The organism is Cupriavidus sp. OV096 (assembly GCF_900115455.1).
In the GTDB taxonomy this organism is placed as follows: Bacteria; Pseudomonadota; Gammaproteobacteria; order Burkholderiales; family Burkholderiaceae; genus Cupriavidus.
Genome location: NZ_FOWM01000015.1, coordinates 1 through 113,622 on the forward strand (window position 1 = coordinate 1; position 113,622 = coordinate 113,622).

Sequence of the window (113,622 nt, forward strand, 5' to 3'; positions counted from 1 at the left end):
TGCCCGTAAGGCGGTGGCGCTGGCCGATGGCGCCTGAGCCGGGAGCAGGGTGGGACATTCCGTTCCCGCGATGGCGCGTTCCAGATCCAGCCGGTTGATCAGCCGTTGGCGCTTGACGTTCAAGGGCACCTTGGCCGGGCGCGGCGACTCGCCCGAGAGCGTGCGCGACGGCGCGCTCCAGTGCCGGCTGTCCCGCTCGGCCTGGACCGTGGCGGCAATCGCGAGCACGTGCCCGAGCCGCTTGTTGTCCACGATCACGCCCTGATCCACCTCCGGCAACCGGTCATAGGTGGTGTAGGGCAGGGCAGCGCCATCGGCCCATAGCTCGACCCGGCCATCGGGGTACTCCGCCACCTCGATATAGCGGTGGATCAGCCGGCGATGTTCAGGCAGGTCCTCGATCAGGTACATGACCTTCGCATACTGCAGTGTGAGGCTCTGCGAGACCTTGCGCCATTCGCGCCAGCTGAAGATCCGTTCCAGGTCCTCGTCACCGCGCAGCGGCCGATGGGCATCGAAGTCGCTGCGCGGCACCTTGGCGAAGCGCGCGTTGAAGTCAGCCATGAAGGCCGGCGCGTAGGCGTTGGCGGCTTCCATGCTGGAAATCTCCCGCAGCCGCAATTCCTTGACCAACCGGTCCTGCAGCGTGCCGTTCATTCGCTCGACGCGGCCCTTGGCCTGGCTCGTGTTGGCGCACAGGATGTCGATGTTCAGCTCGAAGAGGGCGCGCCCGAACTGCGTATAGCCGCGGCCTTCGGCATTCTCCTGTCGGTTGACGCGGAAGACGCCAGCCTTGTCGGAATAGAACGCCATCGGCTTGCCGTGCCGTTCGATATAGGCCCGGGTGGCGGCAAAGTAGGCTGGCGTCGATTCGGTCGGCACGAACAGCAGCTGCATCAGCCGGCCGGTGGCGTCGTCGACGTAGACCAGCAGCGTGCACGCCGCCGCCCGGTCCTCGAACCAGTGATGATCGCTGCCATCGATCTGCACCAGCTCGCCCAGGCAGGCGCGGCGGTTCCTCGGCTGGTGGACCTTGGGCGGGCGCAGCTTCCTCGGCACCCAGAAGCCGGCGTCGATCATGATCCGGCGGACGCACGCGGAGGAGATATCAATGCCGTGGCGCTCGCGCAGCTTCTCGGCGGCCAGGGTCGGCCCAAAGTCGGCGTAGCTGTCGCGGACGAGGCCGCGGACACGAGATTCCAGGCCGGGAGGCAACTGGCGATTGCTGGAACGTCCGCGCTTGCGCGATACCAGCCCGCTTGGCCCGTCCTCCAGGAGCCGCAAGACCAGCCGTCTGACATGCCGGGCACTGACGCCCAGACGTTCGGCTGCCCGCCAGCGCGCAAGGTGCCCATCGGCCACAGCCTGGATCACCTTCATGCGGTCAACTTCGCGCATGCTCATGGTCACCAATCCTTGTCTGTGCATGGCTGCCTCCCAAAGCGCCCGACGAAACTCGGAGCGTACGGGGAGGCAGCCTCAGGTGACATCTCTATTCGTCGCAAAGGTGACATTACTAATAACGGCCAACATCCCTTATACGCATAATCTATCTTATGTTAAATACAATTCGTACTCCGGTGCCCCAACCATCCCGATCAACACTCTCTTACAGCGCAAGGGTCACCACGCGCAGCGTCGTGTCGTCGGGACACGGTACGTCGGCAAATCCTAAGCGGTGAGCCAATCGCCGCATCGCGGTGTTCGATGACAGGACATAGCCTTCCATGGATCGGTAACCGCGGCGGCGAGCGGTGTCGATTAGCGTGCTCAGCAGTCGGCTGGCAAGGCCAAGCCCATGCCAGTCATCGACGATCGTGACCGCAAACTCGCAGGTATCGTTGCCGGGCGCCGCGGCATAGCGCACGCCCCCCACAATAGACGGGCCCTTGCCTTTGGTGGCTACTGCCACCAGGGCAAGCTCGCACTCCGGCGACGGATGCGTTGCGTGCTCGAGCATGGCTTCGGGTAGCTGTTGCATGGCGGCCATGAATCTCGTGTAACGCGCGTCGGCGGAAAGTCTGTCGAACGCCGCCAGCAGGCCAGCCCTGTCGTCTTCGGCAATCTCCCGAACCAGCACCTCCCGTCCATCGCGCAGCAACACGCTGAACGGCACGAATGTTGTTGTGTCAGGCTTGTCTTGCATGGCAACCGTGTCGTTAGGGAAAAGACGAGTTCGATGCATTCGCCTCGTCGCATTTCATACTAGGTGACCCGGTGCAGTTCGCCGAAGTCGGCGTCGGACCACCGGACACGGCATCCGGGCCCTCAGGTTTTCCCGGACTATCCCGAAAAGCAAAATGCATGTCCCGAACGGTCAAACCGTACGCAACTGATTCTAGATACTTGCTTCCGTTGCGACCGGACGTTGGCAAGCGCCATGGAAGGACGCGTCAGCGCCTCGGCTCAAGTGGCCGGGAGTCGTCAAAGTGATCCTTCTGAGGTATTCATGCTCGAACAACGTTCCACATTTCCGACCATGGCAGCAGATCCAGTCAGGCCAGTCGGACTCCACTACTACTCGTGGGTAGTGTTCGCGCTGGGCTTTGGTCTGCTGCTGTCAGACTACATGTCGCGCCAGGTGCTCAATGCCGTATTTCCGCTACTGAAGCAGGAATGGGCGCTGACCGATACGGAACTCGGCGCGCTCGGCGGCATTGTTGCGCTGATGGTGGGTATCCTGACATTGCCACTGTCTGTCCTCGCGGACCGCTGGGGCCGGGTCAAGAGCCTTATGCTGATGGCCGGCTTGTGGAGCCTCGCTACGCTCGGCTGTGCCGTGGCGACGAACTTCGGCGAAATGTTCATCGCCCGACTGTGCGTGGGCGTCGGCGAAGCCGCCTATGGCAGCGTGGGCATTGCCATGGTGCTGTCGGTATTTCCCCGCCGCTTGCGCTCCAGCCTGAGCGCCGCGTTCATTGCCGGCGGCCCGTTCGGATCGGTGCTGGGAATGGCCCTGGGCGGCACCCTCGCCGCTCATCTCGGGTGGCGCTGGGCGTTCGCCGCGATGGCCATCTTCGGCCTGATACTCGTAGCCGTGTTTCGCTTCGTGGTGACGGAACCGCGCCTGAAGGCGCAGCGCGCGCGGATTGGCGAGGACAAGGGCGACGCGGGAGCACCCAAACGCCTGGCTTTGCGGCCCCTGGTATCTGCCCTGTTCTCGGCCCCTTCGATTCTTTGTACCTATGTCGGCAGCGCCATGCAGTTGCTGGTCACGGGCGCCCTGCTTGCGTGGATGCCGAGCTACCTGTCACGCTACTACGGCATGGCGACGGACCGTGCAGGCCTGACAGCCGCAGGCTTCGTGCTGGCGGCCGGCGCAGGCATGATTGCCTGCGGTGCGCTGACCGACTGGGCCGCCCGCAATGCCCCGACCCGCAAGTGGCTGATGGCCATTGCCTACAGCACCACCAGCTGCGTGCTGCTCGTGGCGGCCTTCCACACGCCGGCGGGCACGACGCAAATGGTCCTGATCTTTGCCGGCATGCTACTGGTCGGCGGTACGGCCGGACCGGCGAGCGCCGTGGTGGCCAACCTCACGCATCCCAGCATTCACGCGACGGCCTTCGCCACGCTCACGCTCGCCAACAACCTGCTGGGCCTTGCGCCCGGTCCCTTTGTGACGGGACTGCTCGCCGACAGAATCGGTTTGCTTGGCGCCCTGCAGATCATTCCGCTGGCCGGCCTGTGCGCCACATTGTGTTTCGCGATCGGGCGCAAGTACTACGCCGCCGACCTGCGTCGCATCGAGACCGAGCGCGCCTCGCAGGCACAGACCTGACCGCCCTCCCCAACTCTCCTATGATGAGTGCCATGGGAGGGTCCGACGTCGCATCTCCATGCAAGACGATGGGAGGAGACCGGGGTGAAACTGAAGAACATCGCCATCGCATCGCTGCCCCTGTGTTCTGGGGCGGCATTTGCGCAGTCTAGCGTCACGCTCTACGGTGTGGCGGATGTGAACGTCGAGTATGTCAATCACCTGGGCGTTGTACCTACGGCGTTCAATCAGTTCAATCGCGGGCCATCCCATGACGTCGCCCGTATGACCTCGGGCGGACTGGCCGGGTCGCGTTGGGGCCTGCGTGGTGTTGAAGACCTCGGTAGTGGCTTGAAATCCATCTTTGTCCTGGAAAGCGGCTTCAATCTGGAGACCGGCACCTCGCAGCAAAGTGGCCGCCTGTTCGGCCGCCAGGCGTTGGTGGGCCTGCAGAGTTCTTATGGCCAGGTCAGTTTTGGCCGCCAGTACACCTCGATGTTCGAGATGCTCGCGAATTACTCGCCGACCGCCTATGCCACGCAGTACGAGCCCATCATCCTGCAATCGGGCCCGAATTTCCGCGAAGACAACACCCTCAAGTACAGCGGCCAGTTTGGCCCGGTGAAGGCAATTGCACACTGGTCCTTTGGCGTCGGGGTGGCCCTGCCCGCGACGGTCGGCATCGCAACGCCGATTGGTGGCAATGGCGAGGTGCCTGGCCAGTTTCGGCGCGACTCCGCCTACGGGGCTGCCGTGGCGTATGAAGCGGGTCCGATTGGCCTCACCATCGGCTACGACCAGTGGAATCCGACCATCGATACGAGCAGTGGCACGGTCAGGAAGGCCGTGGTCGGCGCCAGCTACGCCTACGGCCCGGCCAGGATCATGGGCGGTTATCGCTGGGGTCGAAACACGAATGCGGCGGACGTTATGTTTCAGCGTGACGATTTCTACTGGATCGGTGCGATCTACCAGGTCTCCCCTGCCGTGGGCCTCACGCTCGAATACAACTACGACAACGTGAAGAGTCTGTACGGCAACACGCAAGTGGCCAACCCATGGCAGATCGCCTTCGTCGCGAACTACGCGTTCTCGAAGCGTACCGATGTCTATGTGACCACGGCGTTCGCAAGGAACGCCGGCCTGATGCTCGAATCGCTGGCAACCGTCTACGCCAACAGCCTGTCGCTGGGCAACAGCTATGCCCTTGGCAACGGGCAGAGCACGATGATCGGTGCAGCCGTAGGCCTGCGTCACAAATTCTGACTAAAGCGAATCTGACAAAGGTGGCCTCCCGGATTCCGGGGGGGGGCCACTGCGTCAGGCCTGAGGCTGACGCAGGAAACGCAGCACCACCGTTGCTGCTTCGCTGACGCGAGTCAGGAGAAAGAGGTGTCCATCGTCGAAGATGTGGAGCGCTGCATGTCGAATGCGCGAAGCGAGGATCCTGGCATTGACCAGGGGCACGATGGGATCGTCGGAGCCGTGCATGACCAGCGTGGGCTGGCCCAGAGCGCCGAGCCACAACAGGCTGCTCCATCCCCATGCCGCCAGCAACTGGTACACATAGCCGCGGCCGCGCGGCGGATGCATATGCCGGCCGTGCGCTTCCAGCAATCCGGGATCGTCGCGGAAGGCACCGCCATAGATATCGGCGCCCACGCGCCGCAGGTAGTCCGGGTCGTTATAGCGGCGCGCGCCGATCATCTTCGAGAGGACCGACACGCTACCCGGCACCATGATCACGCCGGGCGACGTTGCCGCCAGCACAAGGCGCCGGCAGCGCATCGGGTAGAGATGCGCGAACTCCTGCGCGAGCGCCCCGCCCCAGGAAACGCCGAGCACGTCGACCTGCCCTTCATAGCCGAGATGGCCAAGCAGTTTGTCGGCGAGCACGCACAGGTTGGACAGACGATAGGGAAGCAGCGGCGCGGGAGAACCGCCAGCGCCGGGGACATCGAAGATGATCACTTCGACACCCTCGAGCGCATCGACGAACGGTTCGACGAGTTCGAGATTGGCGCCGATACCGTTGAACATGAGGAGCGGCGGCCCCGCATCGTTGCCGGGCCGGATGCCGACCCGCAGCACCTGTCCATCCAGGTCTACGGTCCGGATTGCCATCTTGTGGCCAGATTCAACGCTGGCACCGTTTATTGTCATCAAGTCGTCCTGGATGCATTGCCCTGAAGCGGGCGGGACGGCACGGCCCGGGGAGGCCGTGCCGCGGGGGTTACGGCTTGGGGCGCAGGATGCTCTTCACTTCTTCCACGTTCTCCGCGAAACGCTTGCCGACCACGGCAAAGCTGTCGGCTTGCGTCTTGTACACGGTGTCGGTCAGGCCGCGCAGACCGGTCACGGCCTTGTTCAGGCTGAGCGGCAGCAGGTCGGTCACGCGCACAGCCGAAGCCTTGGCGTCATCGCCCTGCTTCGGCGTGCCGAGCGACTGCAGATCGGCTGCGGTGCCACTCAGGTACTCGGCCTGCAGACGGACCAGCGATTGCAGGCCGCTCAGCAGCGCGAGATTGACGCCGGCCAGCGCCTCGATGTCCTTGCGACGGGACTCCAGGATCGCCACCGGGTCAAGGCGGTTGTGTTTGACGAAGTCAAACAGCTTCTTGTGCGGGGCGAACGCGCCCGCGGTGTTGGTCGATTCCATCTTCATGGTCTCCATTCAGGTTGCGTTGAAAAACTGGGAACACTGCGACATGGCCGGGCGTCAGGCTTCGATCACGTAGCGTCCGGGGGCTTCGCCGCACGGTGCGTGGCGTGCGTTGCCAGGCGCCAAGGGTGCGTTGCGCGTCGGGCCGGACCGCTGCTTCAGCCACTGGCTCCAGTGGTTCCACCACGAATCGGACGTGGCCTCGGCGCCGTCCAGCCAGGCTTGCGGGTCGGACGTATCGTCGCCGTTCACGAAGAACTTCGCCTTCGCGTTGCCGGGCGGGTTGATCAGGCTTTGAATGTGGCCGCTGGAGCTCAGGACGAATTCGGTCTGTCCGCCAAAGGCACGTGCGGCGCGGTACACGCCCTGCCACGGGGTGATATGGTCGGTGACGCCGGCCAACACGAACTTGTCGCAGGCGACCTTCGACAGATCGATGGGCTCGCCCAGCACCGTCAGCGCGCCCGGGGTGGCAAGCAGGTTGTCCGAGAGGATGTCGAGCAACTGGCAATGGAATCCTGCGGGCAGCCGCGTCGTGTCGTTATTCCAGTACAGGACATCAAACGCCGGCGGCGCCTTGCCAAGCAGGTAGTTGTTGACCCAGTAGTTCCACACCAGATCATTGGGCCGCATCCATGCGAATACCCGGCCCAGTTCCTCGCCGTCGAGCACACCCCTCGCCTGGCTGCTTTGCCGCGCGGTGGTAACGGCCTCCGGCGTGGCAAACAGGCCTAGCTGAGACTGCTCGTCCAGGCCGAAGACGGACACCATCAGCGTGGCGGCATGCACCAGTTTCTCGCCACGGCTTGCGCAATAGCCCATCAGCGCCGCCATTGTCATCGCGCCGGCGCAAGCGCCATGCAGGTTCACATCATCACTGCCGGTGATATCGCGGATGGCATGGATCGCTTCGATCAGCGCCGCCACGTAGGTGTCGAGATTCCACTCGCGCTGCGCGGCAGTCGGATTGCGCCAGCTCACCATGAACACCTGGAATTCCTGCCCCACCAGGTACTCGACGATGCTCTTGCCCGAAGCGAGGTCGAACACATAGAACTTGTTGACCTGGGGCGGCACGATAAGCTGCGGGCGAGCGTGGACTTTGGCCGTGACGGGCGTGTACTGGATCAGTTCGAGTATGTCATTGCGGAAAACCACCGTTCCCGGTGTCTTGGCCAGATCCTTGCCAACACGAAACGCGCCCTTGTCGACCTGGGAAGGCATGCCCTGATTGGTCAGGGCATCGGTCAGCAGGTTGGTCATCCCGGAGAGCAGGCTGAGACCGCCCGATTCGAACGTCTCCCTGAGCGCCGCCGGGTTGCCCAACAGCATATTGGTCGGCGCCAGGGCGTCGAAAACGAGTGATGTGAAGAAGTGCGCGCGTTCCTTGCTGCGCGCATCCATGACAGAGCGGCTGACAAAGCCGGCCGCGGCATCCCGCCACGCAAGGTAGCCCTGCAGCGGCATGCGGAACAGCGGGTTGTCATGCCACTCCCTGTCCGCAAAGCGACGGTCGCGGGCTGGCGGGGCACTGGCCGTGCCGGCGAACACGCGCAGCAGGTCATGCGCCAGTTGCGTCTGCTGTTCCAGCAGCAGCGCGGGCTCCTGAACGCATTGCGTGCCGATCTGGTGGGCGGTGGAAGCCAGATCCTCCGGGCGCAGGCCCACAAAGGGATTGGGGACGGCGGCGATGGCGCCACCGCTGTCGGGCAAGGCCGGCCGATTGGCCTTGGTTGGCTTGCCGGCCTTGCCTGTACGTTGCTTCGTCATTTCCATGGTTTCTCTCCTCAGGCCACCAGCAATGCCAGCGACTCGGCGACCAGAGCCGGCCGGGTCTGGCCCTCGATCTCCATGGTGTTCTCCGTCCTCAGCATGATGCGGCCTTCGCCTTTGTCCTCTGCCGCGAGCAGCTTCACACGATTGCGCACCCGGGCGCCGGCCCTCACCGGCGTCAGGAAGCGCGTTTTCTCCAGCCCGCAGTTCACGGCCGCTTTCGCATCGACCGGGACGATGCCCATGCGGGTCAGCTGGCCGCCCAGCAGGGAAAGCGTGAGGAAACCGTGCGCGACGGTGCCGCCAAACGGGCTTTCGCGACCCGCCCGGTCCACGTCCACGTGGATCCACTGGTGGTCGTCCGTGCAGTCTGCAAATGCATCGATGCGCGCCTGATCGATCTCGACCCATTCCGATACGCCCAACTCCTGGCCGACGAACGCGCCAAGCGTCGCCATGCTGTAACCGTCGATTTTCATGCTGCTGTCCTTCAATGTGTCTGGGTCTGGTCTGACTGCGTCAGAACTGCGCGTCGTTCAAGGCAAGGAATCCGTCCGTGCCGGCGACACTGGTGATCGCCGCTTCCATGGCCGGCGCGCGCACCAGGATATGGTTGGCAAAGAACGCCGCGGTGGCGATCTTGGCGCCGTAGAAGGCCTCGTCCTCGTGATGCTTCTCGATGGCAACGATGAGCGCCCGCGCCATCTGCCATCCGGTCAGCACAATGCCAGCCAGCTTCAGGTAGGCCACGCTGGCACCGAACACGGCGTTGGCATCGGTACGCGTTTTCGCGACGACGAAGTCGACGACGTTCGCCAGTGCGGTGTGCGCCGCGCTCAGACGCTTGTACATTGCGCTGCATGCCGCATTGGCGCCACGTTCCGCGAGCGCGACAAGCGTGTCGTCGATCTGCGCGAGGATGGCCCGTGCGGTGGCGCCGCCGTCGCGCACGGTCTTGCGGCCAATCAGATCGTTGGCCTGGATGGCGGTGGTGCCTTCATAGATCGGCAGGATGCGCGCATCGCGGTAGTGTTGCGCCGCACCCGTTTCCTCGATAAAGCCCATGCCGCCGTGCACCTGCACGCCGAGGCTGGTGACCTCCAGCGACATCTCCGTGCTCCATCCCTTGATGACGGGCACGAGGTATTCGTAGACCGCGGCATGTTGCGCGCGCGTCTCGGGATCGGCAGCGGCGTGCGCGATGTCCGAGTAGCCGGCCGCCACCAGCGCGAGCGCCCGTGCGCCTTCGGTCAGCGCCCGCATTTCGGTCAGCATGCGGCGAACGTCGGGGTGCCGGATGATCGGGACGGGTTCCTTTGCCGTGCCGTCCACCGGGCGGCTCTGCACGCGATCCTTCGCGTAGGCGACGGCCTGCTGGTATGCGCGATCCGAAATCGCGATGCCCTGCACGCCCACGCCAAAGCGCGCCGAATTCATCATGACGAACATGTATTCCAGGCCGCGGTTCTCTTCCCCGATCAGGTAGCCGGTGGCGCCGCCGTGATCGCCGAACTGAAGCACGGCGGTCGGGCTGGCCTTGATGCCGAGCTTGTGCTCGATCGACACGCACTGGACATCGTTGCGCGCCCCCAGCGAGCCGTCATCGTTGACGAGGAACTTCGGCACCAGGAACAGCGAGATGCCCTTCACGCCTTCGGGTGCGTCCGGCGTGCGTGCCAGCACCAGATGCACGATGTTCTCGGCCATGTCGTGCTCGCCGTACGTGATGAAGATCTTGGTGCCCGATACCTTGTAGGCGCCGTCCGCCTGACGCACGGCACGCGAGCGCACCAGCGCGAGGTCGGAGCCGGCCTGCGGCTCGGTGAGGTTCATCGTCCCGGTCCATTCGCCTGCGATCAGGCGCGGCAGGTAGCGCTGCTGCAGTTCGTCGGAGCCCGCCGTGAGCAGTGCCTCGATGGCGCCGTCGGTCAGCAGCGGACACAGCGCGAAGGACATGTTTGCCGCGTTCATCATCTCGATGCATGGCGTGGCGACCAGCTTGGGCAATCCCTGTCCGCCGAATTCGGTCGGATGGACCACACCTTGCCAGCCGCCTTCGCCGAACTGGCGAAACGCCTCCTTGAAGCCGGCCGTGGTCCGCACTTCGCCGTCGTGCCAACTGCTCGGGGCCCTGTCCCCTGCCACGTTCAGCGGCGCCAGGACCTCGCCGTGGAATTTCGCGGCCTCATCGAGAACCGCCTCGACCGTCTCCGGGGTGGCGTCCTCGAAACCGGGAAGCGTGGCAATCTTTGTCAGTCCGGCCAGATCCCGGATAACAAACAGCATGTCCTTGGTGGGTGCGCTATAGCTCATCTCGTGCCTCTTTATCTTGAGATGCAGCGCCCGCGGCTCGGTGGCCTGCTGCGCTGCGACATTGACGGAGTGATCGTAATGTCCGGCACCGCAAAGCCGATTACCCGAACTGGCCCATTCGCTGACAAATCGTGCCGCTTTCAGCCTCGAAGCCGCGCACGCACCCGGCAGACGGCGTGAGCGTCGCCTGAAGTGGCAGGATTTGTTAGTCGACGGCCAGGATTGACAGTCCGCACCGATCGACGCCAGCCGACGCCGATCGAAGGATCAGAGCGGGCGACGGTAGGCGTTGGGGGTGCTGCCCGTCCAGTGCCGGAACGCCCGATGGAAGGCGGTGGGATTGTCGAAGCCTACGTCGTAGGCAATCGCGGCAATGGGATCTTCGGAGCGCGTCAGGCGCTGGATGGCAAGATCGCGCCGCACCTCGTCCTTGATGGCCTGGAACGTCGTGCCTTCGGCCGACAGGCGCCGGCACAAGGTGCGCACGGAGTGATGGAGTGCCTGCGCGACCGCATCGATGGTCGGCGACGCAGGCAGGCATTCGGCAAGGTGCTGGCGCACGCGGTGGCAGGTCAACTGCTCGGCGAACGCGACGAATATCCAGTCTTCAGGCGCGCGTGCAAGAAATGTTTCGAGGTCCGGCTTGCGTTGCCTGACCGGCAAGTCAAGGTAGGCCGCATCGAAACTGATCTGCGTGCGTGCGCAGTCAAAGCGGACCGGGCCTGGAAACAGATAGAGATGATCGCTGCTCTGCGGCGGGTGCGGAAAGGCGAACTCGGCACCATTGAGCACGATTCTATGGCGGATGAGCCACGAGGCCATCCCATGCACCAGCTTCAGCATCAGTTCGCAGCCCAGCACGCTCACGCCCGGGCCATCCGGGTTCGCCACCAGTTCGACATACCCCTCCCCACCCTCACGCCGTAACGTCAGACGAAATTCATCAAGGATCAGGTGGAAGAACTGGCCAAAACGATGCAGGGCTACCTCCAGCCTTGGCGCGTCTAGCAGGCTGAGACCCAGGAACTTCAGCACGCCATTGCGCAGCGGACGGCTGAAGATGCCAGGCATTTCATCATCAAGCTCCATCGCCAGCAGCCGATAGAGCGTGGCGAACTGTTCCTGGGTGACCCGCGCGGCGGGTTGTTGCAGCAGTTCATGCGCAATACCCGAGCGTTCGGCAAGCCGCGCGATAGCAGCCGGATCCGCGCCCGACAGGAAGCCGTTGACGACGGATATCGGGACGGTAGCGGACAGGCCTGTCAAGTGAGGGAGCCGGCAGTGTCACATCCGCAGGATCCCAGGTCCGGGTGGGAGCCCCGCCCGCCTGCCGCCACCCAATCGATCTTCGCGCGTACGAAGCGGATCATCGAGTCCAGTTCCGCCGCCTTCGCTTCGAGTCCGGCAAGTTGTCCCTTCAGGATTTCGGTCCTGCGATCCGGAGAGAAGCCGGTTTCTCGGCGCTCGGTATCCAGGGCGGCGATTTCCTTGAGCGATAGGCCGAGGGACTGCCCCACCCGGACCACCTCGGCGGCCCGGCGATCCTCGTCGGTGAAAAGCTGATAGGGACGTCGCCCTCCCTTGCCGCTTGTTGTCGGCCGGAAAAGCCCGAGCCGTACGTAGAAGCGCACCGTCTCCCGCGACAGTCCCGTGATGTGGGAAAACTCCGAAATCATCATGATCGGTCTATTGACTATGTAGTGCAGTACACACTTAGAGTGTACGCATCTTCAACGACCTGTGGAAAAACATATGTCAAACGGCTCGCTTGGTTGGAAATCGACAGCAAACGATGTGCTGGCCGGGATCGACCTCAAGGGGAAACGGGTGCTGGTCACGGGTGTCTCCGCTGGGCTGGGCGTCGAGACTGCGCGATCCCTCGTGGCGCACGGCGCTGAAGTGGTGGGTGCGGCACGAGATCTGAGGAAGGCCGAGGCGGCGACTACCGACGTTCGCGCGGCGGCCAGCGGCGGCAATGGGCAATTCGAAATCGTGGAGATGGACCTGGCTTCCCTTTCGAGCGTCCGGCGCTGCGCCGATACGCTCCTTGCAGCAGGAAAACCTTTCGATCTGGTCATTGCCAATGCGGGAGTGATGGCAACGCCGTTTGGACGCACCGTAGACGGCTTCGAGATGCAGTTCGGCACGAACCACCTTGGCCATTTCGCATTGGTCAACCGGATCGCAACGCTCATGCCGGCTGGCGCGCGACTGGTCATGCTCGCGTCCTCGTCGCATCGGGTCGCAGACGTCGATCTGGAGGATCCGAACTTTGAACACAAGCCCTATTCCGAAGGACTAGCCTATTCGCAGTCCAAGACCGCCAACGTCCTGTTCGCCGTCGAATTCGATCGACGCAACAAGGCGCGCGGCGTGCGCGCGACGGCGGTCCACCCCGGCACCATCCAGACAGAGCTGGGGCGTTACGTAGATCCGGTCATGATCCAAGAACGAATTGAGGCGCTGAACGCCCAACTGGCGGCCGAAGGTAAGGCGACCATCCGCTGGAAGAGCATTCCTCAGGGAGCGGCGACTTCGGTCTGGGCTGGCGTCGTCGCATCCGCAGACGACATCGGGGGACGTTATTGCGAGAATTGCCATGTCGTCGAGCCTTCCTCGGACGGCAGTTTCGTGGACGGCGCCAGCCCCCATGCCTTCAATCCGCAAACAGCCAAGGCGCTCTGGGCTAAAAGCGAAGAACTGGTGGGCGAAAGAATCGGGTAAAGCTTGCTACGGTGGCAGGTCCGATTAACGCCGTTTGGCAGCAGCGGCCTTCACGTCCAGGCGGACGATCCAAGCCACGACAATCACCATTGCGACGATGATTGCGTTCGATAGCGCGCCGCCCGCCTCGGCGCGGAGTGCGCCCATCAGCCAGCCGCCGCAAATCAGGACAACCAGCACCTTGACGATGGTGAGGCCGTAGGAGCGGATCAGGTTCGCTATGTAGTCGATCATGGTTAGGTTCCGGTTGCGAGCGCCGGGCTGCTCCGCCAGCGCCCTACAGGTAAGGCGCTGGCATTATGGGGCTCAGGCCTTGCCTACTCAAGGGCCACCCGTTAACGATGCATGCACAATTTTGCGCTTGCGCACGCGGACGGCCCCCGCAGGCGGTACCATGCCCGCTCCCACCCCCTAATTGGAACCCCCAATGCAAGTACTGGTTGACGCAGACGCCTGCCCGGTTGTCGTCAAGGAAATGCTGTATCGAGCCGCGCAGCGTGTCGAAGTGTGCGTCACGCTGGTGGCAAACCAGTACATGCGCACGCCGCCGTCCCGTTTTATCAAGACGATCCAGGTGCCGGCGGGGTTCGATGCCGCCGACAACCGTATCGTTGAACTGGCCTGCAGCGGTGACCTCGTGATTACGGCGGATATCCCTCTGGCCGCCGCGGCTTTGGACAAGGGCGCTCACGTGCTCGACCCTCGGGGAAGCTGGTTCAGTCGCGAGAATATCCAGGAGCGACTGACAATGCGCGATGTGATGGATCAGCTCCGCGCCTCAGGCATCGATACCGGCGGGCCGGCACCGTACTCGGCACAGGACAGCAAGGCGTTCGCTGGCCAGCTCGATCGATTCCTGGCACGCCAGGTGCCATCGGGCGGGGGCGCCCGGAACCCTTAGGCGAGCCACCTCCCCTGTTACTGGCTTCCCGACGTTACCGTCGCGCCCAACTATGGCGCGGGCAGCCGCGCGCAGAGCCGCGCCGCGCCGACCGATCCCGCCACCGCGAGCAGGACCGCCGGCACCAGCGCTTGGGGCAAACCGGTGAACTCCGCCACCAGAACGATGGCCGTCAGGGGCATGCGCATCGACGTAGCGAGGAATGCCGCCCCGCCGACAATCGCGCAGGCGCTTGCCGAAACGCCGGGCAAGGCGGCATTCCACAGCGCGCTGCACGCAATCGCAAGCAGCGCTCCGCACGCAAGCCCGGGCGTCAACAGGCCGCCGATGGCCCCCGCGCGCAACGATGCGCAGATGACGATCACCTTGAGTGCGAGCAGCGTGCAGGCCATGCCCAGCGCCATCTCGCCCTGGAATCCGAGCTGCGCCGGGCCCTTGCCGTTGCCCAGCAATTCCGGAAAACGCATGCTCAGGAGCCCCAGCGCCGTAAAGCTCAGCATGCAGAGCACGGGCAGCCAGACGCCGCGCGGCGCGTGGGCGCGGGCAGTGGCAGTCGCCCGCCTGAATGCAAAGCCGGCGACACCGAAGATCGGCCCGAACAGGAGCGCCCACACCGTGAGCCAATGGTTGAGCGATAGCGTAGGAACAGCGTATTGCACGCCCGAACCGAGCCCGAGGGACGCGATGAGCGCCGCCAGCGCGGACATAAACAGCGCCAAGGCCGCCGCGCTCGGGTTAAACGTGCCGAGCAGGACTTCGAGGGTGAAGACCGCGCCGGCCAGCGGCACGCCGTAGACCGCAGCCAGCCCGGCTCCTGCGCCGGCGGCCACGATCCAGGTCCGTTGTTCCGCCGGTAGCGCGAAGACCGCAGCGAGGCGCGAGGCAATCAGTGCGCCGATCTCGCGCGGCGCCACTTCGCGGCCCAGCGGAGAACCCATGGCAACGGTGAAGATCTGAAGCAGCGCGTGGACAATGGTCGACCCGGGCGGCATGGGCGCGCCTTCGTCGACAGCACGTTTGATGCTGACCAGCGGACGTCCATAGCGATAGAGGGCGAACCAGCCGACGCCCGCCACAACGCCCGCGCCCATCGCCACCGCCAGCCTCCGGTGCGGCGTGGCGCTCTCCACGCCGGCCAGGAAACTCTCACTGCTCACCACGTGAGAAAGGCTGTAGTGATAGGCCAGATGCTGGATCGCATGGAGTAGCAACGCCAGTGCCATCCCGCCCAGGCCTGCACCCACTGCCGTGAGCGTGCCAGCGAGGAGCAGGCGCCCTATCGCGGCGGTGTCGCGCACTACCGTGCGGTGCCTGTCGTCATCGATGCCAGCACGCCGTCACGCCGGATCATGCCGTGGTACAGCGCGGCCGCGATGTGAAGCAAGAGGACGGCGAGCAGCAAGAACGCGCCTACAGTGTGTGTCTCCCGCAAGAACGCATAGAGATGAGCGCTGTGCGGCAAGATGGGCGGCAGTTGCACCGCGCCGGCCAGCACCACCGGATAGCCGCCCGCCGAGAGCATGCCCCATCCGATCAAGGGCATGGCGAGCATCAAGCCGTACAGCACCACATGCGATGTCTTGGCCGCCACGCGCTGCAGCTGGGGCATCGACTGCGGCAATACCGGCGGCCGGCTCAACAGCCGGTTGCAGACACGAATCAGCGCCAGCAACAGGATGCCGATGCCAATCGCCTTGTGCAGCGACAACAGCGCCAGATACCGCGAGGACACCGTCGCCACCATGCCAATCCCGATGAACAGCATCGCAAGGATGAGCACCGCCATCGCCCAGTGCAGGATGCGGGAAGGCAGCGAGAAATCACGGACACGGGATTTCATGATCGACCTCCTGCCTGGACTTCGGCTTCTGTGACGGCACTGGGTGGCTTGGCGGTGCGCTCGCGTTGCCGCAGCGTGAACGATTTCGCGTACGCAGCCGAGCGGGCGCTCGGGATTGCATCCGCCGACGTGCGCATGCCGGCGGGCAGCACGGTCGGATCGAAATTGATGTCAGTGCAGGTGCCGCGCTCTTCCGCCGTCAGGTGGTCGAGCGTCACGGTGCCCACCTCCACGCGCGTTCGGTCGTCGGGCCAGGGAACGTTGGGACTGACCGGATCGGTGGGGTGGCCAATGGTGACCACCATCTTCCACTGCAATGGCTGTTGGGCGGCATCGGCAATCAGGCCATCGAAGAGGTAGTTGGGATCGTTGTGCGATGGGGGACCGGCCGGCGCGAACGCTCGCACAGGAACGGCGGACCACCGCACCGGTATGGCGACGCCTGCCTTGTTGACGAAGAGGAAGGTGTCGAGTCCGTTGTAGGTGTCGTTTGCAAAGCCAGAAGACACCGCACGCTTGCTCACGATGGCGATGGCTGACCCGAACTCTGGATGCGTCGCGGCGAACGCCTTCATCTTCTCGGGGTCTGGCTTGCCGGTCCGCTGATCGGGAACCGAAGCGATCATCTGATCGTAGAACGCCTGCACGTTGGCGAACGGGAAGACCGGAATGTCGATCATCGCAGTTCGCCACTCTTCCCCGCCCCGGGGGTTGAACTGCAGGGCGAGGCTGCGCACCAGGGTCGGCGCATCCGGGATGAAAGGCATGCCCCCCGCAAAGGCGAAGCGCCCGGTCACGGGCACGCGCCCCGGCGCCAGCACATCGGCCTTGCTGAACGCCGTGCCCGCGCCCGTGCTGTCGAACCATCCGGTTGCGCACAGCCCCTTGGCGTGGTTGCGCCGGAAGCCGATGTGCCTGCCGTTGACGGCCTCGAAGCCGTCAATCACCTTGCCCTGGGTCAATCTCCCGGGCGTCAGCCATCCGCCGGCATAGGCGAAACCGCCTGCAATGCAGAGGATGACTGCGCCAATGGTGCCCAGCCGGATTGCCACGGCGGCGGCGCCAAGCTTGCTGGAGTCTTCGTCCATATTCGGTCCTCGTTGTACCGGCCCCTAGGGCAGTGAAGACCAATACTTGTCGATACGCCAGTGGTGCCCGTTTGGCGCGGGCAACCTATTGTCCGATCTGCACACTGATGCGCGGGCAGGCGCCTCTTAATGCGCATCCGCCGACGGCGCCTTGGGGGCGGCCACCTTGCGCATCAGCGGCACCATCGCCGTGGCAATGGCGAAGCACACCAGAATCATCAGGTAGATGTCGCCAAAGGTCTGCGTCTGGGCCTCGCGCCAGGCCAGCCCCCATAGTTGCCGCAGTGCTGCCGTCTGCGCATCGAGGGCGTCGTGGCCGGCTGCCATGAACCGCTCGGCAACGCTCTGCAGCAGGTTGCCCATCGCCTCATTGCGGATGTTCAGATGCTCCGCCTCGCGCAGGAAGTGCATGTTTCCGCGATCGTTGAGCACCGTGGCGCACGCCGCAATGCCGATGGCGCCGCCGAGGTTTCGCATCAGGTTGAATAGCCCCGACGCCAGCTTGAGCCGTTCCGGCGGCAGGCTGCCGAGCGTCAGCGTGACCGTCGGCGCCACCGCAAACTGCTGCGCCATGCCACGCAGCGCCTGCGGCAGCAGCAGCTCTGCCGATCCCCAGTCGTGCGTGATGGGCGCGAAGTACCACATCGAGATGCCGAACATCGCCAGCCCGAACATCATCAGCCAGCGCAGGTCCACCCGGTTCGCCAGGAAGGCATAGAGCGGGATCGACGCCATCTGGAACACGCCCGTGGAGAACACCGCGAGTCCGATATCGAGCGCGCTGAAGCCGCGCACGCGCCCCAGGAACAGCGGCGTCAGGTAGATGGTGGCGAAGATGCCAATGCCTGTGACGAAGGAGAAGAAGCAGCCGAGCGCGAAGTTGCGCTCCTTGAGCGCGCGCAGGTCCACCACCGGATTCGCATAGGTCAGCGAGCGCCAGATGAAGGCCACGCCCGCCAGACCGGAGATCCAGGCCGTGGCCAGGATCACGTCATCGCCGAACCAATCCCAGCGCGGCCCTTCTTCCAGCGTGTATTCGAGGCAACCCAGGAACAACGCCATCAGCCCCATGCCGAGGTAGTCCGCCCCGCGCACCAGCGACCAGTTGGGCCGGTCGACCTTGACCAGCAGCGGCACCGCCACGGTGACGAAGATGCCCGGCACCAGGTTGATGAAGAACAGCCAGTGCCAGGAGAAATGATCGGTGATCCAGCCGCCAACCGTCGGTCCCAACGTCGGCGCCAGCGAGGCCAGCGCGCCGACCGTGGCGGCGGCGATCACGCGCTGCGGCCCGCTGAAAAACGCGAAGGCCGTGGTGAACACCATCGGGATCATCGAGCCGCCCAGGAAGCCCTGCAGCGCGCGGAACGCGATCATGCTCTGGATGTCCCACGCCATGCCGCACAGCAGGCTGGTCACGGTGAAGCCGGCTGCGGAGGCGGCGAACAGCCAGCGCGTCGACATCACGCGCGAGAGCCAGCCCGACAGCGGAATGACGATGATCTCGGCGATCAGGTAGCTGGTTTGCACCCAGACGGTCTCGTCGGTCCCGGCGGAGAGCGCGCCGCCGATATCGCGCAGCGACGCGGAGACGATCTGGATGTCCAGCAAGGCGATGAACATGCCCACGCACATCGTGCCGAAGGCAAACACCTTGGCGGCGGTGGACATCTCGCCCGGAGGCGTCTCCGCCACGGCGCGCGGCGGGCTGGTCAGGCTGGCGGCCGTCATCACTGCACCTGCTTCGGCGGCAGCGTATTGACCTGCGCGATGACCGAGAGGCCCGGGCGCAGCACGCCAAGCCGCGCATCCTGCTCATCCAGTTGCACCCGCACGGGCACGCGCTGGACGATCTTGGTGAAGTTGCCGGTGGCGTTCTCCGGCGGCAATACGCTGAACTGCGCGCCGGTGGCGGGCGCCAGGCTTACCACGTGGCCATGGAAGACGCGGCCGGGCACCACGTCGGCCTCGATCTCCACCGGCATGCCGGGGCGCATATGCGCGAGCTGCCCCTCCTTGAAATTGGCGTCGACCCACAGCCCGCCCGCCGGCACGATGGCCAGCAACTGGCTGCCGGCGCCGGCAAAAGCGCCCACGCGGGCGCGCCGGTTGCCCACGGTGCCATCCACGGGCGCGCGCAGTTCCGTATAGCTCAGGTTCAGTTTGGCGATGTCCCGCTCGGCAATCGCCTGCGCCAGCGCGGCCTGCGCCTGCTGCTTCTGCGTGCCGATCACATCCAGTTGGCGCTGCGCGGCGAGCAGCGACGCACGCGCGCGCTCGCCATTGGCCTGCGCCTGCTTGTAGTCCGAATCCGCCTTTTGGGAGCTTTGGATCGAGACCGCCGCCTTGGCCACCAGGCTGGCGTAGCGGGCCTGGTCGTCTCGGGCGCGCACGGTGTCGGCGTTGGTCGACGCAATGCCAGCCTTGGCCTGCCCGATCACCGCCTCCTGCAAGCGCGCCGTCGCATCGAGGTTGGCCAGCAGTGCCTGCTGGGCCGCCACGGCGCCCTCGGCCTTGGCCAGCGCGGCGCGATAGTCGCGGTCGTCGATGCGCACCAGCAGGTCACCGGCGCGGACGGACTGGTTGTCGGTCACCGCCACTTCCGCGATATAGCCGCCCACCTTGGCGCCAATCACTGTGACATCGCCGCCGACGTAGGCATCGTCGGTGCTTTCCACGAACCGGGCGGATGTCCACCAGTGGTAGCCGTAGCCCACCCCGGCCAGCCCGGCCGCTACCAACAGGCCAGTCGCCAGCAGCCGCTTGGCGCTGACCTTGGATTTCGTCGCGGGAATAGAGTCGGCTCCGACCCGTTCAGTCAGCGCATCGCTGCTCATGGCACTTCCTCTCTGCATGCGGGGATTGCCCGCTGCCTGCGCAGCGGTGTTGATAAAAGGGGATGGATTCAGGGGATCGACTCAGGCCTCGGCCGAGCGCTCCAGCCGCTGGCGCAGGCGCTCGGTGGCGGCGGGGCCGGGCACGACGTGGAAATCGTGTCCGACGATGGGACGTCCGCTGGCGGCATCCACCAGCACCGGCTCGACGCGCTCGCCGGTCTGACGGTCCACCAGTTGCACGCTTTCGCCTTCGGGCGCGAGATGCCTGTTACCCCAGGCGAGCATCGCCAGCAGCACCTGGCGGAAGTCACGGCCGCGGTCCGTCAGGATGTATTCGAAGCGCGGCGGGCGCTCGCAGTATTGGCGGCGCTCCAGCATGCCCTCCTCCACCAGCGAGTTCAGGCGGCGGGTCAGCATGTTCGGGGCGATGTCCAGGTTCTGCTGGAACGCATCGAAGCGGGTGATGCCGTAGAACGCCTCGCGCAGGATCAGCACGCTCCAGCTGTCAGCGACCCGGGCAACCGTGCGGGCGATGGGGCACGGCGTCTCGCCAAGTGGCTTTTTCTGCATCTCCGGACTCCTTGAAATACACGTTGCTATCAATTTGAAAGTTAGTCTAGACTAGTCACTATCATCATGCAAGTTAGTTGATGCAATTCTCCCTAGTTGCTGTCGAAAGGTGTCCGCAATGCCGCTTCATTCGCCCCGCCCCACCCGCGCCGGTCTCCCGCGCCTTCTCTCTACCTTGATCGCCGCCGGCGTCGCCGCCACCCTCGCCGCCTGCGCAGCCGGCCCGGACTACCACGCGCCCGATGCGAATATGCCGGCGGCCTACCCGCATGCCGCGGCCCTGGCTGCCCGCGAAGCCACCCAGCCCGCACCGTCACTGGATAGCTGGTGGCTGGGCTTCGACGATCCCGCGCTCACGCGGGTCATCCAGAGCGCGCTGGAGCAGAACCTGGATCTGGCGGCGGCCATCGCCCGCGTGGATCAGGCCCGCGCCGCCGCGCGCCGGGCCGGTGCCGAATTGCTGCCGCAGGGGTCGTTCTCCGCCAGCGTCGGCAAGCAGCGCCAGTCTCTGGAAGGGCCGCAAGGCAGGCTGGGCAGAAACCTGCCGGGCTATGACCGCAACCAGACGCTGTACAGCACGGGCGTGGGGGCAAGCTGGGAGATGGATGTGGCCGGTGGCCTGCGCCGGGGCGCCGAGGCGGCCAGCGCAGAAGCCCAGGCCGCCGAAGCCGAGCATCTGGGCGTGCGCGTGCTGGTGGTGGCGGAAGCCGCCGATGCCTACTTCCGCGTGCGCGGCGCGCAGCAACGCATTGCCATTGCACAGGAACAGGTGCGCACCAATGCCAGGCTGCTGGAGCTGGTGCAACTGCGACTGGCCGATGGCATCGGCGCCGAGCGCGAACGGGCCCAGGCGGAAGCGCAGCTCGCGCAGACGCGCGTCACGCTCCCGCCGTTGCAGATCGAACTGGAGACCCAACTCAACCGCCTCGACGTGTTGATGGGCGCGCAGCCGGGCACCTACAGCGCCGAACTGACGACGCCCACCGAGCGTATGACCGTACCGCAGATCTCCGTGGCGCAAGGGCCGGCCAACCTGCTGCAACGCCGGCCGGACGTGATCGCGGCCGAACGCCGTTTGGCGGCATCGAACGCCCAGATCGGCGTTGCCACGGCGGAGTACTACCCAAAGGTGTCGATATCGGCCCTGCTCGGTTTCGAGAGCCTGACCGCCAGCACGCTGTTCACCGCGTCGGCATTCCAGCCCGCCGCTATCGCCGGGCTGCGCTGGAGACTGTTCGATTTCGGCCGGGTGGATGCCGAGGTGGCACAGGCCAAGGGCGCCAATGCCGAGGCCCTGGCCAACTATCGCAAGTCCATGCTGCGCGCCACCGAGGACGTGGAAAACGCGATCATCGCGCTGACCCAGCTGGAGGTACAAAGCCGGGAACTGGCCGTGGAAGTGGCAGCCCACGCCCGCTCGCGCGGCGCCGCCGAGGAAGCCTATAAGGGCGGCGCGGTCAGCCTGTTTGAAGTCCTCGAAGAAGACCGCCTGCTATTGGCGGCGCGTGACCAGCAGGCCAGCGTGCGCGCCGACAACGCCCGCGCAGCCGTGGCGACGTTCCGCGCGCTGGGCGGCGGGTGGACGGAGTGAAAGCGCGGCCACGCTAGCCGCGTCAGCCCGGGCGCGCGGGGTCTGCCGGCAAATTCAGATAGTCATCCACTGCGCTGCCCACGGTGGGATGAAAGCGATCATTGCTGAAGACCTCGGTCAGTTCGAAGCGCCTGAGCTTGTCGCGGACCGGGTCCTTCATCTCGGCGAAATGCAGGGCGATGCCGTCCGCGCTCAGGGCGTGGCTCAGTTCGCGCAGCATGTCCGCCGAGGTGACGTCGACACTGGTGACCGGCTCGGCGGCCACCACCACGCGGCGCACCGGGGTGGGCGAGTCCGCCACCGCCTCGGTGAGCCGTTGCTGGAATTGCTCGGCATTGGCGAAGAACAGCGGCGCATCCCAGCGAAACAGCACCAGCCCGTCGATGCGCGCCGCCTCGGGGTAGCGCTTCATATCGTGATAGCCGCGCAGCCCGGGCACCCGGCCCAGCACCGCGAAGTGCGGCCGCCAGCCGTCCCACAGGAACTCGATCACGGCGACCACCACGGCGAGGCAGATGCCGGGAATCGCACCGAACACGGCCACGCCCGCGAAGCACAGCATCGACAGCCAGAACTCCCATTGCTGGATGCGAAAGATGCGCTGCAGGTCCTTGAACTCGAACAGCCCGATCGCTGCGGCGATGACCACGGCGGCCAGCGCGCTGGTGGGCAGGTAGCGCAGCAGGTTGGGCGCGAACATCAGCAGCGCCGCCACGGCGATGGCGCCGACCACGCCGGTCAACTGCGTGCGTGCGCCGGCCGCCTCCGCCACCGGGGTGCGTGACGCGCTGCTGCTGATCGGAAAGCCCTGGAAAAAGCCCGCCGCCAGATTAGCGGCGCCGAGCGCCACCATCTCCTGATTCGGGTCCACGCGCATATGCGCGCGCGCCGCGAAGGTGCGCGACAGCACGCTGGTATCGGCAAACGCGATCAGCGCCACGGCGCAGCCGCCGAGCACGATCTTGACCAGATCCGCCTCGCTGAGCCACGGCACCGCAAACGCCGGCAGGCCCTGCGGAATTTCGCCGAGGATCTTCACGCCGCGGCTATCCAGATGGAACAAGGCGACCGCCAGCGTGGCCAGGATCACGGCGATCAGGATGCCGGGAACCCGTTCGAAGCGCTTGAGCAGCAGGATCACGACCAGGCTGGCCGCCCCCACCGCGAAGCTGTAGCCGTTGGTCTGGCCATCGGCAATCGCCCGGCCCAGCTCCCACAACTCGCGCAACGGCCCGGCATCCTCGATCTGGATGGCGAACAGTTTCGGCAGTTGGCTGACCAGCACGGTCAGCGCAATGCCATTCATATAGCCGTAGCGGATCGGCTTCGACAGCAGCTCGGTGATGAACCCAAGGCGCAGCAGCCCCAGCACGATGCAGAACAGGCCGGAAACGATGGCCATCAGGCTGGCTGTGGCGATGGCGCGCGCCGGATCGCCGGCGGCAGCGGTAATGACGACGGCCAGAATCGGCGCCGCCAGCGCGGAATCCGGCCCCAGCACCAGAATTCGGCTCGGGCCGAACAGCGCGTAGGCCAGCAAGGGGACGATCGTCGCGTACAGGCCATAGACGCCGGGCACGCCCGATGCCTCGGCATAGGCGATGCCCACCGGCACCAGCATCGTGGTCAGGACCAATCCGGCAGCGATGTCACGGGGTAGCCAGGCTGGCTGGTAGGTCGCCAGGGTTGCCAGTCCGGGCAACCAGCGCCGCCACGGGGAGGCAGGCGCGTCACGCGGGGCAGAGGCGTTGGCCATGGATGGGGTGGGCAGGCACGCCGCATGCAGCGCGATGCTTCAGCATAGGCCGGGAACGCCGCAAAGGGAAATGGCGCGAACGTCAGGTCTGGATGAAGTCCCGGTGGGCCGGCGCGGCGCTCTTGGGGGCTTCGCCGATCATCTCCAGCACCGTCGATTCGATCATGTAGGACATGGCGGTCAGCGCCAGATCATTGGGTTCCTCGCCGAACGGCTCCTCGATCTCGGCGCTGAGCGCCTCCAGCGCGAAGAAGGTGTAGGCGATAAAGCAGACGATCACCGGCGTCATCAGCCCGATCGAATCCAGCAGGCCGAACGGCAGCAGCATGCAGTACAGGTAGATGCACCGATGGATGATGACGGAGTAGGTGAACGGGATCGGCGTGCCGGCCAGCCGCTCGCAGCCGCCCAGCGCCGTGCTGAGCTGATTCAGCGACATTTCCATCGACTGGGCCAGCGGCGGCGCCAGTTGACCGGCACGGAGTCGCTCCCCCACCCATTCACCCGCCATCAGCAGCACGATGGCGGGTTTGAACTTCGCGGCCTTGAGGCGGGCCGCATCCGCCTCGTCGAGGAACGGCGCCACATCGGGCCAGGCCTCGCTGCCGCGCAACTGATGGCGCAGCGCGTGCACGAACGCGCAGAGCCGATAGGCCAGCTGGCGCGCGTCGCGCGGGTCGGCCCCGAGCGTCAGCGCCTGCCGCGTCAGCGAGCGCGCTTCATTGAGCACGCTGCCCCAGAGCGTGCGCCCTTCCCAGAAGCGCGCGTAGCTGGTGCTGTTGCGAAAACCGAGGAAGATGGCCAGCGTCAGGCCGATCAGCGAGAACGGCACGAAGTTCAGCGACACCTTCCAGTCGCCAATCCGGCCGTGGAAGGTGGTGATCAGCGCGGCAAACAGCGTGATGGTGACGAGCTGCGGGGCGATCTTGGGCAGCACCGAGCCCCGCAGGACAAACAGCATCCGGAACCAGTGCAGCGGCGGGCGGGTAATCATGTCAGGGGGCCTCGCGCAGCCGCAGCGCCGCCAGTGCCAGCGGCTTGGCGACGACGGTCGTGGCGAGGGCCATCAGCAGCAGCCCCGAGAACGCCGCCGCGCTGATCAGGCGGTTCTCGAGCAGGATGGCCAGCACCACCACCTCCATCAGCCCCTTGGTCTGGGCCAGCGCGCCCAGCGTCCAGGCATCGCGCCGCCCCAGGCCGGCCATCCGCGCCGGCAGCGCCGTACCCGCCATCTTGCCCACCACGGCCACGACGGTGGCCACGGCAAACACCACGAGGGCGTCGCCGCCGGCCGTGGTCAGGTCCGTGCGCAGGCCGGTCATCAGGAAGAAGAACGGCATCAGCACCACCACCGTGGTCGGCTCCAGTTGCCGGCCGATATCGGCCGCCGCGCCCCGCGGCAGCACCACGCCGGCCAGGAATCCGCCCAGGATGTAGTGCAGGCCGATCAACTCCGATGCGCAGGCCGAGCCGAAGATCAGCACCACCACCGCAGCCAGCCGGGCGTCCGTCCCGCGCAGGCGCGGCAGCCCCGCCGCCAGCAGCGGCCGGACGATCAGGAACATGGCGGCCACGTAGGCGGCCCCGGTCAGCACCAGCTGTAGCGGCGCCTGGGCGGCCTGCCCGGTACTGGCGAGAATGCACGAAAGCACGATCCAGATGGCGGCATCGCTGACCGCCGCGCAGGCCACCGCGAGCCGGCCGGCCGTGGAATCGCTCAAGCCCATTTCCCGCAGGATGGCGCCGAGCACTGGCAGCGCGGTCACGGCCATCGACACCCCCACGGCAATCGCGAATTGCCAGGGCGTGGCGGCCTCCCCAAGCAGCCCGGGCCGATAGTGGCCGAGCCCCAGCCCGGCGCCCACGCCCAGCACAAACGGCACCAGCACGCAGCCCAGCGCGGCGCTAATGGCGATCTTCCGCAGGCCGCGCGCCTCGCCCCCGCCAATGTGCAGGCCGGACAGGAAGGCGAACAGCACCGCGGCCAGCCATTGCAGGCCGGTCAGCGCGGTCAGCCGGGTGGCGCCGAACAGCGCCTGCCAGCTATCCGGCCAGAAGGCCCCGAGCAGCGACGGCCCCAGCAGAATGCCGCCCACGATCTGCATGACCACGAGCGGCACGATGCCACCCATGCGCAAGCCGCGCCACAGCAGCAGCGGTGTGCCGACGACCAGACAGGCCTGGGCGAAGAAAATCGAAGTGGGATTCATGGTCTGAGCGATGGTTGGCGCGATGCAGCGGCGATGATACCTCGCCCGCACCGCGCCTCATCGCTCAGGCCGGCGTCTTGCGGAAGGCAATCGCGAAGCGGTTCCAGGTATTGATCGCGGAGATCAGCAGCGTCAGGTCGACCAGTTCGGCATCCGAGAAATGGGGCCGCACGGCTTCCCAGACAGCGTCCGGCACGTGATCCTGCGAGACCAGCGTCACCGCCTCGGTCCAGGCCAGCGCGGCCTGCTCGCGCGCCGTGAAGAACGGGGTTTCGCGCCAGACCTGCAGCGTGGCCAGCCGGCGGTCGTCCTCGCCGCCTTTCCGGGCGTCGGCGGTGTGCATGTCGATGCAGTAGGCACATCCATTGATCTGCGAGGCGCGCAGGCGTACGAGTTCGACGAGCGACTTTTCCAGTTCGTTCTTGGCAATGCGATCTTCCAGCCCGAGGACGGCCTTGATGGCGGCGGGACTGGCCTTGTAGAAGTCGAGACGGTGTTGCATGGCTTGCTCCGGTAGTGGATGTAGTCGATTGCGGCGGCAGCGTCGTCGCGGCCTTGGATCCAAGCTTAGGAGCCGGAGTGGTATTTCCCAATTACCAATTTCCGGCATTTTCAGGTAGCCACCCGGCGTGGCGGGTTCACGTGATACAGGCATGATCGATCACACGCGCCAGCGGCATTAGGTCGCAGCCGCAACCGTCACCCGGAAGGTATCCTTGGCGCACGTTCTTTTCGCACGCCTCATGCCCCAAATCGCTCCCCGGCCCGCCGCCCTCGCCAGCGCGGACGCCTCGTACCGCATGCTCTGGCGCTGGCATTTCTACGCCGGCCTGTTCGTGATGCCGTTCCTGATCGTGCTGGCCGTGACCGGCACGCTCTACTGCTTCCAGCCGCAGATCGAGCCCCTGCTCTACCCGCAGTTGCTGAAGGTCGAGCCGTCCGGCGAGCGGCTACCTGCCCAGCGCCTGCTGGACCGCGCACGGGAGGCCGCGCCCGCCGGGGCGACAGTCACCAACTACACGCTCAATACCGATCCCCGGGCGAGCGCCGAATTCGTCTTCCGCCTGCCTGCGGGCGGCAGCGACAGCGTCTTCCTGAACCCCTACACCGGCACCTACCTCGGCAGCCTGAGCGTGGAAGACCGCTTCATGAAGCAGGTGCGCATGATCCACCGCGCCCTGCTCGTCGGCAAGCCGGGCGAGTTGCTGATGGAACTGGCGGCATGCTGGGTGCTGGTGATGATCGCCACGGGCCTGGCGATGTGGTGGCCGCGCCTGCGCCAGCGCGGCGCGCGCGCCTTTGTGCCCGGCCCCGCCACGGGATCGCGCGGCGGATGGAAGGAAATCCATCTCGTGCTCGGCGCATGGCTGGCCGTGGGCGCCTTGGCGTTCATCCTGTCCGGTTTGCCGTGGACGGGTTCGTGGGGCAAGCAGTTCAAGGCGCTCGCCACGGCCGCGAATCTCGGCCGTCCGGCCGATGGTCAGGGCGACATGCACGCGCATGCCGCGCCCCCGGCCGCCGGCGCCGATCACGCCAAGCATCACCACACGATGGAATCGCTGCCGCTGGCAGACATGCCATGGGCCGTCGGCCTGACCGCCGTGCCCAGCGTAGCCCCGGCGCAGACCGCGCCGCTGACACTGGATCAGGTCGTGGCCGTGGTGGCCGCCCAAGGCATCACCACCGGCTGCCAGGTGGTCTTCCCGAAGGCGCCCGGCGGCGTCTATACCGCGTCCTGCTTCCCTGCCGATCCGAGCGGCGAGCGCACGCTCCATATCGATCCCGCCAACGGGCGAGTCGTCAAGGATCTCCGCTTCGCCGACTACGGGCCCGTGGCGCAGGCCATCTCGTACGGCACCTCCCTGCATATGGGCCGCTACTTCGGGCTGGCCAACCAGCTTATCTGCGCGGCGATTTCGTTGGGCCTGATGGCGATGGCCATCACGGGTCTGGTGATGTGGATCCAGCGCAAGCCGGCGCGCAAGCTCGGCGCACCGAGCCATCCCGCCGCATTGCCGCCGATGCGCGCCTGGGCCATCGGGCTGGGCCTGCTCGGCGCCGTGTTCCCGATGATGGGCGTCACGCTGCTCGCGGTCTGGCTGCTCGACCGCCGCATCGCTGGGGCGGGCGGTGTGCGGACTGCGCCGACGGTGTGACACGCCTTGCCGGGGAATTGGGGGTAAGATCGCCCCACTCCCCAGCCTTGCCTCCACCGTGGAAGACTTTCCTTACCTTGATTTCGACGCCTTGCAGCAACTGGCGCAGCGCACCGACCACGTCACCGCCGACTGCACCTGCGCCGCCGACGCGCTACGCGGCTGGGCCAGCCTGCCAATTTCGTTTCCCGACGCACAACTGAAGAAGATCGGCACGCTGGTTGCCAGCGCCTATGAGGAAGCGACGTTCCAGGAGTACGACCCCGACAGCGTCGGCTTCTGGTCGCCCGAGGCCCCGGTGGCGCCGCTGTACTACCCGGCCAACCGCTGCGATGTCTGGGCCTGCACGGTCTGCGACCGCGCGTTCCTGCGCTATGTGGAAGGCGGCGGCTACTTTGTCGATCCCCGCATCCGCCGGCTCACGGGCCGCGTGCTGGTCGATGCCCGCCTGGGTTGAATCGCCCGACTAGCGCAGGCGCAAGCGCCTGACCCACCGGTCGCCGGCTGCCTGTACGCCGGTGACCAGCGCAATCAGCACCACAATCACCACGACCATCACCACCGTATCGAAGCGCTGGTAGCCGTAGCGGATCGCCAGGTCGCCCAGCCCGCCCGCACCGACCGCGCCGGCAATCGCGGACGCCCCGATCAGCGAGACCACGGTGATCGTGAACCCGCCGACGATGCCCGGCAACGCTTCCGGCAGCAGCACATGCCAGACGATATGGCGGCGCTGGCATCCCATCGCCTGGGCCGCCTCGATCAAGCCATGGTCCACTTCGCGCAGGCTCACCTCGGCAATCCGCGCGAAGAACGGCGTGGCGCTGATCGCGAGCGGCACCACGGCCGCCCAGACGCCAATCGTCACCCCTACCACCAGCCGCGTGAACGGCAGCAACGCCACCAGCAACACGATGAATGGCGTAGCGCGGAAGCCGTTGACCAGGGTGCCAGCCAGCCGATGGAAGCGCGGCGCGGGCCGCATGCCGCCCGGCGCAGTCACCACCAGCAGCACGGCGAGCGGCAGCCCGGCCAGCGCGGCGATCAGCGCGGAGGCGCCGACCATCGTCAGCGTATCGAGGAAAGCGGCCCAGAGGCGGTCAATGAGTATCGGAGACATAACCTAGCGTGGTGACGTGATGGGCGATAGCCCCGGCCGACGCCACCGCAGCCTCCAGCGCGGCGTGGGCGGGGATGGAGAGCAGCAGCGCGCCTTGCGTGTGCCCCTGAATCCGGTCGAGACTGCCATGCAGCAGCCGCACGCCGGCGCCGAACGCGGCGGCCACGCGCGACAGATCCGGCACCTCGCCGCCGGCATAGCGCAGTTCGACCACTCGATGCCAGTCCCCCGCGCCCTCCGGCTGCGCATGCAGGCGCTGCGCGATGTCCTCGGGCACGCGCGTGGCCAGCGGCGCCAGCAGCGCCCGCGTGGCATCGTGCTGCGGATTCCCGAAGACCTGCCACACCGGCCCGGTCTCGGCGATGGCCCCGCGTTCCAGCACCAGCACGCTGTCGCAGATCGCCCGAATCACGCGCATTTCGTGGGTAATCAGCACGATGGTGATGCCAAGCCGCGCGTTGATGTCGCGCAGCAGGGCCAGGATCGACTGCGTGGTCTCCGGGTCCAGCGCGGAGGTGGCCTCGTCGCAAAGCAGGATGTCGGGCCGATGAACCAGCGCGCGCGCAATGCCCACACGCTGCTTCTGTCCGCCCGACAGCCGGCCGGGGTACGCATCCGCCTTGCCGTCGAGGCCGACCAGCGCCAGCAGCGACGCCACGCGCTCCGCGATCTCCGCCCGGGGCACGCCGGCCACCTTGAGCGGCAGCGCCACGTTTTCGGCCACGGTCTTGGCGGACAGTAGGTTGAAGTGCTGGAAGATCATGCCGATCCGCCGGCGCAACGTCACCAGCTCGCCCGTCCCCAGCGTCGCCACGTCCACGCCGCCCACGGTGACCCGGCCTGCGCTCGGCGTCTCCAGCCCGTTGATGGTGCGCAGCAGGCTCGACTTCCCCGCGCCGCTGCGACCGATGATCCCGAAGATGCCGCCAGCGGGAATCTCAAGGTCAATCTCGCGCAGCGCCTCCACCGGCCCGCTCGCCGCGTGATAAGTCTTGCCCACGCCCTCGAATCGGATCGAACCCGCATTGGGCGCGGTTGTGCCTTCCGCGCGTGCCACCGGCGGCGCGCTACGCGAAGCAGTCTGGAGAAGTCCCCTGCGGAACAACGGAAAGGTGGCGGCCATCTGCACGAGTCTCCAGTCAGGGCTTCAGCCAGGGCAGGCTGTAGAGCTTGTCGTTGTTCGCGAACGAGGTGCTGAGCTGCTTGCGCACCGCCGGCGACTCCTGGTAGATCTTCACGAAGCGCGCCACGCGGGCATCGCTGGCATTGTTCTCCCGCGTCACGAAGCGGATGGCGAAGTAGGTGTCGTCGATGCCCGAGTAGAGCAGTCCGGAGCCCGCCACCTGCGGCTTGCCGGCGTTGACGAAGTGCGCCGGGTAGCCCTGCGCGAGGTCCACGTCATCGAGCGCGCGCACGAGCTGCGGCCCCTCCACTTCCACGAACTTGAGCTTCTTGGGGTTGTCCACGATGTCGTTGACGCTGCCCTTCGCGCCCACGCCATCGCGCAGCTTGATCAGCCCCGCCTTCTGCAACAGCAGCAGGCCGCGCCCCTGATTCACCGGATCGTTCGCCACGCCCACGCGCGCGCCGTCCTTGAGGTCGCCGAAGCGCTTGATGTGGGTGGAATACAGGCCGATGTTGGGCAGCACCCCAAGCGCCACGCTGCGGAACTTGTAGCCGCGCTCCTTCACGGCGTTGTCCAGAAACGCCTGATGCTGGAAGTAGTTGATGTCGAGGTCCCCGGCAGCCAGCGCCACGTTCGGCGTGGTCCAGTCGGTGAACTCGATCACCTTGACGTCGAGACCCTGCTTGCGGGCCTCGGTGGCGGCCACCTCGACCGAGTCGGCCAGCGAGCCCGGCGTGACGCCAATGGTGAGCGGCGCGGCGTGCGCGGCTGAAGAGGCGGAAGCGACGATCGCCAGCGAAGCAAACAGGGGAAGCAGCAGTGAGGATTTCAGCATGGTGATGGGCAGGATGAAGAATCAAAGGCGGCGGAACTGCGCGGCCGCGTGGCGATCTGGCAGGCGGTCGCCGTCGCCGAACAGCTTGTGGCGCAGCGACCCCTCGGCATAGGCCGTCTTGAAGCGGCCCCGGTTCTGTAGCTCGGGAACGATCAGGTCGACGAAGTGCGTGTAGCTCTCCGGCACCACGGTGCGGCTCAGGTTGAAGCCGTCGATGCCGGTCTCGTCGATCCAGGACTCGAGTTCGTCGGCCACCTGTGCGGGGTCGCCAACGATGGCGGGATAGCGTCCGCCCAGCTCGAACAGATCCAGCAGCTTGCGGCGCGTCCAGCCATGCTGGGCGGCGGTGCGCTGCGCGGACTCGATGGCGTTGCCGCCGCCATAGTCCACCGGCTCATCGAGGCCATAGCGCGCGAAGTCCACGCCCGTGCTGGCGGCGAAATGCGCAAGCCCGGCTTCGCGGCTCGCGTAGTCGCGGTACTCGGCGTGGAGCGCGCGCGCCTCCGCTTCGGTGCGGCCCGTGACCACGGCAGCGCCGGCAAAGACCTTGACGTCATCCGGGCGCCGGCCCGCCGCCACCAACTGCTCGCGCAGTGCGCTGACGGTCTTGCGTGCCGCCTCCTTGCTCGGCGGCGAGATAAACACGCATTCCGCATGGCGCGCCGCGAACTGCTGCCCGCGCCCCGAACTGCCGGCCTGGAATAGCACCGGGGTGCGCTGCGCGGAGGGTTCCGCCAGGTGGTAGCCCTCCACGTCGTAGTAGCGGCCGTGATGGACCACCTTGTGCACCCGGGCCGGATCGGCGAATGTGCGCGTGGCCTTGTCGCGCAGCACGGCGCCCTCCTCCCAGCTGCCCTCCCAGAGCTTGTAGAGCACCTCCAGATACTCGTCGGCGCGGTCGTAGCGCTCGTCATGCGGGAACTGCCCGTCGAGGCCCATGGCGCGCGCCGCGCTGTCCAGATAACCGGTGACGATGTTCCAGCCGACACGGCCACGCGTCAGGTGATCGAGCGTGGAGAAGCGCCGCGCCAGCAGGTACGGTGCGTCGTAGGTCAGGTTGACGGTTACGCCGAAGCCGAGGTGGCGCGTGGCGGCGGCCATGGCCGGTACCAGCAGCAGCGGATCGTTGACCGGCAGCTGGATCGACTCACGCAGCGTGACATCGACATTGCCGCGATAGAGGTCGTAGACACCGACGATATCGGCGATAAACAGCCCATCGAACAACCCGCGCTCCAGCGTGCGCGCCTGCTCCACCCAGTATTCGAGCGTGTTGTATTCCGTGGAGCGGTCGCGCGGGTGGGTCCACAGGCCGTGATTGATGTGCCCGACGCAGTTCATGTTGAACGCGTTGAGCAGGATCTGCTTGCGCGCCATCAGAGGGCTCCGTGCCGCGTCGGCAGGCGGTCGTTGAGGTAGTAGTTGCCGATGGCGTGATACTTCCATCGCACCGGATCGTGGAGGGTATGGGTGCGCGCGTTGCGCCAGAAGCGGTCTAGCCCTTGCCCGTCGAGCGTCGATGCCGTGCCGCCCAGTTCGAACAGCCGGGTGCCGGCCAGCAGCGAGGCGGTGGTTGTGGCCGCGCGCGCTTCCGCCACGGCGATGGATGCCGCCGCTACGGTCTGGGCGTCGGGGCTGCGCTGCGCCGCATCGACGATGCGCCCGGCCCGCCGCACCAGCGCCTCGGCGGCGCGGAGCCTGACCTTGACGTCACCGACCTGATGGATCGTCAGCGGATCCTCGCTGGCATGTGCGACCTTCGCATCCACCCAGGGCCGCGCATGATCGCGGATGAACGGCAACGTGGCGGCGAACGCGCCGTGCCCAATGCCAAGGTCAATGGCCGCATGCATCAGCTGCGCCACGGGACCGATGGTGGTCGGCGTCTCGAACGACGCCTGGAACGGCAGCACCCAGTCCGCCTCGACGCGCACGTTGTCGAAGGTCACCGATCCGCTACCCGTGACGCGCTGGCCAAAGCCATCCCAGTCGTCGACGATGGTGATGCCGGCTGCATCGCGCGGCACGATAGCGATGTAAGTGACCTCGCGCCCATCCTCCTGCGCCACGGCCAGCGTGGGAATCTGGTGCGCGAAGATCGCACCCGTGCAATAGAACTTGTTGCCGATCAGCCGGAAGCCGTCGCCATCCGGCACCAGCCGCGTGCGGCGCTTGAAGTCCTTGTGACCGATCTCGGCCAGCGCATTGCCGAAGCGCTCACCGGCCAGCGCCCGGGCGTAGAACGCCGCTCGCTGCGCCGCCGTGCCGCCCACGCGCAGCACTTCGAGCGCGTAGTAGTGGTTCTGCGGGATCTGGCCCAGCGAGCCATCGGCAGCAGCGAGCGTTGCGATCACTTCGGCCAGCGTGCCGTTGGACACGCCGGCGCCGCCGTGCTCGCGCGGCACAGTGATGCCCAGCAGGCCGCTGGCGCTCAGCGCGTCGAGTTCTTCCCACGGCAGTCGGCGCTCGCGGTCACGCAGCGCGGCGTCGGGGGCAAAGCGTTCCGCCAGCAGTTGCGCGGCGGCGATGGCTTCGGCGTCATCGGCAATGCGATGGGCGCGCGGCGGCGGCGCGGCCGGTGCGGGACGGCTGTCCCGATGATCGGCAGCAGGTGGAGGCGTAAACAGCAAGGTCATATCAATTCCAGGAGTGCCGTGCCGGCTGAACGCCGTTGAGGTGATAGTTGCCGATCAGGTGGAGCTTCCAGCGCACCGGATCGTGCAGCGTATGGGTGCGCGCGTTGCGCCAGTGGCGGTCGAGGTTGTGCTTGGCGCGCGTGGCGGAGGAGCCCGCCAGCTCGAACAGCTTCTCGCTGGCCGCGAGCGCGATCTCGGTGGTCAGCACCTTGGCTTCCGCCACGGCCACCGACGCCTCCGCGCTCAGCGCATCCGTCACCGAGCCTGCGGCGATGGCTTCGAGCGCGCGCCCAGCCTCGCCCAGCACTTCGCGCGCGGCGTGGAGATCCACGGCAAGCCGGCCGACATCGCCGATCAGATAGGGATCGTCGGTGGCGTGCTCCACTTTGGCGTCGATCCACGGCCGCGCGTAGGCGCGCACGAAGGCGATGGCATCGTCAAAGGCAGCCTGTGCGATACCCAGGTCGATGGCGGCCTGGATCAGCTGCGAAGTCGGCCCGTAGATCCCGGGGCGCTCCGCAAGCTGCCAGACCGGCAACACGTCTTCCTCTGAGACGGCCACGTTGTCGAAGAGCACCGTGCCGCTGGCGGTGGTGCGCTGGCCGAACGACGACCAGTCGTCGTTCACGGTCAGGCCCGCCGCATCGCGCGGCACCCATGCCTGCACGGCGCGGCCTTCGTCGTCCAGCGCGCGTACGGGCACCCGATGCGCGAACAGCGCGCCGGTCGAATAGAAGCGCTGGCCAGTCAGCCGCAAGCCCTGTTCTGTGCGGCGCAGCCGCGTGCCGGTTTGCAGGACGGTCTGGCTCGTGGCGGAGCGGCGCTCCGGCCCCGCATTGCCAAGCCGCTGCCCGGCGAGCACCTCGGCGTAGTAGCGCTGCTTCTGCGCCGGCGTGCCGATCTCGCGCAGCACGCCGAGCAGGCCGAAGTGATTCTGCGGGATCTGACCCAGTGAGCCATCGGCGGCGCTGAGGATCGCAAAGACCTCTGCGAGCGTGGCGTACGACACGCCGGCACCGCCGAACGCGCGCGGAATCGTGATCGCCCCAAGCCCGCTGCCGGACCAGCGGTTCAGTTCGTCCCAGGGCAGGATGCGCTCGCGGTCGCGTCGCGCGGCGCCTTCGGCAAAATCGGCCGCCAGGGCATGCGCCACGGCGATGGCTTCGGCGTCGTCCGCAATGCGCCGCACAGGCGCACCGGAGCGCTGTAGGACGTGCAATTCCGAAAGGTTGGTCATGGTGCAGCGAGTGGGGGAACAAGCGGCCATTGGAGCATGGCCCCCCTACACGTCACGACGAATTTTTTCGAGGATGCTTAGGCGCTGCGGCCCACATATCGATAGCCGCAGGCAGACATCGGCTGGCGTCAGGAATGGCAGACGAGGCCGTCGCCAAGCTGGCTGGCTTCGTAGGCAATATCGCCGGCGCGCTGCGTACGGGCAGTGGCGAGCGCCCCGCCGATCTTCCAATGCCGCACGGCGCGATCGAGCCACGCTGCGGAGCGGGAGTCGTCCTGCCGGATCACGATCTGCGGACCGGCGTTGTCGGGAAGCAGGCCCGCGTCGAGCCGCCGATAGAAGCGCCACTCGGGCAATCCCATCAGCCGCGCCACCACAGGGGCGTCTTCCGCCAGCGCCTGGCATTCGCCGGCCATAAACGCGGCCACGGCGCGGATCGACGAAGAATACGAACGTACCTGCGCGCCCAGCGTCTCCGTGACGGGATGCGCATAAGGGCTACCCTGTGCGACACAGACCGCGCGCCCGGCGAGATCACTCGGCGCACGATAGTCGCTGCCGCGCAGCGTGACGAGCGCGCCGGCGCCGCCGGTGTAGGCGGTCGGCACGGCATACGGACCGCTATCGATGGCGCCGGCCACCACAAGATCGACACCGGGCACGCTCACGCCGCGCGCATCGGCAGGCAGGCCGACTACCCGCAGACGCACCTGCAATCGTTCAGCAAGATAGCGCGCGAGCGAGACATCGAACGCATCGGGTTCAGGCGGCGTCGGCCGGCTAGGCGGCGCGGGACGGGCGTATTGCCGCACGCCCACCACCAGCTCGCCACGCGCCCGCACGGCTTCGAGCAACGGGCCGCGCGGCAGCGTCGTCCAGTCGGGCTCCCGCTCCAGGTACCGCGCCCCCGCCTGCAAGGCAACCGGCAATCGTTCGACAAGATGCGGCGACTGTTCTAGCCAGCGTGGCGCGGCAGCCAGGCCGAGCAGGCCGGCCGCCACCGCCAGCGCGATGGCATGCCACGCGCCGGGGATCAAACGCGGCGCTTTGGCCGCCGGCGCGCACCCGCATTCGGACGCGATCTCAGCCATTGAGCGTGAGCCCCTTGCGCCAGCGCGTCATGCGGCGCTCCACCCGTGCCAGCCCGTAGTTGAGCACCAGCCCCAGCACCGCCAGCAGCAGGATGCCCGCGTACATGGTCGGAATCTGGAAGACCTCCTGCGCGTTGAGCGTCATGAAGCCGAGCCCGGAATGCGCGCCGATCATCTCCGCCGCCACCAGCGCGGTGATGCAATACGTGCCCGCCAGCCGCACACCCGTGAAGATCGATGGCGACGCCGCCGGCAGCACGACCTTGCGGAACACGAACAGCCGCGACGCGCCCATCGAGCGGGCCGAGTCGATCAACAGCCGGTCCACCTGCTTGACGCCGCCAATCGTGCTCAGCAGCACCGGCCAGAACGACGCCCAGAAGATGATCGCCACCTTGGAGGTCTCGCCGATACCAAGGAACAGGATGAACACCGGGAACAGCGCGAAGGCCGAGGTCTGCCGGAACAGTTGCAGAATCGGATCGACGATCGCCTCGAAGCGGCTGAACCAGCCCATCAGCAGGCCCAGCGTCACGCCGAGCCCGATGGCGGCGGCCAGGCCCCACAGCGAGCGCTGGAGGCTGGCGAGCAGGTGCTTCCACAGCGCACCGCTGCCGATCAGCTGCCAGATGGCGCCCAGGATCTGCGATGGCGGACTCAGGTAGGCGGCGCTGACGATGCCCAGCCGTGGCACCAGCTCCCACAGCAGCAGGAAACCGATGATGCCCAGCACGCCGAGCGCGCGGTCGGTAGCCTTGCCGCTCATGATGCGGCCCTCGCCAGCACAGGTTCGGCGGCCGCACGCTCGCCGGGATTGGCCGTGGCGCCGAGTGGGCGCGGCACGGCGGCCGGGTTCGCGAACTGGACCTCGTCCTTGAGCACGTCCCACGCCTGCTGGCGCAGTCGCACGAACGCTTCGGAATTTCGCACCTCGGGCGCGCGTGGGCGCGGCAGCGGCACGTCGAGAATCGCCTTCACCGTACCCGGGCGCCGCGTCATGATGGCGATGCGGTCCGACAGGAAGATCGCCTCGTCGATACTGTGGGTGATGAACACGATGGTCTTGCGCGTCTGCTCCCAGATCCGCAGCAGTTCGCCTTGCAGGATCTCGCGCGTCTGTGCGTCCAGCGCGGCGAATGGTTCGTCCATCAGCAGCACTTCGGGCTTGTAGGCCAGCGCGCGCGCAATCGCCACGCGCTGCTTCATGCCGCCCGAGATTTCATGCGGAAAGCGCGGGCCGAAGCCGGTCAGCCCTACCAGCTCGAGGTACTCCCCCGCAATGCGCCGCCGCTCCGCACGCGGCACGCCGCGAATCTCGAGCCCGACCTCGATGTTCTCGAGCACGGTACGCCACGGGAACAAGGCGTAGCCCTGGAACACCACGCCCTGCGCCGGGTTGATGCCCTGCAGCGGCTTGCCGTCGATGGCGATGTTGCCACCGGTGCGGTCAGTCAGGCCAGCGAGGATGCTCAGGAAGGTCGACTTGCCGCAGCCGGACGGCCCCAGGATCGACAGCAGTTCGCCGTCGCGGATATCAAGGTCGAAGTCGCGCAGCACGGCCACGTTCTCCGGGCGCCCCGCCTCGTTGCGCACGGCATAGTCCATGCGCACGCCGCGCGCGGTGATCTTGTGGGAGTCGGTCGTGCTCATGCCTTCGCCGGTCCCTGCGTGGCGTACGGATTGAACTCGTTCGTGTAGAGATCGCGCGCGGCGACTTTGCCCTTGGGGAGCTTGCCCTCGGTTTCGAGGACGTCGATGTAATACTGGATCGGCGGCTCGGTGACGACGAGGTTATCGACGTAGGCGTAGCGGTCCACGTAGTCGAGCTGCAGGTTGATGCGCTTGGACACCAGCTTGCGCGCGTCCTCCGGGTTCGCGTTGACCCAGTTGGCCGCCTTGGCGAGCGCGGTCACGACGTCGCGCACGGATTCCGGATGCTCGCGAATGAACTTGCCGTGCGCGCTGTAGGGCTGCATGCCGCCCAGCCCGGCGTCGAGGTCGAAGTCGCTCCACAGCCGCACCAGCTTGTCGGCGTGGTCGGCGCGGCCCGAGAACGGTGCGTGGATGATCGCCAGGTCGGTGTTGCCGGTGACCAGCGTCTGCTCGGCCTGATCGTCCGGAATCACGACGAAGTTGATCTTGTTGACGTCCACGCCCTTCTCGCGCAGGTACGTCTTGGTGACGAACTCCGCGCACGCGCCGAAGCTGTTGATGCCGACGGTCTTGCCTTCGAGGTCTTTCGGGGCGCGGATGCCGGACGCCTTGCGCACGAAGTACTTCATGTGCGGCGCGTCCTGCAGCGTCTTGTTGCCGGCCGCCACTACCTTGATGTCGGAGCCGCTGGCCACCGCCGAGATCACCAGCGGCACCATGCGTGAGCCGAAATCGATCTCGCCCGTGCCCACCAGCGGGATGATCTGGGGCGCCGCCACCTTGCCGATGTACTCGGGCCGCGTGTTCGTGCCTTCGAAATAACCGAGCTGGTCGGCCAGGTAGACCAGATCGAAGGTCGGGTTGTCCGGGTAACGGAAGCGCACCTTGTCGCCAACCTTGCCGACCACCGCCGGCGCAGCGGCCGCCGCTTTCGGCGTGGCGGTCTCGTCGCCACGAGAGCACGCGGCCAGCAGCGAGCCTGCGCCGCTGGCAACGGCGAGGGATACGAGTTGTTTGAGCGCGGTACGGCGGGTGTTGGCCACGGAGTGCGACGGCATCGGGAGTCCCTGTCAGATTGGAATGCGGAGCGGCATTCAGTATCGGAAAGGGGCGCGGCGCGCACAACGAAGTCTTTCAACTATCGATATTGCCCGGGCGCGGCGGGTTGCCGGCGGATTTCGCACGATGTTTGCACGATCCCACGGGGCTGCGGGCAGGAAGTCACCGGAGACGGAATAGCCAGCGCGGGCGGTTCGTCTGACCGCAGACAGCCCATGACGCTGCAATTCATCCCTCTACCTGATCGAAAGGACCGACCATGAAACTCCACCGCACCCTCCCGGCCACCCTGGCCGCGCTCGCCGCCCTCACCCTCGCCTCCGGCGCCATGGCGCAGACGCCTTCGCCGGCGAACACCGTCCCCGTCAAGAACATCGTGCTGGTGCACGGCCTGTATGCCGATGGATCGAGCTGGGAGAAGGTCATTCCGCTGTTGCAGGCGAAGGGCTACCACGTCACTTCGGTGCAGAACCCGACGACGTCGCTGGACGCGGACGTCGATGCGGTCAAGCGCGCCCTGGCGGTCCAGGACGGCCCCACGCTGCTCGTGGCGCACTCCTACGGCGGCATGGTCATCAGCCAGGCCGGCGATGACCCGAAAGTGGCCGGGCTGGTCTACATCGCCGCCCGCGCGCCGGACGCCGGCGAGGACTACCCCGCGCTGACAAAGACGTTCCCCGCCGCGCCGGCCTCGGGCGGATTGCAATGGGGTGCGGATGGATACGGCCGGCTTTCCGAACAGGCATTCCTGCACGACTTCGCCGGGGATCTGCCGGAAACGCAGGCGCGTGGCTACTACGCCGTCCAGCAGCCGATGGCCAAGGCCATCACCATGGCGAAGACCACCGTGGCGGCCTGGCGCGACAAGCCGACGTGGTACGCGGTGTCGACCCAGGACCGCACGATCAACCCGGACCTCGAACGCTTCATGGCCAAGCGCATGGGCGCGCAGACCGTGGAGATTCCGGCGAGCCACGTCTCGTTGCTGTCCCGCCCGCAGGAGGTGGCCAACCTGATCCTCCAGGCCGCCGCAGGCAAGTCGGCCGGATAAATACTTCCGCCTGACTGCATCCATTCGCTCCGCTGGTGTGTAGCGTCTGTGCGGCCTCCGGGTTCGCACCGATCCACGACACACCAAGGAGCCCCACCATGATCCGCATCTCCCTTCTCGTTCCGGTCTCGGCCTGCCTCGCCCTGACCGCCTGCGGCGGCATGCACCAGTCCGGTTCGATGTCTGCGCCCACGCCCACGCCCACGCCTGTCGCCGACGCCATCAAGGTACCCGACGGCCACAAGCTCGCCATGCAGACGGTCGGCGTGGGCGAACTGCGCTACGAGTGCCGACCCAAGGCCAACGCCGCCGACCAGTTCGAATGGGCCTTCGTCGGCCCCACCGCCACACTGAACGACCGCAGCGGCAAGGCGGTCGGCAAGTACTACGGACCGCCGGCCACATGGGAAGCCATGGACGGCTCGAAGGTCACCGCCACCCAGGTCGCGGTGTCGCCGGCCGGCGATGGCAACATCCCGCACCAGCTCGTGAAGGCGAATCCAGCGACCGGCAGCGGCATGATGAGCGGCGTCACCTTTATCCAGCGCGTGGCCACCCGTGGCGGCGTGGCGCCTGCGGCGGCCTGCAGTGCGGCCAATCGTGGCGCGGCGCAGATGGTGCGCTACCAGGCGGACTACCTGTTCTGGAAAGCGGCGGCCTGAGCGGGCTGGCGCGCGCGGCATTAGGGAAAGCCCAGCGGGCCGCTGCCGACTGTCGGGCGTAAGATGTGCGCTCGGGCGCCCCCAGCCCGCCGCCCCCTTGCAGCCCTGCAGCCACCAGAGAGCCCGCTCTTGACCGCCGCCCTGCCCTCCGTCAACGACCATTTCGACTACGAATCCGCGCTCGCCGGTTGCGCCGCGCGGGACGTGACGGCATTGCGCCGTCTCTACGAGCACGCAGCCCCGTACCTGCTGGGCGTGGCGGTCCGTATCGTGCGGGACCGGGCCCTGGCGGAAGACGTGCTGCATGACGCCTTCGTCAAGGTCTGGAGCCATGCGCATACGTTCGACCCCGCACGCGGCGCGGCGCGCGGCTGGCTGTTCAGCCTGGTCCGGCATCAGGCGCTCAACCTCGTGCGCGACCGCTTACGGCTGGTGCTGCCCGACGAGGACATGGCGCAGGCCATCGAGGACGAGGCGGCACTGGCCGCCGTGGCGGGCACGGCCCCGGCCGGCGAGACCCGCGTGATGCTCGGCCGGCTGGCCATCTGCCTCGAACAACTGGACCCGCCCAAGCGCGACAGCATCCTGTATGCCTATGTCGATGGCTGCTCGCACAGCGAGATCGCCACGCGACTCAACGCGCCGCTGGGCAGCGTGAAAGCCTGGGTGCGGCGTGGCCTGCAGGCGTTGAAGGAGTGCATGCAATGAGCGACGACTGGGATGCGTTGGACGACCTCGCCGCCGGCTACGTGCTGGGCACGCTCTCCGCCGCCCAGCGCGAGGACGTGGCGCGGCGCCTGCCGCAGGAGCCCGGCCTGCAAGACCGTGTCGATGACTGGGAAGCGCGCCTCCATCCGCTGTCGGCGCTGGCCGAGCCCGTCACGCCCGCGCCCCGCGTCTGGGCGGGCATCGCGCGCAGCATCGGCCATGCCGAACAGCGCCCCAAGCCAGCCACGCCTGCCACCGGCACGCCCGGATGGTGGCATTCGCTGGCGCTCTGGCGCGGTATTGCCTTCGGGGCGACGGCCTGCTCGCTGCTGCTGGCCGCCATGCTGGGCCTGCGCGCGTTCGCGCCGCCCGCGCCGCCGCGCTATGTGGTGGTGCTGGCCGCGCCGCAGGACAAGACGCCGGGCTGGCTGATCCAGGCGTCCAGCCCGCGCCGGCTGAAGCTGATTCCGCTCGGCGCGCAGGCCGCGCCGACCAATCGCGCGCTGCAATTCTGGACCAAGGCCGACGACTGGAGCGGGCCGGTCTCGCTGGGTCTGGTACAGGCTGACCAGTCGCTCGATGTCGCGCTGGACCGCCTGCCGGCCCTCCAGGACAACCAGTTGTTCGAGATCACGCTCGAGCCCGCCGCCGGATCGCCCATCGGCCGCCCGACCGGCCCGGTGCTCTATATCGGCCGCGCGGTGCTGGTGCGTTAACCCGCCCCGGCTTACGGCGCCACCGTCACGCTGCGGAACCCCTGCCGGGCCGCCGGCAGGCGCTTGCATGCCACGCCATCGCGCAGCACACCGCCGTCGTCGCTGAGAATGCGCAGGCGCTGCGTGCCCGGCATCGTGAAGATGGCTTCCGGCTTCAGCGTGGCGATGGCGGCCTGGCCGAACGCCACGGGCCGGTCATTGGCGGCGCCGGACCATTTATATAGGGCGAAGGTGCCATGGTCAGCCACCGGCCCTGCGGCGATCACATACCCCTGCCCCACGCGCTCGATGCTGCGGATGCCCCGTCCGCCCAGATCGAGCAGTAGCGGGCTGCCAAACTTCGCCGGCTTGCCGTCGATGAGCCCATCAGGGTTCTCCAGCGGCACGAGGATGGCCTTGCCATCGACCAGCGGATTGCGGAAGCCGATCAGCAAGCCGCCATCCGCTGCCGCGAGTCCTTCGATATTGAGCCCACCCGGGCTTTCCGGTGCCCGTTCGGCGGCCGTCTTGAGCGGCAGCGAGGCCAGCGCCGGAGACGCCACGAGATCTTTCAGCAGATCCTTGTAGGGCCGGCCCACCGGCTTCAGCGACAGCCGGCCCGGATCGAGTTCCACCGCGAAGAACCGGTGCCGGCGCCCCTGCTCCTTGCCCTTGGCATTGCGGCCGTGCGACGAGATGACGTAGGCGCGCTGGCCGACAACGGCGGCTCCTTCGAGGTCCGACTCGCCATCGTCATCGGTGCCGAGGAAGCCGCCAAGCGTGAAGGTCTTGACCGCGCGCGGCTGACCGGCCTGGTACACCGTCAGCACGTTGTGCTCGTCGCCCACCACGACGAAGTGGTCGGGGCCGAGGGCGAAGCCGGCCGAGGCGTCGCAGAGTCCGGTGTAGGTCTCCACGCCATCCGCCGGTCCAGTCGCCCCAGCCGGGCCTGCGCCAAGCATCAGACATATGGCCAGACAGGCCATGCCACGCAGGGGGATTCGCATCGTCCGTTCTCCGTTGGGGTCGAAGGTGCTACGCCAGATCGGCACCCGGGGCGCCATCCAGCCCGGTCCCAGCATACGCGCACCGGAAGCCCGCCGAGCGCAGTTCTTCGGCGATCAGGTCGGCAATCCACTGCTTGCGGGACTCCTGCATGCGGCTGCGGATGGCGGCCACGCTCACCGCCGCGAAGTTGCCCGGCGTGATTTCGAAGCGCATGCCGACGCCGCTCACGCCCTCGTTGACGAGGCTGTCCGTCTTGGCCAGCCCGGCCGAGCGCGCGCGCGTCACCAGCGTGCGCAGCTTGGCCAGCGACAGCCCGTGCGGCGTGAATTCGGACGTATGGCGCGCGTAGAGCGCGGCAATCTCGCCATCGTCGAGCATCGACAGCAGCGTCACGCCCGCCGAGCCGATGCCGAGCACGCGCATGCCGCCCACCTGCAGCACCAGCGCCTTGACCGGAAACGCGCCCTCCTCGCAATGGAGGCAGTGGCCGTAGTCGCCATTGCGCACCACGAGGAAAACCGTGTCCTCGGTGCGCCGCGCCAGCCGCTGCATCACCGGGCGGCAGCGGTCCAGGATCGGCGCGCCTTTCATCGCCGCCAGCCCGAGCTGCATGGCGTCCAGCCCGAGCCGGTACAGCCGTTGTTCGCGCTCGACCATGCCGGATTCGACCAGACTCGTCGCCAGCCGGTAGGCGGTGGCGCGGTCCAGCCCGGCCGCCTGCGCCAGCACGCCCAGCGCCACGCCGGTCGGGTGATGGGCCGCAATCAGCTTGAGCAGCACCATCGCCCGTGTGACGGTCTGTGCACCCTTGGGAGCGCTGCCGGTGTCCTCGCCGGCTTCCGTCTCTGCTTCTGTCTCTGCTTTTGTCATGTTTTCGGCCTCTCCCCGGTCGAGATGTTCACATAGTGAATATTGGTAAAGATTCCGTTTGAATACTGAACACGTCCGGGATGAAATGCAACCATACCAAGCACGAACACGTGCACACACCCGGAGACAACCCATGACGTTCCGCCGCCTCGCCAGTGCGATCCCCCGCGTGCTTTCCTTGCCGCGACTGGCCATCCTGCTTGGGCTGGCCGCCTCGCTGCAGCTACCCGCGCCCGCTCGTGCCGACAGCTGGCCGACCCGGCCGGTGCGACTGGTGGTGGGCTATACCGCCGGCGGCGCGTCCGACACGGTGGGGCGAATCATCGCCAACGAGCTGGGCGCGATGATCGGCCAGCCGGTGGTGGTGGAAAACCGCCCGGGCGTGGGCGGCATGCTCGGCATGGGCACCGTCGCCAAGAGCGCGCCGGACGGCTACACGCTGGGCGTGGCGGTCAGCGGCACCATGGTGATCGGGCCGCATCTGGTCAAGGCCACGCCGTATGACCCGCTGACCGCGTTCGAGCCGGTCAGCATGATCGCCACGGCGCCGATGGTGATGGTGGGCGCGCCGTCCGCGCCGTTCAACAGCGTGCCGTCGCTGATCCAGACCGCCCGCGCGCAGCCGGACCCGATGATGTTCGCCTCCGGCGCCCAGGCGTTCGAGCTGGCGATGCGGCTGTTCGCCGCCAAGGCCGATCTGCGCATGGGCTCGGTGTCCTATCCCGGCGGCGGCCAGGCGTCCATCGACGTCATGGCGGGCCGCGTGCCGGTGATGGTGGACACCATCGGCGCCCAGCAGGCCAATATCAAGGCCGGCAAGCTGCGCGCGCTGGCCGTACTGGATAACAAGCGCTCCGCCATCCTGCCGGACGTGCCGACGGTCGCCGAAGCTGGCGTGGCCGGCTACCAGGCGGTGGGCTGGCTGGGCCTTGTGGCGCCGAAGGACACCCCCGAGGCCATCGTCACCCGCCTGAACGGCCACCTGCGCACGATCATGGCCAAGCCCGAGGTGCGCGACAAGCTGCTGACGCTCGGCTTCGAGCCCAACACGGACACGCCGCAGGCGTTCGCCCGGGACATCCGCGCCGAGTACGCCAAGTGGGGCGCCGTCGTGAAGTCCGCCGGTCTGACTGCCCAGTAAGCGGCCAATAAGCGCCCAGTAACTCCCCATCCATCCGACTCCCTCGCCCCATGACGACCGACATCCAGGCCGCCGCCAAATGGCAGGCCACGCTCGACCACGCCCTGCAAGGCGCCAACTACCCCACCCTGCTGATGGTGCTGCTGCACCTGACCGGGGACCGCCGCTGGCTCGATCCGCGCTACCAGTGCTCGCGCATCCGCGGCCTGGAAGACAACGATCCCGGTGGGCTACCCGATGAGGTCCGCGCGGAAATGTTGGCCGCCGCCCGCGACGCCATCCTGGCGTGGAAGTCCGGCGTGGCCCCCGCACTGCCCGCGCCAGACCCGGACACGCTGGTCGCCATGATGCGGCTGAGCGTGGGCGAGGACATCCCGGCCTCCTACGGGCCGATGATCGCCGCCTGGCTGGGGCTGGACGCGGACATGCGCATTGACCAGCGCGGCCGTATCGACGTGCCCGAAGGCTTCCGCGTGATCGTGATCGGGGCCGGCGTGGCGGGGCTGTGCGCCGCCATCCGCCTGCAGGGTGCCGGCATCCCCTTCGTGCTGATCGAGAAGAACGACGAGGTGGGCGGCACGTGGTACGAGAACCGCTACCCGGGCGCCGGCGTGGATACGCCGAACCATATCTACTCGTACTCGTTCGCCAAGGGCGACTGGTCGCGCTACTTCGCGCTGCGCGGCGAGATCCAGCAATACTTCGAGGACGTGGCGGACCGCTTCGGCGTGCGCCGTCATATCCGGCTGCGCACCACGGTGCAATCGGCCCACTACGATGAGTCCTCGCTGCGCTGGACCGTCCACACGCTCGACGCCGAAGGCCAGGCCGAAACACTGCACGCCGACATGGTCATCAGCGCCGTGGGGCTGCTCAATGTGCCGAAGATGCCCGATATCGAAGGGCTCGACCAGTTCGACGGTCCCTGCTTCCACACTGCCCGCTGGCCCGAGGGCCTGGACGTGACCGGCAAGCGCGTGGCCGTGATCGGCAATGGCGCCAGCGCGATGCAGGTGGTGCCGGCCATTGCCGACCACGTGGCCGCGCTGACCGTGTTCCAGCGCTCGCGCCAGTGGGCCGCCCCCTTCGAGAAGTTCCAGAAGCCGGTGCCGGAGTCCGCGCGCTTCCTGCTGCGCGAGGTGCCGTTCTATCAGGAGTGGTATCGCCAGCGGCTGGCCTACATCTTCAACGACCGCATCCACGGCTCGCTCCAGATCGACCCGGCATGGCCGCACCCGGAGCGCGCCATCAACCAGACCAACGACCGGCATCGCGCCTACTTCACGGACTACATCAAGGCCGAGCTGGGCGAGCGCCAGGACCTGCTGCCGGACGTACTGCCCGAGTACCCCCCGTTCGGCAAGCGCATGCTGATGGACAACGGCTGGTATCGCACGATGGCCCGCCCGCACGTCTCGCTGGTCACGGGCGGCATCGCCCGGGTGGAAGGCAACGCGGTGGTCACGGACAAGGGCGAGCGGCATGAGGCCGATGTGCTGATCGTTGCCACCGGCTTCGACGCCATCAACATGCTGGCCTCGTTTCAGCTATTTGGCCGGGGCGGGCGCTCCGTGCGCGAGGCGTGGGACCGCCACGGCGCCGAAGCCTACCTTGGCGTGGCCGTGCCGGACTTCCCCAACTTCTTCATGCTGGCCGGGCCGAACACGGCGCTCGGCCACGGCGGCAGCGTGGTCTCGCTGCTGGAGACGCAGGTCAGCTACATCCTCAACATCGTGCGGCAGGCCATGGCGCACAGCGCGGGGCGCTTCGAGATCGAGATCCGGCGCGACCGCCACGACGCCTTCAACCAGCGCGTGCAGGCCGCCCATAACGCCATGATCTGGACCCACAAGGGCATGAGCAACTGGTACCGCAACGCGCAGGGCCGCGTGGTGGCCACCACGCCGTTCCGCAACGACGACTACTGGCACATGACGCGCAAGGCCGATTTCTCTGACTACCGGCTGAAGACTGCGCCGGCCGAGGCGGCCGAGTCGCCCGCTGCCGACGCAGAACCCGCCACGCTGGAGGACCGGTCATGAAAACGCCCGGCCCGCACATGCTGAGCGGCCTGCGCATCCTCGACCTCGGCACGATGGTCGCGGGGCCGGTGGCCTGCACGCTGTTCGGCGACTTTGGCGCCGAAGTCATCAAGGTGGAGGTGCCCGAGCGCGGCGACACCGTGCGCGACCTCGGCCCCTTTGTGGACGACGAATGCCTGTACTGGCAGGTGGAGGCGCGCAACAAGAAGTCGATCACGCTGAACCTGCGCGAGCCGGCCGGGCAGGCGCTGCTGTACCGCCTGGTGCGCGAGGTGGACGCCGTGGTGGAAAACTTCCGCCCCGGCACGCTCGAGAAATGGAACTGCGGCTTCGAGACGCTGCGCCAGCACAACCCGGGCCTGATCATGCTGCGCGTGTCCGGCTTCGGGCAGACCGGCCCGTACCGGGAGCGCGCCGGCTATGACCGCATCGGGCTGGCCTTCGGCGGCCTGATGGGCATCACCGGCTACCCGGACCGCCCGCCGGTGCGCAGCGGCACCTCCACCGCCGACTACCAGACCGCCATCCTCGGTGCCTTCGCGCTAATGATGGCGCTTTACCACCGTGACGTGCACGGCGGCGAGGGGCAGGAAATCGACCTGTCGATGTACGAGTCCATCATCCGATTCACCGAGGTGCTGGTGCCCGAGTACGACCGGCTGGGCGTGGTGCGCGAGCGGCGCGGCAACAAGCATTTCGCCGCCGCGCCGGGCGAGCACTTCCGCACGCGCGACGGGCGCTACCTGATCTTCACCTGCTCGGCGGACGCCGGCTTCCAGCGGCTCTGCGTGGCCATGGGCCGCCCGGATCTGGCCGAAGACCCGCGCTACGCCTCGCACAGCCAGCGCTGGGAGCATGTGGACGAGCTGAACCGGCTGGTCGCGGACTGGATCGCCGCGGAGCCGGAGGACGCGCTGTGCCGCAAGCTGGACGCCGCGCGACTGGCCTACTCCTTCATCTACACCATCGAGGACATCATGCAGGACCCGCACTACGCGGCGCGGGAGAGCATCGCCACGGTGGAGCACCCGAAGATCGGCCCGGTGAAGATGGCGGGCGTGTTCCCGAAGTTCTCGGGCGTGCCCGCCAAACCGATCGAGCCGGCGCCGGCACTGGGTCAGCACAACGCCGAGATCTACGGCGAGCTGCTCGGCATCGACGACGACGCGCAACGGCAACTGGCGCTGGAGGGCATCATCTGATGGCCGGCCAGCATCGATTCCGCACGGCTGCCGTGTTCGGCGGCGGCGGCGTGGCGGGCATCGCGTGGGAAGTCGGCGTGCTGGCCGGGCTGGCGGGGGCCGGCGTGGCCGTGCATCGCGCCGGGCTGTTCGTCGGCACGTCGGCTGGCTCGGTGGTCGGCGCCCAGCTGGCGTGCGGCCTGCACATCGAGGCGCTGCTGCATGCCCAACTGCATCCGCCCGCCGATTCCCCCGAGCAGTTCCGTCCCTACTCGCAGGCCGAAGCCGACGCGCAGAACCGCAAGCTGGTGGCCAAGGTCGAGGGCGACCTGACGGCGGCGCGCCAGCGCATCGGCGACTTCGCCCGCCGCAGCGAGACCCCCGCCCCGGCCGCGCGCCGCGCCATCATCGCCGCGCGGCTGCCCCAGGCCGACTGGCCCGGGCATCCGCTGCGCATGGCGGCCGTGGATGCCGCCACCGGCGCGCGCCGGGTGTTCGATGCGGCCAGCGGCGTGCCGCTGGTAGAGGCCGTGTCCGCCAGTTGCGCCGTGCCGGGCGTCTGGCCGCCGGTGCAGATCGGCGACGCCTTCTATATAGATGGGGGGATTGCGTCGATGACCAACGCCGAGGTGGCCATCGACGCGGAGCGGGTGCTGGTGCTGTCGCCGTTCGGCTATGCCGAAGGCAACCCGGTCAGCGGCCACCTGGGCGCCGAAGTGGCGGCGCTGCAGGCGGCGGGCTGCGCGGTGCATGTGGTGGCGCCCAGCCCGGCCGCGCTGGAAGCGATGGGCCCGAACGTCCTCGACCCCGCCCGCCGCCCGGCCAGCGCCGCCGCCGGGCTGCACCAGGGCGACACCCTCGCCCATGCGATCCGGGACTGGTGGGGGGCGGCGATCGCGGCTTGAAGCCGCCACCCGGAGCGCGTCAATCGATCGACGCCCCCGTGCTCGCAAGTTCGGCGATGGCCCGTTTCAGCGCGGCGCGATCCGTCAACACCCGCTCGCGCATGGCGTCCACATCACCTCGCGCGGCGATCAGGTCGGCCTGTTGGGCCAGAACCTGCGCCTGCACCAGCACGGGCGATGGCCCGCCGGCAGCGGTGCGGGCGGCCACGCCGCATTCGGGGTCGAGGCTGCGCGCCACGGCCTCGGGCGACAGGTGCACGGCGCGGCCCGTGTGGCGCAGCGCCGCCGCATCGACCATCGCCGAATCGATCTCATTGGCGGGCAGATGGCGGTCCAGCGCATCGCGCACCACCGCGCCCACCACGTGGTGGGCCTCGCGGAACGACATGCCGGCGCTGCGCACCAGCGTGTCGGCCAGATCGGTGGCCATCGAAAAGTCCCGGCGGGCGCGCGCCAGCATGTGACCGGCCTGTGGCGTGGCGTGGGTCAGCACCAGCCGCAGCAGGGCCACGCAGCGCTTGCACTCGTCCGCCGCCTCCCAGAAGCCGCGCATGCTTTCGCGGTTGCCGTCGCCGCTATGCGTGAAATGGCTGCCCTTCAGCGCCGCCAGCGAGGCCGTGAGCAGACCGATCATGTGACCGCCCTTCCCCTTCAGGTACTCGAGCACGACCGGGTTTTTCTTCTGCGGCATGATGCTCGACGTGCCGGCCACGCTGTCCGGGAAGTCGATCAGCCCGAATTCCGGCGTCGCCCAGACATAGAGATCCTGCGCCACGCGGCCCCAGGTGACCGTGCCGATGGTGATGGCGGCGAGGATTTCCCACGCAAAGTCGCGCGAGGCCACGCCATCCAGCGAATTGGTGGTGGGGCCGGAGAAACCGAGCCAGCGCGCCGTGGCCGTGCGGTCGATCGGGAACGCCGTGCCGGCCAGCGCACCGGCGCCGAGCGGGCACGCATCGAGCCGGGCCAGCGCCTGCCGGAGCCGGGCGATGTCCCGCCCCAGCGACTCGGCCACGCCGGCCAGGTAATAGCCGTAGGTGACCGGCTGGGCCGATTGCAGGTGGGTGTAGCCGGGCATGACCGTACCGGCGTGCTCGGCGGCACGGTCCAGCAGCACCGTGCGGGTGGCCAGCAGTTCGTCGAGGATGGCCAGCGTCGCGTCACGGGCGCGCAGGCGGTCATGGGTGGCCAGGATGTCGTTGCGGCTGCGCGCCACGTGCAGGCGGCCGCCCACGTCGGCGCCGGCCAGCTCCATCAGCCGGGCCTCGTAGTTGAAATAGGCGTCCTCGCGGGCCGGGTCCAGCGGCACGGCGTCCGGGCCCTCGGCCTCGATACGCACCAGCGCCTGCGCCAGGTGCGCGGCCACCTCAGCCGGCACCAGCCCGGCGCCGTGCAGCATCATCAGGTGCGCCTGGTTGATATCGCTCAAATACGGGAATCCACTGCCGAATTCGCGCGCCAGGCGCGGCAGGTAGATGTGTTCGCAGACCTCGGGGGCGGTGGCCTGGGTCAGGCGGCGGCTGACTTTCGATTCCATATGTGTGTTGTTCTCCGGTACGTTGGAGCCAAGTATGGAAATCCGACGGTCATATCGTCAAATCAGTTGTTTCGGCCTGCACATACGGATTTGATATACCATCGCCGCATGAATTTCAAACAGATCGAAGCCTTCCGTGCCGTGATGGTGACCGGCTCGATGACGACCGCCGCCACCCAGCTGCACACCTCGCAGCCGAACATCAGCCGCGTGATTTCGCAACTGGAGCGGGAGACGGGATTCAAGCTATTTGCGAGGATTGCCGGCCGGCTGACGCCGACTGTGGAGGCCGAAGCCCTGTTCCGGGACGTGGAGCGCTCCTTCCTCGGGCTGGACAGCCTGCGCGCCTCGGCGCGGTCGATCCGGGAGGTGGGCGTCGGCACGCTGCGCATCGGCACCGTGCCGTCCATCGCCATGAGCGTGATGCCGCAGGCCATCGCCCGGTTCCGGGAGCAGCACCCGGACGTGCCAATCGCCGTGCATACCAGCGACTCCCCGACCGTCGCCAAATGGACGGCGAACCAGTTCTGCGACTTCGGACTGGTGTCTTACGTGGTGGAGACGGCGGGCATCGACAGCGCGCTGCTGCGCGACGAGCCCGGCGTCTGCATCGTGCCCGCCGAGCACCGCCTGGCGCGCAAGCGGGTGGTCCACGCGGCGGACCTCGACGGCGAGCGCTTCATCTCCCTCACCCATGGCGATGGCACGCGCGCCATCGTCGATGCCGCCTTTGTGCCGGACCGGCGCGTGCTGACGCTGGAAACGCCCTACGCGGCCACCATCTGCACGATGGTGGAGATGGGCCTCGGCGTCAGCGTGGTGAACCCGGTGGTGGTGCGCAGCCTGAAGCTGCCGGGGGTGCGCGCCATTCGCTTTGAGCCGGCCATCCCGTTCGAAAGCTATGTCCTGCACAACCAGCAGCGCCCGGTGCCGGCGCTGGCGCAGGCGTTCCTGGACTGCCTGCCCGCAGCCGACTAGTACATGCCCGCCTGATCGAGTTCGCGCGCGCGGCGGGCGTCCTCGGCGTGGACGTAGATCGACGTCGTCGCCAGCGAGGCATGGCCCAACTGGTGCTGCACCACATCCAGCGCCACCCCGCGTGCAATCGCATGCGAGCCGAAGGTGTGGCGCAGCCAGTGCGCGCTGGCCTGTCCGAGCCGTGCCGCGCCGGCCGGGTCATCGGCGGCCATGGCCTGCGCCGCCTGCGCGAAGAAGCCCTTCCAGATGGCATCGAGCTGCGCCACGGACAGCCGGCCCACGGCGCCATCGTCCTTCACCCGGCCAATCAGCGGCGTGGACGGGTGCAGCCGCTCCAGCTCGCGCCCCAGTCCGCGCGCTTCCAGATAGTCCCGCAGCGCCTCGATCACCGGGCCCGGCACATGCACCTCACGGGCGCGCGTGCCCTTGCCGACGAAGGAGAGCGTCCACACGCCGCGCTGGTCGGCGGCCAGATCCTGCTGGGCGAGGTCGCCCACGGTCACCTGCGCCTGCTCGGAAATCCGCAAGCCGGTGGCGTAGACAAAGCGCAGCATGAACTGGAGCCGCGCCGTGCGCGGGTCATCGCCCGGCAGCGCGGCCGTGAACTTGCGCAGGAACTGCCACTGGGCGTCGGTAAAGCTGCGCGCCACCTTGATACGGCCCTGCCCCGCCGCCTTGGGCTTGGGCAGCAGCTCGAACGGGTTGTAGCGCAGGTACTGCGCGTTGACGAGCCACGCGCACAGCGATTTGACGATGGTGAACGCCTGCCGCACGCTGCCCGCCGACAGCGGCCCCTCGAACGGCCGCCAGTCGTGGCGATAGCGCGGCGTGCCGCGCGGGCCGACCCACTGGGCCGCCGGCTGCGGATCGGCCAGGAAGATCAGGTAGGCGCTGCAATCCTCGACGGTCAGATCGGACAAGGCCTTGCCGCGCGCGAACACGGCCCAGAGCAGGAAGCGCTCGGCCTGCGTGCGATAGGCGCGCCAGGTGTGGCCGCCCACGGGCGGATGCACGCCCAGCCAGGCGTGGATGGCCATCAGGTCGTTCTGGGCGGAAATGCGGGAATCGACGCCATGCGGCGTGCGGTTATGGCCCTGCCGGCCGTCCAGCGCGGGCGGCAGCAGCAGCGATTCGAGCGGCGCCACCGCCGCTGACGGCGCGCGCAGGCTCGCCAATTCGGCCGCCGTGGCGGTGCGGCGGGGCACCAGTGCGGCGGCGGGAATCGCGCCGATATCGTCGGCCTGATCGGCCAGCCAGGCCTCGATGCGCCGGGCGGTATGGTCGCCGATGCGCCGCGCATGGCGGTGCCAGCGCGGCCCCTCATGGCCGATCACGGCTTGCAGCGCGCCGAGCGTGGCCCAGCCCGCCTCGACCAGCCGCTGGGCGATGGCCGGCGCGAACCAGCCAGTTACGGCGTCATCGCGCGTGGGGCGGGAAACCAGTTGGGGCTTGAGCGCGTCGAGCACGCGCAACAGCTTGCGGCGACGGTTCTGGCGCGCGGTGGCGCTCTCGTCGGCCGGCGTGCGGAACAGCGCCAGCCAGGCGCGCTCGGAGATGGTCGGCTGGCCGTCTTCGCGGGTTTCCAGCCGTTTGACGCCGCGCGCCAATTCGGACTCGATCCAGCCGATGGTGGTCCGGGCGACGCGCAGGTCCAGCCCCGTCTCCAGATAGCGGTCAGCCAGCCGGGCGAGGTCGATGCCTTCGAGATAACCGCGATAGAAAGCGAAGTGATGCGGGCCAAGCAGCCGCTCCGGAGCAACCGGCGGGCGCTGCCGGCGACGGACGGCAGTACGTTCAGGGTCAGACAAGGTGCAATGCGGACATCAAGGCGAAGGGCGCGATGATACCGCTGTTTGTTTTTCTCCCCCCTCCCGCTTCCGGGAGAGGGGAAAACCACCTCTTACACAAACGCAGGTGACTTGATAATTACCATTATCTCGACCCGGCGTTTAACGCCGCAAACTCAGCTACCTACCATCACGAACCCACGGTCACGAACCCACGGTCACGAACCCACGGTCACGAACCCACGGTCACGAACCCACGGTCACGAAGACCGGGTTCGAGTAGAACCAGAGGTCGTTGTAGTTGCGGGCGTTGATGGCGTTGAAGCGCGCGGCGTCCTCGGTGACCGTGGTCTTGGCGTCCGGGAGCGGATTGCCGTCCTGGGTCTCACCCGCCACGTTCATGCCGAGGTTGGTGCCACGCAGGCGGAAGTACTGGTTCTTCGTCGCCGTGTAGGTGTAGGTCACGGCGTAGTACCCGTCCGAATCCAGCTTCCAGTCGGCCGACGTGAAGGTGGCGATCACCTTGGTCGAGTCGTTGGTTTCCTTGCTGTAGCCCGCCGTGCCGGCCGCGGCGCGCGGCGTCACATCCCCGGCGATCAGGTCGATGTGGTCCACCGTGGGCCGCACGTTCACGTTGATGCCGCTGTTGATCGGATACTCGTAGTGGTTACGGTCCGGGCTCTTGAAGCGGATGGTGACCGTCACGGTCTCGCCGGCCTTGGCCTTCAGCTCGCCGCCCATCTCGCCCTTGCCGGCGGCGCCGGCCACGTTGAAGTCGAGCGCGTTGATCAGGTCGCCGAACACCGAGAACATGCGGCCCGAGCGCACGCCCTCCAGCACGCCCTTGATGCCCGTGTACTGGTTTTCGATCCAGACATAGGTCTTGGCGTACTCGCCCGGGAAGTAGCCGCTGCTGTTCGTGCCGATGGTCTTGAAGTGGTGGTCGGAATCGGCCACGTTCCAGAAGCGCCGGCCGTCACCGAGCAGCGCATCCCAGATGCCGCCGACCTGCGCCACCACGTAGTCCACGCCACCGTAGACGCGGTTCTTCAGGTTGGCGTTCACGTAGGCGGTGGTATAGCCGCCGCGGTCTGGCTCCATCTGGTTGCCGACCATGCCCTCCACGCCGAAGGCGATGTTCGGGGCGGTGTCGTTGAATTCGCGGTAGTCGGCGGCGGTGTACTTGCCCGTGTTGCGCGAGGGGTGGTTGATCAGCGCGTAGCTGGTGTCGGGATAGTTGTCGCGCAGCCAGGCCACGGCCTTCACGGCGTCCGCGTGGGTGGTAAAGGCGCGCGGGCCCTTGGCGTTCCAGTTGGCCACGTCCACCGGATCGAACTGGGTGTCGGGGCGGTTCGTGAAGAAGTATTCGAACTCGTTGGCCGCCTTGGTGGCCGTGCCCAGCGGGGCGCCGCCGAAAATGCCCACGTTCATGTGGTCATGGGTGGGCATGTCCCATTCGAAGGCCGAGAAGATCAGTTTGTTGACGTACGAGCCATTGACCTGCATCTGGCGCACGGCCGGCATCTCGTACTCGGCCATGGCCCGTGAGAACGGCAGCGGGCCGCCGACGATGTTGGTGCCGTTCTGGTCGCGCGTGGACGGGCGCAGGTGGTTCGAAATGGCGGTCCAGTCGAGGTTGTTCTTGACCAGCGCCTCGTCCAGCACGTTGGCGAGCAGGCTCTGGGCGTCGTCCGATTCCACGGTGTGGACGTGCAGGTCGCCGGTGGTCCATTTGCCGGTCACTTCGGCGGGCTTGGGGTTGTCCGGCGCGCTGGGATCGTTGGGGGTAGCCGGGGTGGACGGGCCGGAAGGCGTGGCCGGGTTCGATGCCGGGGCATCGTCGCTGCTGTTGCAGCCGTAGAACAAGGCGGAGACAAGCACAGCTGCCGCGATCCCGATCGCGGAGTGGGTATAACGCATTTCAGACTTCCCTGATTTCTAGTTTGAGCGCCGATGGTGCCGGCGATTCGTGACAGGAAAGTGATAGTCGTGCGTATTGTCAGTGAATCGTTGCTTGAGGTGGAATGCCGCTACAGCACCAATGTGACAGTCGCCATAAAGGTGGAGGTGCTGTCGAGCCGGTTCTTGCTGCTCACCGTCGGCACCCAGCGCAGCCCGAACGAGAGGGGATGCTTGCCGCCAAGCTTGGTGTCGTAGGTGACGATCGGCCCCATGGCGAAGTCGTGGCCGTGGAAGCCGTGCAGCAGGTCTGCCGTGGGGCCGCTATCGCCGCCGAGCTGCTGCACCGTGCCCATGACCAGCCCCACGCCCCACGGGCCGAAGCGCTTCACGCCCATCACGTCCAGCGTGAACAGCGGCGCGTTCTGGTAGTCCGTGGCCGTGTTGCGCGTGTAGAACTGGAACGCGCCCACGGCATTGAACTCCAGCCCGTACTGCGGCATCAGGTGGGTGAAGGCCACCTGGGGGATGAAGGTCCAGTTGTTCAGGCTCGGGTTGGCCAGCGCGTCCTTGTTGTACTGGCCGGTCGGCGCCCAGACGTTGAAGCTCAACGCCATGTGGCTGGTCTTGGAGAAGTGATAGCCGGCGATGATCGGGGCGAAGTAGATATCGAACAAGTTCGAAGCCCGGTCCGACGTGCCGGTCGAGAAGTTGCCCAGCGCGCCGCTGGCGCCGGCCGTGGCGTGCACGGTGGTCCAGACATAGGGCAACGTGAAGCTGGAGGCGAAGTTCCATGCGCCGGGGCCGGTATCCCAGACCTTCATGGCGGTGGCCAGCGTGAAGGCGATCTTGGCTTCCACGCCGAGCGTGGTTCGCCCGCCGATGGGCACCTGCCGGTCATTGCCCACGGAGCCGTCGAGGTAGATCTCGCCGAAGTTGACCACCCAGACCGGCTCGGGCGGTACCACGCCTGCATTGGCCTGCACGCTGGTGCCGGACACCGGGCGACCCAGCGCCCCCTCCGTGGCCTGCGCGGCCAGCGGGACCAGGCCCGCGCAACACGCCGCCGCACCATAAAGAAGAACCGACTTCCCCATCATCGATTGCCCCCATCCCGTATCTGCCAGCATGCAGGCATGCTGACAGAATCCATACGGAATGGAATTCAGTTTTCTCGTCGGCGAGATGAAACTTTTCAGCGATTTTCGATGAATATCGAGAATCAGACCGCGCCGCGCGTCTCCACGTACAGCGCGTACAGCGAGTGGCTGGACGCCATATAGAGACGGTTGCGCTTGGGGCCGCCAAAGCAGAGGTTCGGGCAGCGTTCCGGCAGGTGGATATGGCCGATGGCCTTGCCCTGTGGATTGAACACGCGCACGCCGTCCAGCTTGGCCGGGTCCGCGCCGGGCGCCCCGCTACTGCCCCAGCCGGCCCAGATGTTGCCATCCACGTCGCACTTCATGCCGTCCAGCGCGCCGGGGCCGTTGGCGTCGATCAGCTTGGTCTTGTTCGACAGACCGCCGTCCGCCGCCACGTCATAGGCCCAGACCACGCGGTGCGGCTGCGCGCGCGCCTCGATCACGTAGAGCTTCTTCTCGTCCGGCGAGAAGCACAGGCCGTTCGGGCCGTTCAGATCGGCAATGACCTGCGTGACCGCGTTGTCTTTCGGATCAATCCGATAGACCGCGTGCGGCAGTTCTGGCGTGGCCTTGTCTCCCTCCCACTCGCCGCCGATGCCGAACGGCGGATCGGAGAACCACAGCGAGCCGTCGGACTTGCAGACGATGTCGTTGGGCGAGTTGAAGCGCTTGCCCTGGTAGCGGTCCGCCAGCACCGTGATGGAGCCGTCGTACTCGGTGCGGGTGACGCGGCGCGTCAGGTGTTCGCAACTGATCAGCCGGCCCTGCTTGTCGCGGCAGTGGCCGTTGCTGAAGTTGGCCGGCTGGCGGAAGACGCTCCACTGGTTGGCGGCTTCGTCGTAGCGAATGATGCGGTTGTTGGGGATATCCGAGAACAGCAGGTAGCGGCCGTCGCCGAACCAGACCGGCCCTTCCACCCAGCGGAAGCCCGTGGCGAGCTGCTCCACGGTGGAACTGAACAGGCGGTATTTGGCAAAGCTGGAGTCGAGGATCTCCACGGCCGCGTCGGGATAGCGCTGGCTCGGCTTGAACTCGAAAGCCTGGGCAAGTGCCCCGCCGCTGGCCGCCGCCGCAGCAACCGCGCCGCCGGCTTTCAGCAGGGTCCGCCTGCGTGCGTCGAATGGGGTGTCTTGCATCGTGTTGTCTCCGTCCTCGTTATAGTTATCGGACATCATATGAGAACAAAAGCGGCGCTGCAAGCATTCGAATAAGGGGATGTTGACCGAAATTACCCTAGTTGTACGATGACAAAGACATCTACCCAATGAGGCGCCGCAAGTGGCCCGCGATGCCCACTTCATGAGCACGGGTAAGGGACAGTGATAAGGTGAGCGCATCGGCGCGCCAGGCCCTCAGTTCCTCATGGCCGCGCGCCCACAGCATCTCCAACCTCCTGACCCTCGGCAGACCCTCATGGCCACCGCCATCCTCCTCGAAAATATCCACGCCAGCGCCCAGCAAATGCTGGGGCGCCATCAGATCGACGTCGCCACGCAGGGCAAGGCCCTCGCCGGCGAGCCCCTCCAGCAGGCGGTGCAGGGGCACGAACTGCTTGGCATCCGCTCCGCCACCACGCTCACGGCGGAAACGTTCGCCCAGCCCGGCAAGCTGCTGACGGTGGGCTGCTTCTGCATCGGCACCTCGCAGGTCGACCTCGGCGCGGCGGCCCACGCCGGCATTCCGGTGTTCAACGCCCCGTTCTCCAATACGCGCTCGGTGGCCGAACTGGTCATCGGCCAGGCGATCATGCTGATGCGCCGCATCCCCGAGAAAAGCCGCGCGGCCCATCTGGGCGAGTGGCAGAAGTCCGCCAAGGGCTCGTTCGAGATTCGCGGCAAGACCATGGCCGTGATCGGCTACGGCAATATCGGCGCGCAGGTCGGCATCCTGGCCGAAGCCATGGGCATGCGCGTGGTGTTCTACGACATCCGCCCGCGCCTTTCGCTCGGCTCGGCCATGCCCGCCCACACGCTGGAAGACGCGCTGGCGCAGGCCGATGTGGTGACGCTGCACGTGCCCGCCACGCCCCAGACGCGCGGCCTGCTCAACGCGCGGGCGCTTTCGTCCATGAAGCGCGGCGCCATCCTGCTCAACGCCTCGCGCGGCACGGTGGTGGATATTCCGGCCCTCGCCCAGCATCTGGACGATGGCCACCTGGCCGGCGCCGCCATCGACGTGTTCCCGGAGGAGCCGCGCAGCAACACAGATCCGTTCGTCACGCCGCTGCAGGGCAAGCCCAATGTCATCCTGACCCCGCACGTGGGCGGCAGCACCGAGGAAGCCCAGGAGAACATCGGCGTGGAAGTAGCGACCAAGCTCGCCAACTTCCTGGAGACCGGCGCGACCATCGGCGCGGTGAACCTGCCGGAGATCCAGCCGAACCCGCTCGAGGCCCCGGCGCGCATCCTGAACATCCACTACAACCGGCCAGGCACGCTGTCGCACTTCAACCAGGCGCTGGCCGAGATCGGCGCCAATATCGTGGCGCAGCAGCTGCAAACTGCCGGGGATATCGGCTACGCCATCACCGACATCAGCCTGGTGCCGCCGGCCGGCTGGGCCGAGGCGCTGATGCGTGACGATGCCTTCATCCGCACCCGCGTGATCGCCGCCTGACATTCGTCGGGCGCGCTTCCTCCAACGCTCCCCCGGCGCCTCCGGACTTACCCGGAGGCGCCAATGCAGCCGGCGCATGACGTCGATGAAATCGACGGATAGCGGGCTCGCACCTTCTACCAGGCGCCCCGCGCGCCCTGTCTCCCGGTCATACTGCGGCAGATGTATTGCCAGCCGGACAACCACGATCCGGCGTGACGAACCCAAGGAGACAACATGCAACGTCGTACCTTTGTCCGCTTCGCCATGGCCGGCGCCGCCGTGGCCGCCACGGGCGCCGGCATCCTGCCGGGCGTCGCGCAGGCCGCCGATGAATTCCCCACCCGCCCGATCCGCCTGATCGTGCCCTACGGCGCCGGCGGCGTGACCGACCAGGTGGCCCGCGCGCTGGCCGATGCGGCCGGGCGCGAGCTGGGCCAGACCATCGTGGTGGAGAACAAGCCGGGCGTCAGCGGCACGCTGGGCGCCACGCAGATGGTGACCACCGAGCCGGACGGCTACACGCTCAGCATGGCGCCGGTGGTGATCTTCCGCCTGCCGCACGTGCAGAAGATGCGCTACGACCCGCTCAAGGACCTGACCTACGTGTCGATGATCGCGGACTACAACTTCGCGGTGGCGGTGAAGAAGGACGCCAAGTGGCAGACCATGCAGGAGCTGATTGCCGAGGCCAAGGCCGACAAGCGCGGCATCAGCTACGGCACCACCGGCATCTATGGCAGCCAGCATCTGACGATTTCGGAACTGGCGCGCGTCACCCAGTCGAACTGGACCCACGTGCCTTATAAGGGCGACGCCGAGGCCATCACCGCCCTGCTGAGCGGCTCCTCGGACGTGGCTGTGCTGTCCAACACCCTGCTGCCCTACGTGCAGAGCGGCCAGATGCGGGTGCTGGCCACGCTGTCGGAGAAGCGCGCGGCGGACTTCCCGGACGCCCCCACGCTCAAGGAAATCGGCTATCCGGTCTGGTCGAACTCGCCGTTCGGCGTGATCGGGCCGGCCGGCATGAAGCCCGCGGTGGTCAAGCGGCTTGACGAAGCGTTCCGCAACGCGCTCAAGGACCCCAAGTTCCTGAACGTGACGCGCCAGTACGGCATGATCACCAACTACATGGGCCCCGAGCAGTATTCGGCCTATGCGCAGAAGGCATTCAAGAGCGAGGGGGAGATCATCGCGCGGCTGGCTGCGGCGATGAAGAACCAGTAAGGGAGCCGAGCAGACGAAATTTGAACGAGATCAGGCGACGGCTGGCCGGTGGCCTAGAACCGGTCCAGCACGTCCTTGATGCGCGCCTTGCGCAACTGCGTGGCCTCCGCGAGGTGGTCCGCATCGAGCGTGGCCATCAGGTCGGCATAAACGAGGACGGGCGGCGCCAGGTCCGGCCGGCCCGGCGGCGGGGACTCCAGCCCCTCTACCGATGGGTCCCAGAACGCTTCGAGCACCTCCACCGTGCCGTCCGGGTCCGGCTGCAGCCGGTGTTTCTGGGTCAGCATCTGGAGCGCGCCCGCCATCCGCGCGGGGGCGATATAGAGCGTCTGGCTGGCCGGACGAATCCCGCCGACCATCGCCGCCGCCGCGACCTCGCCACTCCAGTAGCCGCCCAGCTCCGTTGCGTTGACCGCCTGCCACCAGTCCGCCGCCGGCGCACTGAAGCGGCGCGGCTGTAGCCGGTGGCGCAGGATGGTCGGATAGTTGGCCACCCATTCATCGAGCAGCCGGTCCGGCGCGGTCAGGCGCCGCCCCTCGTCCTCGCGCGTCTCCAGCAGCCAGCCGCGCGCGGACAGCCCGTTGAACACCGCCCCCACCGAGCCCAGCGCAATGCCGCTGACCCGGGCGATTTCCCGGTACGTGGCCTGGAGCAGTTCCGGCTGGCACAGCAGCGCGAAGACCATCCGCTGGGAACTCGGGTTGCCGCTGATGCGCACGGCGGGCCGCACCACGCTGTCCGGCGGGGTCTGGCCGATGACGAAGACGAACAATTCCGGGGCATCGAGGAAGGTATTGCCGGCCGTGTCGAGGAACTGGAGCCCCATCTCGCGGCACTGCCCGGCCAGCGCGGGGGTCAGGTAGGTGGTGACGAGCAGGCCCGGCGCGCGCTCCTGCAACTGGGCGCGCACCACGGAGAGGTCCGCGACCGTGCGCACCGAGCGCCGGCACTCCACCGCGTAGCGATGGGCGGCGTCGCCGCGCCGCAGGGAAATGGCGGCCACCGGCGCCTCGCCGCCCGGGTCGCGCCGGCCATGGCGGATGCGGGCCTGCATGCCCGTAGTGCGGTGCAGGGCCACCAGCGCGGCCTCCACCCAGTCGATATCGCCCGCCTTCTGGTCCATGGCTGCGTCCTCCGGGTCGCCGAACGGGAATCGGGAAAAGTAACCCCGATCATGGACCAAAGGACGCCGCTGTTCAACTTTTCGCGCTGTTCAGCCCGATTGAACAGGCGGCGAAACATGAACATGGCGGGGGGCGCGGGCGCTCCCGCCGCGACGAGATCCGCCCGCGTCACGCGCCAAGCGGCGGCCACCGACAGCCCTGTCAGACAAACGCCGATGCAGCATGCCGGGGTCGCCATCCGAGAATATTGGCAGTCCGCGTGGAGACGGACCTCTCAATAATCGGGAAGCGACCAGGAGCACATTCACCATGCCGAAGAATTTTCACATCGTGCTGAACGACGGCTTTTGGGATCTGCGGGCTGACGGCGTGCCGCGCGCCATCAGCCGTCACAAGACCCGGGACGAAGCCATCCGGGTGGGCCGTGCGGCAGCGGAGCGCCTCAAAGTCTCGCTGCGCGTGGAGGACGAGCGGGCTGAGGCAGCAGACGACGTAGAAGAAACGGAAGAGGCCGAAACATCCAGCCCCTCCACGTTCCAGATGGATTGCGGGATTGCGCGCATGGCTGCGGCCTGAGGCCCATCCCCCCGTCCTGTGACAACGCCCCCTCGGGGGCGTTTTTCATGTCAGGAGCGGTTGTCCACGGGCGGCGCATCGGGGTCGCGGCTGCCGGGGTCGTGGAGGTCCTGCTCCCCCACGCCGGGTGGCGCGTTGCCCCGCTCGTCCGGCTTGCCCCGCTCCGCCTGCGGGTTGGACTGCGGGCCCGAGGGCTCGGTGTTGGACTGCGGGCTGGACTGCGGGCTGGATTGCGGCGCCTGCGGGTTCTCGCCACGCTGGCCGGCATCGGCGCCAATCGCATCATGGTTGCGACGACGGTCGCGGTTGCGCCGGCGGCGCGTTCCTGCATAGGCGAATGGCATGGGCGTCTCCTTCTTCTTGCTGTGATACGGATGGTCGTCCTGCGTTGCAACGTCCGGCTTGATTCATTCCGCGTTAAGGTTCCGCGTTCAGTCTTTCCGCGCTTTCCGCTAGCGGCCTGCCGAAGACCGGTCAGGCGCCACGCGGACGCGGTTCTCCACGGCGCGCACGCCGGGAATCCGGTCGATGGCGTCCTCGACGCGCGCCCGGTCAGCCCGGGTGCCGATGGCGCCTTCCAGCGTCACCGCGCCTTCTTGCACGGTCACCGACACCTCGCTCACATCGATCCCGCTGCGCCAGAGGCGCTCGCATAGCAGGTCATGCAGCGACGCATCGGAGCGCACGCGCGTGGCGCGCTGGCTGTGGTCGGCGCCCGCGCCGGGCGCCGGGTTCAGTTCACTCATGGTGGCTCCCTTCCATCAGGTGGACGATTTGCCGGTTGGGGTCGAACCGGACTGCGGATCTGTGGCGGTGGGCGCCTTGCCGGTCCGGCCGGCCTCCAGTGCGCTGGTGTAGCCGCTGGACGAGGAACCGGGGGTGGTGCTCGCACTGCCCGAGCTACTTATCCCGCCGAGGCGACTCCCTGACGGGCTGCTCGATTGCATGCCCGATTGACTGCCCGATTGGCCTCCCGCTTCGCGCTGCACCCGCAACTGGTTCTGCACGTCCTTCACGCCGAACACATCGTCGGCAATATCCTCGATGCGGTACTTCTGCTGCCGGTCCATCACCGAGCCGCTCAGCGTGATCACGCCGCCAGATACCGTCACCTCCACGTCGCGGACGTTGAGGCGGCCGCTGTGGGTCAGGCGTTCGCAGAGGTCTTCGCGGATACGTTCATCCGACCGCTGGTAGCCCTTGGGCGCCACGCGCTGGGCACGCGCCGCCGCCGAGCCGCCCGCGCCGCCATAGCCGCGATTGAGCGAGCTACGCTCGTTGGCACCTGTGAACTGCTCGTAGGCCCGGTCGTCGCGGTCGTAGCCGGCCCGGTCGAACCCGGCCGAGCGGCTGGCGCCGCCATAGCCGCGTGATCCGGCGGACTGGCCGCCCCAGTTACGGGTGCCCTGCTGCCCGGCGGTTGGCTCGTAGTCGGACACGCCATAGGCGCCGGGATAGTGGGTCCGCATATCCGGCGAATGCCCCGGCTCATCCCACGGCGCGCCGCCGCTGCGTGACGCGTCAGGCCACTGACCGCTCATCTGGCGATTGCGCTCCTGCATGCGCGGGTTCTGCTGCTGCATGCTGCGGCTCCGCTGCTGGCTTTCCCAGCCGTCGCGCGCGCCGCCCTGGCTGCGGCCCTGGCCCCATTCGTCACCCTGGCTGCCTTGCTGGCTCGACCATTCGCTGCCACGGCCGGCACGGCCTTCCTGATGCCAGTCGCCCCAGCGCTCACGCTCGCCCGAGCCGACAAAGCGCTCGCGCGATCCAGATCCGCGCTGCTGGCCTTCGCCATACTCGCCGTAGCGGCCTTCGCCATAGCCGGCGGGGCCGCCCTGATCCCGCGCGGCGCCAGGGTTCCAGCCCTCGCCGGCGCGGTTGCCGCCATAGCGGTGCGCTTCCATGCGGCGCGGATCGCCGCCGTAGCCGCTGCGCTGGCCGTACAGCGACGAGGGGTCCTCGCCATAGCGTTCGCGTTCGCCCCGGCTACGCTCGTTCTGCTCGCTGCCGTAGCGCTCCGATTGACCCTGATAGCCGCCGTAGCCGCTTCCCGTCCGCACGGAGGATTCCTGGGAGGTGCTCTGGTTGCGGCCCTGCTGGTTGCCGCCCTGTTGGCCGCTGCCCTGCCAGTCGCTGCCGCCGCCCTGCTGCTGGCTGGGGCGCCCTTGCCAATCGGAGCCACCGCCTTGTTGCTGATTCCCTTGCTGCTGATGGGACAGCCAGTTGCCGCTGTCGGCCTGTTGCTGGCGCTGCCAGTGGCTGCCGCCCTGATTCTGCCAACCGGCGCGCTGGGTGCTGCCGCGTTGGTCGTCGGTGTTGCGATCGTCGTCGCGGTCACTGCCGTAGCCGCCCGAGCTGCGGTCGTCGGACCCGCCACCCCTGTAGTTGCCCTGGTTCATGTGGATCTCCGGTTGATCGTCGATCGCGGCGCCCTCTCTTGCCACGCCACGCCGCCGTGCTTCTCTCGTGCTTCTCAACCGGGACGCAAATTCCATACCGCGCGCCACACCACGGCCCGTGCGCCCCACGGCGCACGCCGGGCGTCCTCGTACCCATCTCCGACCTTTCCCCTTTTACATGCCGATATAAAACGTGCAAAACCCAGCACCGGCGGCAAAGTAGTCGATGTCCTACATGCGTTTCAGGCATCGCCCCCAAGTGGCAGGCGGCCGGCCCGAATATCGTGGAACTACCGTGAGGACACAATCTTGGAGAAACCGACATGAAACGCACGCTTACCGCAACCGCCCTCGCCCTCAGCGCGCTGATCGCGATGCCTGCCATGGCCCAGGGGGGCGGCCAGGCCCCCGTCTCGCCGAACGTGCCGAACCCGAGCGCGCCGCCGGCCCCTGAAGGCCCCAGCACGCAGCGCGGCACCTTGCCCTCTGCCACCCAACCTGGCAGCAGCGGCACGATGAGCAGCGGCTCGACCATGCACAAGGACAGCACGACCACCAAGAAGGACTCCACGGCACGTTCGAAGAAGCCGCGCGAGCAAGGCGCCCCCGCGGTGCCGACCGCCGACGCACCATCCGGCCCGAAGGGTGACTCGCCGGACCCGGCGCCGGGCACCAAGCGCTAAGTTCGCGCCAAGCCCGCCGACCGGTCATCACCCGCGCCGCCCCCTGCGTTTGCAGGCGGGCGGCGTTTTGCGTGCATTCAACTCAGATCTGCACGAAATTTCAGGGCGATATGGATAGGGCTTTGGTCCCGGAACGGCTACCGTCTCCTACAGTGAGACATGACAAGACAACTGCAAGGACATGACGGAGACGTAGATGGATGCATTGACTACTACACTCGCCCGACTGAGCCGCCATGCCCAGTCGTGCGCAGAGTCGTTGTCCGCCGTGGCCGCTGCGGCGTCTGACCCGCAGATGCGCGCCGTGCTGGCGCATCGGGCGAACATGCAGCGCTGTGCGGCAGCCGAACTGGCCGTCCGGGCCGGCGCCAGTCTGGGCGACGGACACGGTACATCGCACGGCTCTGCCGTGCCCCCACCGCGGCGCGATACGCCGGGCAGCCCCGGCACGCCCTCGCCGGACGCCGGCGAGTTGCTGCTGCTGCGCCACGCGGCACAACAGGCCGGCCGCGCGGCCAGCGCCTATGGCGCACTGCTGCGCGAGCCGATCGACGATCCGGACCTGCGGTTGCTGCTCGCCCATTACTACCGGGGCGCCACGGAATTGCAGCGGCTGCTCGAGCATCGCGTAGCCGAGTTCTCTCCCGCGCGGGCCGCAGGCATGACGTCGCGGCGGATGAGTCCGCCGCTGCACTAGGAGGGCAGCGCCCTAACCTTGCGGATAGCCGGCGCGCAGCAGCCCCGCCTGGCGCGGCGCGGTCAGTTCCTGCTGCGGCTGGTACGGCCGGATCACCAGCGCCACATAGTCGTCGTCCTTGGGCGACACCACCAGGTACACCAGACCCGACATGACCAGGGCCACCTCGCCCAACTGCGCGGCGATGCGCGCGGCAATGAAGCGCTGGAGCAGCACCGGGTCCACGGTGGCGTCGATGGCAAGCGCGGCCGTGCAGATCGTCATCAGGCACTGTTCCACGGCGCGGCAGACCACCACCACCTCGTCGATGGCGTATCCGGTGTGGGCCGCGCGCACGAGCACGGAAATGCCCTCGCTGGTCTTGGCGCGATGCCAGCCGGGTTTGGCGCGGAAATCGGGCAGCGCGAGGCGAGACCCGGCGCCCGTCGCCACGGCGTTGAACTGGTGGGCGAAGTCGCGCGGACTGATGGAGAGCAGTTGTTTTTCCACGGGCGTGGAGGAGACGGCTACCGACGAGGCCAGGCTCATCGTCACCAGGATGCCGGACAAGTTCATCGTGATCTCCCTGGCTGACGCCTGGCGGTGCCCTGCACCGCGTAGGTCACGCAGCCTACCATCCCTGAGCAATTGGCATTCCAGCCTCTGGCGGACGGTCTGCGTGGCGAATGTGTGTCGCGGTCCCCTGCCTGGAACTATAGGCGGCGGCGGGTCTTGGTGAAAACCCTAAACCTTCGCCCCTGCCGTTGCGCATGCCGGCCGCCCCGCCGAGCGGGATGTGCCGACTGGCATGCAACTTGCCGCCCTTCTTGTCGAAGGACATGTGAACCGACCATGAATCGATCATCAGGAGCCCCATCATGAGCAAGACGTCCCGCCATCCGCATGACACGCCCTCCCGACGAGGGGACCAGACCGGCGCCAGCGACCCCGAGAGCATCCCCAGCACGCTCGATCCCAACCTGGACACCGATGCCAGCGACCTGGAACGGGAGCTGGGCCAGGCCGAGCGCGACCTCCACGTGGCCGAGGAAGACAACCCCGAGGACGAGATCTCCGACGAAGTGCAGCGCGCCGCCGAGTCCCTGCCGTCCGACACCCCGGTCGACCGGGCCGACCAGACCGACAAGCGCATGGAAAATCCGCCGAACGGCAGCGATCTCTAGGGTGCCCGTCTCCGGGCCATCCCATGAAAAATGCCCCGGCGAACCGGGGCATTGTCTTTCGCGAGGGGGGCAAATGGGACTAGTTCGACACTAGTTCGACACTAGTTCGATTATTCCGAGGCCAGCACGCCATACGGCCGGATGTGGAGCTTGTTGATCACATCCGTCACGCCGAAGGTGTCATCGGCAATGTCTTCCACCTCGTACTTGATGCGCCGATTGTCCACCGAGCCGGTCAGGGTGACGATGCTGCCCATGACCGTGACGTCCACTTCGCTCACGTCGAGGCCCGACTGATGGGCCAGCCGCTCGCACAGTTCCTCACGGATGCGCTCGTCGGTACGGGTGTAGTTCTTCGGTCCCACCCGGCGCGAATAGCCATAGGGCGACCGCTCCTGCCCGAACGACTGGTCACCGCGTGAGCGCTGGCGGTAGTTGCGGCCGGCCTCGGCCTCGTAGCCGCGCTGGGGCTGGGGCTGGGGCTGGTAGGGCTCGTAAGGGGGATTGGGGTCGGCGCGCCGGGCGGGCGTGGTGCCGGGCGAGCGCGAGGCGGCCTGATAGCCATCCTCATAGCCGCTGCTGTAGGCGGTCACGTAGCCGCGGTTGTGCGGCGTGCTTTCGTCGCGGTTCTCGTCGTAGGTGGAGCGGGCTGGATAGTAGACCGGGCCGCCACGTGCCTGGTTGCCCTGCCGGCCCGATTCCGTGCCCCATGCCGTACGGCCGCGCCGCCAGGCGCCATCGTCGCGCACATTGTCGTCGGGCGCGTTCCAGCCGTTGTCGCTGGCGTCATAGGGATTGCGGTCGCGCGTGTTGCCGTACCGGCCGCCCGACAGGTCGCGTTCCCGCCAGTTCCGATCATCGCCCGGTACGTGACCGTAGCCTTGCTCCGAGCCGCCGTAACGCTGGTCCGGCCACCGGCGTCGGCCATAGTCGTCTGATCGCTTCATTGCGTTCCTCCATGGGCTGGGGCGCGAGACGCGGCCCCGATACGGAAGAAGCGGCAAGTTTCATACCGAGCGCGGCAGGCGCCCGGTATGGCGAATCATCCACCTACGGCATGCAGTTTCTACAAGCTGTGCGCGCACAAAGCGGCGCCGCTTATTTCCTGATTATTTGCCGGCGGCCCGCATCGCGGCGCTGTCCGCGCTGTCCGCACTTTGCGGCGTCACCAGCCGCAGGCCGCTGGCGATGGCCGCCAGCCCGGCAAAACCGGCGCCGAGCGACAGCGCCAGGGTCGGCCCATGCTCGCCGGCAATGCTGAACGACAGCGCCACCAGCGCAGCGCCCGTGGCCTGACCGATCAGGCGCGCCGTGGCAATCACCCCGCTGGCACCGCCCGAGCGCTCGCGCGGCGCGCTGCCCATCAGTGCCTTGAGGTTGGGCGACTGGAAGAAACCGAAGCCAGCCCCGCAGATCGCCATGCGGATGCCGATGTTCAGCGCGCTGGCATCCGCCGGCATCATCGCCAGCGACGCCATGCCGACCGCCATGACGGCCAGCCCCACCCCGCCGAGCAGGCCGGGCGGATAGCGGTCAGACAGGCGCCCCGCCAGCGGCGCCATCAGCGCGACCACGGCGGACCACGGCGTCAGGAGGAAGCCGGTTTCCACCGGATTGCGCCCCAGCACATGCTCGAAATAGAACGGCAGCGACACGAAGGCCAGCCCCTGCGCGGCGAACGAGCAGACGGCGGTCAGCGTGGACAGCGCGAACATCGGCCGACGGAACAGGTCCACCGGCAGCATCGGGGCCGGATGACCGCGTTCGCGGCGCAGCAGCAGCACGAAGGCGATGAGGAACACCACGGCGGCTGCCACCACGTATTCCACCGGCTCGCGCTGCACGCCCTCGCCGAGCGCGAAGATCAGCGCCGCGAAGGTAATGACGTTGAGGATGGCCGCCACGGGGTCGAAGCCATGCGTGCTGCGCTTGCTCTCCGGCAGCGAGCGCCAGCCGATGGACAGCGCCAGCAGCCCGATCGGCAGGTTCACGGCGAACAGCCACGGCCAGGTGCCGAACGAGAGGATGACGGACGCCACGGTCGGCCCGACCGCGAACGACACCCCGACGATCAACGCGTTCAGCCCCAGCCCGCGCCCAAGCCGGTGCATCGGAAAAATCGCGGAAATCAGTGCCGTGTTCACGCTCATGATGGCGGCGGCGCCGATGCCCTGCAGCGCCCGCGCGGCAGCCAGCGACGGCAGCGACCACGCCATGGCGCAGATCACCGACGAGATGACGAAGACGATCACCCCGCTCAGATACATGCGCCGGTGACCGACGATGCCGCTCAGCGCGGCGAACGGCAGCAGCGTGGCCACCATCGCCAGTTGGTAGGCGTTGATGATCCAGACTGAGGCCTGCGGGGTGCTGCGCAGGTCCGCCGCGATGGCCGGCAGCGCGGTATTGGCGATGGCCGTGTCGAGCGTGGCCAGCGCCACCGCGATCATGATCGCCGCCATGCCGCGCTTCTCGCGGGGCGTCATGGCGTTGTCGAGCGGGGGCTGCGTGGCCGGGCTGGGCGGCGCGGAGGACGGCTGGCTGGCGGGGGTCTGCACGGTCGGATTACCAGTAGGGGCGATCGGGGCGAAGGCGCCGGACGGGGGGCCGTCCATGTCGCCAGATCGAGACAATACGGGAAAACGCGCGGGCCTGCTGAAGCCGCTTCAGCGTCCGCTTAATAGATCAGAGGGAAGTTGCCGGGAGATCGCGGCCGATGGGAAGAGGTTTCCCACCGTTAGCGGCGCGATATCAGCGAAATGCTGGATAAGTCAACGATTCAGTACCGCATCTGCACGTCGTCCACGCGGCTGGTGCGCGTGTTGAACAGGCAGGTGTAGCGGAAGGCCATGGCCGAGTCCGAGGCATCGGGCTCGAAGGTGCCCTCGCCGTTGACGCCGGTTTGCGTGCTGGTCTGCTGATAGATTCGTTCACGGTCCGGCATCATCATCACGCTGCCGGGCTGCGGATAGCGCTGCTTGACCGCGTTGGTGACGGCCTTTTCGCAGGCGTTGCCGGCGGCTTCCATCTGCGAACGGCTCAGGCCACCGGAGCCGCCATAGGTGACGCCCGGCGCCGGTGTAATCGTGGTGGAGGGTGACGCAGGCATGCGCTGCGGCGGGGCCGGGGGCGGCGTGGTGCACGCCGCCAGCAAGGCGACTGTGGCCAGCCCGAGGCTGGCCAACGGCACATCAGAGAAACGAGAAAGAAAGCGTGATGAAAAACGGGGCATCGGGTCGGTTCCGGTATCGGCTACGGACCGTCGGATGACGGGGATATCGGAACGACTCTATGCCAGGAATGCAGTGGGAGCAACCTGGATCAGGTCTTTTTCATCACATTCACGCTTATTCCACCCTCATTCCACTGCGATCCCCCGCTTTTCCTGCTCGGCGCCTTCGTGGGGTTCGCGCGCCAGCACCGGCACCAGCGCCGCGCCGGTATGGCTCGCCGCGTTTCGCGACAGCGTCTCCGGGTCCGCCGCGCCGACGATGGTGCCGCCGGCCGCCCCACCCTCCGGGCCGAGATCGATGATCCAGTCCGCTTCGGCAATCACGTCGAGGTCATGCTCGATCACCACCACGCTGTGCCCGCCATCGGTCAGCCGGTGCAGCACGCGAATCAGCCGCGCCACATCGGCCATATGCAGGCCCACGGTCGGTTCATCGAGCACATACAGCGTGTGCGGCGCCTTCTGGCCCCGGCGCGTGATGTCGTCACGCACCTTCGACAGCTCCGTCACCAGCTTGATCCGCTGCGCCTCCCCGCCAGACAGCGTGGGCGATGGCTGCCCCAGCGTCAGGTAGCCGAGGCCGACATCCTTCATCAGTTGCAGCGGATGGGCGATCTGCGTGATGGCGCCGAAGAACTCCACCGCCTCGTCGATCTCCATGGTCAGTACATCGCCGATGTTCTTGCCGCGCCAGGTCACCGCCAGCGTCTCCGGGTTGAAGCGCTGGCCATGGCAGACGTCGCACAGCACCTTCACATCGGGCAGGAAGCTCATGCCGATGGTGCGCACGCCCTGGCCCTCGCAGGCCGGGCAGCGCCCGTCGCCGGTATTGAACGAGAAGCGCGAGGCGCTGTAGCCGCGCGCCTTGGCCTCCAGCGTCTCCGCAAACATCTTCCGGATCGCGTCCCAGACACCGATATAGGTGGCCGGGCACGAGCGCGGCGTCTTGCCGATGGGGGTCTGGTCGACCTCCAGCACGCGATCGATGGACTCCCAACCGCTGATCGACGTGCAGCCATGCCACGCATGCGCCACATTCAGCGCGCGCGTGGCCGTAGGCTTGCCGGCCTTCTCGGCGGCAGCCCGGGCCCGGCGCGTGGCCGGCGACGACATTACCGAGCGCCCCACGGCGTCCAGCAGGTTGGTCATCAGCACGTCCCGCGCGAGCGTGGACTTGCCCGAGCCGGACACGCCGGTAATCGCCACCAGACGCGCCAGCGGAATCCGCGCCGTGACATGGCGCAGGTTATGTAGATGCGCACCCTCCACGGTCAGCCATTGCGCCGGCTCGGCTTCCCGGCCCGCGCGCGCCGGCCGCACCGCGCGGCGCGGCTGAAGCGGATGGATGATCGGCCGCGCCAGGAACTGGCCCGTGGTGGAGTCCGGTGCGGCGGCCAGCGCCGCCACCCCGCCCTGCGCCACGAGATGCCCGCCGCGCTTGCCGGCGCCGGGGCCAATATCGATGATGTGGTCGGCACGGCGGATGGTGTCCTCGTCATGCTCCACCACCACCAGCGTGTTGCCCTTGTCGCCAAGCTTGCGCAGGGCGTCCAGCAGGATCTGGTTGTCGCGCGGATGCAGGCCGATGGTCGGCTCGTCCAGCACGTAGCACACGCCCTGCAGGTTGCTGCCGAGCTGTGCCGCCAGGCGGATGCGCTGCGCCTCGCCGCCCGAGAGGCTCGGCGCGGCCCGGTCCAGGCTCAGGTAGCCGAGCCCCACTTCCTCCAGGAACTGCAGCCGGCTGGCGATTTCCGACACCACGTCGCGCGCGATCTCGGCATCGCGGCCCTTGAGCCGCAGGCCGTCCACCCAGCGCCGCGTATCGGACACGGTCCATTGGGCGACATCGGTAATCGCGCTGGCCTCGAAGGTCACCGCGCGCGCCACCGGGTTCAGGCGCGTGCCGCTGCAATCGGCGCAAGGCGTATCGCCCACGCCTTCCGGCTCCTGCTCCTCGGACGGCAGGCTTTGCTCGCGCCCGCGGTTGTCGTCGGCGCCAAGCACCGTGTCGTCGTATGCCGCGCGCTGCTCGCGGGTCAGCGCCAGCCCCGTGCCCACGCAGGTGGTGCACCAGCCATGCTTGCTGTTGTACGAGAACATGCGCGGATCGAGTTCCGGGTAGCTCGTGCCACAGACCGGACAGGCGCGCTTCGTCGAAAACACCTTGGTTTCGCCGACGTGGCGGGTGCCGTTGCCATCATGGATGGCGTCGTGCAGCCCATCCAGCGGCGCCAGCAGGTGCATCACGCCCTTGCCCACCTCCAGCGTCTGGTCCAGCAGCGCGCGCAGCGCCGCCTCGTTATCCGCCGAAATCAGGATGTCACCCACCGGCAGTTCGATGGTGTGCTCGCGGAAGCGGTCCAGGCGCGGCCACGGGTCCACCGGCAGGAATTCGCCGTCCACGCGCAGGTGGGTGTTGCCGCGCGCCTTGGCCCATTTGGCCAGATCCGTATAGACGCCCTTGCGGTTCACCACCAGCGGCGCCAGCAGACCCACATGCTGGCCGCGATGGTCGCGCAGCAGTTGCGCCACAATGGACGCCGCGCTCTGCGACGTCACCGGCGCGCCGTCATGCACGCAGTGCTGGATGCCCAGCTTCACGTACAGCAGGCGCAGGAAATGCCAGACCTCGGAGGTCGTCGCCACCGTGCTCTTGCGGCCACCGCGCGACAGCCGCTGCTCGATGGCCACGGTCGGCGGAATGCCATACACCGCGTCCACCTCCGGCCGCCCGGCCGGCTGCACGATCGAACGCGCATAGGCATTCAGCGATTCCAGATAGCGGCGCTGGCCCTCGTGGAACAGGATGTCGAAGGCCAGCGTGGATTTGCCCGAGCCCGAGACGCCCGTAATCACATTGAACTTCCCGTGCGGGATGTCGACATTCAGCGATTTCAGGTTGTGCTCGTGCGCGTTGACGATGCGCACCACTCCCTCGCCCTCGATGGCCCGGCGCGCGCGCTTGGCCTGCAGCGCGGCTTGCAGCGGCAGGCCGTGCCCGGCCATCTCGGCGCGCTCGGCGGCCAGCGTGCCGGCCTCGCCCATGGCCTGGTCATACTGGATCAGCGCATGGCCGGTATGCGAGTGTTCGCAGCCCTTGACGTCCTCGGGCGTGCCCACGCACAGCACCTCGCCGCCGGCGTCGCCGCCTTCCGGGCCCAGGTCGATCAGCCAGTCCGCCGCGCGAATCACATCCAGGTTGTGTTCGATCACGATCAGCGAATGGCCGCCGTCCAGCAGCTTGCCGAACGCGCGCATCAGCTTGGCGATGTCGTCGAAATGCAGGCCGGTGGTGGGTTCGTCGAACATGAACAGCCGCCGGGGCAGGATCACCGCCTTGCGGTTCTTCACCGGCTGGGTCTGCGCGGTCTCGGCCAGGAAGCCGGCCAGCTTGAGCCGCTGGGCCTCCCCGCCGGACAGCGTCGGCACGGGCTGGCCCAGCTTCACGTATTCCAGGCCGACGTCGGCAATCGGCGCCAACACGCGCAGGACGGCGGCATCGTCGGCGAACAGCGCCGTCGCCTCGCTGACGGTTAGCTCCAGCACATCGGCCACGCTCAACTGGCGCGACGGCTGGCCGCGCACCGCGCGGGCGATCTTCACCTCTAGCACCTCGGCGCGATAGCGCGTGCCGTCGCAATCGGGGCAGCGCAGGTAAACGTCGCTCAGGAACTGCATCTCCACGTGCTCGAAGCCCGAGCCGCCGCAGGTCGGGCAGCGCCCGTCGCCCGAATTGAAGCTGAACGTGCCGGCCGTGTAGCCGCGCTGGAGCGCCAGCGGCGCGCGGGCGAACAGCTTGCGGATCTCGTCGAACGCGCCCACGTAGCTGGCCGGGTTGGAGCGCGCGGTCTTGCCGATGGGCGACTGGTCCACGAAGACCACGTCATCCACCTGCTCGGCGCCGATCAGGTCGCGGAACGCGCCGGGGGACTCGGTGGCCTTGCCGAAATGGCGCGCCATGGCCGGGTACAGCACGTCCTGCAGCAGCGTGGACTTGCCCGAGCCGGACACGCCAGTCACGCAGACCAGCCGGTTCAGCGGAATCTCGACGCTGACATCGCGCAGGTTGTGCTCGGTGGCGCCTTCCAGCCGGAGGCGCGGCGTGTCCGCATCGACCTTGCGCGCCTGCCAGTGCGACGCATCCGTCACAAGGCGCCGCCCGCCGAGGTAGTCCCCGGTCAGCGTGCGTTCATGGCGGATGGCCGCCGGCGTGCCGTCGAAGACGATGTCACCGCCGCGCTCGCCAGGGCCGGGGCCCATGTCGATCAGCCGGTCGGCGGCCAGCATGACCGAGGGGTCGTGCTCCACCACCACCAACGTGTTGCCGGCGTCGCGCAGCCGATGCATCGCCTCGACGATCCGGTTCAGGTCGCGCGGATGCAGGCCGATGCTCGGCTCATCGAGCACGAACAGCGTGTTGACCAGCGAGGTGCCCAGCGCCGTGGTCAGGTTGATCCGCTGGACCTCCCCGCCAGACAGCGTGCGGCTCTGGCGGTCCAGTGTCAGGTAGCCCAGGCCCACGTCGCACAGGTATTTCAGGCGCGTGCGCACCTCGGCCAGCAGCAGCTTGAGGGCGTCGTCGAGCAAGGCGCTCGGCAGCGTCAGATCGTCGAAGAAGCGGCGGATGCGGGCAATCGGCATCAGCATCAGGTCGTGCACGGTCAGGCCCGGCAGCGCCTCCAGCTGGGTGCGATCCCAGTCCACGCCGCGCGGCAGGAAGCGGTAATCCGGCTGGAGCACGGCGTCTGCATTGGCCTTGTCGCCCAGGCGCCAGAGCAGCGATTCGGTCTTGAGGCGCGCGCCGCCGCAGGTTTCGCAGGGCGTGTAGCTGCGGTACTTCGACAAGAGCACGCGGATGTGCATCTTGTAGGCCTTCGATTCCAGGTAGCTGAAGAACCGCATCACGCCGTACCACTGCTTGTTCCACTGGCCGTTCCAGTCCGGCGAGCCGTGGATGACCCAGTGCTGCTCGGCCTCGCTGAGCTGGTTCCACGGCAGGTCGCGCGGAATGCCGGCGCGGGCGGCGTAGCGCATCAGGTCGTCCTGGCATTCCTTCCAGGCCGGCGTCTGCATCGGCTTGATCGCCCCGTCGCGCAGCGATTTGCGGCTGTCGGGAATCACCAGGCCCAGGTCCACGCCGATGACCCGGCCGAAGCCCCGGCAGGTCTCGCAGGCGCCATAGGCGGAATTGAACGAGAACAGCGCCGGCTGCGGGTCCGCGTAGCGGATATCGCTTTCCGGGCTGTGCAGGCCGGTGGAGAAGCGCCAGACCGGGCCGTCGCCGGCGTCGGTCACCACCTGCACGCTCACGCGACCGCCGCCGCGCTTGAGGGAGGCTTCGATGGCCTCCACGGCGCGGGCCTTGTCCACATTGGCGATGCGGAAGCGGTCTGCCACCACGTCCAGCACCTTGCGGCTGCCGGTGGCGGACTCGACCACGCGCTGGCCGTGCACGCGCGTGTAGCCGCTGACGGACAGCCATTGCGCCACTTCTTCCTCGGTGGCCGAGGCCGGCAGTTCCACGGGGAAGGTCACCACCAGCCGGGCGTCGGCAAAGGGCTGGCCGGGCGCGGTGCGGGCGGCCAGTTCGGCGTAGATGGTCTCGGGGGAGTCATGACGCACCGGCAGCGCCGTCTGGCGGTCGAACAGTTCGGCCGCGCGCGCGTAGAGCAGCTTCAGGTGGTCGTTCAGCTCGGTCATCGTGCCGACGGTGGACCGGGAACTGCGCACCGGGTTGGTCTGGTCGATGGCGATGGCCGGCGGCACGCCGTCCACCTTGTCCACCTGCGGACGGTCCATGCGGTCCAGGAACTGGCGCGCGTAGGCGCTGAAGGTCTCCACGTAGCGGCGCTGGCCTTCCGCGTAGAGCGTATCGAAGACCAGGCTGGACTTGCCCGAGCCCGAGGGGCCCGTTACCACGGTCATCTGGCCCGTGTGCAGGTCAAGGTCGATATTCTTGAGATTGTGCTGACGGGCGCCGCGGATGCGGATCAGGCCATGGTCGGACAATTTTGCCTCGCAAATCAATGGGTTAAGCGCAATGCAGGGGGCGGACGCACCGCCGGAGCCCACCATCGTACTCCGATCGGCTCGGCGAATTACGATGGCTTCGCAGGCCCCGGCGGGGTCTGGTGTGGCGCTACTATACTGTACAAACGTACAGTATGTGGAGCGCGGCTTGCTGCGGCAGAGTGCGCAGCGGAGGGAGAGAGAAAATCTGGGAGGGCGGCGGTTACCCCAGCCGGTAGGCCAGCGCCACGATGATCGGCCCGAGTACGGGAAGCATCACATTGGCGATGGCATAGGTCACCGTATAGCCGAGCAGCGGCACCGAACTCTGGCTGGCGGCCAGGATGGCGCTGATCGCCGGCGTGCTCACGTGCTGCCCGGCGATGGCGCCAATCAGCAACGGGCCCTCGATCTTCAGGAACACGTGGCCGATCCATAGCGACAGGCAAGCCGGCACGAGCGACACGGCGAGGCCGACCAGCGGCAGCATCGCGCCATGCTCGCGCACCAGCGTGATGGCATCCGGCCCCGCCGACAATCCCACGCTGGCGACAAATATCGCCAAGCCGAGGTCCTTCAGCAACTGGACGCCAGCCGGCGGCATGTCCCCCAGCCCGGGCCGCTTGAAGTTGATCCAGCCGAACACCAGCCCGCTCAGCAGCGCCCCGCCGCCGCTGCCGAGCGAGATCGGAATCCCGTACACGGTCACGGACAGCATGCCCACCAGCAGACCCAGCAGGATCCCCACGCAGAGGAAGACGAGATCGGTGGTGTCCACGTGGCGCACGGCCGTGCCCAGCTCCTGCGCGGCCGCGCTCAGCGCCGGGTCGGTGCCGACCAGCGTCAGGCGGTCGCCGTGCAGCAACTGCGTCGCCGGCGTAATCGGCAGGCTCATGCCGGAGCGCATGATCTGCTGCACCCAGACGAAGCGGATATGCCGCTGCGTGGCCGCCCGGGCGAGATCGCCCAGCGTGCGGCCGTTCAGACCGGGCTTGTTGACGATGACCTGGCGTTCGTCGAGCTGGAGCACATCGTGGTGGGCCGCCGGCGGCAACACCTCCACGCCGACCCGTTCGCCCGCATTGACCAGCCGCTCGCGCACGCCGATCAGGGCGACGATGTCGCCCGCCTCGATCTTCTGGTCGGGATCCGCCGTGACGGCCTCATTGCCGCGAAACAGGCCCGCGACGAGGGTGCGCCCGCCAATCTGGCGTTCAAGCTGGCCGACGGTCAGCCCGGCGGCCCCTTCGGCGCGATAGGCGCGGCCTACCAGACGCGGGAGCGCCGGTTGCGTGGCCACGTCGTCATCCGAGGCGGCCTCCAGCCGGGTGGCGAGCTCGCGGGACGCCGTCTTCAGGTTGAGCCGCAACAGCATCGGCGCGACCTGACTGGTGAAGAAGACAATGCTGACGAGGCCGACCAGATAGGTCAGCGTGTACGCGGTGGCGATGTTCGATTCCATCCGCGTGGTTTCCGCCGCGCCCAGGCCAAGGTGCTTGAGCGCTTCGGCCGCCGTGCCGACCACGGCCGATTCTGTCGCGGCGCCGGCCGCCAGCCCCGCCGCCGTGCCGGGGTCCAGGCCCATCATCCGCGTGGCGGTCAGCACGATCGAGATAACGGCAATCGCCTCGATCAGCGGCAGCACCATGAAGCGCAGGCTGGAGCGGTTCAGGTTGGCGAAGAACTGCGGGCCGCCGGAATAGCCCATCGCGAAGATGAACAGCGCGAAGGCCACCTCCTTCAGTTCCCCGTGGAGCTGGCAGCCGGTCTGCCCGATCAACAGCGCCACGATCAGCGTGCCGCACACCCCGCCGAGCCCGATCGGCCCGATCTTGAGCTTGCCTACCGCATAGCCGAGGCCGACGGTCACGAACAGGACCGCCATCGGCACGTCGTTGAAGATTCCGACCGAACATTGCATGGTGACCTCTCCAGCGGCCGGCGATTGCAATGCTCGCCGTGCGACGATTGTGCTTCGGGGGGCGGACTAGCGCCGGCTGCTCGCTACATGGCTCGCCAGCGAAGATCCACCCGCCATGGCAAATCGCGCCGCCAGCACCGTCGCCACGCGGGTTTGGGCGGCGGGCTCGCCCACGACTACGACCAGTCCGGCATCCACAGCCTGCGCCCAGCCGATGCGGCCGTCCAGCAAGGCGCGCAGCACGGGTTCCCCGGTCACCACGACCACGTCGCCATCGGCCGGGCCCGCGTCGTGATGCGCATCGGGGGCGGCGTGCCGGCGGCTCGCCGCACCATATCGCGTCCAGAGCCGCGACTCCACCTGCAGCAGCGCCATCGGCGGCAGCTTCGGCCCGGCCGATGCGAGCCGCTGCTCCAGCCTATGTGCCGCATCGTCCGCACGTTCTCGCGCCTGCGCGCCGGTATTGCTTTCGGCAGCTGGCAACCTGCCCGCGCCAATGGCATCGTGAAGCGCGAAGGCCACGCCAATGGAGGCCGGATGCGCGGCGCCGACTTCATCTCCCAGCACGAAGTCGGAGCCGCACGCCGCCACCGTCGTCGGGAGGGCCCCAAGCCACGCTACCAGCGTGGCCATCAACACCGCGGTCGTCGTCTTCATGGCGTCACGATGTTGAACCAGAACGGGAAGGTGTCGAGCAGGGCGAGGAACTCGCTCAGTGCCTCGCGGCGGCCCTCCACCTTCATATCGCCCTTGGCGATGGCGTTCTCGATCGTGGTCTCCTTGAGCTGGATGGCGTCAAGCGTCGCTTTCGAGAGCGTGATCTTTGCGTCGGGCTGCGCCAGCGGCTTGCCATAGTTCAGCACCGCGTTCTCGACCGCCAGCCCGTACTGCTTCTTCAGGTCGGTAAAGTCGAGGTTCAGCCCGATCTTCTTGCCAGCGGCCTTCGGCCCGTTCAAGCGAACCGCCAGATAGTCGAACAGCATCTCCGGCGGCATCGCCTTGATGGTGTCCGGGCTCGCGGTCGTCGTCCCGCCGGCCTTGGGCACGCCATTGCGCAGTTCATAGGCGCCCATCAGGTAGACCGAGCGCCATGGCCCGCTCTCTGCCTGGTATCCCAGCTGTTCGAGGGAATCGGCCAGCAGGTCCTTGCCTGCCTTGCTGTTGGGGTTGGCGAACACCACATGCTTGAGGACTTCGGCCGTCCAGCGATAGTCGCCCTTGCTGAAATCCGCCCTGGCGCGCTTGAGCACCGCCGCTTCGCCGCCCATGTACTCCACATATTTCTTGGCGGCCATTTCTGGCGGCAGGTTGTTGAGGTCGGACGGATTGCCGTCGTACCAGCCCATGTAGCGCTGGTAGACCGCCCGGGAGTTGTGGCGCAGCGTGCCGTAATAGCCCCGGTTCGGCCAGAATTTGTCGAGCTCCGGCGGCAGCTTGATCATCTCCGAGATTTCTTCCCCGGTGTAGCCGTTGTTCATCAGGTTGACCGACTGGTCATGCGTGTACTTGTACAGGTCGCGCTGCTTCTTCCAGTAGTCGATGATCTTGGCGTTGCCCCACATCGGCCAGTGATGGGCCTGGAACTTGAAATCGACATCCTTGCCGTAGGTGTCGATGGTCTCGTTCAGGTAGCTCGACCACTTCAGCGCGTCGCGCACCTGGGCGCCACGCAGCGTCAGGATGTTGTGCATGGTGTTGGTCGTGTTCTCGGCCATCCACATGCCCCGGAACTGGGGGAAGAACGTGTTCATCTCGGACGGCGCCTCGGTGCCTGGCGTCATCTGGAACACCATCTTCACGCCATCCACGGTGATCTCGGTGCCGGTCTTGCTGATGATGTCCGTGGGGACGATCAGCCCCGCGTCGCCGGTCGACACGGTCTGCCCCAGCCCGCCGTTCACGCCACCGCGCGCGTTGCGGGGCAGCAGCGCCCCATACATATAGACGGCGCGGCGCCCCATCGCATTGCCGGCGATGACGTTCTCGCTGACCGCATGCTCCGTGAAGCCTTCCGGCGCGAAGATCTTGACCTTCCCGGACCGGACATCGGCTTCGTTCACGACGCCGCGCACGCCGCCGTAGTGATCCACGTGCGAGTGGCTGTACACCACGGCCACCACCGGCTTCTGCCCGAGGGTTTTCGTGACGAATTCCAGCGCCGCCTTGGCCGTCTCGGCCGAGATCAGCGGGTCCAGCACGATCCATCCCGTGTCACCCTGCACGAAGGTGATGTTCGACAGGTCGAAGCCACGCACCTGGTAAATCCGGTCCGACACCTTGAACAGTCCGTTCTGCATGCCCAACTGGGCGTTGCGCCACAGGCTCGGATTGACGGTGTCCGGCGCGGCCTTGTCGAGCCCGATGTATTGCTTGTAGGCTTCCAGGTCCCAGACGACGTCGCCCTTGGCATTGCGGATGGTCAGCGTGTCGGGCTTGGCCACCAGACCGCGCTGGGCATCCTCGAAGTCGGCCTTGTCGTTGAAAGGGAGTTCGTTCAGCACGGCCGCGTTCGCTGCCTTGGTCGCTGCCGTCGCGGGCTTGCCGCCAATGGGCTGGGCCTGGGCCCACCCCGATGATGTCCACGCCAATGTCGTCGCGGCGATGAGGAGAGGGGCGAATTTCATGGCTGGCACTCCCGGTTAGGACAAACCAATCAAACAACGGCAACCGCCAGACCCTAGCGCTTCAGCGCGGTCTCCAGGTTGTGCAAGTTCTGGGGTGGGACACGAATCAAACCGCCGCGCGGGCTGTCGATGTCCGCGATCAGCGCCAGTGACAGCGATATCGTCATCGGCAGCACCAGCAACAGGGCGGCCTTGGCGCTCTTGGTGCGCGCGCCATAGCCCTGCATCAGGCTGCTAAAGAACGCAATCACGATCATCAGGCACCAGGCCGACACCGGGATCCGGTTCAGCCACGCGGCCTCTGTATAGCCCTGGGAATTGAGGACGTCGTTCATGCCCGACACCACCAGCGACGTGATCGGGGTGGGCCTGTCGCGCGCCACGCCGCGCACCACCTTCCACAGGTCGTCGCCGATTTGTGCCGTGGCATGCTCGATTTTCTGCAGGGCGTCGGGTTCGCGCGTGCGGTAATAGAGGATGCGCTGGTCCAGGTAGCGGATCAGCAATGCCCTGATCTGCGCGGTCTCCGGCCCCTCCACCAGCTCGGCCCGCAGGAATTCGGTACCGATCGCGTTGGCCTCTTCTTCCTCCAGGTTCTTGCGCTGGTCATAGCGGCCGACCGCCATGGAGAGCGTGAACCCGATCAGCAGGGCGAGCAGCGTGAGCGTGGCGCCCTGCACGATATTGAAGTCGTCACGGCTGTCGTCCGCCATCGGCCTGATGCGGCGCAGCACCAGGAATCCGATCCCCGCCGCCAGCGCCATGAGCACGATCATGGCCAGGAAGAGGATGGCCGGATGCCTGGTGAGGTAGGTCATGGGACGATGGCCCGGAAGCCGTCAGTTCAGGCTGCCCGGATCCCGCGCGGCTTTCTGCTGCTTGGCGCGCGCCGCGAAGTAGGCCCCGATCTGCTTCTGCGTGATGCCATTGGTCTTCTTGGTGTCGATCTTGTCGTAATTCTTGAAGACTTCCGGCATGCCGGCCTCGGCCTCTTCGCGGCTCAACTTGCCGTCCTGGTTGGTATCGGCGGCCTTGAATTTCTCGGCGAAGGCGGCCTTGGCCTCCTGCGCGTTGGCCGGTTTTTGCTGCTGCGCACTGGCGGCCGTGGACATGAAGGCGGCAATCGCCGAAAGGCACGCAACGGCTACGAATTTCGAAGTCATGGTTGTCTCCCAGGTGTGTTTTGTATTCAGCGCTTGGGGCGCCACAGCCTGTGTGACTCTATCGCAGCGAATTGCGGTCTCGTAGTTAGACTTTTTGCGTCAGATATGAAAATAGTCGGGAGTCAGCGGGGCTTCGACAACTCCCCAAAGATTGTCGGAATCAACTCCGATACGGTCGGATGGATGGCCATGGTCTGGGTCATCTGCGTGGCGGTCATGCCACCGGCCATCGCGGCCAGCACCATATGGACCGCCTCGTCGCCGCCCGGGCCGAGGATGGCGGCGCCGAGAATCTGGTCGGTATCGGCATCCACCACCACCCGCATCGAGCCCTGCGCCTCGCCCTTCTCCACGGCCCGCGCCACGCGCGTCATGGGCCGCATGCCGATGCGCACCCTGTGGCCGGCCTGCCGCGCCTGGGCTTCGGTCATGCCCACGCGGCCGAGCGGCGGATCGGTGAACAGCGCGTAGACCGGAATCCGGTCACCCACGGAGCGCTGGGCCCCATCGAGCAGATTGGCCGCCACCACTTCGAAATCGTTGTAGGCGGTGTGGGTGAAGGCGCCGCGCCCGTTGCAATCGCCCAGTGCCCAGATGCCGTCCACGCTGGTGCGGAGCTGGTTGTCGACATCGATATAGCCGCGCGCATCGGTGGCCACGCCGGCCTTGTCGAGGCCCAGGTCGTCGGTGTTCGGTCGCCGGCCCACGGCCAGCAGCACGTGGGTGCCGGCGATCTGCTCCGCGCCGGCCGGGCAGCCCGGGCCGCTGACGCCCACCGCCGCACCTTCGGCATGCGGGTGAAGCTGGATGCACTCCGCGCCGCAGCGGATGCGGATGCCTTCCGCTTCCAGGATCTCCCGCACCTGCAGCGAGACGTCCGGATCTTCCCGCGCAATCAGGTGCTGGCCGCGCTCCACCACCGTGACCTGCGCGCCGAGACGGCGGAATACCTGCGCGAACTCCAGTCCCACATAGCTGCCGCCGATGACGATCAGGTGCCCGGGCACCTCGGTCATCGCCACCATGTTCGTATTCGTCAGATAGGGAACCTCGGTCAGCCCGCCGATTTCCTTGGGCGCCAGCGCACGGCCGCCCACATTGAGAAAGATCTTGTTCGCGCGCAGCAGGCGGTCGCCCACGCGCACGGTGCGGGGGCTCTCCAGCCGGGCGTGGCCACGGATCAGCGTGCAGCCTTGCATGCCCCCGAGCCAGCCTTCCAGCCCCGTGCGGGACTTGCCGCTGATCTCCGCCACGCGGGCGCTGACCCGGGCCATGTCGATGCGGGCTGGCCCCGGCAGCATCACGCCGTAGTCGGCGGCGCGCGCCGTCAGATGGGCCGCATAGGCGTTGGCGACGAGCGCCTTGGTCGGCGTGCAGCCCACGTTGACGCAGGTGCCGCCGACCTGATGGCGCTCGATGATCGCCACGGTCATGCCCGCCTGCGTCAGCCGGCCCGCCAGCGACGGGCCCGCCTGGCCGGTGCCGATGATGATGGCGTCGAAGATTTCAGGGGAATCCGACATACAGCCTCCTCATCGGCCCGCCGGCCGCATGGTCGCCGAACTTACAACTGGGGCACTACACGCATTACACGCATTACACGCATTACACGCGCGCCGGCAGCTTCCAGTTCGGGCGCACGAAGTGGCAGGTATAGCCATTCGGCAGCCGCTCCAGGTAGTCCTGGTGCTCGGGTTCCGCCTCCCAGAACGGGCCGGCCTGGGAAATCTCGGTGACCGCCTTGCCCGGCCACAGCCCGGAGGCGTCCACGTCGGCCACGGTGTCCTCGGCCACCTGTTTCTGCTCGTCATCCATATAGAAGATGGCGGAGCGGTAGCTGGTGCCGACATCGTTGCCTTGCCGGTTCTTGGTGGTCGGATCGTGGATCTGGAAGAAGAATTCGAGGATTTGGCGAAAGCTGATCTGCTTCGGATCGAACACGATCTCGATGGCTTCCGCGTGGGTGCCGTGGTTGCGATAGGTCGCGTTCGGCACATCGCCGCCGGAGTAGCCCACGCGCGTGGAGAGCACGCCCGGATAGCGGCGCAGCAGGTCCTGCATGCCCCAGAAGCAGCCGCCGGCGAGGATGGCGGTTTCGGTTTGCGTCGTCATACGTCTGATCCTTTCATTCGGGCGGCCGGCGAGAGCGCCGGCGCATCGACCAGTAATATACGCATGCCTCAGGAATTTCGCAGAATGGCTATGCCGTCCCCACCTTACTCACCGGGTCTTTCCCCCGGTTTCGCACCCGATGCCGTGCAGCGCCTGCGCCACGAGATCGCCGCCTGCACGCGCTGCGCGGCCGACCTCGCCGCCGGGCCGCGCCCCGTGGTGCAGTTCAGCGCCACGTCACGCATCCTGATCATCGGCCAGGCGCCGGGCTCGCGCGTGCACGCCAGCGGCGTGCCATTCGACGACCCCAGCGGCGACCGCCTGCGCGACTGGACCGGCCTCAGCCCCGAGGTGTTCTACGACGCCAGCCGCGTGGCCCTGATGCCGATGGGGTTCTGTTATCCGGGCAAGGGGCCCAGCGGCGACCTGCCGCCGCGCCGCGAATGCGCGCCGCTCTGGCACGAGGCCATCCTGGAACACCTGCCGCCGGACCGCCTGACGCTGCTGGTCGGCAGCTACGCCCAGGCGCGCTATCTGCCGAAGGGTGCCGGCGGATCGATGACGGACGCCGTGCGCAACTTCCGCGCAGCCGGGCCGCATGTGTTCCCGCTGCCGCATCCGTCCTGGCGGGTGGTGGGATGGATGCGCCAGCATCCGTGGTTCGAAGCCGAGCTGCTGCCCGCGCTGCAAGCCGCCGTGCGGGAGCAACTCGCTGGATAACTACGCGGCGGAAGCCAGCACCGCCGGTCGCGACGACACCAACCGGGGCGTGGCCGACCCGGGCGTCTCCAGCATCCGCCAGAACTCCAGCAGCGTGGGATTGCTGCTGATTACGGGCCGAAACGCGACGATCTCGAGTTCCGCGTACCAGGACGCATCGCCGGCATGCACCAGCGTGCCGTCGGCCAGCGCCTCGGCGGCGGTGCTCAACGGCAGCCACGCCAGCCCGTGGCCCTCGGTCGCCATCTTCAGCAGCAGCATGGCCATGTCGGCCTCGTAGCAGCGCACCAGCCCCCGGTGCGCGTTGTGCGTCTCCAGCACGGTGTCGAGCACGCGCCCGAGCGTGGTGTTGGGGGTGTAGGCCAGGAAGGGGATGGGCGGCGCGTCGCCCGGGGAGGCGGCGGGCACGGCGAAGCGCGGGCGGCCATCGGGCCGGGGGGCCGAGACCGGCAGCAGCGTGTCGGCGCCCACGGTCAGGCTCAGGAAACGGTCCGCATCGAGCGATACCGGCACGCGCGGGTGGTTGTAGCCGAGCATGAGGTCGCAGTGGCCTTCGGACAGCGCCACCACGGCGTCCAGCACATTGGCCGCCACCACACGCGCGTGGAAGTCGCCGAAGCGTTGCTGGCAGCGCTTGAGCCAGGCCGGCAGGAAGGCCAGCGAGAGCGTGTGCCCGGCGGCGATGTCGATGGCATTGCCAGGCAGCGACGCCTCGCGCCGCAACGCGGCGCGGGCGTCCAGCAGCAGGTCCGCCGCCTGCCCGGCCGTCTCGCAGAAAGCCGCGCCGGCCCGTGTCAGCGCCAGCGGGTAGGTGTTGCGGTCCACCAGTTCGGCGCCGACCCAGTCCTCCAGCGAGCGGATGCGGCGCGACAGCGCCGACTGCGTGATGTGCCGCAACTCGGCGGCACGCGAGAAACTGCGCGTGCGTTCCAGCACGAGCAGGTCTTCGATCCATTTCAACTGCATGATGCGACCCCATGACCGGGCCACGGATGCCTGCGGCGCCCGGATGAGACATCCCTATTCCGGTTTCGCATAGGTTCATGGCCAATTTGCATCCCATGATGCACGGACCGTGCCTAGAATCGATCCCACTCCCAACAGCAGGCCGCCCCAAGGCGCGCGGCCCCTGGCATGACAGGCGCGACAGAGCCCGCGAGACAGCGGCCGGTGCGTCAGATGTTCCGCAACCCATCGCCCTCGGAGTCTCTCCCATCATGTTGAAGTCGTCGTTCCCGTCTCCCTCGCCCGTCCGCACCGCCCCGGCGCATGCGCGCACCATCCTGAACCGCGCCCTGCCGCTGCTCGTGGCCGCCGCCGGCCTCTCGGGCGCCCTGGCCGCACCGGCCGCATTCGCCGCACCCGCCGAGTATCCGGATCGTCCGATCCAGCTCGTGCTGTCGTTCCCGCCCGCCGGCGCCACCGACGTGCTGGCCCGCGCCGTGGGCACGCGGCTCTCGCAGGTGCTCAAGCAGCCGGTGGTGGTGGAAAACCGCCCGGGCGCCGGGGGCGCGCTGGGCATGGGCTACGCCGCCAAGGCCGCGCCGGACGGCTACACGCTCTACATGGCCGCCGTCAGCAATGCCGCCATCGCCGCCGTCACCTACAGCAACCAGCCGGCCAACCTCGCCAAGGATTTCGTGCCGATCGCCGGCATCGGCAATGTGCCGCACATCCTCGTGGTGCCGTCCACGCTGCCCGTGAAGACCGTGCCGGAACTGGTGAAATACCTGAAGGCGTCGCCGGGGCAGTACAACTTTGCCTCGCAGGGGTCGGGCACGCTGTCGCACCTGGAGTCGGAGCTGTTCCGGCTGCGCACGGGGGTGGACGTGATGCACGTGCCGTATAAGGGCAGTTCGTTCGCGCTGCCGGACCTGATGGCGGGCCGCTCGGCGATGATGTTCGACAGCATTCCCTCGGCCCTGCCGCACGTGAAGGCGGGCAAGCTGCGTCTGCTGGCGGTGGCCTCCGACCAGCGCGTGAAGTCCCTGCCCGAGGTGCAGACCATGGGCGAAGCCGGCATCCAGGACTTCCGCGCCAACAACCTGTTCGGCCTGGTGGCGCCCAAGGACACTCCGCCGGCCGTGATCGAGAAGCTGGCCGCCGCCACCAAGGCCGTGCTGGCCCAGCCGGATCTGGTCGACACGATGGATGCCCAGGGCGTGCAGATCGTCTATTCGGCGCCGGACAAGTTCGGCCGCATGATCAACGAGGAAATGCGCGACTGGGCCAAGGTGGCGCAGGCCGCGAAGGTCAAGGTGGACTGAATATGACGGCTTTCTGGGATTTTCCGTACACGGCGCGCCGCTTGCCGGTGCTTGCCGACAATGTGATCGCCACGTCGCAACCGTTGGCCGCCGCCGCCGGGATGCGCATGCTCGCGCGAGGCGGCAATGCCGTGGATGCCGCGCTGGCCACCGCCATCGCCCTGACCGTGGTGGAACCGTGCATGAACGGCATCGGCGGCGACGCCTTCGCGCTGATCTGGGACGGCGAGACGCTGCACGGCCTCAACGCCTCCGGCCGCGCGCCGCGCGCCTGGACGCCAGAATCGTTCGCCCGCCACAGCACCATGCCCTTCACCGGCTGGGACAGCGTGACGGTGCCCGGCGCGGTCTCGGGCTGGCGCACCACGTGGGAACGCTTCGGCTCGCTGCCGTTCGAGGACCTGTTCGAACCCGCCATCGAGTACGCCACCAATGGCTACATGGTCTCGCATACGGTCCATCGCCAGTGGCAGGCGCAGGTGCCGGTGCTGCGCAACGAGCCCGGCTTTGCCGAGTCGTTCGCCCCGCGTGGCCGGGCGCCGCTGCCCGGCGAGCGCTTTATCTGCCCGGGGCAGGCGGAGACGCTGACGCGCATCGCCCGCTCCGGCGGGGAGGACTTCTATCACGGCGAACTGGCGCGCAAGATTGCCGATCACGCGCGCGCCACCGGGGGCCGCATCGACGAAGCCGACCTCGCCGCCCACCGTGCGGACTGGGTCGAGCCGATCCGCATGGCCTACCGCGACCTGGAACTCTATGAAATCGGCCCGAACGGCCAGGGCATTGGCGCGCTGATGGCGCTGGGCATGCTCGAGCATTGGGATATTGCCGAGTCCGGGCTCGATAGCGCCCGCACCATGCACCTGCAGATCGAGGCGATGAAGCTCGCCTTCGCCGACCTGCAAGCCCATGTGGGCGATATCGATGCCATGCGCCGGCCCGGCGCGGTGTCGCCCGAGGCGCTGCTCGATCCCGCCTATCTGGCCGAACGCGCGCGCGCCATTCGCCCCGCCCAGGCCTCGTATCCCGGCCCGGGCAAGCCGCACACGGGCGGCACGGTCTACCTGACCGCCGCCGACCGCAACGGGATGATGGTGTCGTACATCCAGTCGAACTTCAAAGGCTTCGGGTCCGGCGTGGTGGTGCCCGGCACGGGCATCGCGCTGCATAACCGGGGCTGGGGCTTCAGCCTGGAAGCCGGCCATCCCAACCAGGTGGCGCCGGGCAAGCGCCCGTTCCACACCATCATTCCCGGCTTCCTGATGCGCGACGGTGCGCCGCTGGCGTCGTTCGGCGTGATGGGTGGGTCGATGCAGGCGCAGGGCCACGTGCAGATGACGAGCCGACTGGCGGATTTCGGCCAGAACCCGCAGGCCGCCAGCGACGCGCCGCGCTGGCGCGTGATGGACGATAACGTGGGGGTAGCCGTGGAAGCCCATTGCCCGCCCGCCACCGTGGAGGGGCTGCGCGCCATGGGACACAAGGTGGAGCAGGCACCCGCCGACAGTCTCGACTTCGGCGGGGCCCAGATGGCGATGAAAATGCCGCACGGCTATGCGGCGGCATCGGATTCCCGCAAGGATGGCTATCCGGTGGGGTTCTGACCCCGCCGGACAGCCATTCCGCCTCAGCGGGGGCTTACCAGCGGTAGCGCATGCCCAGTTGCGCCTTGCCGGCCGTGTAGTCCTGCGCGCCGGCCTCGACGCCGATGCTGCCCCACACGGTCAGGCGCCGCGTGACATCGCCCTGCATGCCGACCCGGGCTTCGAGACGGTTGGCAGGCAGGTCCTCGCGGACGACGAGCGAGTCGAACTGCGCGGTCTGCGTGGCGGGGCCATGCCACCAGTTGATTTCGGCAAACGGTTTCATCCGCATCATGCCGATGGGGCTGCCGGCGGTCTCGGGATGGCTGACATCGCCATGCAGGCGCAGGCCCAGCCGCGTGGTGATGCTGCTCTCCGAGAGCTGGCTGACCACGGTGCCGCCCTGCTCGACATGGCGATCCGCCCAGTAGTTCGCGTAGAGGATCTGCAGTTGCGGCTCCAGATACGTCTGCACGTCCGCCGAGCGTTGGAGCGGGAAGGCGTGGCCAGTTTCGATGGAGGTGACGAGGTTCGACGAGCGATAGCGCTCCGAGGGCAGGCCCGCGCCGTTGACCTCATTGTCATAGGCGCCATACATGACCCACGCATCCACGTAGGGGCCGGTTTCCGTGTGGCGATTGCCGTACCAGGTGCCGTAGACCCCCGCGCTAACGCCATCGACCTTGCCGTGCGCGGCCAGCGGCCCGTTGTTCGACACGTTGCGGCTGCCGCCGTACGCGCCCATCACCCCCACATGGATGCTGCCCTTGTCCACCGGCAAGCGGAGCACATCGCTGCCGCCATGCACGAGGTAGCGGTTGTCGCTGCCGGTCAGGCCCAGCGCGCTGTCGCGGCTGGCCGTGGCGCCGACCGTGCGCAGCCAGGCGTGGCGGCCTGCGCGGTTGGCGTCGCCGGTACCGGCGGCGGTGCGCTCGCCCTCCCGGTCGCGCAGGGTGTGGAACAGCAGGGTGCTGGCGGCGAGCTTGTTGTTCAGATAGGCGCCGACCTCCGGCCGCAGCGGCGGCAGCGGATCGACGTCGTCAGGCTTCCCGTCGGACCGCACCTGCGCCACCAGATACCAGTCTTCGGCCGTGCCACCCTCGCCGCCCCGCAGCAGTTGGTAGTCATAGGCGCCGGCGGCGATCGATCCCACGCCTTGCCGGTAGCCGTCCGAGCCGGGGTTCAGGCGGAACGCCGTGGCGTCCGTGGCGCCGCCGTTGCGCGTCTCCACGAGGCGGATGCCTTGCACAGTCTGCGCGCCTTCGCCGCCAGCATGGCGGATCAGCAGGCTGGTATCGCCCGAGGCGCGCGCGCCGTCGAGCACGATCTTGTCGGTGGCCGATGCATCGCCGCCCATCTGCGTGGCGAGCCGCACGGTACCGCCGTTGCCGGTGTAGTCACGCGTCACGGTCAGCGTGTGGCCGGGGGCCGTGCCGGTGACGAGGTTGACCATGCCGCTGTTGGCGAGGCTGGCGACCACGGCATCGCCCTGGGTGTTCCAGGTCGATTGCGGGTCCACAGACAGGCTGAAGGTGCTGCCGGCCTCGATGCGCGCCGCGCCGTCCAGCGTCGACGATTCCAGGCCGAGGTTCAGCGTTGCCGGGGCGGCAGCGTTGCCATTCACCAGTTCGATGACGTGCGTGCCGCCGGATACCGTCGCGCGCCGCAGCGTCGCGTCCAGCGTGGTGCCCTCCACAAGGATGCCCGCACCCTGATGGGCCACGAGCCGCGCGTCGGACACGAGGGCTGAACTCGTGCCCTGCCCGTAGGCCGTGGCGACCAGGGCCGCCGCGCCCGCGCCGTGCGTCGTGACCGAGCCGTGATGCAGGTGCAGGTTGGCGGCGCCGCCCAGGACCGTGCCATGGGCGTCAGCGCCGTGCGTGGCGATGTCGACATCGTGCGTGATCAGCGTGGCGGGATGGGTCGTGCCCGGTTTCTCGCCGATCGCCAACAGGCCGTAGGCTTCCGCGCCCTCGGTGGTCACGGCGCCGCCGGTGAGCGCCACCTGCGCCCCGTGCATGGCGAAGGCGCCTGCGGCGCGCTGCCCTTTGGTCGTCACGGCCAGATCGCGGGCCTCAAGCTTGCCGCCCGACAGCGCGCCCAGGCCGTGTGCGAGCGCACCCTGCGTCTGCACGGTGCCGCCCCGGATATTGGCCGTGCTGACGTAGTCGTGCTGGTCGTTGACGCCCTCCACCCAGACGCCGGCGGCACCTTCCCCGCCGGTGACGATATCGGCCTGCGCCACGTTGATGGCGCCGGACATCGCATGGGCGCCGTGCGCCGCCTTGCCGGTGGTGCGGATGCGCGTGCCGGTGGCCTCGACGAGGGTGCCGTGGCTCAGGCCAATCGCCTCCAGCCCGTGGCCGCGCAGCCCGCTGGTGTTGATCACGCCGCCCGTGATGGTGACGGTGGCCTCGCTGTTGGCCTCCACCGCGCTGATATGGTCGCCGCTGGTGTTGATGGTGGTGTCGCGCACGTCGATCCGGGCCCCGCCACTGAAGGCCATCACGCCATGGCCGGCTTCGGCCGTGATGGTGCCGCCCGTGATGCCGATGCGCGCACCGTCGTCGGCCCGCGCGCCTTCGTAGGTCTGGCCCGCGAAGACCTGTACGTTGTGGAGGTCGATGCGGCTGCCGTCGTCATAGGCAAACAGGCCCATGCCTTGCTCGGCGCTGATGCCGCCGCCGCGCATGGTGATGACGCCGCCGCCATGCGCCACCAGCCCATGGGCGCCGCCGCCATGCGTGGCGATGGCGACCGCGCCATTGGTATCGACGATGTTGACGATGCCGCCGTCGTAGGCCAGGACCGCGGCGCCTGCCCGCCCGACCGTGCTGCCGGTGTCGATGGCGCGACCATCATCGACCTGAACCTGAACGCCGTTGGCGACGACCTGCTGGGCGATTGAGGAATGGGAAAAAACGAGACAAGCCGTGGCGATCACGGACAACGGCGTGCCGACAGCCCTGCGCTGTCGGCGGGCCTGCACTGGAGGTAGCACCTGCATGAATGGACTCGAAGAGTAAGTAGGAAGGGCCGGTCCGCCCCGCCTTGTGAGCGAGGCTTCCCGGGCGCCCGCGCATTCTCACGAGTCACATTTCCTGTTTCTATGGGCATTTCCTTAAATTGCAGCAGGATGCCAGTCGCATCAATGTCTACCCCAGCGGCAGCGCCGTGCTGTACAGCACCTGCTTCAGCGCGAAGCTGGAGCGGATGCTGGCCACGCCCGGGATGCGCGTGATCTGATCGATGATCAGACGCTCGAGCGAGTCCACGTCGGCCACCACCACCCGCAGCAGGTAGTCGGCATCGCCCGACATCAGGTAGCACTCCATCACCTGTGGCAGCGCGGCGATGCGGCGTTCGAACTCGTCCAATGTCTCGCGGCGCTGCTTGTCGAGCGTGATCGAGATGAACACCACCACCTTGAGGCCGAGCCGGCGCGCGTCCAGCAGCGTGACCTTGCGCGCGATCACGCCCGATTTCTCCAGTTGCTTGACCCGCGCCAGACAGGGCGACGGCGACAGGTTCACGCGGCTGGCCAGCTCCACATTGGTGAGGCTGCCGTCGCGCTGCAATTCGCTCAGGATCCGGATATCTGTGGCGTCGAGATCGATGTCCAGCATGTTGCGCTTCCAATTCGTGCAAAAACGGCATTCTATGCTGGAATCGAAGGTCAACGCAGTTGTATCCGGTGATTGCTGCGGCGCAACCAGACGTAGACTTTTCAGCACCCCGCACCCGTTCCGGAACCTTTCCCGATGTCTGCCCAAGCTCCTGCCGGCGCCGCTCCGGCCGCCGGACTCAAGAAATTCCTCCCCCTGATCGGGGCCGTCGCCATCTGGGGCGGCAACTGGCCCGTGATGAAACTCGGCCTGGCCCACGTCAGCCCGCTGTGGTTCGCGGCGCTGCGCTTCGGCTCGGCGGCGCTGATCAGCGTGGTGGTGCTCGGCGCGCTGCGCCGGCTGCGCCTGCCCACGCGCCAGGAATGGCCGCTGGTGATCAGCGTGGGGTTGTTGCAGATGGGTGCCTTCACGGCGCTGGCGCTCTGGGCCTTGCAGTACGTGGCGCCGGGGCGGGCCTCGGTGGTGGCCTACGCCACGGCGATCTGGGTGATTCCGCTGTCCGCGCTGGTGCTGGGCGAGCGGCCGTCGCGGCTGCAATGGCTGGCCACGGCGTTCAGCTACGCGGGCATCGCCGTGATCGTGGCGCCCGCGCTGGGCGACTGGGAGTTGCATACCGTGATGGGGCTGACCATGTTGCTCGGCGCCTCGCTCGCGTGGTCGGTCAGCATCATCCATCTGCGCGCGCACCGCGCGGTGCGGCTCGGCGCGGACATGATTCCGTGGGAATGCGCGGTGGCCACGGTGCCGCTGCTGTTGCTGGCCCTGTTCCGCGATGGCGCGCCAGATCTCGGCGCGATGGCGGACATCTGGCCGATCATCCTCTACACCGGCCCGCTCGCCACGGCGCTGACCTTTATCGTCGTGCTCAATGTCACGCAGGCGCTGCCGCCGGCAGCCACCTCCATCGCCATGCTCGGCGTGCCGCTGCTCGGCCTGCTGCTCTCGGCGGTGGCCTGGCACGAGCGCATTTCCGCGGATCTTTCGATTGGCCTCGCGCTGATCGGCCTCGGCGTCATTACCACCGCGCTGGCGCCCCGCCTGGGCAGGCTGGCTGCGCCGCGCTGATTTCTCGGAAAACGCGGCAAACGGCTAGGGCTGCACTGAAGGCTCGCGCTTCAGGGTGCGCAGCACGAAGGTCGAGTGGCTGTGCCGCAGGCCGGGCAGCTTGTAGAGCTTGTGGCGCAGGAATTCCTCGTAGCCCTCGGTGCCGGCCACGGCCACCTTGATCAGATAGTCGTACTCGCCCGTCAGCAGATGGGCTTCGAGCACTTCCGGCAGTTCGGCCAGCGCCTCGCCAAAGCGGCGGAACATGTCGTCGTCGTGGCGGTCCAGCGTGACTTCGATTAGCACCGTGTCCGGCAGGCCCAGCGCCTTCTGGTTCAGCAGCGCCGCGTAACTCTCGATCACCCCTGCTTCCTCCAGCGCCCGCACCCGGTTCCAGCACGGCGTGGCGGACAGGCCAACCAGCTCGGCCAGCTTCGCATTGGAGATGCGCCCGTCGCGGCGCAGTTCGCGCAGGATGCGGCGGTCGATGTCATCGAGCTTGGGAAGGTTCGACATGGCGGATTCGCTTCAAGAAGAATAATCATCCGATGATTGTATGACAATCAGCGATTTCTTCTTCATCCGTACTCATATCGAAGAAAAATCAGAAGCTCATTTTCCGCCGGCGCTGGTAAATTTACCGGACACCTTTCGCATCACATCCGGACCGCCTGCCATGCCGCTTCCCACCCTCGACCTCGCCCTCGAACTCGATCCCGCCGATGTCTTCGGCAGCCTGGAATGGGTGCTCGCCAATGCCCGCCGCACGGGCCTGACGCTGCAGGCGCTGCGCTTCGACGCCAATGCTGCGCAGGGCGTGCGGTTCTCCGCCAGCGCGCCGGTGCCGGAACTGCTGCACGTGTTCGTGCGCCGCATCGGCCATGGCGTCGATGTGCGGATCGTGGACGCGGAATTTGGCGATGACGTCGATGGGCTCGACGGCCTGATGTCCGTCACGCTGCCCGAGCCGGTGGCGCTGCCCGCCTGACCTGGGTCAGGCGGCGGCATGAATCAGAACTAGGTTAGAAATCGGTCGAAAAACCGGCCTCATGCGCGCGTAGCTGTGTCTTTGTGTCACATGGTGCGCGCGCAGGCCAGGCCGTATCCTCTCGGGAAAAATTCCAAGAGGAAGTCATGAATCGAGCCAATCCGTGGCGCCGCGCGGCAGTCTTGCCCGTGGCCGCCTTGTCCACGGCTGCGCTGGGCCAGGCGGCCAGCGCGCCCGACCCCGCACCCGAACACGTGCTGCCCACCGTCACCGCGACGGCCCCGGCGGCGGGATCGCTGACCGCGCCCAGCATCAGCCAGCAGCGCCGGTCGCTGTTCGAATCGGCGGGCTCGGTGGGGTTTGTCGACGCGGCGTCGTACACCAACACCTACGCCAGCGATCTGCGGGATGTGCTCAAGGATGCACCCGGCGTCTACGTCCAGGAACGCTACGGCCAGGAACTGCGGCTGTCGATACGCGGCTCGGGCGTGGCGCGCGGCTTCCACACGCGCGGCATCGACATCCTCCAGGACGGCGTGCCGACCAACTTCGCCGATGGCAGCGGTGACTTCTACCAGATCGATCCGATCGGCCTGTCGGCGGCGGAGATCTACAAGGGCGGCAACGGCCTCGCCTACGGCAGCACCACGCTGGGCGGCGCGATCAACTTCACCACGCCGACCGCCCTGAACGCCGAGGCGCCGAACATGGCGCGCGTGGACGGCGGCAGCTTCGGCACGATCCGCGCGAGCGGGCAGGTGTCGCGCCAGATCGGCGCGTGGGACTTCCTGGCCAACCTGACCGTGAACCATTCGGAGGGCTACCGGAACCACGAGCGCGGCCAGTACGAGCAGCTCAACGCCAACCTCGGCTACCGCTTCAGCCCGTCCGTGGAAACGCGCTTCTACTTCGGCGCGTACATCGTCGATCAATTGCTGCCCGGCACCCTGAGCCTGAACGACGCGCTGAACAACCCGCGCATGGCCTCGGCCAGTGCGCTGGCGGGCGACCAGGCCCGCAACACGCGCACCGAGCGGCTGGCCAACGTGACGACCGTGAAGCTCGACAACGGCCAGCTCGACTTCAGCACCTGGGTCATCCACAAGAGCCTGTACCACCCGATCTTCCAGGTCATCGACCAGGATTACTGGACGTACGGCTTTGCGCCGCGCTACACGGGCAATTTCACGCTGGGTGGCATGCGCAACCAGCTGATCGCGGGCGCGCGCTTCTTCGGCGGCAACAACGATGCGCGCCAGTACGTGAACGTGAACGGCAGCCGGGGGGCGCAGACGCTGAACGCGGCGCAGGATGCGTATAACTACGAGGCGTATCTGGAAGACCGGCTCTACGTGGTGCCCACCGTGGCGCTGATGGCCGGCGCCAAGGCGTACCGCAACCGGCGCGAGTACCAGGACTACGGCGGCCTGCCCGCCAGCCCCACGGCCAAGTCGGACGGCGCCACCTACAGCGGGGTGAACCCGAAGTTCGGCGTGCTCTGGGAACCGCGCAAGGACGTGCAGGCCTTCGTCGACATCACGCGCAGCGCCGATGTCCCGGATTTTTCCGATCTGAACCAGACCATCGGCGCGACCAACCAGTTCGTGCCGCTGGCCGCGCAGCGCGGCTGGACGCTGGAGGCCGGCACGCGCGGCCAGGTGGACCGCTTCGGCTGGGATCTGACGGTGTACCGCTCCCTCGTGCGCGACCAGTTGCTGCAATACACGGTCAGCCCCGATGTACCGGCTTCCACCTTCAACGCCAATCGCACCATCCTGCAAGGCGTGGAGCTGGGCGCCAGCGCCGACGTACTGCGCAACGTGGCCGGCCCCGGCGACAAGATCACCGTGTCGCAACTGTGGAATTTCAGCGATTTCAGATTCGACAACGACCCGGTGTACGGCAACAACCGCATCGCCGGCATCCCGAAGCACGTGCTGCGCACGACGCTCGCGTATAGCCAGGTGGCGGGATTGCGGGTGGCGGGAACGATCGACTGGGTGCCGACCGGCGCCTATGTGGATTACGCCAACACGATGAAGGTGCCGGCCTACGTGCTGTTCGGCATCCAGGCCAGCTACGAATTCCAGCGCGGCGTCACGCTGTTCCTCGATGCCCGCAACCTGGCCGACAAGCGCTATATCAGCGACTTCGGCACCGTGGCCGACGCACGCACCGCCAACACCGCGGTGTTCTACCCGGGCGTGGGGCGCGCGTTCTACGCGGGCGTGAAGTTCAAGTTCTGATGGGGGTGGGCCGCCGGTTCGCGCGTCAGTTCACGCGCTGCACGGCCGGCGGCGCCCACTTGCCTTCCAGCATGGCCTGGTCCGGCCAGTAGGCGCGCAGCACGAGGTTGAAGCCATCGGGCGGCGCCGGCAGCCAGTTGGTCGCGCGCGCGCCGTCGGGGCGCTCGTACTGGATATAGATGTCGAGCGAGCCGTCGCGGTTGTAGCGCAGGCGGTCGCGGCTGCCGAGCGCGTAGCGCTGGATCGCGTTGTTCACGAACGTCTGCTTGTTGTTATAGAGCGTGAGCGACCAGAACGCCTTCACCGGCGGCAACTGCCCTTTCTCGAAATGCAGCACGTAGCGGCTGCCGCCATCGAACGGCCGGCCCGTGGCATCGGCGCGCGTGGCGGGATAGACCGCGTCCTCGGGCAGGTTCGCGCCCAGGCCCACCATGGCGATGGCCGCGCGCTTGGTGTAGTCGGTGCCGTAGCTGCCGAGGTCACGCGTCACGCGCCAGCCGGTGCTGCCGGCCGCGCCCTTGCGCGCTTCGGCGGCAATCCCGGCCAGCGCCGCGGTGGCGCCTTCCTGCACGGCGCGCGCCGTGGACGGCTCCAGCACGGTGGTCTTGAACGGCTCGCCGGCCTCGATCCCCATCCGACGCATTTTCCCGACCATCGCCGCATCCTCGGGCGCCGGCGGGTTGGCCTCCAGCAAGTCGGCCATGCGTGTGAAGAACGCCTGCGCGTCCATGGCCGCTACCTGCTCGACGGGCGGCGTCTGGGTGTCGATCAACGTGGCACGCGGCGGCGCGGCCGGCGGCGCCACGCGAGCGCCCTTCTGCCAGGCGGAAAGCGGAATCAGGCGGTACTGGTCCTGGAGACGGTGCACGTTCGGGAAGTCCTGCTTCCCGTTGGTCTGCGTGCGGCCAATCAGCCAGACCATGGCGGTGGGCGAGCGAATCTCCTTCACGCCCTTGGGCAGCGTGCCCTGCCAGTCCGGCCCGACGATGGCGAACGCGCCGCGCTTGGTGCCCGAGGTGCGCTTGCCCGGCGACGCGAAGACATTGGTCCACGCATCCATCAGCGGCATCAGGTAGTAGCGGCCCGCGGTATCGGGCACGGACAGAATCACGGGCTCCTTCGACAGGTCCAGCCAGGCCGTCGAATACAGCGTATCGGCGTTGGGGCTGACCACGTCGGTGAACATGGCATCCGGGAAGTTGCGCTTGTGGACGAAGGTGTTCGCCGGCGTGCGGGCCGTCATCACCTCGCGTGTCACGTCCATCAGCACGAGTGGATAGCCGTACGTGAACACCTCCGCGGACAGGGCCTTCATGGCCTGATCGGAGGGCGGCTGCTCCACGGCCGTGGCGGTGGTCGCACGTTCGTTGGTGGACGAACATGCGGTGAGCAGGACGGCCAGCGCGACCACGCTGGCCAGATTGCGAATGGAAGGATTCATGACCCCGTTTCCCTTTGGACTGGCGGCCTTCCGGATAGACGGGCAAACGGACGGGTAAAGCGTCGCTTGTCGCCCCGGAGGCGCATCTCTTCCGGACGAATGATGTGCCCGCCGATCCGCCCGTGTCAATGTCCCGGCAACCCAATTAAGGGGGGAAACGAACACGCTTCGGGCGAATACCGGCAAGGGCTGCCAGGTCGGGAACCCAGCGCTACAGGTAGGTGGCGATCACGACATAGCCGGCGGGGGTGCCGACAGGGATACCGGGGCCATCCGCCGGCCGGACATTGAGGTGATAACGGCCCACGGACTCGCCCTCCCCGGCTGCCGGCAACGCCAGGGTCCGCACGACGGCACCACCTGGCACCGGGCAGCGCGACTGGAGCGTCGGCCGCTCCCCGGATTGCGGCTGGATGTCGCAGGTCGGCGCGGTGACGGCCCCCTCGAACCGGATCGTCCCGCCCTCGGCGCACGCCACCCCCACCTGCCCCATCAGCAGCCCCGCCGCCACCGTCATCGCCGCCATCGGGAATGCCCACGTCTGCGCCTTCATGCTTCTCTCCTTGATGTCTGAGACTGCCTGAGAAATTTCCTAAGCGACCAGTGTAGCGACGCGACAGATCAGCGAGAAGTGAAGGATTTCGGGATGGTGTGAACGGACGGGGGATGGCGGCTTCGCGAGGCGGAAGCCGAATAACGGGAGGACCTGCAGGAGGATGTCCGAGGACAAAAGAAAAACGGGATTGGCAAACGCCAATCCCGTGTTCCTTGCAAATAGTGGCGCGGCTGGCAGGATTCGAACCCACGACCCCTTGGTTCGTAGCCAAGTACTCTATCCAACTGAGCTACAGCCGCACGCGAGGCCGCAATTGTATCGCAATTCGCCTTTCGTGCAAGCGTTTGATGAAAAAAATCGGCATGGTTACCAGCGGTACCGTGCGCCGAGCGTTGCGCCTGGGTTACGACCGGCGCGCCCCTTCATCCAGACCTTCAGGCCGGTGATGGAATTGCGCTGGGCGCCGACGTTGAACGACAGCAGTCCGCGCAGCAGGTCGGTGTCGATGCGGGTGCCGTTGATGTTGATGGTCTTGGCGCGGTTGTCCTGCCACCAGTCGGCTTCCACATAGGGATAGACGCCGGAGATGCGCGTCGGGCGGGAGCCGTAGAGGCGGACGGCCAGGCCGGTGGCGCTGGACTCGCCGGGCGGGGTGTCCCAGTTATTGCCGACGGGCGACATGCCGGGGCGATAGGCCATCTCCACGCGCGACTGCAGCGTCAGTCCTTCCGCGTTGCGCGACAGTGGCGTGTTCATTGCCAACGCCATGCTGCGCACGCTGCTGTCGACAAAGCCGGTGGCGGAGGTCACGTCGTCGAGGTGCAACCGGGCGGGTCGGGGCGCGCCGCGATAGGTCTCAACCTGGCGATCGATGGCGCCGGGGCCCGGCGCGTCGTCGACGGGCCGCGATTGCGCGGACAGCGAAGCGTAGTGTGGACGGGGCAGCCCCGGACCGTCATCGCCGTCCACCATGCGTGGCGGCGCGAGGGCATCGGGCTGGGCGGGGGACTTGGGATGCCCGCTGGCGAGTTCGGGCGGCGCGGCGCCTTCGCCGGTGGGCCCGGGCGCAGGGGCGGACGCGGCGGCGGGCGCGTTCCAACTGTCCGCCTCCTCCGCATGGACCACAACTGCGCCGGCCATCAACGCCATGAGCAACCACCATCGGAGCGACGGATGATGTGCCCAGTCTGTCGCGGCACAAGGTTTCCATCCGGGATGGCACCCGGACCGCTCCTCTCTCTCACGCAACGCCAGCTTTCTCATGGCAACCACCTTGCCGGGCGTTTCTGACCATGCCCGATCAGACTTGAGCATAGGTCAAACATCCGGCGATGGTGAATGCCTGTGTGAACTGCCGCGCAAGCCAAAACCCGCAGAGATCGTACAAGCGCCGAAAACGAAAAAGGCCCCGAGGGGCCTTTTCTTCCGTACAAATAGAAATGGCCCCGCTTTCGCGGGGCCATTTAAATATTGGTGCCCAGAAGAGGACTCGAACCTCCACAGTGTTGCCACCGCTAGGACCTGAACCTAGTGCGTCTACCAATTCCGCCATCTGGGCTTCGTCTCGCTGCATGTCTGCGGCGCTGCGAAGAAAGAGATTATGCTGCGATGGTCAGCCTCTGTCAACAGGCTATCGAAAAAATCTTAGCGCAACTGGAAGTCCACCTGTGATGGCCGGCCGTCCAGCGTCAGCGTGGCGGTGGCGGCCGGGGTACGGGCCACCACCTTGCCGGCGCGCAGCACGGCCAGCCGCGTGGCGCGCAGGCGGAGGGCCTCCACCGGATTGCGCGCCTGCAACAGCACCAGGTCCGCCCGGCAGCCCGGGGCCAGGCCGTAGCCGTCCAGGCCGAGGATTTTGGCCGGCGTCTCGGTCACGGCGGCAAAGCAGGCGCGCATGGCGTCCTGCCCGGTCATCTGGGCCACGTGCAGGCCCATGTGGGCGACCTCCAGCATGTCTCCGGTGCCGAGCCCGTACCACGGATCCATCACGCAGTCGTGCCCGAAGGCCACCGGCACCCCCGCCGCCAGCAGCTCCGGCACGCGCGTCATGCCGCGCCGCTTCGGGTAGGTGTCGTGCCGGCCCTGGAGCGTGATGTTGATCAGCGGATTGGCGATGGCCGCCACGCCGGCCTCGCGCATCAGCGGCAGCAGCTTGGACACGTAATAGTTGTCCATCGAATGCATCGACGTCAGGTGCGAGCCCGTGACGCGCCCCTGCAGCCCAAGCCGCACGGACTCGCTGGCCAGCGTCTCGATATGGCGCGACATCGGGTCGTCGCTCTCGTCGCAATGCATATCCACCCGCAGGCCGCGCGCGGCGGCTTCCTCGCACAGCAGCTTTACGGACGCCGCCCCGTCCGCCATGGTCCGCTCGAAGTGCGGAATGCCGCCGACCACGTCCACGCCCATGTCTAGCGCGCGGCGCAGGTTGTCCAGCGCGCCGGGCGCCCGCAGCACGCCGTCCTGCGGAAAGGCCACCAGTTGCAGGTCGAGGTAGGGCTTTACGCGCTCGCGCACGTGCAGCAGCGCCTCCGTAGCCAGCAGGCGCGGATCGCAGACATCCACGTGCGAGCGGATGGCCAGCAGCCCCTTGGCCACGGCCCAGTCGCAATAGGCCAGCGCGCGCTCCACGATGGCCTCCTGCGTCAGCAGCGGCTTCAGTTCGCCCCACAGGGCGATGCCCTCGAGCAGCGTGCCGGACTGGTTCACGCGCGGCAGCCCATAGGACAAAGTCGAATCCATGTGGAAGTGGGCGTCGACGAACGGCGGCGTGACGAGCTGGCCGGCGGCGTCGATCTCCTCGCCCGCCGTGGCGGCCAGGCGCGGCTCCACGGCGGCGATCTTGCCGTTGGCGATGCCGATGTCGATGTCGGTACGGCCATCGGGCAGACTGCAGCGGCGCAGGATCAGGTCGAACATGTGGAATCTCTCTCTTATATATATAGGGGGCGATGGGACCGGATCAGCGCTCGCCCTTGCGGTACGGCTTCATCAGCGCCTGCGGATAGGCCGCGCGGCGCGCCACCAGCACCAGCGCCAGGATCGACAGCACATAGGGCAGCATCAGGTACACCTGGTACGGCAGCGGCGGCAGCCCCGGCAGGCTCGCCCCGCCCTGTTGCAGACGCAGTTGCAGGGCGTCGAACGCGGCGAACAGCACCGCGCCGAGCAGCGCCCGGCCCGGCCGCCACGAGGCAAAGACCACCAGCGCCACGCAGATCCAGCCGCGCCCGTTGATCATATTGAAGAAGAACGCGTTGAAGGCGGAGAGCGTCAGGAAGGCGCCACCCACGGCCATCAGCGCCGAGCCGGCCATGATCGCACCGATCCGCACGGCCGCCACGCGGATACCCTGTCCCTCCGCCGCCGCCGGATTCTCGCCGACCATGCGCAGGGCCAGCCCCAGCGGCGTGCGATAGAGCAGCCAGCCGATCAGCGGCGCCATGCACAGCGCCAGCAGCGTCAGGGCTGTCTCGGCGGCCATCACGGGACCGATGACGGGTACCTGCGCCCACCACGTCATCGGCGCGAACGGGGTGATCGTCGGCGGCGACGACACCTGCGCGAAGTTCAGCCGGTAGGCGTAGTAAGACACGCTGGTGGCCAGCATCGTCACGCCCAGCCCCGCCACGTGCTGGGACAGCGCCATCGACACGGTCAGCCAGCCGTGCAGCAGCCCGAAGGCCAGCCCCACGCCCGCCGCCACCGCCACGCCGCCCCAGAGCGGCGCGCCGAGGTAGACCGCCAGCCAGCCGGAGAAGGCGCCGGCCACCATGATCCCTTCGATGCCGAGGTTGAGCACCCCGGCGCGCTCGCACAGCAGCACGCCCAGCGTGCCGAAGATCAGCGGCGTGGCCACGCGCAGCACGGCGACCCAGAACGGCGCCGCGCTCACGATATCGAGCAGTTCCATCAGGCGGCCCTCCCGATGCGGTCGAGCCGCACGCGGTAGCGTGTGAGCATCGTGGCCACCAGCATGGTCAGCAGCGCCACGGCGACGATCACGTCGGCGATGGCATTCGGCACGCCCACGGCGCGGCTCATGCCGTCCGCGCCCACCAGCACGCCCGCCACGAACACCGACGCGGCGATCACGCCGATCGGATGCAGCCCAGCCAGCATGGCGATGACCACCCCGGCGTAGCCGTAGCCGGGCGAGATGTCGAGGGTCAGGTAGCCGGTGCGCCCCGCCACCTCCACCACGCCGGCCAGCCCTGCCAGCGCGCCGGACAGCATCGCCGCCAGCAGCGTCACGCGCGTCACCGGCATGCCCGCGAAAGCCGCCGCGCGCGCGTTGGCGCCCACCGCACGCATCTGCAGGCCGAACACCGTGAAGCGGTTGACCGCCCACAGGATCACGGCCAGCGCCACGGCGATCAGCAGCCCGCTATGCACGCGCGAGCGCTCCAGCAGCCGCGACAGTTCGAGTTCCGGCACCAGCGCGACGGACTGCGGCCAGCCCATCGCCAGCGGGTCCTTCATCGGTCCATCCAGCATCATCGACACGCCCAGCAGGACGATAAAGTTCAGCAGCAGCGTGGTGACCACCTCGTCCACCCCCAGCCGCAGCTTCAGCAGTGCCGGCACCAGCAGCAGCAACCCGCCGGCCAGCATGCCGGCCGCCACCATCAGGCCGAACAGCAGCCCGTTCGGGAGCGAAGCCGCCCAAGGCACGGCAGCCCCATCCACCTGCCCGCCCACGGCCACCGCCGCCAGCGCGCCCAGGTACAACTGCCCTTCCGCGCCGATATTGAACAGCCGCGTGCGGAACGCCACCGCCACGGCCAGCCCGGTCAGCATCAGCGGCGTGGCGCGGGTCAGCGTTTCCGACCACGCGAAGCGCGAGCCGAAGCCGCCTTCGAGCAACAGCCAATACGCCTTGCCGACCGGCGCGCCGGCCCAGGCGACCAATACGGCACAAATACCAAGTGTGGCGACGATGGCCCCGAACGGCGCGGCCACCAGCGCGGTGCGCGAGACCGTGGTGCGTGCTTCAAGCCGCATGGGCCACCTCCCCGTGCGTTGCGGCGTGGTCCGCGCCGGCCATGGCCAGACCCAGCGTGCCGAGCGTCCAGCCGGACGCCGCGCGGGCCGGCGTCAGCCGTCCGCCATGGATCACGGCGATGCGGTCGGCCAGCGACAGCAGTTCGTCGAGATCCTCGGAAATCAGCAGCACGGCGGCCCCGGCCGCCGCCGCTTCCAGCAACTGGCGATGGACGTAGGCCACCGCGCCGATGTCCAGCCCCCAGGTGGGCTGGCTGGCGATGACCAGCCGAGGCGTCTGCGCGCCGCGTACCGACAGCGCGCGCCCCAAAATCAGCTTCTGCATATTGCCGCCGGAGAGCGTGCGCGTGGGGGCGTCGATGCCGCCGCCGCGCACATCGAATTTCTTGGCCAGCGCCGCCGCAAAGCGCCGCGCCGGTCCGCTGCGGATCACCCCGCCGCGCACGAACGCCGGGTTGCCCAATTGCTCGGCAATCGCGTTCTCCCACACGGCCAGGTCGCCCACGGCGCCTTCGGCATGGCGATCCTCGGGCACGCGCGCCACGCCGGCGGCAATCCAGCGCCGAGGCACGGCCGGCAGGTCGATGCCTTCCACGGTCACCGTGCCGGACGATGGCGCGAGCATGCCGCTCATCAGCTCGGCCAGCGTCACCTGCCCGTTGCCGGACACGCCGGCGATGCCGACGATCTCGCCCGCATGGAGCGCCAGCGTGACATCGTGCAGTGCCACGCGGCCCTCGGCCGCCGCCACATTGGCGCGGCGCAGGGTGGCGACCAGTTCCCCAGGCGTCTCGACGGCCACGCGCCGCGGCATCTCCACACGCCGTCCCACCATCAGTTCGGCCAGCTCCTGCTTGCTGGTCTCGCCGACCGCGCGCATCGCCACCAGCTTGCCGCCGCGCAGCACCGCCACGCGATGTGATACACGCAACACTTCATCGAGCTTATGGCTGATGAAAATGACCGACAGCCCTTCGGCGATCAATTGCGCCAGCGTGGTGAACAGGCTGTCCACCTCCTGGGGCGTCAGCACGGCTGTGGGTTCATCGAGAATCAGCACCCGGGCGCCGCGATACAGCGCCTTGACGATTTCCACGCGCTGGCGCTCGCCCACGGACAGCGCGCCGACCCGCGCGTTGGGCTGGACGGCAAGGCCGAAGCGCTGGGCGATGGCCTGAACGCGCCCGAGCGCGGCGGCGCGCTGCTGGCGCCAGCGCCAGAGCGGCTCGGTGCCGATCAGGATGTTGTCGAGCACGGTGAGGTTGTCGGCCAGCGTGAAGTGCTGGTGGACCATGCCCACGCCAGCCGCCAACGCTGCGCGCGGGTTGCCGGGCGGCAGCGTCGCGCCATCGACCTCGACGCTGCCGGCATCGGCAACGTAGTGGCCGAACAGGATATTGACCAGCGTGCTCTTGCCGGCGCCGTTCTCGCCGAGCAGGGCGAGCACCTCGCCACGCTGGAGATCGAGCGAAATGTCGTCGTTGGCGGTCAGCGGGCCGAAACGCTTGGTGATATGGGAAAGACGGAGGACGGGAGGCGATGCCATTTCAATGTTCGTGGGTGTTCTCCCCTCTCCCGCACGCGGGAGAGGGGAGTAAAACCAACCTTACGGCGTGGACTTCGGCTCCGTTTCCACCACCTTGACCGTGAACTTGCCATCGAGGATGGCGCGCTCCTTGGCCTTGACCTTGGTCATCACGTCAGCCGGCACCTTGCCCTCGAAGGTGCCCAGCGGCGCCAGCTCGGCGCCCTTGACCTTCATCAAGGAATACTGGCCGTAGTCCTCGTTCTTGAACTGGCCGGCCTTGACCTTGGCCAGCGCGGCGCCAATCGTCGGCTCCATGTTCCACAGCGCCGAGGCCACCACCGTGGCCGGGTATTGCGGCTGGGTGTTGATCACGTTGCCGATGGCCAGCTTGCCGCGCTCCTTGGCCGCGTCGGAAACGCCGAAGCGCTCGGCGTAGAGCACGTCCGCGCCCTTGTCGATCATGGCGAAGGCCGCTTCCTTGGCCTTGGGCGGATCGAACCAGGAGCCGATGAAGCTCACCGTGAACTTCACCTTCGGGTTCACCTCGCGCGCGCCTTCCATGAAGGCGTGCATCAGCCGGTTCACCTCGGGAATGGCATAGCCGCCGACCATGCCGATGTGGTTGGTCTTGGTCATGCCGCCCGCGATCATGCCGGTCAGATAGGACGGCTCCTGAATGTAGTTGTCGAACACCGAGAAATTCGGCGCCTGCGGCTTGCCCGAGGAGCCCATCAGGAAGCCGACCTTCGGGTAGTCCTTGGCGACCTTGCGCGCGGCGGCCTCCACGGCGAACGACTCGCCCACGATCAGCCCCGAGCCCTGCTCCGCGTACTGGCGCAGCACGCGCTCGTAGTCGGCATTCGACACGCTTTCCGAGAACACATAGTCGATCTCGCCGCGCGCCTTGGCTTCGTTCAGCGCCTTGTGGATACGCGAGACCCACTGCTGCTCCACCGGCACCGTGTACACCGCGGCCACCTTCACCTTTGTCTGGGCATGGGCCAGCGGCGTGGCGCCGAGGGCCACGATACCCGCCAGCGCGGCCCCCGCCGCCGCCACTTTCAGCCAGGTGCGGCGATAGCTTTCAATAGGCATGACTTCACTCCCCTTTCGCGTCGTTGCGCGTGATCGAGTACTGCGTTGGAATTCTTTTTTTCTGGTCCAGCATCGGCCTCAGGCCATGCCATGCGCGCGGGCGGACGCTGGCTCGAGCCCGCAGCCGCGCAACAGCAAGGCCACCAGATGCTCGGTGGCTTGCTGGAAGTCCTGGGCGTCCAGCCGCTTCACGCCCAGCACGGCGCAGATCTGGGTTTCGAAGTCGGCATAGGTCTGCGTGGCGGCCCAGATCGTGAAGAACAGATGCTGCGGGTCCACCGCCGCCATCTGCCCGCCGGCGATCCAAGCCCGGATCACCCCCGACTTGCGCGCCACCAGCTCACGAAGTGCCTCACGCAGCACCCCGCCGATCTCGGGCGCGCCATGGAGCAGCTCGTTGGCAAACACGCGCGAGGCGTCCGGGTGGCTGGCGGAGAGCCGCATCTTGGCGCGGATGTAATGCTCCAGCGCCACCTCGGGCGGATAGTCGACGCTGATGATGTCGGTCTCGGACAGCCACAGTTGCAGCGTATGGGCCAGCACCGCGCGGTACAGCGCCTGCTTGGTGCGGAAGTAGTAGTGCAGGTTCGACTTCGGCACGCCGGCGCGCAGGGCGATGTCGGCCATCGTCGCCCCGGCGAAACCCGCGCGGGCGAACACGTATTCCGCCGCGCGCAGGATCAGCGCCTCGTTCTCCTGTCGAATGCGGCCCGCCGCTTCGCGGGCGGCGGGCGCGACCAGCGCGTCCATTACTTCGTGCCGTAGAGCCGGTCGCCGGCGTCGCCGAGCCCCGGCACGATGTAGCCGTGCTCGTTGAGCTGCTCGTCGATGGCCGCCGTGACGATCGCCACGTCCGGGTGCGCCGCGCGCAGCGCCTGGAGCCCCGGGCGGGAGGCAATCAGGCAGACATACTTCATGGTCGTCACGCCGGCCTCCTTGAGCCGGTTCAGTGCCGCGATGGCGGAGTTGCCCGTGGCCAGCATCGGGTCCACCACGATCACCATGCGCTCGTGGATGTCTTCCGGCATCTTGAAGTAGTACTCGATGGGCTCCAGCGTCTCGGGGTCGCGGTAGAGCCCGATATGGCCAACGCGCGCGGCGGGCAGCAGGTCCAGCATGCCGTCCAGGAAGCCGTTGCCGGCGCGCAGGATCGACACCAGACAGAGCTTCTTGCCCGACAGCACCGGCGACACCATCGGCGCGATCGGCGTCTTGATGGCGATGGTCTCCATCGCCAGGTCGCGCGTGGCCTCGTAGGTCAACAGCTGGCTGATCTCTCGCACCAGACGGCGGAAGTTATCGGTAGTCGTTTCCTCGCTGCGCGCGAGCGTGACCTTGTGCTGCACCAGCGGGTGATTGACCACCATCACCATGGCTGACGGCGACGTCTCTGTATCGGCAATGGCTTGCGCGGCCGTAGGCACGGCGGACAGGTCATTCATGGTGCGCTCCTTGGGTCGACTCGCTGGTTTCATCAGGCACGACGGGCCACTGGCCCGCCGCGCCCGGCTGCCTGCAAAAACGTGGGTGGTAAAAGGCTCTCGTCAGAACACCGTGCCGTCGCTCTGGATCGCGAACGGGGGCGTGCCGCCCGGCCTGCGCTGCGCGGCAATGCGCCGGCCCGCGGCCCAGGTGCCGCCCTCCAGCACCCGCGCCAGCGGAAAATCCTCCTGGGTGACGCCCAGCGCCTGCCGCACCCCTTCGGCCACGAGGTCGAGCCCGGTCACGGTCAGCGCGCGCCATTCCACGATCACCGGCTCATCCACCGTGTGCGTGCCCGCCGCGAAATCGGGGTTGCGCGGCACCATCAGCTCGAAATCGAACAGCAGGCCGCCGTTGCGGTACTCGGGCAGGCCGGTCAGGGCGTCCAGCCCGGTGACGATGAGGCCGGCGTCCTCGAGCGGCTCCAGCAGCGAATAGGTCAGCCACTGGGTGAGCTTGTGAAACGGCACCAGCCCGTCGGGCGCGGCTTCATGGTGCCAGCAGTCGCCCAGCGAGATGCCATCGAGCTGCACGCGGCCCGGCCAGACCGGCCCGAGCGCCACCAGCAGCGTGCGCAGCACGAAGCTGGCCTCGATGCGGCCATCGACGGCATGTTTGGCGAAGTAGTCGTACAGATTGCCGAGCCGGGCCGGCGTGCCGAAGACGGCCGGGGTGGCTTGCACCACCTCCCCCAGCCGGCGCAGCAGGCCGGCGCGGCCTTCCAGCCCCACCAGCGGGTTGTGCGCGGCCACCTGGAAAGCGGTGGCGATGGTCGAGGCGTCCATGCGCGCCAGCCGCTCGCCATCGGCACGCAAGGGGTCGCCATGCTCGGCGGAGAAGCCGCCGCGCGCGAAGAGATCGAAGCTGGCCACGCCGAGGCCCTCGGAGCGGGTCAGCATCAGGTCGCTGGCCGGATCGCGGTAGCGCCAGTCAGCGCCGGCACCGGCATCGAGCAGTACGCTCGGGATGACCAGGTCGATGCCGATGCGCGCGCGTTCCTCGCAATGATCGGCGCCGGACATGCCCGCCCGCTCGCACAGGATCTGCCAGCGGTCGAGCTTTTCCTCGCCCGGACCGCCGCTCTCGAAATGGCGCCAGCGGCTGTGATACGGCACCTTGAGGTCGCGGTAGCGGCGCCGGATGGTGGCCGCCACGTAGTCCGCCACGGCGTGCACCCGGTCTGGATGCCAAGTAAAGAGCGCAGAGTCGCCCGCCGCCACGTATTCCGTCACAATGGCGCACCGGCTGCGCACAGCCTCCGCGCTCAACAGCGCCGAGGCGGGATGGTCCGGCGGCACCGGGGTGTGCCAGCCGCTGCCATCGCCATCGATCCGTGCGTCCTGCCCTCCTTCGGAATGCTGGTTCATTCGTTCAACCCCCTGCCCTTTGCCAGGGCGAGTTCGTCGGCGTCCGGCGGCGTGTACCGCGTGAAGTACCCCGCCGCCACCTTTGCATCGATTTCCACGCGCGCGTCGGCCGGGATCAGCGCCTCGGGAATGGCCACCTGCTCCACCACCTCGATGCCCTGCGCGGTCAGCGCGCCATGTTTCATATTGCTCATGGACGCCCAGCGGTCGATCCGCCGGATGCCCAGCCAGTGGAAGACGTCGGGCATCAGTTCCTGGAACCGCATGTCCTGCACGCCCGCCACGCATTCGGTCCGCGCGAAGTAGGTTTCGGCGCGGTCGCCGCCCACCTGGCGCTTGCGCGCGTTGTAGACCAGGAACTTGGTCACCTCGCCCAACGCGCGGCCCTCCTTTCGGTTATAGACCACCAGGCCTACGCCGCCCTGCTGCGCCATCTCGATACAGACCTCGATGCCGTGCGCCAGATAGGGCCGGCACGTGCAGATGTCGGAGCCGAACACATCCGAGCCATTGCATTCGTCGTGCACGCGGCAGGCCACGCGGGTCTCCGGCTGGCCCAGCTTGGCCACATCGCCGAAGAAATAGAGCGTCATGCCACCGATGGGGGGGAGGAAGACCTTGAGGTCGGGCCGCGTGACGAGTTCCGGGAACATGCCGCCGGTCTGCTCGAACAGGCTGCGCCGCAGGATGCTTTCCTTGATATTGAAGCGCCGCGCCAGGCCCGGCAGGTACCAGACCGGGTCCACGGCGGCCTTGGTCACGCGCACATCGCCATTGGGATAGAGGATCTCGCCATCGGGCACCAGCCGGCCAGCGGCGATGGCCGCCGTCAGCTCCGGCATATTGATATGGGCGCGCGTGACGGCGATGGTCGGGCGGATGTCCACGCCGGCGGCGATGCGGTCTGCGAAGACGGTGGAGACGAGGTGGCCCCAGGGGTCGAGCGAGACGATCTTGTCCGGATCGCCCCACTGGGCATGGGGCCCGATGGACTCGGCCGGCGCCGTGTCGGTCAGGTCCGGCCGATGCGCGCGCTGCAGGCTGCCCGAGGCCACCGCCAGCGCGCGATAGATCGCATAGGCCCCGGCGTGGGTGCCGATCACGTTGCGGCGCGTGAGGTCCGTGAGGCTGGCGATGACCGGTCCCCGCTCGGCCGCCGTGGGGGCGCCCCAGTGGATCGGCTCGGCCGGCTTGTCGCGGCGCGCGTGCGAGGTCAGGACGATGTGATCGGACATGACAGCCTCTTCCCCGGATGCCCCGGTATCTGGAATCCTGACCAAATGGTCAGGTTTGTATCTCCATACTAGGCAACGTTCGTGCCATCGCCCAAGTGGGGTTGTTACGGTAGGTGTTGCGCCGAACGCACCGTGGCAGTGCGTTGCCCGCGCCAAGGCGAGGCGGTGGGCACCATCAGGGCGATGGGGTCAATTTAGGACTTCGGCTATGTCGAGGTCGACAGGCATTTTCCATACTGGCTGCATCGCGCCCCAGACGGGGCCAGCCACAGCATGGAGAACATCATGAAACTACTATCCGCCTTAGCGGCAGTCGCCGCATCCCTCAGCGTGTTGGCGCCTGTGGCGGCGCATGCCGCGGGGACATCGGCCAGCCTGCTGCCCGCCTCCTGCGTGACGGTGTCGGCGCAGGCCGGCGAGGCCCAGCGGGCACCCGGGCCGCGCGTGCGATGTGTGCTGCCGTCCGGCAAGGTGTCGGGCATGGTGCCCGTGGGAGGGATGTCGCACGGGGCGCCCGCGGACTGGCGCCGGGTCATCGAGGACCCGGCCGCGCGCAAGGCGCTGGTGCCGACATACAGCTGAGAGCGCTAAGGCGCTAAGGCCCGGATCAGGCCTCGGAAGTGACCGACTTGTCACGCGCCGGCCAGATCGCCTCGCGCAACACATGGAGGACATCGACCGATTCCACATAGCGATGGAACACCGCCCCGGCCAGATTGCTGGCGACCCAGGCGGCCCCCATGCCCAGTGCGTTGAGCACGGGCTGCCCCGGCGCCAGGTGCGAGACCGCCGCATTGACTACCAGGCAAACCGGAAAGTGGACCAGGAAGACCGAATAGGAAATCTTGCCGAAATAGGCCGAGAGATCCGCCAGACGGCCGCCGGGCCAGCGCTCCAGCCAGTCCCCGCGCCGGGAGATGGCCAGCAGCAGCGCCGTGGCCAGCGCCACCGCGATGCGCAGCCGGAAGTCCACCACCAGCGCCGCCACGCCCAGCGAGGCCAGCAGGATCAGCGCCATCGGCGAGCGCCCCGGGTTCGACACCCAGTAGGCCAGCGTGCCCATGCCATAGGCACCAAAGAAATAGATCGCCCAGATATCCCAGCTGGCGTCGCGGTTGAACCAGAACAGCGACGCCACGGCCAGCGCACCCACCAGCGCCATGCCCCACGGCAGGCGCCGACGCGGCGCCGCGCGCGCCACCCACAGCACCATCACGAGCAAGGCGAACAGTTGCAGGTCGATGGCGATATACCAGACGCCGGCGGACAGCGCGTCCACATCGAGAATGTTGTGCAGCAGCAGCAGATGCGCGACGAACTGCGCCAAGTGCGGGGCGGCCGGAATGGAGTCATGCGTCATCCAGGTGCGCGCCAGCGCAGCCCCGGCAATCGCCACGAGAATGGCAACGGCAAACGGCACCACCAGCTTCTGATAACGGCGCCAGATGGTCCCCAGCGGATTCGCGGCCGTCAGAATCCCGCCCGGCGCCAGGCTGCGCGCGGCCAGGAAACCACTGACAACAAGAAAGACCTGCACGGCAATGCGCGCATAGTCGGCCAGCCAGCCAATCAGCCCCGGGGCAAGGGCGTGCGCGGCATCGGACATCGGCCCGTAGAAGGCCAGATGGTGCAACACGATCAGCTGTGAGCTGACCGCCTTCAGCGCGTCAATGCACGCCAAACGAGAAGGACGGGTGCCCATTTGTTATGAGAACGATACAAAGGTGCGGGATTGTACCTTGTTGGTGCAGGGACGGATGGGGGTCAAAGGTTACGGATGTAACAAGGATAGGTGGGATGGCGCGCCGGCCATGATGAAAGTCAAACCATGCCCAATTTTTGGGCGCGTCTGATAGACCTCTCAGACAATGCGCGGGTAGAACGTCTGCTGGTTCAACCCTAGTCATACAGACCAGCGCATGGAAAACGAAATCAAAAACAATCATTTTCTCCGGCGGGACCTCGAAGATCTCGTTCGCGAAGATTCGGTTATCGGCTTTTTGGCACGACGCCGACGCCACGGGAAATCATCGAACTTCTGGATCTCGAAGGAACTGTCCGGCGCATCGAAATAAGGAGTTTATGTATTATGCAAAAGACATGGAATTACAGGTTCGTTATTAAAATAATCGCTGGCATCATTCTCGCCTTCATCGTCGTTATTATGCCTGCAGATATCTGGGACGCATGGACTGTCCCTCATGAATACCCCTTTGGAGAGGAAGGCCCAGCCGCTTCGATGTGGGCTTATCGGTCCCAGCAGAATTATCTGATATCAAGCATCTCACTCTGGACCACCAGTACTCTCGCCCTCTGGTCCCTGCTTGCCAGGCGCACCCGCATGCGGACCCGCGTCCTGTGTGCGCTCCCGTTTGTGGTGGTCTGGGCGTTGATGGCCTGCGGCGGCTCCCGGCTGACGTAGCGCGGCCCATTCCCCAAAACCGGGCATTTGCTTATGACGAGAATATCCTTCCTGCGCCGCAGGCCCGGGGTATACCCTTGCCGCTTTCGTCAGCACCCTCGGATCCCATGTCGCCGTTTGCCTCGTTTTCGTCCCTGCAACGCCTGATTGCCGCTGCTGCCCTGCTCGCCGGGGTAGTGGCGCCTGCTGTCGCCCATGCCGATAGCCCGGTTCTCAACAAGATTCGCGAGACGGGCACGATTACGCTCGGCTATCGGGAATCGGCGTTGCCGTTCTCGTTTGCCGACGACAAGGGCCAGCCGGCCGGGTATGCGGTGGATCTCTGCCTGCGTGCCGCCGAGGCCGCCCGCGTCAAGGCCGGGTTGAAGGAGATCAAGGTGCGCTGGCTGCCGCTGACGCCGCAGAACCGCATTCCGGCCGTCGTCAATGGGCTGGTCGACCTCGATTGCGCGCCCAATACCAATACGCTGGAGCGCCAGAAGCAGGTGGCGTTCAGCGTTTCGCACTATGTATCCACGGTGCGGATGCTGGTACGGGCCGATTCGGGTATCAAGTCGCTCGAGGATCTGCGTGGCAAGACCGTGGTGACCAGCGCCGGCTCCACCGGCGACCGCCACGTGCGACGCCTGAAGACCGACTATGGCTATCGGGACGTCTACGCCAAGGATCATGGCGAGTCGTTCCTGCTGCTGGAGACGGGCCGCGCCCAGGCCTTCGTCATGGACGATGTGCTGCTGGCCGGGCTGCGCGCCAAGTCGAAGGATCCGTCGCAGTTCGTGATTGTCGGCCCGGCGCTGTCGGTGGAGCAGAACGCGCTGATGATGTCCAAGGCGGACCCGGAGTGGAAGCGGCTGGTCGATCAGGCGCTGGCGGGCACCTTCGCCACGCCGGACGTCGTCGCGCTGCAAAAGCGCTGGTTCCAGCAGCCGATTGGCACGCGTGGCACCA

The 113,622-nt window shown here is 67.5% G+C and carries 100 protein-coding genes and 2 tRNA genes (1 of these 102 only partly in view); 30 read left to right on the top strand and 72 right to left on the bottom strand.

Annotated elements, in window-relative coordinates; all coding sequences use genetic code 11:
* Both BM115_RS24140 and BM115_RS24145 read right to left on the bottom strand, forming a co-directional pair.
* A partial coding sequence (locus tag BM115_RS24140; RefSeq protein ID WP_369825675.1) for an ISNCY family transposase occupies positions 1-1,428 on the bottom strand: 1,428 nt, incomplete at its 3' end.
* Between the two features lie 181 nt (positions 1,429-1,609).
* On the bottom strand, positions 1,610-2,146 hold the full coding sequence (locus BM115_RS24145; RefSeq protein WP_092300744.1) for a GNAT family N-acetyltransferase: 537 nt from the start codon (positions 2,144-2,146) through the stop codon (positions 1,610-1,612).
* 303 nt (positions 2,147-2,449) lie between these two features.
* Here BM115_RS24145 and BM115_RS24150 point away from each other — a divergent pair, with 303 nt between their 5' ends.
* Both BM115_RS24150 and BM115_RS24155 read left to right on the top strand, forming a co-directional pair.
* Complete coding sequence (locus BM115_RS24150) at positions 2,450-3,781, top strand: MFS transporter (RefSeq protein ID WP_092300442.1); 1,332 nt, start codon at positions 2,450-2,452, stop codon at positions 3,779-3,781.
* Between the two features lie 84 nt (positions 3,782-3,865).
* Positions 3,866-5,026, top strand: a complete 1,161-nt coding sequence (locus BM115_RS24155) for a porin (protein WP_092300445.1) — start codon at positions 3,866-3,868, stop codon at positions 5,024-5,026.
* A gap of 54 nt (positions 5,027-5,080) precedes the next feature.
* On the opposite strand, the gene phaZ is transcribed toward BM115_RS24155, so the two are convergent.
* The 7 genes from phaZ to BM115_RS24190 form a co-directional block, all read right to left on the bottom strand.
* On the bottom strand, positions 5,081-5,923 hold the full coding sequence (gene phaZ, locus BM115_RS24160) for a poly(3-hydroxyalkanoate) depolymerase (protein ID WP_092300448.1): 843 nt from the start codon (positions 5,921-5,923) through the stop codon (positions 5,081-5,083).
* Between the two features lie 70 nt (positions 5,924-5,993).
* Positions 5,994-6,419, bottom strand: a complete 426-nt coding sequence (locus BM115_RS24165; RefSeq protein WP_092300747.1) for a hypothetical protein — start codon at positions 6,417-6,419, stop codon at positions 5,994-5,996.
* A gap of 60 nt (positions 6,420-6,479) precedes the next feature.
* Complete coding sequence (locus BM115_RS24170) at positions 6,480-8,198, bottom strand: alpha/beta fold hydrolase (RefSeq protein WP_255370971.1); 1,719 nt, start codon at positions 8,196-8,198, stop codon at positions 6,480-6,482.
* A gap of 11 nt (positions 8,199-8,209) precedes the next feature.
* A complete protein-coding gene (locus BM115_RS24175) occupies positions 8,210-8,674 on the bottom strand; it encodes a MaoC family dehydratase (RefSeq protein ID WP_092300451.1) in 465 nt (154 codons plus the stop codon).
* A 40-nt stretch (positions 8,675-8,714) separates the two neighbouring features.
* Positions 8,715-10,508, bottom strand: coding sequence for an acyl-CoA dehydrogenase (locus BM115_RS24180; RefSeq protein ID WP_092300454.1), 1,794 nt, complete (start codon positions 10,506-10,508; stop codon positions 8,715-8,717).
* A gap of 267 nt (positions 10,509-10,775) precedes the next feature.
* Positions 10,776-11,774 (bottom strand): AraC family transcriptional regulator, encoded by a 999-nt coding sequence (locus BM115_RS24185; protein WP_092300457.1) that lies wholly within the window; start codon positions 11,772-11,774, stop codon positions 10,776-10,778.
* Positions 11,771-12,187, bottom strand: coding sequence for a MerR family transcriptional regulator (locus tag BM115_RS24190; RefSeq protein WP_092300460.1), 417 nt, complete (start codon positions 12,185-12,187; stop codon positions 11,771-11,773). Before BM115_RS24190 ends, BM115_RS24185 begins: the two co-directional genes overlap by 4 nt.
* 73 nt (positions 12,188-12,260) lie before the next feature.
* Between BM115_RS24190 and BM115_RS24195 the strand changes: the two genes are divergently transcribed.
* Positions 12,261-13,232, top strand: a complete 972-nt coding sequence (locus tag BM115_RS24195; protein ID WP_092300463.1) for an SDR family NAD(P)-dependent oxidoreductase — start codon at positions 12,261-12,263, stop codon at positions 13,230-13,232.
* A gap of 24 nt (positions 13,233-13,256) precedes the next feature.
* Here BM115_RS24195 and BM115_RS24200 read toward each other — a convergent pair whose 3' ends face one another.
* Entirely contained in the window at positions 13,257-13,466 is a 210-nt protein-coding gene (locus BM115_RS24200; RefSeq protein WP_092300466.1) for a hypothetical protein, read from the bottom strand.
* A gap of 193 nt (positions 13,467-13,659) precedes the next feature.
* Here BM115_RS24200 and BM115_RS24205 point away from each other — a divergent pair, with 193 nt between their 5' ends.
* A complete protein-coding gene (locus tag BM115_RS24205; protein WP_092300469.1) occupies positions 13,660-14,133 on the top strand; it encodes a YaiI/YqxD family protein in 474 nt (157 codons plus the stop codon).
* A gap of 50 nt (positions 14,134-14,183) precedes the next feature.
* Here BM115_RS24205 and BM115_RS24210 read toward each other — a convergent pair whose 3' ends face one another.
* From BM115_RS24210 to BM115_RS24235, 6 genes are all read right to left on the bottom strand, one after another.
* Positions 14,184-15,356 (bottom strand): chloride channel protein, encoded by a 1,173-nt coding sequence (locus tag BM115_RS24210; protein WP_092300753.1) that lies wholly within the window; start codon positions 15,354-15,356, stop codon positions 14,184-14,186.
* Between the two features lie 74 nt (positions 15,357-15,430).
* Entirely contained in the window at positions 15,431-15,973 is a 543-nt protein-coding gene (locus tag BM115_RS24215) for a cytochrome b (protein WP_092300472.1), read from the bottom strand.
* Positions 15,970-17,061 (bottom strand): catalase family peroxidase, encoded by a 1,092-nt coding sequence (locus tag BM115_RS24220; protein WP_092300475.1) that lies wholly within the window; start codon positions 17,059-17,061, stop codon positions 15,970-15,972. The genes BM115_RS24215 and BM115_RS24220 overlap by 4 nt, the downstream gene beginning before the upstream one ends.
* A gap of 126 nt (positions 17,062-17,187) precedes the next feature.
* On the bottom strand, positions 17,188-18,792 hold the full coding sequence (locus BM115_RS24225) for a DHA2 family efflux MFS transporter permease subunit (RefSeq protein ID WP_092300478.1): 1,605 nt from the start codon (positions 18,790-18,792) through the stop codon (positions 17,188-17,190).
* On the bottom strand, positions 18,792-19,898 hold the full coding sequence (locus BM115_RS24230) for an HlyD family secretion protein (RefSeq protein WP_092300481.1): 1,107 nt from the start codon (positions 19,896-19,898) through the stop codon (positions 18,792-18,794). The genes BM115_RS24225 and BM115_RS24230 overlap by 1 nt, the downstream gene beginning before the upstream one ends.
* 81 nt (positions 19,899-19,979) lie before the next feature.
* A complete protein-coding gene (locus BM115_RS24235) occupies positions 19,980-20,468 on the bottom strand; it encodes a winged helix-turn-helix transcriptional regulator (RefSeq protein ID WP_092300484.1) in 489 nt (162 codons plus the stop codon).
* A gap of 118 nt (positions 20,469-20,586) precedes the next feature.
* Here BM115_RS24235 and BM115_RS24240 point away from each other — a divergent pair, with 118 nt between their 5' ends.
* Positions 20,587-22,059: an efflux transporter outer membrane subunit gene (locus BM115_RS24240; protein ID WP_092300487.1), complete on the top strand. Its 1,473-nt coding sequence runs from the start codon at positions 20,587-20,589 to the stop codon at positions 22,057-22,059.
* Between the two features lie 22 nt (positions 22,060-22,081).
* Here BM115_RS24240 and BM115_RS24245 read toward each other — a convergent pair whose 3' ends face one another.
* The 4 genes from BM115_RS24245 to BM115_RS24260 form a co-directional block, all read right to left on the bottom strand.
* Positions 22,082-23,815: a SulP family inorganic anion transporter gene (locus tag BM115_RS24245; protein WP_092300490.1), complete on the bottom strand. Its 1,734-nt coding sequence runs from the start codon at positions 23,813-23,815 to the stop codon at positions 22,082-22,084.
* A gap of 82 nt (positions 23,816-23,897) precedes the next feature.
* The gene (locus BM115_RS24250; RefSeq protein WP_092300493.1) at positions 23,898-24,809 is read right to left on the bottom strand and encodes a bestrophin family protein; all 912 of its coding nucleotides are present in this window, start codon (positions 24,807-24,809) and stop codon (positions 23,898-23,900) included.
* 1 nt (position 24,810) lies between these two features.
* The gene (locus BM115_RS24255) at positions 24,811-26,025 is read right to left on the bottom strand and encodes a cation:proton antiporter (RefSeq protein ID WP_092300496.1); all 1,215 of its coding nucleotides are present in this window, start codon (positions 26,023-26,025) and stop codon (positions 24,811-24,813) included.
* Positions 26,026-26,089: 64 nt separating this feature from the next.
* A complete protein-coding gene (locus BM115_RS24260; RefSeq protein WP_092300499.1) occupies positions 26,090-26,527 on the bottom strand; it encodes a carboxymuconolactone decarboxylase family protein in 438 nt (145 codons plus the stop codon).
* Between the two features lie 241 nt (positions 26,528-26,768).
* On the opposite strand from BM115_RS24260, the gene BM115_RS24265 reads away from it, so the two are divergent.
* Entirely contained in the window at positions 26,769-28,181 is a 1,413-nt protein-coding gene (locus BM115_RS24265; RefSeq protein ID WP_092300502.1) for a PepSY-associated TM helix domain-containing protein, read from the top strand.
* A 58-nt stretch (positions 28,182-28,239) separates the two neighbouring features.
* Positions 28,240-28,638: a hypothetical protein gene (locus BM115_RS24270; protein WP_092300505.1), complete on the top strand. Its 399-nt coding sequence runs from the start codon at positions 28,240-28,242 to the stop codon at positions 28,636-28,638.
* Between the two features lie 9 nt (positions 28,639-28,647).
* Here the strand turns inward: BM115_RS24270 and BM115_RS24275 are convergent, their stop codons facing one another.
* The 10 genes from BM115_RS24275 to BM115_RS24320 all read right to left on the bottom strand — a co-directional run bounded on the left by BM115_RS24275 (position 28,648) and on the right by BM115_RS24320 (position 38,937).
* Positions 28,648-29,301, bottom strand: a complete 654-nt coding sequence (locus tag BM115_RS24275; RefSeq protein WP_092300508.1) for a methionine ABC transporter permease — start codon at positions 29,299-29,301, stop codon at positions 28,648-28,650.
* The gene (locus tag BM115_RS24280) at positions 29,282-30,424 is read right to left on the bottom strand and encodes a methionine ABC transporter ATP-binding protein (RefSeq protein ID WP_092300511.1); all 1,143 of its coding nucleotides are present in this window, start codon (positions 30,422-30,424) and stop codon (positions 29,282-29,284) included. The genes BM115_RS24275 and BM115_RS24280 overlap by 20 nt, the downstream gene beginning before the upstream one ends.
* A 16-nt stretch (positions 30,425-30,440) precedes the next feature.
* Complete coding sequence (locus tag BM115_RS24285) at positions 30,441-31,262, bottom strand: MetQ/NlpA family ABC transporter substrate-binding protein (protein WP_092300514.1); 822 nt, start codon at positions 31,260-31,262, stop codon at positions 30,441-30,443.
* Between the two features lie 21 nt (positions 31,263-31,283).
* The gene (locus tag BM115_RS24290) at positions 31,284-32,639 is read right to left on the bottom strand and encodes an LLM class flavin-dependent oxidoreductase (RefSeq protein WP_092300517.1); all 1,356 of its coding nucleotides are present in this window, start codon (positions 32,637-32,639) and stop codon (positions 31,284-31,286) included.
* Positions 32,639-33,898, bottom strand: coding sequence for an SfnB family sulfur acquisition oxidoreductase (locus tag BM115_RS24295; RefSeq protein ID WP_092300520.1), 1,260 nt, complete (start codon positions 33,896-33,898; stop codon positions 32,639-32,641). Before BM115_RS24295 ends, BM115_RS24290 begins: the two co-directional genes overlap by 1 nt.
* 1 nt (position 33,899) lies before the next feature.
* Entirely contained in the window at positions 33,900-35,135 is a 1,236-nt protein-coding gene (locus BM115_RS24300) for an SfnB family sulfur acquisition oxidoreductase (protein ID WP_092300523.1), read from the bottom strand.
* 128 nt (positions 35,136-35,263) lie between these two features.
* Complete coding sequence (locus BM115_RS24305) at positions 35,264-36,226, bottom strand: type 2 periplasmic-binding domain-containing protein (RefSeq protein WP_092300525.1); 963 nt, start codon at positions 36,224-36,226, stop codon at positions 35,264-35,266.
* Positions 36,219-36,992 (bottom strand): ABC transporter permease, encoded by a 774-nt coding sequence (locus tag BM115_RS24310; protein ID WP_092300528.1) that lies wholly within the window; start codon positions 36,990-36,992, stop codon positions 36,219-36,221. The genes BM115_RS24305 and BM115_RS24310 overlap by 8 nt, the downstream gene beginning before the upstream one ends.
* Positions 36,989-37,876: an ABC transporter ATP-binding protein gene (locus BM115_RS24315; RefSeq protein ID WP_092300530.1), complete on the bottom strand. Its 888-nt coding sequence runs from the start codon at positions 37,874-37,876 to the stop codon at positions 36,989-36,991. The genes BM115_RS24310 and BM115_RS24315 overlap by 4 nt, the downstream gene beginning before the upstream one ends.
* Positions 37,873-38,937: an ABC transporter substrate-binding protein gene (locus BM115_RS24320; RefSeq protein WP_092300533.1), complete on the bottom strand. Its 1,065-nt coding sequence runs from the start codon at positions 38,935-38,937 to the stop codon at positions 37,873-37,875. The genes BM115_RS24315 and BM115_RS24320 overlap by 4 nt, the downstream gene beginning before the upstream one ends.
* 260 nt (positions 38,938-39,197) lie before the next feature.
* On the opposite strand from BM115_RS24320, the gene BM115_RS24325 reads away from it, so the two are divergent.
* From BM115_RS24325 to BM115_RS24340, 4 genes are all read left to right on the top strand, one after another.
* Entirely contained in the window at positions 39,198-39,989 is a 792-nt protein-coding gene (locus tag BM115_RS24325) for an alpha/beta hydrolase (protein WP_092300536.1), read from the top strand.
* A gap of 98 nt (positions 39,990-40,087) precedes the next feature.
* Positions 40,088-40,651 (top strand): DUF3455 domain-containing protein, encoded by a 564-nt coding sequence (locus BM115_RS24330; RefSeq protein WP_092300539.1) that lies wholly within the window; start codon positions 40,088-40,090, stop codon positions 40,649-40,651.
* A 129-nt stretch (positions 40,652-40,780) separates the two neighbouring features.
* Positions 40,781-41,359 carry a sigma-70 family RNA polymerase sigma factor gene (locus tag BM115_RS24335; protein ID WP_255370972.1) on the top strand — a complete coding sequence of 193 codons (579 nt, stop codon included), beginning with the start codon at positions 40,781-40,783 and terminating at the stop codon, positions 41,357-41,359.
* On the top strand, positions 41,356-42,075 hold the full coding sequence (locus BM115_RS24340; RefSeq protein ID WP_092300545.1) for an anti-sigma factor: 720 nt from the start codon (positions 41,356-41,358) through the stop codon (positions 42,073-42,075). The genes BM115_RS24335 and BM115_RS24340 overlap by 4 nt, the downstream gene beginning before the upstream one ends.
* Before the next feature lie 11 nt (positions 42,076-42,086).
* Here the strand turns inward: BM115_RS24340 and BM115_RS24345 are convergent, their stop codons facing one another.
* Positions 42,087-43,061 carry a DUF3616 domain-containing protein gene (locus BM115_RS24345; protein WP_177220004.1) on the bottom strand — a complete coding sequence of 325 codons (975 nt, stop codon included), beginning with the start codon at positions 43,059-43,061 and terminating at the stop codon, positions 42,087-42,089.
* A 28-nt stretch (positions 43,062-43,089) separates the two neighbouring features.
* A complete protein-coding gene (locus BM115_RS24350; protein WP_092300551.1) occupies positions 43,090-43,932 on the bottom strand; it encodes an IclR family transcriptional regulator in 843 nt (280 codons plus the stop codon).
* A gap of 133 nt (positions 43,933-44,065) precedes the next feature.
* On the opposite strand from BM115_RS24350, the gene BM115_RS24355 reads away from it, so the two are divergent.
* The 4 genes from BM115_RS24355 to BM115_RS24370 are packed head-to-tail and all read left to right on the top strand — an operon-like array spanning position 44,066 to position 49,201.
* On the top strand, positions 44,066-45,073 hold the full coding sequence (locus BM115_RS24355) for a Bug family tripartite tricarboxylate transporter substrate binding protein (protein WP_177220005.1): 1,008 nt from the start codon (positions 44,066-44,068) through the stop codon (positions 45,071-45,073).
* Between the two features lie 50 nt (positions 45,074-45,123).
* A complete protein-coding gene (locus BM115_RS24360) occupies positions 45,124-47,115 on the top strand; it encodes a flavin-containing monooxygenase (protein ID WP_092300556.1) in 1,992 nt (663 codons plus the stop codon).
* Positions 47,112-48,317 (top strand): CaiB/BaiF CoA transferase family protein, encoded by a 1,206-nt coding sequence (locus tag BM115_RS24365; protein ID WP_092300559.1) that lies wholly within the window; start codon positions 47,112-47,114, stop codon positions 48,315-48,317. The genes BM115_RS24360 and BM115_RS24365 overlap by 4 nt, the downstream gene beginning before the upstream one ends.
* Positions 48,317-49,201 (top strand): patatin-like phospholipase family protein, encoded by an 885-nt coding sequence (locus tag BM115_RS24370; RefSeq protein ID WP_092300562.1) that lies wholly within the window; start codon positions 48,317-48,319, stop codon positions 49,199-49,201. The genes BM115_RS24365 and BM115_RS24370 overlap by 1 nt, the downstream gene beginning before the upstream one ends.
* A 19-nt stretch (positions 49,202-49,220) precedes the next feature.
* Here BM115_RS24370 and argH read toward each other — a convergent pair whose 3' ends face one another.
* Complete coding sequence (gene argH, locus BM115_RS24375; RefSeq protein ID WP_092300565.1) at positions 49,221-50,738, bottom strand: argininosuccinate lyase; 1,518 nt, start codon at positions 50,736-50,738, stop codon at positions 49,221-49,223.
* Between the two features lie 108 nt (positions 50,739-50,846).
* On the opposite strand from argH, the gene BM115_RS24380 reads away from it, so the two are divergent.
* Complete coding sequence (locus BM115_RS24380) at positions 50,847-51,716, top strand: LysR family transcriptional regulator (RefSeq protein ID WP_092300569.1); 870 nt, start codon at positions 50,847-50,849, stop codon at positions 51,714-51,716.
* Here the strand turns inward: BM115_RS24380 and BM115_RS24385 are convergent.
* The 4 genes from BM115_RS24385 to BM115_RS24400 form a co-directional block, all read right to left on the bottom strand.
* Positions 51,713-53,524, bottom strand: coding sequence for a tyrosine-type recombinase/integrase (locus tag BM115_RS24385; RefSeq protein WP_092300572.1), 1,812 nt, complete (start codon positions 53,522-53,524; stop codon positions 51,713-51,715). The genes BM115_RS24380 and BM115_RS24385 overlap by 4 nt on opposite strands.
* A gap of 225 nt (positions 53,525-53,749) precedes the next feature.
* Positions 53,750-55,423, bottom strand: a complete 1,674-nt coding sequence (locus BM115_RS24390; protein ID WP_092300575.1) for a PHP domain-containing protein — start codon at positions 55,421-55,423, stop codon at positions 53,750-53,752.
* A 110-nt stretch (positions 55,424-55,533) separates the two neighbouring features.
* Positions 55,534-56,502, bottom strand: a complete 969-nt coding sequence (locus tag BM115_RS24395) for a SphA family protein (protein ID WP_255370978.1) — start codon at positions 56,500-56,502, stop codon at positions 55,534-55,536.
* A gap of 122 nt (positions 56,503-56,624) precedes the next feature.
* A complete protein-coding gene (locus BM115_RS24400) occupies positions 56,625-57,680 on the bottom strand; it encodes an SMP-30/gluconolactonase/LRE family protein (protein WP_092300581.1) in 1,056 nt (351 codons plus the stop codon).
* Between the two features lie 277 nt (positions 57,681-57,957).
* Here BM115_RS24400 and serA point away from each other — a divergent pair, with 277 nt between their 5' ends.
* Both serA and BM115_RS24410 read left to right on the top strand, forming a co-directional pair.
* The gene (gene serA / locus BM115_RS24405; RefSeq protein WP_092300584.1) at positions 57,958-59,160 is read left to right on the top strand and encodes a phosphoglycerate dehydrogenase; all 1,203 of its coding nucleotides are present in this window, start codon (positions 57,958-57,960) and stop codon (positions 59,158-59,160) included.
* Positions 59,161-59,376: 216 nt separating this feature from the next.
* Positions 59,377-60,366 carry a tripartite tricarboxylate transporter substrate binding protein gene (locus tag BM115_RS24410; RefSeq protein WP_092300587.1) on the top strand — a complete coding sequence of 330 codons (990 nt, stop codon included), beginning with the start codon at positions 59,377-59,379 and terminating at the stop codon, positions 60,364-60,366.
* A 53-nt stretch (positions 60,367-60,419) separates the two neighbouring features.
* Here the strand turns inward: BM115_RS24410 and BM115_RS24415 are convergent, their stop codons facing one another.
* Positions 60,420-61,490 (bottom strand): type IV toxin-antitoxin system AbiEi family antitoxin, encoded by a 1,071-nt coding sequence (locus BM115_RS24415; RefSeq protein WP_092300590.1) that lies wholly within the window; start codon positions 61,488-61,490, stop codon positions 60,420-60,422.
* 310 nt (positions 61,491-61,800) lie between these two features.
* On the opposite strand from BM115_RS24415, the gene BM115_RS24420 reads away from it, so the two are divergent.
* Entirely contained in the window at positions 61,801-62,067 is a 267-nt protein-coding gene (locus BM115_RS24420) for a DUF2188 domain-containing protein (protein WP_177220006.1), read from the top strand.
* Between the two features lie 50 nt (positions 62,068-62,117).
* On the opposite strand, the gene BM115_RS24425 is transcribed toward BM115_RS24420, so the two are convergent.
* The 3 genes from BM115_RS24425 to BM115_RS27540 form a co-directional block, all read right to left on the bottom strand.
* Positions 62,118-62,411 (bottom strand): hypothetical protein, encoded by a 294-nt coding sequence (locus BM115_RS24425; protein WP_092300596.1) that lies wholly within the window; start codon positions 62,409-62,411, stop codon positions 62,118-62,120.
* Between the two features lie 108 nt (positions 62,412-62,519).
* Complete coding sequence (locus BM115_RS24430) at positions 62,520-62,813, bottom strand: BON domain-containing protein (protein WP_092300599.1); 294 nt, start codon at positions 62,811-62,813, stop codon at positions 62,520-62,522.
* Positions 62,814-62,828: 15 nt separating this feature from the next.
* Entirely contained in the window at positions 62,829-64,466 is a 1,638-nt protein-coding gene (locus BM115_RS27540; RefSeq protein ID WP_255370973.1) for a BON domain-containing protein, read from the bottom strand.
* A 323-nt stretch (positions 64,467-64,789) separates the two neighbouring features.
* Between BM115_RS27540 and BM115_RS24440 the strand changes: the two genes are divergently transcribed.
* Positions 64,790-65,149 carry a hypothetical protein gene (locus tag BM115_RS24440; RefSeq protein WP_092300601.1) on the top strand — a complete coding sequence of 120 codons (360 nt, stop codon included), beginning with the start codon at positions 64,790-64,792 and terminating at the stop codon, positions 65,147-65,149.
* A gap of 196 nt (positions 65,150-65,345) precedes the next feature.
* Positions 65,346-65,846, top strand: coding sequence for a hypothetical protein (locus tag BM115_RS24445; protein WP_092300604.1), 501 nt, complete (start codon positions 65,346-65,348; stop codon positions 65,844-65,846).
* A gap of 12 nt (positions 65,847-65,858) precedes the next feature.
* Here BM115_RS24445 and BM115_RS24450 read toward each other — a convergent pair whose 3' ends face one another.
* Positions 65,859-66,401: a malto-oligosyltrehalose synthase gene (locus tag BM115_RS24450; protein WP_092300607.1), complete on the bottom strand. Its 543-nt coding sequence runs from the start codon at positions 66,399-66,401 to the stop codon at positions 65,859-65,861.
* A 302-nt stretch (positions 66,402-66,703) separates the two neighbouring features.
* On the opposite strand from BM115_RS24450, the gene BM115_RS24455 reads away from it, so the two are divergent.
* Positions 66,704-67,009, top strand: a complete 306-nt coding sequence (locus BM115_RS24455) for a hypothetical protein (protein WP_092300610.1) — start codon at positions 66,704-66,706, stop codon at positions 67,007-67,009.
* Between the two features lie 110 nt (positions 67,010-67,119).
* Here the strand turns inward: BM115_RS24455 and BM115_RS24460 are convergent, their stop codons facing one another.
* The 11 genes from BM115_RS24460 to msrA form a co-directional block, all read right to left on the bottom strand.
* On the bottom strand, positions 67,120-67,956 hold the full coding sequence (locus tag BM115_RS24460; protein WP_092300614.1) for a BON domain-containing protein: 837 nt from the start codon (positions 67,954-67,956) through the stop codon (positions 67,120-67,122).
* Between the two features lie 162 nt (positions 67,957-68,118).
* Positions 68,119-69,495 (bottom strand): MFS transporter, encoded by a 1,377-nt coding sequence (locus BM115_RS24465; protein ID WP_092300759.1) that lies wholly within the window; start codon positions 69,493-69,495, stop codon positions 68,119-68,121.
* Positions 69,496-69,788: 293 nt separating this feature from the next.
* Positions 69,789-70,241 carry a short-chain fatty acid transporter gene (locus tag BM115_RS24470; RefSeq protein ID WP_255370974.1) on the bottom strand — a complete coding sequence of 151 codons (453 nt, stop codon included), beginning with the start codon at positions 70,239-70,241 and terminating at the stop codon, positions 69,789-69,791.
* A 126-nt stretch (positions 70,242-70,367) separates the two neighbouring features.
* Entirely contained in the window at positions 70,368-76,250 is a 5,883-nt protein-coding gene (gene uvrA, locus BM115_RS24475) for an excinuclease ABC subunit UvrA (protein ID WP_092300620.1), read from the bottom strand.
* A gap of 223 nt (positions 76,251-76,473) precedes the next feature.
* Positions 76,474-78,171, bottom strand: coding sequence for an aspartate-alanine antiporter (gene aspT / locus BM115_RS24480; protein WP_092300623.1), 1,698 nt, complete (start codon positions 78,169-78,171; stop codon positions 76,474-76,476).
* A 66-nt stretch (positions 78,172-78,237) separates the two neighbouring features.
* Positions 78,238-78,828: a hypothetical protein gene (locus BM115_RS24485; RefSeq protein WP_092300626.1), complete on the bottom strand. Its 591-nt coding sequence runs from the start codon at positions 78,826-78,828 to the stop codon at positions 78,238-78,240.
* The gene (locus BM115_RS24490) at positions 78,825-80,795 is read right to left on the bottom strand and encodes an alkyl/aryl-sulfatase (protein WP_092300629.1); all 1,971 of its coding nucleotides are present in this window, start codon (positions 80,793-80,795) and stop codon (positions 78,825-78,827) included. The genes BM115_RS24485 and BM115_RS24490 overlap by 4 nt, the downstream gene beginning before the upstream one ends.
* A 53-nt stretch (positions 80,796-80,848) precedes the next feature.
* Positions 80,849-81,613: a bestrophin-like domain gene (locus BM115_RS24495; protein ID WP_092300632.1), complete on the bottom strand. Its 765-nt coding sequence runs from the start codon at positions 81,611-81,613 to the stop codon at positions 80,849-80,851.
* A 21-nt stretch (positions 81,614-81,634) separates the two neighbouring features.
* Positions 81,635-81,958 carry a calcium-binding protein gene (locus tag BM115_RS24500; RefSeq protein ID WP_092300635.1) on the bottom strand — a complete coding sequence of 108 codons (324 nt, stop codon included), beginning with the start codon at positions 81,956-81,958 and terminating at the stop codon, positions 81,635-81,637.
* Between the two features lie 122 nt (positions 81,959-82,080).
* Complete coding sequence (locus BM115_RS24505; RefSeq protein ID WP_092300638.1) at positions 82,081-83,481, bottom strand: FAD-containing oxidoreductase; 1,401 nt, start codon at positions 83,479-83,481, stop codon at positions 82,081-82,083.
* Positions 83,482-83,563: 82 nt separating this feature from the next.
* Positions 83,564-84,070: a peptide-methionine (S)-S-oxide reductase MsrA gene (gene msrA, locus BM115_RS24510; protein WP_092300641.1), complete on the bottom strand. Its 507-nt coding sequence runs from the start codon at positions 84,068-84,070 to the stop codon at positions 83,564-83,566.
* Between the two features lie 90 nt (positions 84,071-84,160).
* On the opposite strand from msrA, the gene BM115_RS24515 reads away from it, so the two are divergent.
* Positions 84,161-84,790: a uracil-DNA glycosylase family protein gene (locus BM115_RS24515; protein ID WP_369823536.1), complete on the top strand. Its 630-nt coding sequence runs from the start codon at positions 84,161-84,163 to the stop codon at positions 84,788-84,790.
* Here BM115_RS24515 and BM115_RS24520 read toward each other — a convergent pair whose 3' ends face one another.
* Positions 84,791-85,756, bottom strand: coding sequence for a LysR substrate-binding domain-containing protein (locus tag BM115_RS24520; RefSeq protein ID WP_092300647.1), 966 nt, complete (start codon positions 85,754-85,756; stop codon positions 84,791-84,793).
* A gap of 251 nt (positions 85,757-86,007) precedes the next feature.
* Between BM115_RS24520 and BM115_RS24525 the strand changes: the two genes are divergently transcribed.
* Together BM115_RS24525 and BM115_RS24530 are read left to right on the top strand one after the other, a co-directional pair.
* Complete coding sequence (locus tag BM115_RS24525; RefSeq protein ID WP_092300650.1) at positions 86,008-87,057, top strand: Bug family tripartite tricarboxylate transporter substrate binding protein; 1,050 nt, start codon at positions 86,008-86,010, stop codon at positions 87,055-87,057.
* Positions 87,058-87,059: 2 nt separating this feature from the next.
* Positions 87,060-88,661 carry a gamma-glutamyltransferase family protein gene (locus tag BM115_RS24530; RefSeq protein ID WP_092300653.1) on the top strand — a complete coding sequence of 534 codons (1,602 nt, stop codon included), beginning with the start codon at positions 87,060-87,062 and terminating at the stop codon, positions 88,659-88,661.
* Positions 88,662-88,695: 34 nt separating this feature from the next.
* Here the strand turns inward: BM115_RS24530 and BM115_RS24535 are convergent, their stop codons facing one another.
* Together BM115_RS24535 and BM115_RS24540 are read right to left on the bottom strand one after the other, a co-directional pair.
* Positions 88,696-91,647, bottom strand: coding sequence for an autotransporter family protein (locus tag BM115_RS24535; RefSeq protein WP_092300656.1), 2,952 nt, complete (start codon positions 91,645-91,647; stop codon positions 88,696-88,698).
* Between the two features lie 148 nt (positions 91,648-91,795).
* Positions 91,796-92,266: an Lrp/AsnC family transcriptional regulator gene (locus BM115_RS24540; protein WP_092300659.1), complete on the bottom strand. Its 471-nt coding sequence runs from the start codon at positions 92,264-92,266 to the stop codon at positions 91,796-91,798.
* A 135-nt stretch (positions 92,267-92,401) separates the two neighbouring features.
* On the opposite strand from BM115_RS24540, the gene BM115_RS24545 reads away from it, so the two are divergent.
* The gene (locus BM115_RS24545; protein ID WP_092300662.1) at positions 92,402-93,331 is read left to right on the top strand and encodes a DMT family transporter; all 930 of its coding nucleotides are present in this window, start codon (positions 92,402-92,404) and stop codon (positions 93,329-93,331) included.
* Positions 93,332-93,355: 24 nt separating this feature from the next.
* Here the strand turns inward: BM115_RS24545 and BM115_RS24550 are convergent, their stop codons facing one another.
* A complete protein-coding gene (locus BM115_RS24550; protein WP_092300665.1) occupies positions 93,356-93,826 on the bottom strand; it encodes an Lrp/AsnC family transcriptional regulator in 471 nt (156 codons plus the stop codon).
* Positions 93,827-93,986: 160 nt separating this feature from the next.
* Between BM115_RS24550 and BM115_RS24555 the strand changes: the two genes are divergently transcribed.
* Together BM115_RS24555 and BM115_RS24560 are read left to right on the top strand one after the other, a co-directional pair.
* Positions 93,987-94,298, top strand: coding sequence for an AsnC family transcriptional regulator (locus BM115_RS24555; protein ID WP_092300668.1), 312 nt, complete (start codon positions 93,987-93,989; stop codon positions 94,296-94,298).
* 146 nt (positions 94,299-94,444) lie between these two features.
* The gene (locus BM115_RS24560) at positions 94,445-96,544 is read left to right on the top strand and encodes a TonB-dependent receptor family protein (RefSeq protein WP_092300671.1); all 2,100 of its coding nucleotides are present in this window, start codon (positions 94,445-94,447) and stop codon (positions 96,542-96,544) included.
* Between the two features lie 25 nt (positions 96,545-96,569).
* Here the strand turns inward: BM115_RS24560 and BM115_RS24565 are convergent, their stop codons facing one another.
* The 14 genes from BM115_RS24565 to BM115_RS24630 all read right to left on the bottom strand — a co-directional run bounded on the left by BM115_RS24565 (position 96,570) and on the right by BM115_RS24630 (position 110,252).
* Positions 96,570-97,985, bottom strand: coding sequence for a DUF1254 domain-containing protein (locus BM115_RS24565; RefSeq protein WP_092300675.1), 1,416 nt, complete (start codon positions 97,983-97,985; stop codon positions 96,570-96,572).
* Between the two features lie 211 nt (positions 97,986-98,196).
* Positions 98,197-98,538 carry a hypothetical protein gene (locus BM115_RS24570; RefSeq protein ID WP_092300678.1) on the bottom strand — a complete coding sequence of 114 codons (342 nt, stop codon included), beginning with the start codon at positions 98,536-98,538 and terminating at the stop codon, positions 98,197-98,199.
* A gap of 225 nt (positions 98,539-98,763) precedes the next feature.
* Positions 98,764-98,840, bottom strand: a tRNA-Arg gene (locus BM115_RS24575).
* A 67-nt stretch (positions 98,841-98,907) separates the two neighbouring features.
* The gene (locus tag BM115_RS24580; protein WP_255370976.1) at positions 98,908-99,681 is read right to left on the bottom strand and encodes a hypothetical protein; all 774 of its coding nucleotides are present in this window, start codon (positions 99,679-99,681) and stop codon (positions 98,908-98,910) included.
* A 331-nt stretch (positions 99,682-100,012) separates the two neighbouring features.
* Positions 100,013-100,099, bottom strand: a tRNA-Leu gene (locus BM115_RS24585).
* 86 nt (positions 100,100-100,185) lie between these two features.
* Positions 100,186-101,460, bottom strand: coding sequence for an amidohydrolase family protein (locus BM115_RS24590; protein WP_092300684.1), 1,275 nt, complete (start codon positions 101,458-101,460; stop codon positions 100,186-100,188).
* A gap of 43 nt (positions 101,461-101,503) precedes the next feature.
* Positions 101,504-102,457 (bottom strand): ABC transporter permease, encoded by a 954-nt coding sequence (locus tag BM115_RS24595; protein WP_092300762.1) that lies wholly within the window; start codon positions 102,455-102,457, stop codon positions 101,504-101,506.
* Positions 102,454-103,545 carry an ABC transporter permease gene (locus tag BM115_RS24600; RefSeq protein WP_092300687.1) on the bottom strand — a complete coding sequence of 364 codons (1,092 nt, stop codon included), beginning with the start codon at positions 103,543-103,545 and terminating at the stop codon, positions 102,454-102,456. Before BM115_RS24600 ends, BM115_RS24595 begins: the two co-directional genes overlap by 4 nt.
* The gene (locus BM115_RS24605; RefSeq protein WP_092300690.1) at positions 103,535-105,091 is read right to left on the bottom strand and encodes an ABC transporter ATP-binding protein; all 1,557 of its coding nucleotides are present in this window, start codon (positions 105,089-105,091) and stop codon (positions 103,535-103,537) included. Before BM115_RS24605 ends, BM115_RS24600 begins: the two co-directional genes overlap by 11 nt.
* Before the next feature lie 60 nt (positions 105,092-105,151).
* Positions 105,152-106,168, bottom strand: a complete 1,017-nt coding sequence (locus BM115_RS24610; RefSeq protein ID WP_092300693.1) for a BMP family protein — start codon at positions 106,166-106,168, stop codon at positions 105,152-105,154.
* Between the two features lie 78 nt (positions 106,169-106,246).
* Positions 106,247-106,918 (bottom strand): TetR/AcrR family transcriptional regulator, encoded by a 672-nt coding sequence (locus BM115_RS24615; RefSeq protein WP_092300696.1) that lies wholly within the window; start codon positions 106,916-106,918, stop codon positions 106,247-106,249.
* Positions 106,918-107,610 carry a uracil phosphoribosyltransferase gene (gene upp, locus BM115_RS24620; RefSeq protein ID WP_092300699.1) on the bottom strand — a complete coding sequence of 231 codons (693 nt, stop codon included), beginning with the start codon at positions 107,608-107,610 and terminating at the stop codon, positions 106,918-106,920. Before upp ends, BM115_RS24615 begins: the two co-directional genes overlap by 1 nt.
* Before the next feature lie 102 nt (positions 107,611-107,712).
* Positions 107,713-109,017, bottom strand: coding sequence for a URC4/urg3 family protein (locus tag BM115_RS24625; protein ID WP_092300702.1), 1,305 nt, complete (start codon positions 109,015-109,017; stop codon positions 107,713-107,715).
* Positions 109,014-110,252, bottom strand: a complete 1,239-nt coding sequence (locus BM115_RS24630) for a GTP cyclohydrolase II (RefSeq protein WP_092300705.1) — start codon at positions 110,250-110,252, stop codon at positions 109,014-109,016. The genes BM115_RS24625 and BM115_RS24630 overlap by 4 nt, the downstream gene beginning before the upstream one ends.
* Positions 110,253-110,537: 285 nt before the next feature.
* On the opposite strand from BM115_RS24630, the gene BM115_RS24635 reads away from it, so the two are divergent.
* Complete coding sequence (locus BM115_RS24635) at positions 110,538-110,834, top strand: hypothetical protein (RefSeq protein ID WP_092300708.1); 297 nt, start codon at positions 110,538-110,540, stop codon at positions 110,832-110,834.
* Positions 110,835-110,859: 25 nt separating this feature from the next.
* Here the strand turns inward: BM115_RS24635 and BM115_RS24640 are convergent, their stop codons facing one another.
* Entirely contained in the window at positions 110,860-111,954 is a 1,095-nt protein-coding gene (locus BM115_RS24640; RefSeq protein ID WP_092300711.1) for an acyltransferase family protein, read from the bottom strand.
* A gap of 827 nt (positions 111,955-112,781) precedes the next feature.
* Between BM115_RS24640 and BM115_RS24650 the strand changes: the two genes are divergently transcribed.
* Positions 112,782-113,622, top strand: the 5' portion of a protein-coding gene (locus BM115_RS24650; RefSeq protein WP_092300718.1) for an amino acid ABC transporter substrate-binding protein. Its footprint extends 71 nt past the window's final position; only the first 841 of its 912 coding nucleotides appear in the window; it begins with the start codon at positions 112,782-112,784; the stop codon falls past the right edge of the window.

Bases quoted from the DNA above. Each gene is read 5' to 3' on its own strand.
- BM115_RS24145 (WP_092300744.1), bottom strand. From the start codon at position 2,146: ATGCAAGACAAGCCTGACACAACAACATTCGTGCCGTTCAGCGTGTTG.
- BM115_RS24150 (WP_092300442.1), top strand. From the start codon at position 2,450: ATGCTCGAACAACGTTCCACATTTCCGACCATGGCAGCAGATCCAGTC.
- phaZ (WP_092300448.1), bottom strand. From the start codon at position 5,923: ATGACAATAAACGGTGCCAGCGTTGAATCTGGCCACAAGATGGCAATC.
- BM115_RS24165 (WP_092300747.1), bottom strand. From the start codon at position 6,419: ATGGAATCGACCAACACCGCGGGCGCGTTCGCCCCGCACAAGAAGCTG.
- BM115_RS24170 (WP_255370971.1), bottom strand. From the start codon at position 8,198: ATGGAAATGACGAAGCAACGTACAGGCAAGGCCGGCAAGCCAACCAAG.
- BM115_RS24175 (WP_092300451.1), bottom strand. From the start codon at position 8,674: ATGAAAATCGACGGTTACAGCATGGCGACGCTTGGCGCGTTCGTCGGC.
- BM115_RS24180 (WP_092300454.1), bottom strand. From the start codon at position 10,508: ATGAGCTATAGCGCACCCACCAAGGACATGCTGTTTGTTATCCGGGAT.
- BM115_RS24190 (WP_092300460.1), bottom strand. From the start codon at position 12,187: ATGATGATTTCGGAGTTTTCCCACATCACGGGACTGTCGCGGGAGACG.
- BM115_RS24195 (WP_092300463.1), top strand. From the start codon at position 12,261: ATGTCAAACGGCTCGCTTGGTTGGAAATCGACAGCAAACGATGTGCTG.
- BM115_RS24200 (WP_092300466.1), bottom strand. From the start codon at position 13,466: ATGATCGACTACATAGCGAACCTGATCCGCTCCTACGGCCTCACCATC.
- BM115_RS24205 (WP_092300469.1), top strand. From the start codon at position 13,660: ATGCAAGTACTGGTTGACGCAGACGCCTGCCCGGTTGTCGTCAAGGAA.
- BM115_RS24210 (WP_092300753.1), bottom strand. From the start codon at position 15,356: ATGGCACTGGCGTTGCTACTCCATGCGATCCAGCATCTGGCCTATCAC.
- BM115_RS24215 (WP_092300472.1), bottom strand. From the start codon at position 15,973: ATGAAATCCCGTGTCCGTGATTTCTCGCTGCCTTCCCGCATCCTGCAC.
- BM115_RS24220 (WP_092300475.1), bottom strand. From the start codon at position 17,061: ATGGACGAAGACTCCAGCAAGCTTGGCGCCGCCGCCGTGGCAATCCGG.
- BM115_RS24225 (WP_092300478.1), bottom strand. From the start codon at position 18,792: ATGACGGCCGCCAGCCTGACCAGCCCGCCGCGCGCCGTGGCGGAGACG.
- BM115_RS24230 (WP_092300481.1), bottom strand. From the start codon at position 19,898: ATGAGCAGCGATGCGCTGACTGAACGGGTCGGAGCCGACTCTATTCCC.
- BM115_RS24235 (WP_092300484.1), bottom strand. From the start codon at position 20,468: ATGCAGAAAAAGCCACTTGGCGAGACGCCGTGCCCCATCGCCCGCACG.
- BM115_RS24240 (WP_092300487.1), top strand. From the start codon at position 20,587: ATGCCGCTTCATTCGCCCCGCCCCACCCGCGCCGGTCTCCCGCGCCTT.
- BM115_RS24245 (WP_092300490.1), bottom strand. From the start codon at position 23,815: ATGGCCAACGCCTCTGCCCCGCGTGACGCGCCTGCCTCCCCGTGGCGG.
- BM115_RS24250 (WP_092300493.1), bottom strand. From the start codon at position 24,809: ATGATTACCCGCCCGCCGCTGCACTGGTTCCGGATGCTGTTTGTCCTG.
- BM115_RS24255 (WP_092300496.1), bottom strand. From the start codon at position 26,025: ATGAATCCCACTTCGATTTTCTTCGCCCAGGCCTGTCTGGTCGTCGGC.
- BM115_RS24260 (WP_092300499.1), bottom strand. From the start codon at position 26,527: ATGCAACACCGTCTCGACTTCTACAAGGCCAGTCCCGCCGCCATCAAG.
- BM115_RS24265 (WP_092300502.1), top strand. From the start codon at position 26,769: ATGCCCCAAATCGCTCCCCGGCCCGCCGCCCTCGCCAGCGCGGACGCC.
- BM115_RS24275 (WP_092300508.1), bottom strand. From the start codon at position 29,301: ATGTCTCCGATACTCATTGACCGCCTCTGGGCCGCTTTCCTCGATACG.
- BM115_RS24280 (WP_092300511.1), bottom strand. From the start codon at position 30,424: ATGGCCGCCACCTTTCCGTTGTTCCGCAGGGGACTTCTCCAGACTGCT.
- BM115_RS24285 (WP_092300514.1), bottom strand. From the start codon at position 31,262: ATGCTGAAATCCTCACTGCTGCTTCCCCTGTTTGCTTCGCTGGCGATC.
- BM115_RS24290 (WP_092300517.1), bottom strand. From the start codon at position 32,639: ATGGCGCGCAAGCAGATCCTGCTCAACGCGTTCAACATGAACTGCGTC.
- BM115_RS24295 (WP_092300520.1), bottom strand. From the start codon at position 33,898: ATGACCTTGCTGTTTACGCCTCCACCTGCTGCCGATCATCGGGACAGC.
- BM115_RS24300 (WP_092300523.1), bottom strand. From the start codon at position 35,135: ATGACCAACCTTTCGGAATTGCACGTCCTACAGCGCTCCGGTGCGCCT.
- BM115_RS24305 (WP_092300525.1), bottom strand. From the start codon at position 36,226: ATGGCTGAGATCGCGTCCGAATGCGGGTGCGCGCCGGCGGCCAAAGCG.
- BM115_RS24310 (WP_092300528.1), bottom strand. From the start codon at position 36,992: ATGAGCGGCAAGGCTACCGACCGCGCGCTCGGCGTGCTGGGCATCATC.
- BM115_RS24315 (WP_092300530.1), bottom strand. From the start codon at position 37,876: ATGAGCACGACCGACTCCCACAAGATCACCGCGCGCGGCGTGCGCATG.
- BM115_RS24320 (WP_092300533.1), bottom strand. From the start codon at position 38,937: ATGCCGTCGCACTCCGTGGCCAACACCCGCCGTACCGCGCTCAAACAA.
- BM115_RS24325 (WP_092300536.1), top strand. From the start codon at position 39,198: ATGAAACTCCACCGCACCCTCCCGGCCACCCTGGCCGCGCTCGCCGCC.
- BM115_RS24330 (WP_092300539.1), top strand. From the start codon at position 40,088: ATGATCCGCATCTCCCTTCTCGTTCCGGTCTCGGCCTGCCTCGCCCTG.
- BM115_RS24340 (WP_092300545.1), top strand. From the start codon at position 41,356: ATGAGCGACGACTGGGATGCGTTGGACGACCTCGCCGCCGGCTACGTG.
- BM115_RS24345 (WP_177220004.1), bottom strand. From the start codon at position 43,061: ATGCGAATCCCCCTGCGTGGCATGGCCTGTCTGGCCATATGTCTGATG.
- BM115_RS24350 (WP_092300551.1), bottom strand. From the start codon at position 43,932: ATGACAAAAGCAGAGACAGAAGCAGAGACGGAAGCCGGCGAGGACACC.
- BM115_RS24355 (WP_177220005.1), top strand. From the start codon at position 44,066: ATGACGTTCCGCCGCCTCGCCAGTGCGATCCCCCGCGTGCTTTCCTTG.
- BM115_RS24360 (WP_092300556.1), top strand. From the start codon at position 45,124: ATGACGACCGACATCCAGGCCGCCGCCAAATGGCAGGCCACGCTCGAC.
- BM115_RS24365 (WP_092300559.1), top strand. From the start codon at position 47,112: ATGAAAACGCCCGGCCCGCACATGCTGAGCGGCCTGCGCATCCTCGAC.
- BM115_RS24370 (WP_092300562.1), top strand. From the start codon at position 48,317: ATGGCCGGCCAGCATCGATTCCGCACGGCTGCCGTGTTCGGCGGCGGC.
- argH (WP_092300565.1), bottom strand. From the start codon at position 50,738: ATGGAATCGAAAGTCAGCCGCCGCCTGACCCAGGCCACCGCCCCCGAG.
- BM115_RS24380 (WP_092300569.1), top strand. From the start codon at position 50,847: ATGAATTTCAAACAGATCGAAGCCTTCCGTGCCGTGATGGTGACCGGC.
- BM115_RS24390 (WP_092300575.1), bottom strand. From the start codon at position 55,423: ATGCGTTATACCCACTCCGCGATCGGGATCGCGGCAGCTGTGCTTGTC.
- BM115_RS24395 (WP_255370978.1), bottom strand. From the start codon at position 56,502: ATGATGGGGAAGTCGGTTCTTCTTTATGGTGCGGCGGCGTGTTGCGCG.
- BM115_RS24400 (WP_092300581.1), bottom strand. From the start codon at position 57,680: ATGCAAGACACCCCATTCGACGCACGCAGGCGGACCCTGCTGAAAGCC.
- serA (WP_092300584.1), top strand. From the start codon at position 57,958: ATGGCCACCGCCATCCTCCTCGAAAATATCCACGCCAGCGCCCAGCAA.
- BM115_RS24410 (WP_092300587.1), top strand. From the start codon at position 59,377: ATGCAACGTCGTACCTTTGTCCGCTTCGCCATGGCCGGCGCCGCCGTG.
- BM115_RS24415 (WP_092300590.1), bottom strand. From the start codon at position 61,490: ATGGACCAGAAGGCGGGCGATATCGACTGGGTGGAGGCCGCGCTGGTG.
- BM115_RS24420 (WP_177220006.1), top strand. From the start codon at position 61,801: ATGCCGAAGAATTTTCACATCGTGCTGAACGACGGCTTTTGGGATCTG.
- BM115_RS24425 (WP_092300596.1), bottom strand. From the start codon at position 62,411: ATGCCATTCGCCTATGCAGGAACGCGCCGCCGGCGCAACCGCGACCGT.
- BM115_RS24430 (WP_092300599.1), bottom strand. From the start codon at position 62,813: ATGAGTGAACTGAACCCGGCGCCCGGCGCGGGCGCCGACCACAGCCAG.
- BM115_RS27540 (WP_255370973.1), bottom strand. From the start codon at position 64,466: ATGAACCAGGGCAACTACAGGGGTGGCGGGTCCGACGACCGCAGCTCG.
- BM115_RS24440 (WP_092300601.1), top strand. From the start codon at position 64,790: ATGAAACGCACGCTTACCGCAACCGCCCTCGCCCTCAGCGCGCTGATC.
- BM115_RS24445 (WP_092300604.1), top strand. From the start codon at position 65,346: ATGGATGCATTGACTACTACACTCGCCCGACTGAGCCGCCATGCCCAG.
- BM115_RS24450 (WP_092300607.1), bottom strand. From the start codon at position 66,401: ATGAACTTGTCCGGCATCCTGGTGACGATGAGCCTGGCCTCGTCGGTA.
- BM115_RS24455 (WP_092300610.1), top strand. From the start codon at position 66,704: ATGAGCAAGACGTCCCGCCATCCGCATGACACGCCCTCCCGACGAGGG.
- BM115_RS24460 (WP_092300614.1), bottom strand. From the start codon at position 67,956: ATGAAGCGATCAGACGACTATGGCCGACGCCGGTGGCCGGACCAGCGT.
- BM115_RS24465 (WP_092300759.1), bottom strand. From the start codon at position 69,495: ATGACGCCCCGCGAGAAGCGCGGCATGGCGGCGATCATGATCGCGGTG.
- BM115_RS24470 (WP_255370974.1), bottom strand. From the start codon at position 70,241: ATGCCCCGTTTTTCATCACGCTTTCTTTCTCGTTTCTCTGATGTGCCG.
- aspT (WP_092300623.1), bottom strand. From the start codon at position 78,171: ATGCAATGTTCGGTCGGAATCTTCAACGACGTGCCGATGGCGGTCCTG.
- BM115_RS24485 (WP_092300626.1), bottom strand. From the start codon at position 78,828: ATGAAGACGACGACCGCGGTGTTGATGGCCACGCTGGTAGCGTGGCTT.
- BM115_RS24490 (WP_092300629.1), bottom strand. From the start codon at position 80,795: ATGAAATTCGCCCCTCTCCTCATCGCCGCGACGACATTGGCGTGGACA.
- BM115_RS24495 (WP_092300632.1), bottom strand. From the start codon at position 81,613: ATGACCTACCTCACCAGGCATCCGGCCATCCTCTTCCTGGCCATGATC.
- BM115_RS24500 (WP_092300635.1), bottom strand. From the start codon at position 81,958: ATGACTTCGAAATTCGTAGCCGTTGCGTGCCTTTCGGCGATTGCCGCC.
- BM115_RS24505 (WP_092300638.1), bottom strand. From the start codon at position 83,481: ATGTCGGATTCCCCTGAAATCTTCGACGCCATCATCATCGGCACCGGC.
- msrA (WP_092300641.1), bottom strand. From the start codon at position 84,070: ATGACGACGCAAACCGAAACCGCCATCCTCGCCGGCGGCTGCTTCTGG.
- BM115_RS24515 (WP_369823536.1), top strand. From the start codon at position 84,161: ATGCCGTCCCCACCTTACTCACCGGGTCTTTCCCCCGGTTTCGCACCC.
- BM115_RS24520 (WP_092300647.1), bottom strand. From the start codon at position 85,756: ATGCAGTTGAAATGGATCGAAGACCTGCTCGTGCTGGAACGCACGCGC.
- BM115_RS24525 (WP_092300650.1), top strand. From the start codon at position 86,008: ATGTTGAAGTCGTCGTTCCCGTCTCCCTCGCCCGTCCGCACCGCCCCG.
- BM115_RS24530 (WP_092300653.1), top strand. From the start codon at position 87,060: ATGACGGCTTTCTGGGATTTTCCGTACACGGCGCGCCGCTTGCCGGTG.
- BM115_RS24535 (WP_092300656.1), bottom strand. From the start codon at position 91,647: ATGCAGGTGCTACCTCCAGTGCAGGCCCGCCGACAGCGCAGGGCTGTC.
- BM115_RS24540 (WP_092300659.1), bottom strand. From the start codon at position 92,266: ATGCTGGACATCGATCTCGACGCCACAGATATCCGGATCCTGAGCGAA.
- BM115_RS24545 (WP_092300662.1), top strand. From the start codon at position 92,402: ATGTCTGCCCAAGCTCCTGCCGGCGCCGCTCCGGCCGCCGGACTCAAG.
- BM115_RS24550 (WP_092300665.1), bottom strand. From the start codon at position 93,826: ATGTCGAACCTTCCCAAGCTCGATGACATCGACCGCCGCATCCTGCGC.
- BM115_RS24555 (WP_092300668.1), top strand. From the start codon at position 93,987: ATGCCGCTTCCCACCCTCGACCTCGCCCTCGAACTCGATCCCGCCGAT.
- BM115_RS24560 (WP_092300671.1), top strand. From the start codon at position 94,445: ATGAATCGAGCCAATCCGTGGCGCCGCGCGGCAGTCTTGCCCGTGGCC.
- BM115_RS24565 (WP_092300675.1), bottom strand. From the start codon at position 97,985: ATGAATCCTTCCATTCGCAATCTGGCCAGCGTGGTCGCGCTGGCCGTC.
- BM115_RS24570 (WP_092300678.1), bottom strand. From the start codon at position 98,538: ATGAAGGCGCAGACGTGGGCATTCCCGATGGCGGCGATGACGGTGGCG.
- BM115_RS24580 (WP_255370976.1), bottom strand. From the start codon at position 99,681: ATGGCCGGCGCAGTTGTGGTCCATGCGGAGGAGGCGGACAGTTGGAAC.
- BM115_RS24590 (WP_092300684.1), bottom strand. From the start codon at position 101,460: ATGTTCGACCTGATCCTGCGCCGCTGCAGTCTGCCCGATGGCCGTACC.
- BM115_RS24600 (WP_092300687.1), bottom strand. From the start codon at position 103,545: ATGCGGCTTGAAGCACGCACCACGGTCTCGCGCACCGCGCTGGTGGCC.
- BM115_RS24605 (WP_092300690.1), bottom strand. From the start codon at position 105,091: ATGGCATCGCCTCCCGTCCTCCGTCTTTCCCATATCACCAAGCGTTTC.
- BM115_RS24610 (WP_092300693.1), bottom strand. From the start codon at position 106,168: ATGCCTATTGAAAGCTATCGCCGCACCTGGCTGAAAGTGGCGGCGGCG.
- BM115_RS24615 (WP_092300696.1), bottom strand. From the start codon at position 106,918: ATGGACGCGCTGGTCGCGCCCGCCGCCCGCGAAGCGGCGGGCCGCATT.
- upp (WP_092300699.1), bottom strand. From the start codon at position 107,610: ATGAATGACCTGTCCGCCGTGCCTACGGCCGCGCAAGCCATTGCCGAT.
- BM115_RS24625 (WP_092300702.1), bottom strand. From the start codon at position 109,017: ATGAACCAGCATTCCGAAGGAGGGCAGGACGCACGGATCGATGGCGAT.
- BM115_RS24630 (WP_092300705.1), bottom strand. From the start codon at position 110,252: ATGTCCGATCACATCGTCCTGACCTCGCACGCGCGCCGCGACAAGCCG.
- BM115_RS24635 (WP_092300708.1), top strand. From the start codon at position 110,538: ATGAAACTACTATCCGCCTTAGCGGCAGTCGCCGCATCCCTCAGCGTG.
- BM115_RS24640 (WP_092300711.1), bottom strand. From the start codon at position 111,954: ATGGGCACCCGTCCTTCTCGTTTGGCGTGCATTGACGCGCTGAAGGCG.